We start from the raw sequence: 81123 nt of genomic DNA on the forward strand, positions 1-81123 counted from the left end.
GGTCCAGCGGGCTCGGATCCGAGGCCTGGCCCGGGTCCGGCACCTGGCTCGGAACAGGGGCAGGAGCCGGGGCTGGTTCGCGCCGCGGAGGGGCGTCCTGCGTGATGCCGGGAACGTAGGCGATCAGCGAACCGGCATCCGCCACCGGCGCTGCGGGGGAGACTGGCGCCGCGGGGCGCGCGGCCTCCGCGGGGAAGCTCGGTGAGCCCGTCGGGAAGGCGGGCGGCAGCGGGGTCTGCGACGCCCCGGCCGGCGCGGCGAACGAACCGGGAGCCGAGGATGGCGCGGGCAGGCCCGGCACCACAGGGAAGGCCGGAGCGGAGGGGAAGGCGGGCGCAGCCGGGAACGCCGGGGCGGCCTGGTTCGCCGGTGCCACCGGGAAGCCGGGCAGCACGGGCGGCGTCGGCTGCGCAGCGGGTGCCGCCGACGCGGCAGCGGGAGCGGACGCACCGGCGGCGCGAGCATCCAGCATCACCGACTTCGCGACCTTGTCGTGCCATCCCTGGAACCTGCCGGAGCCGTCGAACAGCGGCGTGAAGTACCCGACGACGAACCCGGCTGCGAGGCCGAAGACGATGTTGCGCAGGAGCGCTCGTCCGAAGCCGAGCGGTCCCCCGCTGGACTCCGACACGAGCCGGAGACCCTGCGCGCGCATGCCGATCGAGCCTCTGCCCGCCTGCATCATCGTGTAGACCACGTACCAGCCGAGCAGCAGCAGCCCCACGACGGGGCCGCCGATCGCGACGGTGGAGAGCATCGTCTGCGGATCACCGCCGGCATAGGCTGCGGCCACGAGGCCGCCGGCCAGCAGGACGGCGATCCCGTTCGCGATCAGGGCGTCGATCAGATAGGCGACCGCGCGCCGGGAGACCGGCGCGATGTGGTCGAACGCGAGCTGCGTCATGGGTTCTCGCTCTCGGGTGCAGAGGACGTCATCGTACTGTTCTCACTTCTGATCGTGCCAGGTTCACGACCCACGCGCGCCGCGGCGGCGTCCTTGAGGCTCTGCAGTCCGGCGGAGACGGCGGTGCCGCCCATCAGCGACCGCAGACTCAGCCGCGCCTTCGCGCGCTTCCAGAAGCCGGCTTCCTTGCTGAGGCCGCCGACGATGCCGTCGACCTCGGTCCAGAACGCGTCGACGTCCTCGGCGGTCGGCTCGCTCGGTCCGAACACGCCCGAGTCGGCGCGGTCGGCTAGCGCGGTGACCTGCGGGATGCTGAGCGACGTCGCGACCGTCGCGGCCTCCTCCGACCTGGTGCCTCCCGGCGCGAGTCGCGCTCCGTAGTCGACGGCGCGGTCGGTGAGCTCGTCCCATCCGCCGCTGATGCGGTCCGCGGTGCGGGCGGCGCTGCGCCGGGTGCGGCGCCTGGCCGCCTTCCACGCGCCGATCACGATGAACGGAGACGCGAGCAGAGCCAGGATGCCGAGCGAGATGCCGCCGATCGCGAGGATCGTGCCGATGATGCCGAGGATGTTGAGGTTCTCCTCCTCGCCCTTGCGGTCGTCGGGGAGGGTCGGCGGAAGGTCGACCGGCTCCTGCGGCGGGGGCGGCGGCTGCAGCACCTGCGGCTTCGGATCGACCTTGGGCTTGGTGTTCTGGTCGTTCGGGACCTTGTCCTCTGGCGGCGTCGGGTTGAACGTCAGCCAGCCGATGCCGTCGAAGTTCACCTCGACCCAGGCGTGCACGTTGTCGCCGGTCGCCGCGAACTCGGGGTCGCCGGCCTGCTCCTCGTCAGGGTAGAAGCCCATCACGACACGGGCGGGGATCCCGACCTCACGAGCGAGCAGCGCCATCGCGACGGCGTACTGCTCGTCGTCGCCGATCATCTGGTCGCCGCCGATGAGCGTCGAGATGCGCTCGGCGGTGTGACCGGCGCGGGAGAGGACCTCCCCCTCGAGCCCGTGGCTGAAGAAGCCGCCATCCGCCAGGAAGGTCTCCAGCGCCCGCACCTGCTCGATCGGCGACTCCGCACCGGCCACGGTCTCGGACGCGAGAGTGGTGAGCTCCTCCGGCACGTTGCTCTGCGTGGGCAGCGGCACCTTGCCGAACTCGACTTCGGCGAGCTGCTCGTCGTCGAGGTCTGCGGGGATCACCGTATCCACGGTGTAGGTGTCGCCGCTCTTCAGCTTCGCGGTCACGACCGCGGTGCCGGTCTCGGCGTTGTAGAAGCCCGAGCGGCGCAGCTCCTCGGCACGGTCGCCGGTGAACTCGATCGCGGAGACCGCACCGGCATCCGGGACCCACACTCCGCTGTACTCGTCGATCTCGACCTTGAGGGTGACCGGGATCCCCTCGGCATCCGGCGACATGTTCGACCGCAGCGGGCCGAACGCGCTCGACGAACCAGGCCCGCCGTCGGTGACGTTGTAGACCATGCCGTCGTATTGATCCATCACGGCCGTGCGCACGCGCGCGCCCTTGGGCAGGCCCTGCATGGTGAACAGGGTGTCGTCGGCCTCGTCGCGGACGTTCTTGCGGAACGCCTGCAGCGGGCTCGGGTAGTCGCGGACGTCGAACGGCGGGATGATGACGTCGCGGAACACATGGCGCGGCTGCAGAGGAGCCGCGATCGCGCTCGAGACGACACCGGCGCCTCCGGCGACGGCGAGCACGGCGACTCCGGCGAGCAGCCTGCGCATCCGCATGTGCGCTGCCCGCGACGGGTCGACCTCGCCCACCGAGATCGCCGCGTTCTGCGGAGCCCAGAGCTGTCGCAGCGCCAGCCAGGCGATGCTGAAGACCGCGAACGCGATGCCCTGGATGACGGGGAACGCGGGCTCGGGCGTGCCGAGAGCGATCACCAGGATGAGCATGAAACCGGCGGGCAGCAGCGCCCACGCGACGTGCGGCAGCCGCAGCCCGAATGAGGCGGTGAGCACGCTGATCACGAGCGACAGCAGGAACGGCACGATGAGGTGGCCGTCGGCCGCGGAGACCGGAGCGACGGTCGTGAGCAGCTGCTTCCAGGAGGTGACCGTGCCGAGCGCGAGACCCTGCAGGGTCTCCAACGTCGGGACGACGCCGGCGATCGTCGTGTGCGCAAGGGCGAGCGCGCCGCCGAAGACGAAGTACGCGGCGACCGTCAGGCCGGTGACGATCAGGATGCCCCAGCGGCGCCAGGCCGAGACTGCGGCGATCGCGAGGCCGATGACGAGTCCGCCGACAGCGGCGGGCAGGTATGCGGGACCGGCGAAGGTCGGCCAGAAGCCGGCGATCGCGACCAGCACGAGGGATGCCGCGATGCCGAGGTCGAGGATCCAGCGGCGCAGCGGCAAGGGCGTGCGTTCTGCGGGGAGCGAGGTCATGCGAGCACCTTCTGCAGTGCGAGGGGGATCTGCTCGAGCGCCCCGATGGTCACCACGTCGGCATCGCCGATGCGACGGAGGGCCGGCGCGGTCACGCTGCGGTCGGCGACGACGGCGAGGACGCGGGCGCCGAAGGGCAGGCGCGAGCAGGCGAGACGGAGGTCGTCGCCGCGGACCTTCGATCCGCAGACGAGGACGACGACGCTCGCGAGGGGCATCGTCCGGGAGAGGACTCCGGCGAGATGGTCGATGCCGCCGTCTCGGGGCTTCGAGTTCTCCACCGCGGCGAGCGAGTCCAGGAGCTGCTTGCCGGTGCCGGCCGCGAGCTCCCGCCCCTGCACGCGCACGTCGACCCGCTGGGAGTCGCTGATCGCGCGCAGGCCGATGGAGCCGGCGGCCGAGATCGCGAGCTCGAAGTCGTCGTCGGTGGCGTAGTCGCCGGAGGAGGTCGACAGGCCGATCACGAAGTGGGACCGGCGGGTCTCCTCGTACTGGCGGACCATCATCGTGCCGGTGCGTGCCGTCGAGCGCCAGTGCACGTGGCGGAGATCGTCGCCCGGCTGGTACTCGAGCAGCGCATGGAAGGACACGTCGTCACGCGACAGGTCGGCAGCGGGAAGGCCCTCGAGGTCGCGGAGGAAGCCGAGCGACTGCCCTTCGAACAGCACGGTGCGCGGATGCACGTACAGGTCGACCGGGTCGTCACGGCGATGCGCCCTCTCGAACAGCCCGAGCGGGTCGCCGCGGACGACGCTCACGGGACCGACCTGCACCACACCGCGCTTCTGCGTGGGGATGGCGAAGAGCTCCTCCGCCTCCTCCCCGGGAGCGAGGCGCTGGATCCCGAACTCGCCGCGACCGGAGCCGACGGGAAGCACGACGCGAGAGGGCAGGATCGCCCTGCTCCCCCTGTTCGCGAGCGTCAGGGCGCCGACGGCGCGCTCGCCCACGACGACGCGGGTGCGGGCGAGGTCGAGTGCGACGTCGTAGGCCGTGCGTCCGATCAGGAACAGCGCGCAGATCACCACGGTGAGCGCGATGACGACCGCCGCGACGGTGAACTCCGCCCATCCGGCGATCTGCCCGAGGATCCAGAAGCCGACGGCGAGCGCCATCAGCACCCACGCCAGCGGACGGATCGCCGCGGTGATCATCCGGAGGCGCGCCAGCACGCGCGCACCGATGACCGCCGCGATGTCGCGCCAGCCGGCGTCGCGATCGATCGGCGCGGTCGGCGCCTGGAGGGCCTCCGTCGTCATCAGGCCGCCGTTCGCGCCTGCGGCGCCGCCACGGCGTCGAGCACCCGGGCGATCACGGTGTCGCTCGACGTGCCGGCGAACTCCGCCTCGGCGTCCAGCAGCAGACGGTGCTGCCACACGGGACGGGCGAGCGTCTTGATGTCGTCGGGCAGCACGAAGTGCCGGCCGTGCGCCGCGGCCCAGATCTTGGCCATGCGGATCATCGCGATCGCCCCTCGGACCGAGACGCCCAGGCGGATCGCCGCGTCCTCGCGGGTCGCCTCGGCGAGCTCCGCGACGTAGCGGAGCACGGCAGACTCGACGTGCACCGACGCGCCGAGGTCGGCCATGTCGGCGACGGCGCCGGTGGTGATGACCGCGGAGAGCCCGGCGGACGGGTTGCGATCGGATGCTCCCGCGAGGATGCTCTCGGTGATGGCGAGGTCGGGGTAGCCGATCGATGTCTTGATGAGGAAGCGGTCGAGCTGCGCCTCGGGGAGCTTGTACGTTCCCGCCTGCTCGATCGGGTTCTGCGTCGCGATGACGAGGAACGGGCGGCCGGCCTCGTGCGTGACGCCGTCGACCGTGACGCGCGACTCCTCCATCACCTCGAGCAGAGCGGACTGCGTCTTCGGCGAGGCGCGGTTGATCTCGTCGGCGAGCACGATGGACGCGAAGATCGGTCCCTTGTGGAACTCGAACCGGTGCGACTGCTGGTCGTAGATCGTCACGCCGGTGACGTCGGAGGGCAGCAGGTCGGGCGTGAACTGGATGCGCGCACTGGTGCCCTGCACTGTGGCGGCGAGCGCCTTCGCGAGGCTGGTCTTGCCGGTGCCCGGCGCGTCCTCCAGCAGCACGTGTCCTTCGGCGAGCATCGCCGCCAGGACCAGGCTGACGATCTCGCGCTTGCCCTGGACGGCCTTGTCGATGTTGTCGACGAGGCGCTGGAAGGTGCCCTGGAACCAGGCGGCCTGTTCGGGGGTCATGCTCATGAGGTTGTCGCTTCCTGTTCTGTTCCGATCTGAGGAGGAGTCCGCATCACTGCCACGTCCTCCGTTCATATTCAACGCCGTTGATGACGACCGCGGCATCGTACGCCCCGCCCCAGCGATGTCCGTGATAGCAGCCGAGGCGCTGGGATGCCTTTCCGTCCCCGCCGATCGTCACCGAATACGGCCCGCCCCACACGCCACGGTCGCCCGTGGCGTTCTCGTAGTCCACGCACTGCACGGAGTAGGTCCCGGCTGGGAAGTTCTCTGCATTCAAGTAGTACCAGGAGCAGCTGCCGTCGCTGCAGTTCGGCTGACCGTTGGCATCCCCGGATGACGTCACCCACGCCTTGGGCGGCGGTCTGGGGCCGGAGTACGCCTCGACGACCGGACTCGTGATCTGCTGCCCGGCGGAATCGGTGACCCTGACCTGGATCCAGTGGCGCTCCGAGTAGGCGTTGCCCCGCGTGTAGCTTCCGCTGAGGGCCTGAGCCGTGAATCCTCCGCCGTCGATCTCGATCTCGACCCTGGTGATCGAGCGTCCGTTCGCCGAGGGAGACGCGTCCCACGACAGCGTGACGCTGGTCGGGTTCTGGGTGGCTCCCACCCGGGGCTGCCTCAGGGGTCCGTAAGGGTTCCCCGTCACGCCGCTGGAAGCGGCTCCGGGGTACTGGGTCCCGTCCACGGTCGCGAGAGCGCGCACCGTGACGGTGTAGTTCTGGCCGTTGTTCAGGCCACCGATCCTGTTGCCGGACGGCAGGTTCGCCCAGCTGCCCCCGCCGTTGAGCGAGTACTGGTAGACGGTCTCGCCTGTCGAGGCGCCGTTGCGCGAACCGGGTGTGTAGGAGACCTCGAGCGCCTGGTCGAGCTCGCGCACCGAAACGCCGGTGGGAGCGCCGGGCCGGTTCACCCCACGGCGCGGAGCCGAAGGATCGCTCCAGCCGCCCCACCCCGCTTTGTTGTGCGCCTGGATCCGGTAGGTGTACGGAGTCTCCGACGTCGGCACCGTGACGGCCTGGGAGGTGGCGGTCGCGCCGGGCGTGATGGTGCGCACGAGCTGCGAGCCGTTGTACACCTCCAGCTTGTAGCTGTCGATAGCGTCGCCGTTGTTGGCAGGCGGCTGCCAGTTCACCTGCATCTGCGCCTGCTCGCCGACGCCCTGGATCTCCTGTGTGGTCGGCGCAGCGGGCTGCACCGGCGGGCCGGCGGGGATCTCGGATGCCGACCAGTTGCTCCAGCTCGAGGCCTCCGGCGCCTGGTTGTGCGCCTGGATCTTCACCTGGTAGTTCGAGCCGTTCTCCAGCCCCTCCCAGACCATCGAGTTGCCGGTGGCGGTCTTCTGCGTGATCCCGGACGGCGGGGCCGGGGAGATCTCCAGCGTGTAGCTCTCCACGGGAGAACCGGGAGTGGTCGGCGTCTCCCACGCGATCGCGAGCGACCTGTCGCCGAACTTCAGCGTCGGCGGGTTCGGCGTGTCGGGCCTGGCATCCGGACGAGCCTCTTCGGAGACCGCGGAAGGCTCTCCCTCGCCGACCCGGTTGGTCGCCGTCACCTGGAACGTGTACTTCACGTTGTTCGTGAGACCTTCGAGGGTGCAGGTGGTCGACTCGCACTCCTTGGAGTACGCACTCCCCTGCACCGACTTCACGGTGTACTTCGTGATCTCGGCGCCGTTGTTCGACGGCGCGGAGTAGGAGAGCACCACGGTGCGGTCCTGCACACTCGTGACCGTGGGGACGCCAGGGGCGTCCGGCACGCCCTGCACGGTGACGACGATCTGGCCGTTCGCCTCACGTTCGGCATCCTTCGTGGCGTCCTGGATGCGATAGCGAACCACCAGCACGCCGACGAAGTCGGCTGCAGGGGTGACCACGACCTCGTCGCCGTCGACCGTCGCGCCTCCAGAGCCGGACTCCGTGGAGGCGGTGAGCAGCTTGAGCGGTGTCTCGGGGAACGGGTTGAAGTCGTTCGCCAGCACCGGGACCGAGATGCTCTCGCCCTGATCCGCCTGCGCGACGGTGTCGGTGTTGGCGGCGGGCAGCGATCGTGTCGACGCGCCGACCCGCACCAGGACCGTGCCACCTATCGGCTCCGTCACGCCGTCGGTGATGCGCAGCGTGAGCGAGGCGACGGTGCCCTTCTTCACGTCGGACGATGCCTCGACGCGAAGCTCGTCGCCGTCGACCTTCGCGGTGATGCCGTCGCCGTCCCCGTCGACGAGCGTGTAGTCGTGTTTGCCCTCGTCATCGGGATCCGGGTCCGTGGTGAGTGCCGCGAGGTCCAGCGTCATCGGCTTCTCGCCAGGGGCGACATCCATCTGGGCGCCGACGAACATCGGCTGCTGGTTGGCCGGCGGGAGCACTTCGATCGGGATGGTGAGTGTGGCCTTGCGCCCTTCGGGATCGTCCGGTCCGTCGCCGTCGGTGACCTCGAACGTGATCGCGTCCTGACCGAAGTACCCGGCCGCCGAGGTGTACACCAGGGTCTTCTCGTCCTTGACGAGATCAGAGCCGTCGGCATTGAGGGCGCCGACCTTCGCGTGCTCCGTGATCCGTGCCGTGCCCCCGCCCGCGACGGTGACGTACTCCGACAGCGGCAGCTCCTTCGTCTCGCCGCTGACGACTTCGACCGGCTTGGTCGAGTCGAGGGAGGGACGCAGTCCCGATTCAGCGGGGACGAAGATGAACGCCGACGCCGCGAGTCCGTCCTGATCCGTGAGGGTGTAGCGGATCAGCTGCAGCTCGTCGGTGACCGTGACGCGGACCCGGCCGTTCTCGAGCAGTGTGGCGCCGCGCCCGAGCTCCAGGTCGAGACGGTCGGTCGTTCCGTCGGGATCCTCGTCGTTCTCGAGAATCTCGATGTCGGCGCTCAGGCTGTCGTCTCCGAGGTCCTCCGGTCGCACGCGGTCGTCGCGGGCGATCGGGGCCTGCAGGGGGACCTCGTCATCGACGGTGACCTGCAGCACCGCGGAGGCCGTCGCCCCGCGGGCGTCTCTGATCGTGTACTGCAGCGACGTCTCGAGTGACTTCTCCGGCGCCTGTACCAGCACACGGTCGCCGGACACGCGCGCTTCCACGCCCTGATCGGTCGGCACTTCGAGTCCGTCCTCGACCAGCACGATCTCGTCACCCTCCGGGTCGGAGTCGTTCGCGAGGACAGGAACCGCGATCTCACGGCCCGGTCGGACGACGACGGCATCCTTCACCGCATAGGGCTTCTGGTTGATCTGCTCAGCCGGCGCGATGCCGACCCGGATGGTGGCGATGCCCTCCTTGCCGAGCCGGTCGCGCACCCGGTACTTGAAGACGTCGACGCCCGTGGACCCTTCCAGGGCCTCGTACGTGAAGTAGTTCTGCCCCGTCTCGTTGATCCGGCCCTTCGACGGGTTGGAGGCGATGTCCAGGAGCTCTACGGAATCGCCGTCTGCGTCGATGCCGTCCAGCGGCACCGCGATGCTCACCTCGGAGCCGGCGAGGGCGCGTGCCACGAGGTCCCGCGGCCGCGGCGCCGCGTTGGTCTCCTCGTCGACGGGGAGGATCTGGATCGTCACATAGTCGGCGGCCTTCTGCTGACGAGAGTCGACCGCCTCATACGTGAGGTAGACGGTCTTCGCCTCGGCACCGGCCATGAAGCGCACAGTGTCCTGAGAGACGAACGCCTCGCCGTCCTCCGGCTCGACCAGCGGCTCGATCAGCTCAGGGGAGACGTGCAGCACGTCGTCGTTCGGATGCGTGTCGTTGTCGAGCACGGGAATCGTGACGACGTCACCCGCGCGCACGGTGACCGTGTCCGGGTTGGTCAGCGGCTGCAGGAACTCCGCCGGGGCGGGGATCGGGATGACGACGACCTCGCCCTCGGCCGAGTCGGCGCCGTTCGAGATGCGGTACTTGATCCGCGCCTGGTCCTTCAGCGCGCCCTGGTCGGTGATGCGGAGGGTCTCGTGGTTGATCACCGAGACCGAGATCCCGGAGTTCTCCTCGATCGACACCGACTGCACGACGAGGATCCCGCCTGCGGGGTCCATGTCGTTGGCGAGCACGCCGATCAGCGCGTCCCCTCCGGTGGGGAGCAGCGCGACATCGCGCACGGCGATCGGCGGCAGTTCCGCCTCACTGGGCTCGAGCACGTCGATCCGGACGATGCCGTCACCGTTCTCGGGGCCGGCGGTGGCGAGATACAGCACATAGTAGGTGCCGGGCACCTGCGCCGTGAAGCTGAAGGTCTTGTTGCTGAAGTCCGGCAGCACTGTCGCTCCCAGCACCTCGTTCACGCGGCCGAGACGCAGCGGCTCGCGACCGGAGCTGGTGTCGTTCGCGAGCGGCGCGACGGTCACCTGCTCCCCGACGCGGGTGACCACATGGTCGGCGTTCGTCTTCGGCTTGGTCGAGCCCTTCGGGCGCACGTCGAGCGAGATCGTCGCGGTCGTGGTCTCGCCGAAGCCGTCGGCGACCGTGACCTGCACGTCCTTCCGGCCCTGCAGGCTCGCCGTGGCCTTGTAGGTGATCTGCCCGTCGGTGCTGAAGTCGACCTCGTCACCCGGTGCGGGGATGACGTCCTTGAGGTAGATGTCGTCGCCGTCCGGGTCGATCCAGTCCGGAAGGATGTTGTACGAGATCGTGCCGCCGGTCTCGACGGTCAGGCTCGTCTTCCGCTTCGGGGCCGGGGCGCCGTGCGTGTCCAAGTCGTGCACGGAGAGCGTGACGACCGCGGTGTCCTTGCCCTTGCGGCCGTCGTCGGCCTCATACGTGAAGGTCGTCGAGCCCGACGCCTTCTCGTCTACCGAGATCTGCAGGGCTCCGCCGTTCTGAACCGGCTGGACGTCTCCGATGTCCGGCTGCCCGTCGGCGAGGGACGCGACGAGGACGTCGCCGTCAGGGTCGTTGTCGTTGTCCAGCACCGGCAGGAGGACGGATGCTCCTGGGCGGACGCCGAACGTGTCATCCTCGGCGATCGGGACGGTGTTCTGCTCCTTGCGCTCGGGGAGCGTCGTCTCCACCGTCTCCTCTGTCGTGTCCTCCTGGTTGTCGGTCTCCCCTTCGGGCGGGGTGAGGTCGTTCCAGTTGTCGACGCGCTGCAGGCTCTCGTTGGCCATCCATGCGGCACCGCCGACGGCGTCGTTCAGGATGATCACGTCGCGGTTCACGCGGAACGTGAGGGAGGTGGAGTCCTCCGCCCCTTCGATCCGCTCGTTCAGGTCGTGAGCTTCACCGGCGCATTCGCGGATGAAGGTCGCCGAGCCGGCCCAGGCGCCGTACGTGCACCCGCGCAGCGATACGGGGGCGGCTGGGACGCCGTCGCTCCCCGCCGCCGTCTCGACGGGTTCGCCGCCATCCAGCGGCACGCTGAGCAGCGCGGTCTTCGTCGCGATCGCGACGGCGGTCGCGTCGCCGGAGGCCTGCTGCAGCACGGCATCCGCCGCACCGGCGATCTCGGTGCGGAATCCGCCTGGCGTGGTCACGACGCCCGCCGCGACATCGAGAACGATCGGAATGCGGCCCACTGCGGTGATGCGCGGGGCCGCGGAGTCATCGATGTCGCCGACGGATGCCGTGGACGGCTCGAGCGGCTCTCCCTCGTTGTCGACCGGCACCGTGACGATCTCGCCGCGTTCCGCCGACAGGCCGAAGACGGTTCCGTCGTGCGCGACGGCCACATCGGCGTTCGCGCCCAGCTCGACGGTCGGCTCGGCCGATTCGATCTCGAAGGAGGCCAGCCCGCGGACCGGCACGACCCAGAGGTCGCCTGACTTCTGGTCGAGGACCGCCGCGGTGGCGTCGCCGAGGGCGACCTTCGCTGACGCGGGGATCGTCGCGGAATCGCCGAGTGAAACTCGGGCGGGGTCGATCGCGGTGACCGTCGATCCGGTCCTGTCGACGACGACGACGTTCTTCTCGTCCTGGAGGATGTCGTAGTTCTCGCCCGTGGTGCGCAGGCCGCCGTCGAGAACCGTGGACTCGTGGTTGAAGTGCCCGACCAGGAGACTCGATGTCTTCGTGATCCAGACGCCGCCGTCGTTCAGGTCGACCTTGGTCGTCGGGAGACCCTCATATGTGAACGCCATCGTGGTCAGCGCGACGACGCCGATCGTGACACCTGCGGCCGAGGCCAGGCTCTTCGGCCGCGCGCGCATCCACGACAACGCCTTCATACCCGGTCCCCCCAGGGTTCACACTTCATGACTTTCGACCGGATCCGCCGAGGCGGTGCGGCGCACCGGACAATCCTAACCGCGGTGCCTGCGCGGCTTCGATGGGGAGGGCTCCCCATCGAAGCCGTCAGTACCAGGTCATCGGATCAGCGGCACCCCAGCCGACGATCTGCACCCAGACCTTGGTTCCCGGGTACCCGTGGTAGCAGTTGGCCCTGGCCTGCCCGTTCGCGGGAACCCAGGTCGTGCTGCCGCCACCCCAGCTGCTGTTGCTGTCGTGGCACACGAGCGAGTAGTTGCCCGCCGGGAAGTTCTCGACGCTCACCGCCATGTACGCGCACGAGGCACTGTCACAGTTGCTCCAGCTGCCGGACGCGCCCTTCACCGTCCTCGCGGTCGGTGCCGGCGGATTGTTCGTGGTGGCGGATGCCGAGGCGACCGGCGTCCAGGCGCCCGTCGAGTCCTTCGCCCGCACCTGGATGCTGTGCGTCTGGCTGTATCCGTTGCCGGGCGTCCGGGAGCCGGTCTGCGCGACGTCCTGCCAGCCGTTGCCGTTCACGTTGATCTGCGTCAGAACGATCGGGCGGCCGTTGTCCGACCCCCGCGAATCCCAGGTGAGCTCGACGCTCGTGCCGAGGTTCCGGGCGGTCGCCCTGGGCGCGAACGGCGCACCGTACGGGGTCTCGGCGACCACGTTCGATGCACCGCTCGCGTAGGTCGACCCGTCCACGGTGGCCACTGCGCGCATCTCCACCCGGTACGGCGTGCCGTTGACCAGGCCGCGCACGACCTGATCCGCCGGGAGCACCCCCCAGCCGCCGCCGTTGAGGCGGTACTGGTACGAGACCTCGCCGGCACGTGCGCCGTTTCGGTTTCCCGGCGTGTAGGCGACCGTGATCGCACGGTCGTGTGGCGTCACCGAGTTGATCGTGGGCGGCGAGGGCGCGATCACACCGCGGCGCGGGGCCGACGGGGCGCTGAGCTCTCCCCAGCCGGCCTTGTTGTGCGCCTGGATCCGGTACGTGTACGCGGCTTCCGACGTCGGCACGACGACGGTGAAGCTGGTCGCGCCGGCGCCGGGCGTGTGCGTGCCGACGAGGGCCCCGCCCTCGTACACCTCGAGCCGGTAGCTGTCGATCGCGTCGCCATTGCTGTTCGGCGGGATCCAGTTGACCCGCATCTGGGCCTGGTTCCCGACGGGAGCGAGCTCCTCCGTGGTCGGTGCGCCGGGCGTCAGCGGGGGCCCTGCCGGCACCTCGGATGTCGACCAGTTGCTCCAGCTCGACGGCTCCGGCGCCCGGTTGTGCGCCTGGATCTTGACCTGGTAGTTGCCGCCGTTCTCGAGGCCCTCCCAGACCAGCGAGTTGCCCGTGGCCGTCTTCTGGGTGATCCCGGACGGCGGGGCGGGAGAGATCTCGAGGGTGTAGCTCTCGACCGGAGAGCCCGGCGTGGTCGGGGTGACCCAGCTGACGTTCAGCGACCTGTCGCCGAAGGTCAGGGTCGGCGGGTTGGGGGTGTCGGGGCGCACGTCCGGCCGCCCGACGCCCGAGGTCCCGGAGGGCTTCGATTCGCCCACGCGGTTGGTCGCGGTCACCTGGAAGGTGTACTCGACGTTGTTCGTTAGTCCGTCGAGGGTGCAGGTCGTCGACGCGCACTCCTTGGTGTACGGCGTTCCCTGCACCGAGCGCACGGTGTACTTCGTGATCTCGGCGCCGTTGTTCGAGGGAGCGCCGTACGAGACGACGACGGTGCGATCCTGCTCGCTGGTCACTACCGGAGCGCTCGGCGCCTCCGGCACGCCCTGCACGGTGACGACGATCTGGCCGTTGGCCTCACGGTCGACGTCCTCCGTCGCATCCTGGATCCGGTAGCCGACCACCATGGTGCCGACGAACGTGTCACTCGGGGTGACGACGACCTCATCGCCGTTCATCACCGCCGTGCCGCTGCCGGTCTCCACGTTGGCTGCGACGAGTTCGAGCGGTGTCTCCGGGAACGGGTTGAAGTCGTTCGCGAGGACCGGCACGGTGATGCTCTTGCCCTGATCCGCCTCCGAGATCGTGTCGGTGTTCGCGGCGGGAAGAGCACGGTTGGAAGCCGTGACGAGCACACGCACCGTGCCCTCGATCGGCTCGGTCTCACCGTCGGTGATGCGGAGGGTCAGGGTCACGGCTGTGCCCTTCTTGGCGTTGGAGGACGCCTCGACCGACAGCCTGCTGCCGTCGACGCGCGCGGTGATGCCCTTCTCCTCGCCGCTGACGAGCGTGTACCTGTGGTCGCCCTTGTCCTCCGGGTCGGGATCGGTCGTGAGCGCCGCGAGGTCGAGCGTGGTGGCATCCTCACCCGGGGCGACGTTGACCTCGCCGCGGACGAACGTCGGCTGCTGGTTCTCGGGCGGCAGCACGCTGATCGGGATGGTCAGCGTGGCCTTCCGGCCCTCGGGGTCGTCAGGCCCCGTGCCGTCCGTGACCTCGAAGGTGATCGCGTCCTGACCGAAGTACCCCTCCGCGGAGGTGTAGACGAGGGTCTTGCCGTCCTTGACCAGATCAGCGCCGTCGGAGTGCACCGCGCTGACCTTGGCGTGCTCGGTGATCACGACGTCTCCGCCACCGGCGACCGTCACGTACTCGGAGAGGGCGAGCTCCTTGGTCTCGCCGCTGACGACCTCGACGGGCTTCGTCGAGTCCAGCGTCGGGCGCAGTCCCTCCTGTGCGGGAACGAAGATGAAGGCGGATGCCGAGAGCCCGTCCTGGTCGGTGAGGGTGTAGCGGATCAGCTGCTGCTCCTCGCCCACCGTGACCCGGACCTTGCCGTTCTCCAGCATCGTGCCGCCTTCGGCGACCTCGACGTCGAGAGCGTCGGTGGTGCCGTCCGGATCCTCGTCGTTCGTGAGGATCTCGATGTCCGCCGAGAGCGTCTCGTCCTTCAGATCGGCCGGTCGCAGGCGGTCGTCCCGCGCGACCGGAGCCTGCAGCGGGACGTCCTCGTCCACGGTGATCTGCAGCACCGCTGACGCGCTGGCGCCGCGGGCATCGCCGATCGTGTACTGCAGCGAGGTCTCGACCGCCGACTCGGGCGCCTGGACCAGCACGCGATCCCCGGAGACGCGAGCGGAGAGCCCCTCGATCTCGGGGACCTCGAGCCCCTCCTTCACCAGCGCGATCTTGTCGCCCTCGGGGTCCGAGTCGTTGGCGAGCACCGGCACCGCGATCTCGCGGCCGGGCCTCACGACCACGGCGTCCTTCACGGCATACGGCGCCTGGTTCACCTGCTCGGCGGGGGCGATGCCGACACGGATCGTCGCGATGCCCTCCTTGCCGAGCCGGTCGCGCACCCGGTACTTGAAGGTGTCCACGCCGGCAGAGCCCTCGAACGCCTCGTAGACGAAGTAGTTCTGCGCGGTCTCGTTGATCCGGCCCTTCGACGGGTTGGAGGTGATGTCCAAGAGTTCGACCGAGTCGCCGTCGGCGTCGATGCCGTCCAGCGGCACCGCGATGTTGACCTCGGTGCCGGCCAGGGTCCGCGCCACGAGGTCGCGCGGACGCGGTGCGGCGTTCCTCTCCTCGTCGACCGGGAGGATCTGGATGGTGACGTAGCCCGCGGCCTTCTGCTGACGGGAATCGACCGCGTCGTACGTGAGATAGACGGTCTTCGCCTCGGCGCCGGCCTTGAACCGCACCGTGTCCTGTGACACGAACGCCTCGCCGTCCTCCGGCTCCACGGTCTCGACGAGCTCCGGCGCGACATGGAGCGCATCGTCGTTCGGGTGGGTGTCGTTGTCGAGCACGGGGATCGTCACGACGTCACCCGCGCGCACGTACACCGTGTCGGGATTCGCGACGGGCTGGAGGATCTTCTCCGGCGGATCGATCGGGATGACGATGACCTCGCCCTCCGCAGAATCCTTCCCGTTCGAGACGCGATACGTGATCCTGACCTGCTCGTCGAGCGCGCCCTGATCCGTGATGCGCAGGGTCTCGTGATTGATCACGGACACCGAGACGCCGCTGCTCGGCTCGAGCGAGACGGACTGCACGACGAGGATCCCGCCGGCGGGGTCGGCGTCGTTCGCGAGCACTCCGACGAGGGCGTCCCCTCCAGAGGGGAGGAGCGCGACATCGCGGACCGCGACCGGAGGCATGTCCGTCTCGCTGGCCTCGAGCACGTCGATGCGGACGAGCCCCTCACCGTTCTGCGGTCCTGCGGTCGCGAGATAGAGCACGTAATAGACCCCAGGCGCCGGAGCCGAGAAGGTGAAGCTCTTGTTGGGGAAGTCCGGCAGGACCGTCGCACCGAGGACCTCGTCGACACGACCCAGTCGCAGCGGCTCGCGCCCGGAGCTGGTGTCGTTCGCGAGGGGCGACACCGAGATCTGCTCTCCCACGCGCGTGACCACGTGGTCGGCGTTCGTCTTGGGCTTCGTGGTGCCCTGCGGGCGCACGTCCAGCGAGATCGTGGCCGTCCCGACCTCGCCGAACGCGTCGGCCACGGTCACCTCCACGTCCTTGCGGCCCTGCAGGCTCGCCGTGGCCTTGTAGGTCAGCTGACCGTCGGTGCTGAAGTCGACCTCGTCGCCCGGTGCCGCCACCACGCTCTTCAGGTAGACGTCGTCGCCGTCGGGGTCGGTCCAGTCCGGGAGGATGTTGTACGAGATCGTGCCGCCGCTCTCGACGGTGAGGCTCGTCTTCCGCTTGGGCTTCGGTGCGCCGTTGACATCCCAGTCGTGAACCGAGAGCGTCACCGCCGCGGTGTCCTTGCCGCCGCGGCCGTCATCGGCCTCGTAGGTGAACGTGGTCGAGCCGGACGCCTTCTCGTCCACGGCGATCTGCAGCGAGCCGCCGTTGTAGACCTGCTGCACGATGCCGATCGACGGCTGCTGCTCGGCGAGGGTGGCGACGAGGACGTCGCCGTCCGGATCGTTGTCGTTGTCGAGCACCGGGATCAGCGTGGACGCACCGGGGCGCACGCCGAAGGTGTCGTCCTCGGCGATCGGCGGCGTGTTGACCTCGCTGCGTTCCGGAAGAGTGGTCTCGACCGTCTCCTCGGTGTTCTCCTCCGCGTCCTCCGACTCGCCCTCCGGCGGGATCAGGTCCTCCCAGTTGTCGACGCGCTGCAGGGTGTCGTCGGCCATCCAGGCGGCACCGCCGACGGCGTCGTTGAGGATGATCACGTCGCGGTTCACGCGGAAGGTGAGGCGAGTGGAGTCCTCAGCGCCCTCGATCGTCTCGTTCACGTCGTGCGCGTCGCCCGCGCACTCGCGGATGAAGGTGGCGGAACCCGCCCAGGCGCCGTAGGCGCAGCCGCGCAGCGACACCGGCGCCGCCGGCGTGCCCTCGCCGCGCGCCGCGGTCTCGGTCGGCTCCGCGCCGTCGAGCGGGACCCGCAGCAGCGCGGTCTTGGTGGCGATCGTGACGCTCTCGGAGTCGGCGGATGACTGCTGCAGCACGGCATCCGCCGCGCCGCCGATCTCGGTGCGGAACCCGCCGGGCGTCGTCACGACGCCCGCTGCCGTGTCGAGCACGACCGGAGTGCGGCCGACCACGGTGATCTGAGGGGTCTCCCCCTCGATCTCGCCGACCGATGCCGTGGACGGCTCGAGCGCCTGTCCTTCGTTGTCCACCGGAACGGTGACGACCTCGCCCCGCTCCGAGGAGACGCCGAAGACCGTGCCGTCCTGGGCGACGGCTACATCGGCGTTCGCACCGAGCTCGGCGACCGGCTCGGCGGCCTCGATCTCGAACCCGGCGATGCCCTTGACCGGGACGACCCACAGCTCTCCCGACTTCTGGTCGAGGATCGCCGCGGTCTCGTTGCCCAGCGCCACCTTCGCGGCACCAGGGATGGGCGAGGAATCGGCGAGAGCGACGCGCGCAGGGTCGACCGCGGTGATCGTGGAGCCGCTCTCGTCGACCACGACGATGTTCGACTTGTCCTGGAGGATGTCGTAGTCCTCGCTCGCCGTGCGCAGCCCGCCGTCGAGAACCGTGGACTCGTGGTTGAAGTGCCCGACGAGCAGGCTCGAGGCCTTGGTGATCCAGACGCCGCCGTCGTTCAGGTCGACCTTCGTGGTCGGGAGTCCCTCATATGTGAACGCCATCGTGGTCAGCGCGACGACGCCAACGGTGACGCTCGCAGCGGAGGCCAGAGTCTTCGGTCGCTTGCGCATCCACGACAACGCCTTCATTCCCGGTTCCCCCAAGGATCATGCACTCACTGGTTCTCAGGCGCGACGCACCTGACGGCGACACGACGCACCGGGCAATCCTAACCGGAGGTCCTGACGCCCACGATGGGGAGTACTTCCCATCCGGAGTGCGTCAGGCCCGCCAGCATCCCTCGACGTGGTCGTCGACCATGCCGGCCGACTGCATCAGCGCGTACATCGTGGTGGGGCCGACGAAGCGGAATCCGCGGCGGCGCAGCTCCTTGCTCATCGCGGTGGACTCGGGCGTGACGGCAGGCACCTCCGCCATGGATGCGGGGCGGATGCCGGAGGCTGCGGGAGCGAACGACCACATCAGCTCGTCGAGCTCGCCGTCGGCCAGGGTCCGCACGATCCGGGCGTTGCCGATCGTGGCCTCGATCTTCGCGCGATTGCGGATGATGCCGGCATCCGCCATCAGGCGCTCGATATCGGGCTCGCCGAACTCGGCGACCGTCTCGGGGTCGAACCCGGCGAACACCTCGCGGAACCGCGGCCGCTTGCGCAGGATCGTGATCCAGGAGAGGCCCGCCTGGAAGCCCTCCAGCGCCATCTTCTCGAACAGGGCGCGGTCGCCGTGCAGCGGCGTGCCCCACTCCTCGTCGTGGTAGCGGCGGTACTCGACGTCGTCGCCGACCCAGGCGCAGCGGCCGTGCGCGTCGGGCCCGACGATCAGAGAGGTCATGCGTCCGACGCTATCGTGAGGCTCCGACGTCAGGCGGCGATCGTGGAGGCGTCGATCACGAACCGGTAGCGGACGTCCGAGGCGAGCACGCGCTCGTAGGCGTCGTTGATCGCGGATGCCGGGATCACCTCGATCTCGGAGACGATGCCGTGCTCGGCGCAGAAGTCGAGCATCTCCTGCGTCTCGCGGATGCCGCCGATGTTCGAGCCGGCGAGCGTCTTGTTGCCGCCGATCAGCGACCCGATGTTCAGCGAGAGCGGCTCGCCGGGGGCGCCGACGCACACCATCGCGCCGCCCACGTCGAGAAGGCCGAGGTAGGCCCGCAGGTCGACGACGGCGCTGACGGTGTTGAGGATGACGTCGAAGGAGCCGCGCAGCTCCTTGAACGTGGCGGGGTCGCCGGTCGCACGGTAGTGGTCGGCGCCGAGGCGGAGGCCGTCGTCCTTCTTGCTGAGGGTCTGCGACAGCACGGTGACCTCCGCGCCGAGCGCGTGCGCGAACTGCACTCCCATGTGGCCGAGCCCGCCGAGGCCGACGACGGCGACGCGGGTGCCGGGGCCGACGTTCCAGCGGCGCAGCGGCGAGAACGTGGTGATGCCGGCGCAGAGCAGCGGAGCCGCGGAATCGAGCGGGATCGCATCGGGGATGCGGACCACGAAGGACTCCGTCACCACGACCTGCTGGGAGTAGCCGCCCTGCGTGACCGTGCCGTCACGGTCGGTGCTGCCGTAGGTGAACACGACGCCATCGGCGCAGAACTGCTCCTCGCCTCTGCGGCAGCTCGCGCACTCGCCGCACGAGTCCACCAGGCAGCCGACGCCGACCCGGTCGCCGACCGCGTGCCGCGTGACCTCGCCGCCGACCGCCGCGACGACGCCCGCGATCTCGTGCCCCGGGGCGAGCGGATACTGCTGCGGGCCCCAGTCGCCGCGGACGGTGTGGATGTCGGAGTGGCAGATGCCCGCGAACGCGATGTCGATGAGGATGTCGCGCGGGCCGATCTCGCGGCGCTCGATCAGCGTCTTCTCCAGCGGGGCGGCTTCACTCGGGGCGGCATAGGCGTGTACGCGGGTCATATCGCCGAGCCTACCCAGCGGCGGTGAGAGGTCAGCGCTTCTTCTTCTCCTTCACGGGCGCCTGGCCGGATGCCGCGAGGTCGGCGTAGTACGCGCGGGCCTCATTCTGGCGCTCGGCCTCGGCGCCGGAGGCGATGGGTGCGCGCACGTGCTCGGGCTCGTAGCCGAACGCGTTCACCAGCTCGAGCGCGTGCGGGCGCAGCCGTGCGCACAGGCGGTCGATGTAGCTCGAGACCGCGGCAGCGCGCTGCATGGACAGGCGGCCGTTGATCAGGTGCCAGGCGAGGTGCTTCTCGATGAGCTGCAGGCCGAAGAGGTCGCGCAGCCACGTGAGCACCTTCCTCGTCTCGGCATCCTCGATCTGGTGCACCGCGTCGGTGAACGCCTCCCACTGCAGCAGCTCGCCGTGTGCACGCGCGGCCTCGATGAGCTCGGCCTGGTTCTCGTTGAACAGGCGGGCGCCGAGCGCCTTGTCCTTTGCGCCTGGGCGCAGGCGCCCGGCGATGTCGGCGATCATCTGCTGCACCCGGTCGGAGAGCAGCTCGTGCTGCTGATCCTCGCGCAGGCCCTTCTCCACGGAACGGGCGGTGGAGCCGAGGTCGGTGACGGCCTGCCCGAACTGCCGGAGCCCTGCTCCGTGGAACACCTTGCCCGCGGTCTGCTCGACGGCGAAGCGCGCGAGCGCCGCAGCATCCTTGCCCTTGAACTGCCCGGCGTAGTCGGTCAGCAGGCGCTTGCCGACCAGCTGCAGCAGCACGTTGTTGTCGCCCTCGAAGGTGACGTAGATGTCGAGGTCCTGGCGGAGCCCGACCAGGCGGTTCTCGAACATGAACCCGGCGCCGCCGCAGGCCTCGCGGGCCTCCTGCAGCGTGTCCAGCGCGTGCCAGGTCGACAGCGGCTTGAGCGCTGCGGCGAGGGTCTCGAGGTCCTCGCGGTCCTCGGGGGTGTCGGTGCGGCCGGAGAAGACGCCGTCGAACTTCTGCAGGAACTCATCGTGCGCGAAGATCTGCGCGTACGTCGTCGCCAGGCGCGGCAGCAGGCGCCGCTGGTGCTTGCCGTAGTCGAGCAGCACGACCTCCTGCCCGTCCGCGCCGTCGAACTGACGGCGCTGGGTGGCGTAGGTGATCGCGATGTGCAGCCCCAGGGCGGATGCCCAGGACGCGGCGCCGTCGAGCGACACCCGGCCCTGCACCAGGGTGCCGAGCATCGTGAAGAAGCGGCGGCCGGGGCTGTCGATCGTGCTCGTGTATGTGCCGTCCGCGGCGACGTCGCCGTAGCGGTTGAGCAGGTTGGTGCGCGGGATGCGCACGTGGTCGAAGTGCAGACGGCCGTTGTCGATGCCGTTCAGGCCGCCCTTGAGCGTGTCGTCCTCACGGCTGATGCCGGGGAGGTCGACGCCGTCTTCGCCGCGCAGCGGCACGTAGAAGCAGTGCACCCCGTGGTTCACGCCGTTCGTGATGAGCTGGGCGAACACGGTGGCGGCGATCCCGTGCAGCGCGGCGTTGCCGAGGAACTCCTTCCACGCCGCGCGGAACGGCGTGTTGATGACGAACTCCTCGGTCTCCGGGTCGTACGTCGCGGTGGTGCCGATCGCGGCGACGTCGGATCCGTGCCCCATCTCGGTCATCGCGAACGCGCCGGGGATCGAGAGGTCCATGACTCCTGGGAGCCACTTCTCGTGGTGCTCGGCGGTGCCCAGCTGCAGGATCGCCGAACCGAACAGCCCCCACTGCACGCCCGACTTGATCTGCAGGCTGGGGTCGGCGGCGACGAGCTCCTCGAAGCCGGCGATGTTGGCGCCGTTGTTCTCCTCTCCGCCGAACTGCTTCGGGAAGGCGCGGTGCACCGTGCGGTTCTCGACCAGCAGGTGCAGCTGGCTGAGCACGCGCTCGCGGTGCTCGTCCATGCCGAGTTCGTCCTTGCGCCAGAACGCGGGGTCCTTGATCATCTCGCGCGCCTGACGGCGGGTCTCACCCCACGTGCCCATCAGGAGCTCGTTGACGCGCGCGACATCGATCTGCGGGTTCGCGTCAGTGCTGTTCGCGTCAGCGCTGTTCGCGTCAGCGCTGTTCGCGTCGGTGTGTGTCGTCGAAGGGCGGACGGCGGCGACCATGAGCATTCCTCTCGAGGAGAAGTAGGGATGCTGTCATGGTAGGTCTGCCACAAGCTTGGAGGAAACCACCTGTGCGGTTCCTCCAAGCGCCTCGGGTTTCGATCCCCACCGGGATTGTGGCGACGCCACAGCCCGGGCCACAGGTCAGGGTGCCAGCGCTCCCGCGATGATCGTCGCGTACGCCTGCTGCCCTGCCGCGTTCGGGTGGAATGCGCGGTCCATGGTCGGGGCACCCGAGACCAGTCCGCTGATCCAGCGGTCGCCGGTGTCGCACAGGCCGTGCCCCGCGAACCCCTGCGCGATGTCGACGAAGCGGACGCCGGGGTCTCCGGTCAAGCCGACGTATCCCTCGACGCCTGTGAGCACGGCCGTGTTCACGCCGGCCATTCCCGCGTTGATCATGGCCGCCTGCAGTGCGGAGAACTTCAGCGAATGTCCCACGCTGCAGCTGTCGGCGACCGCGCCGAACAGCAGCGGGTACCCCGTCACGACGATCAGCGCGTTCGGTGCGAGCGAGCGGATCGCGCCGACCGTCTGCCCGATGCTGACCGGGATGCCGGTGATGGCCCCCTGCGCCGCGGCGAGCGCGGCCGAGCACAGCGCCGGGCTGCCGCCGCTGCTGCATGCGGCGAGAGCATCCTGCCAGCCGACGTTGTTGATGCCGGCCGTGAGGGTGACGAGCGTCGTCGCCGGCCCGAGGTCTCCCAGCTGCTCCGACACGACGAGATCCGTGGTCGCGCCGGCGCAGGCGCTGGATGCGACCGGCATCCAGGACATCGCGGCGAGCAGGCTCGGGTACGCCTTCTTCGAGCGCAGGCACTCGAGATCGGCGTACGGCAGGTTGCCGGTGCCGGCGGCCTGCGAGTCGCCCAGAGCGACATACGGAGCCCCGCCCGGATCGTCGGCCGCGATCGCGGGAGCAGCGCCGCCGAGCGCAGCCGCGCCCAGAGTCAGCGCGGCAAGGACTGAGATGAGACGTCGCTTCATGATGATCCCCAGAATCTCTGTTCGGTCTCCCCCGAGGCCGACCCGCCGACGTCGTCGTCGGCGTGCTGAGGCTCACAGTAGACCTGCGGCGAGGGTCGCACCAGTGCGACCTCGGACGCCGGCGCGCGCCCGCCGGACCGCTCCCTCACGCGCGATCGCCCCGCATGCCGGAGCATGCGGGGCGATCGGACGTGCAGGCTCTCAGAGCGAGAGACCGTGCCCGAACCGGAACAGCGGGTCGGCCGTGTCGAAGGGGACGTCAGGGCGCGAGGCCTCGACCGCGGCCATCGAGCGCGGCACGTCGAACGGCAGCCTGCCCTGGGCGGGGAACGCCCCGGAGAGGACGTCCAGGAGCGCGGCCGCGCTGGAGCCCCAGTTCGCAACGACCGCGTTCGCGGAGTCGACGACGGGCGCGAGGATCGCAGGACGGTCGAGGAACACGTCGACCACGGTCGGGACGGCCGCCGACACCTCGGCGACGTGCGCGAGCACGTCGGCCGGGAAGTCCAGCGAGCCCGCGTGGAAGAAGTTCTCGAACATCGACGCGCGCTCCTCGTACGGGGCCTGCAGGCGCAGGATCGCGATGTCCGCCTCGGCGGGCGACGCCACGACGGTGCCGTAGAGGGCGGCGGTCTCGGCCGGGATTCCCTCGACGTACAGCCTCGCTCCGGCCTCGATCGGCAGGGCGCCGCCGTTCGACAGCACCGTGACGGAGGCGCGCTGCGCGGCATCCGCCGCCGAGCGGAATTCGTCCGATCCGACGATCGCGTCGGCCGCATCGGCATCCACGTACGGGTCCTCGAACAGGCCGAGTTCGAACTTCTCCCGCAGCAGCCGGCGCGCGGAGATGTCGAGCCGGCCCTCGCCCACGATGCCGTCGCGCACCAGATCGATGAGCATCTGCGGCTCCTGCTCGCCGCCGAACTGGTCGGCGCCGGCATCCAGGATCTTCGTCATCCGCTCCGCCGGCGTGAGGTGCTCGACGCCCCAGGCCCGCGCAGAGAAGTCGGTGCCCATGATCGGCTGATCCGTGACAAGGCCCCAGTCGGTGCAGACGATGCCGTCGAAGCCGAAGCGCTCGCGCAGGAGGCCCGTGAGCACGCCCTTGTTGAAGCCGAAGCCGACCTCCTCGTATTCAGTGCCGACCGGCATGCCGTAATAGGGCATGATCTGCCGGCCGCCGGCCGCGAAGATCGCCTCGAAGGGCGCGAGGTGATGCTCGAAGTTGTCGCCGGGGTAGACCTGCTCGCGCCCGTAGTCGAAGTGCGGGTCCTCGCCGTCCTTCTGCGGGCCGCCGCCGGGGAAGTGCTTGGTCATGGTCGACACGGATCCGGGGCCGAACGACTCGCCCTGGAAGCCGCGCACGTAGGCCGCTCCGAGTTCTCCCGACAGGTCGGCATCCTCCCCGAACGTCTGCAGCTGACGCGCCCACCGCGACTCGGTCGCGAGGTCGACCTGCGGATGCAGGGCGACCCGGATGCCGACGGCGGTGTACTCCTGACGCGCGATGTCGCCGAAGCGCTCGACGAGCCCGGCATCCTGGGTCGCGGCGAGGCCGAGCGGCTCGGGCCACTGCGAGAACGGACCCGACAGGATCGACGCCCCGGGGTTCTCGCTGAAAGAGTGCCGCGGGTCGGTCGAGATCGTCACCGGGATGCCGAGACGGGTGGATGCCGCCAGCTCCTGCAGCGCGTTGTACCAGCGCGCCATCTCACCGGCGGTCGGCGCCGCCCCGAGCAGATTGAAGTGCGTCATCTTCAGGTCGACGACGTGGTGCCGGTTCGACGGGATCCCGAAGGCGTCGCTCCCCTCGGAAAGCTCGCCGTTCTCCCCCATCGCGATCATGGTCTGGAAGAAGAGGCCGGCTTTCTCCTCCAGTGTCATCGCGTCGAGCAGCAGCTGCACGCGCTCGTCGACGGGGAGGCTCGCGTCGAGCCACGGACGTTCGGCGGTCGGTTCTGTCATGGTCACTTGACTCCCTTGATGCGGTAGACGAGCACGGCGCCGCCGAGCGCGACCAGTGCGCCGAACAGGTACCAGGTGGTGTAGCCGCCCAGCGGCGTGGCTGCGCCGAGGGCGATGATGCCGGGAGCGATCGCGGGGGCGATCGACTGCGGCAGCGCGTTGGCGATGTTGAGCACGCCGAGGTCCTTGGCGACGTCGTCCGGGTTCGGCAGCACCTCGGTGGCGAGCGCCAGGTCGACGGAGAAGAACGACCCGGCGCCGAGGCCGATGATCGCCTGGCCGAGGATGACGACCGGAATGCTGGGGGCGACCGCGAGGATGACGAGGCCGACGACCATGATGAGGCCGGCGATGGCGACGAACGGGCGGCGCTTGCCGAGCCGGTCGGAGAGGAAGCCGCCGAGCGGCGAGGAGATCGCCATGGCCGCCATCGAGGCGAGGTTGGCGGCGAGGATGGTGCCGACGGCGCCCTGCTCGTCGAGGCCGAACTTCGTGACCAGGTACAGCGGCAGGAAGGTCGCGATGCCGGCGTAGCCGAACATCACCATGAACTTCGTCAGCCAGGTCCAGCCGAAGTCGGGGTGCTTGCGGGGGTTGAAGACGAAGGAGCCGAAGAACGTGGCGACGGTGAAGCGATCGGCCGGCCTCTCGGTGAGCACGCGGTCCTTCAGCGTCAGGACGAAGACGACTGCCAGCAGCAGCGCGATCACGCCGGGAACGACGAAGCGCTCGAAGTCTCCGGGGAGGAAGTTGACCAGGAAGCTGCCGGCGAGGATGCCGATCGGGGTCGTGATGCCGACGAGACCGGAGACCTTGCCGCGGCTGGAGACCGGCACCTGGTCGGGGAGCGTCGCGTTCGCGGCCGCGAGCACCGCGTTCATCGCGGTCTGCACGAGGCACCAGGCGAGGAGGACGACCCACACCGAGGTCGCGGCGCCGATCAGCGCGAAGCCGCCGAGGCCGACGATCGCCCCGCCGAGGATCCACGGGCGGCGCATGCCCCAGCGCGAGGTGGTGCGGTCGGAGAGGCGCCCGACGAGCGGGTTGGCGATGAGCGCGAACGCCGCGCCGACACCCATCACGAGGCCGAGGCTGCCTTCGGTGCTGACCGGGTCGATGTGCTGGATCTTGAACGCCATCGACACCATCACGGGTGTCAGCAGGGCGAGGTAGACGCCGAAGTTCACGGCGGCGAGGCCTCCGGTGTAGCCGCGGGGCGTCTTCGCCGGGGTCGTTCCAGGAGCTTTGAAGCCGGTGGTTCCGACGGCCGCGGCGCTGGCGGCCGATGACAGCTCTGTCATGAGTGAGTCCTTTCGGGCAAGGGGTGCGCCGGTCGTCCACGACTCGACGTCGAGACGACGATACACGAATCTCGACCGTTTGGTAAGTGAATATCGACCGATTGGTAATGGGTGAGAATGGGGAGAGGAGAGGATGCTGATGACGACGAGCACCCGGCAGGACCGCAGTGCCGCGACGCGGCAGCGCATCCTCACCGCAGCCCGCGAGCTGTTCATCGGACAGGGCTACCGCGCGACGTCTCTGCGCGACATCGCGGCGGCGGCATCCGTCAGCCACCCCGGCCTCCTCGGGCACTTCGATTCGAAGGACGACCTGCTCGCCGAGGTCGTCGCCGGGTTCGAAGACGAGAACGCGGCGCTCATGAGCGAGATCACGGCCGCCGGCGAGCCCGGTTCCCTGCTCTTCTCGGAGATCGCCGCGCACAACGCCGCGACCGAGGGATACCTCGAGCTGTTCGCGGCACTGACCGGCGAAGCATCCGCACCGGGTCATCCTGCCCACGACCGGATGAAGGAGCGATACGCGCGGATGCGGGAGCTCAGCGCCGACGGCATGCAGGAGGCCGCGTTCCACGGAGTGATCTCACCAGACCGCAACGTGGACGGGGAGATCACCCGGCTCATGGCCGCGTGGGACGGCCTGCAGCTCCTCTCGCAGTACCTGCCGGATCGAGTCGACGTGGTCGGCCTGCTCGAGGAGCGCGAAGGGCTGTGGGCGACGCCGTTCGGCTGGCACGACGCCGAAGAGGCGCCCGCCCGCGTCGAGTCTGCGGGCCCGCTGCCTCCGGTCTTCGGCGAGCGCCCGGGAGAGGCGGATGCCGGGTACGCGGTCGGTCGACGTCGCCGCGCGCAGATCGTCGCCGACGCGACCCGGCTCTTCTCCCGGAGCGGCTACGGCGACACGAGCCTGCGCGAGATCGCGGAGGCGGTGGGCGTCTCGAAGTCGACGCTGCTGCACCATTACCCGTCCAAGGAGCTGCTGCTCAGCGCGGTGCTCTCCGAGCGCGACAGCTCGATCCGGGAGCGGGGCGGCGTCGCCGCCGATGGCCGCGCGGCCGATGTGCTGCGCGGCATCCCGTCGAATGCGCGCACCGACGCCGAGGAGGAGCCCGGCCTGATCGAGGTCTACGCGGTGCTCTCGTGCGAGGCGCTGCCCGCAGCGCACCCGGCGCACGAGTACTTCGCCCACCGCTTCGCCCAGGGTGTCGACTACTTCGCCGACCTGTTCCGGCTCGCGCAGGCCGACGGCGATCTGCCCGAGCATCGCGACCCTGAGCGTGAGGCGGCCTGGCTGGTCGCGCTGTGGGACGGACTGCAGTACCAGTGGCTGTACGACCGCTCAGCCGTCGACGTGGCCGAGCAGCTGCAGGCGCATCTGGACGACGTGCTGCCGCGGCGGTGAGCCCTCGCGGTCGGGGTGCCGGAGGTCTCAGGCGGCGGCGATCACCGCGAGCACGCGCTCACCGTAGGACTCGCGCTTCTTCTCGCCGATGCCGGTGATGCCCTCGAGTTCGTCCATGGATCCGGGGCGGAGCTCGGCGAGCGCACGCAGCGTGGCGTCGCCGAAGACGACGTACGCCGGCTTGCCGATCTCGCGTGCCGTCTCGGCGCGCCAGGCGCGGAGCGCCTCGAAGAGACCCCGGTCGCCGGCACCCAGAGCATCCGCCGCACTCGCCTTGCGGGCGCGGCCCGACGAGGCCGGACGCCCGATGGTGTCCTTCCGCAGCGGCACCGGCAGCTCACCGCGCAGCACCCCGGCGGCCTGCTCACCGGGCGCGAGCGTGCCGTACTCCCCCTGTGCCGCGAGGATGCCGCGGGCGAGGAGCTGCCGCACGACACTGCGCCAGTCCTGATCGGACAGATCCGAGCCGATGCCGTAGGTGGCGATCTTCTCGTGCCCCTGCTGGCGGATGCGGTCGGTGGAGGCTCCGCGGAGGATGTCGATGAGGTGCCCGGCGCCGAACGCCTGGTTGCGCTCCCGCTTGAGCCGCACGATCGTGGAGAGGAGCTTCTGCGCCGGCACGAGCCCGTCGAACGTCTCGGTGGTCTCGAGGCAGGTGTCGCAGTTGCCGCACGGCTGGGATTCCTGGCCGAAGTAGCCGAGCAGGTTCTGCCTGCGGCATTCGACGGTCTCGCACAGGGCGAGCATCGCGTCGAGGTGCTGCCCCATGCGCATCTTGAACGTGCGGTCGCCGGGACTCTGGTCGATCAGCCGGCGCTGCTGCACGACGTCGCCGAGCCCGTAGGCCATCCAGGCCACGGATGCCTCGCCGTCGCGGCCGGCGCGGCCGGTCTCCTGGTAATACCCCTCGACCGACTTCGGGAGGTCGATGTGCGCGACGAAGCGGACGTCCGGCTTGTCGATGCCCATCCCGAATGCGATGGTCGCGACCATCACGACGCCGTCCTCACGGAGGAACCGCGACTGGTTCGCCGCGCGCACCTCGGCGGGCAGGCCCGCGTGGTACGGCAGCGCGTCGAGTCCCTGCGCTGCGAGGTAGGTCGCGGTCTGCTCGACCGACTTGCGGCTGAGCGCGTAGACGATGCCGGCTGCGCCCTCCTGCTGCGAGCGGATGAAGGTCACGAGCTGCTTGCGCGGATCGACCTTCGGAACGATCCGGTACTGGATGTTCGGGCGGTCGAAGCTGGCGACGAAGTGCTTCGCGTCCGGCAGGTGCAGGCGCTCGGTGAGCTCCTTGTGCGTCTCGTGCGTGGCGGTCGCGGTGAGCGCCATCCGCGGGACGCCGGGGAACCGCTCGGCGAGATCGCCGAGCGCGAGGTAGTCGGGGCGGAAGTCGTGGCCCCACTGCGACACGCAGTGCGCCTCGTCGATCGCGATGACGCTGAGGATTCCGCGCTGCAGAAGCGCCGTGGTGGCGGGGCTCGAGAGCCGCTCGGGCGCGACGTAGATGAGGTCGAGCTCTCCGGCGACGTACGCCCGCTCGACCTCGCGGCGCTCGTCGATCGCCTGCGTCGAGTTGAGGTACGCGGCCTTCACGCCGTTGGCGCGCAGCGCGTCGACCTGGTCGTGCATGAGCGCGATGAGCGGGCTGATCACCAGCCCTGTGCCCTCGCGCACGAGCGCTGGCACCTGGTACGTGACGCTCTTGCCGCCGCCGGTCGGCATCAGCACGACGGCATCCCCGCCGCCGATCACCTGCTCGACGATCGCCGCCTGGTCGCCTCGGAACTCCTCATAGCCGAAGACCGTGTGCAGCGCCTCGCCGGCGGTCGCGTACCTGCTCGGCGTCGCCCTGCGGACGGCGGCGTCTCCGGTTCCGGTTCCCGTTCCGGTTCCGGTTCCCGTGCGAGCAGCCGAGGGACGAGACGAAGGGCCGGCCACCGCAGTCACGGGACCCTGGCCCCAGTCCAGCGGCGGCTCGAACCCGGCGCCCTGCGGCTCCCAGTCCATCGGCTCGGGCGGCTCGCTCGACTCCCACCCGCCGTCGAAGGGCTCGTCGGCGTACGGCAGGTCCGCGTACGGATCACGGGGAGTCTGCGGCATCCCTCAAGCGTAACCACCCCCGCCGACGCCGGCCGCCGTCCTCCACAGCTCCTGCCCCCGCCGAGGGATGGATTTCGCGGGTCCCTGTGTCCCGAAGCGGGCGTAGTTTGGACGCAGACGCCAGAAGGAGCATCCGATGACCGACTTCACCGTGACCCGCAACGACGACGCCGCCCGCTACGAGATCAGGTCCGGCGACACGCTCGCCGGCTTCGCCGAGTTCGATCTGCGCCCTGGCGCGATCAGGTTCATCCACACCGAGGTCGACCCCGCGTTCCAGGGCCAGGGCCTCGCCGCGATCCTCGCGAAGGGCGCGCTGACGGATGCCGTGGCCTCAGGCCTCGCGATCGTGCCGCTGTGCCCGTACATCGCGAAGTACCTGAGCACACATGAGATCCCGGGGGCGGAGATCCGCTGGCCGCAGCGCCCGGCGCCGGTGGCGGGGACCGACGGATGATCGGCCGGCACCGGCTCGTCCTCGAGCCGCGGGAGGTTCCGCTCGGCGGCGTCCGCGGCATGGATGTGCTGCGCGTGCTGCCGCATCGGAACCTGCCGACGATCGGAGCCTGGTGCTTCCTCGACAGGTTCGGCCCGGCCGAGACGAGGATGCGCGTCGAGCCGCACCCGCACATCGGCCTGCAGACGGTCACCTGGCCGCTGGTCGGCGAGATCCGCCACCGCGACTCGCTCGGCAGCGACGCCGACCTCCGCCGCGGACAGCTGAACCTGATGACCGCCGGCCACGGCATCTCGCACTCGGAGTACTCGATCGGCGAGGGCCCGATCCCGCTCGACGCGCTGCAGCTCTGGGTCGTGCTGCCCGAATCCGCGCGGCACGGCGAGGGCGGGTTCGAGCGGCACACATCGCTGCCGGCGGTGACGCTCCCGGCCGAGCAGGGGGCGGATGCCGAGGCCATCGTCGTGCTCGGCGAGTTCGCCGGCGCGACTTCTCCCGCGACCGTGCACACCCCGATCGTCGGAGCCGAGATCGTCGTGCCTGCCGGGACCACGGTGCACCTGCCGCTGCGCGCCGACTGGGAGCACGCGATCATGCTGGTCGAGGGCGACTCCGTGGTGGCCGAGCATCCGATGACCCTGAACGACGTGCTCTACCTCGGCGACTCGCGGGAGAGCGTCGAAGTGTCGAGCACCGCAGACGCACTGCTGTTCCTGCTCGGCGGCGAGCCGTTCGTCGACGAGATCGTGATGTGGTGGAACTTCGCCGGCCGCAGCCACGACGAGATCGCCGCGGCGCGCGAGGAGTGGGAGACGGAGTCAGCGGGCGGCCCGACCGGCCGGTTCGGTGTGGTCGAGGGTCACGACGTGCGCATCCCGGCGCCGCCGCTGCCCGATGTCCGGCTGATGCCGCGCGGGCGCAGGATCTGACCTCGATGACACCGTCGGACGTCTTTCCGGGCCCGCTGGCGCCGATGCCGGACTCCACGGCATTCGCCACGATCGTCTGGCCGGGTGCTGAGAAGGTCCGCCCCCCGCGGTTCGTGGAGGGGTTCGAGCCCTTCGAGGCGTTCGCGCGCGACGCCGGCGCAGACCCCGTCGTCCTCGCCGCCGACCCCGTCGCGCTGTGGGATTTCGTGGCCGCGCACCCCGAACTCCTCGCGTCTGCAGAGACCGCGGATGCGGCGACGCGGTTCCTGGGGAACGCGATCGCGGTGGCGCATCCGGCGGCGACGTGGCGGATGACGAGCGAACCCGAGGTGGGCACGTCGACGAGATCGATCACGGTCGCCGGCCTGCTGCGGACGATCGTGGAGCGCCCGGATCAGCGCGAGCCCTTCCGGGACATGCTCGCGTCATGGCCGCAGGCCGACCTCGACGATCAGGAGCTCGCGGCCCTCGCGCACGAGCAGGTCGACGTCGACCTCGTCGTCGCGCCGGTGCCCTTCGCGCGTCCGGCGATCGCGACCCCGGAGTTCCTGGACGACACCGGCCGGGTCATCGACTACGGTTCCCGCTGGGGCGACGCGTCTCCGCCGGACGAGGCCTATTCCCGGGTCTCCCATCCCGAGCGATTCGCCCCCGTGCTGTCCGTCGTCGACGCGCTGGTCGACCACCTCGAGACCTGGTACGTCGTCGACGTCGACCGGCGAGCCGGCGGACCAGGCGAGCGCGTACTGCACCTGCGGCCCGCGACGGGTGCCGCGATCACCATCACCGCGACGGTCGAATCCGTCGGCATCGAAGCCGGAGCGCTGTTCCGGGACTCGGCGCCCGGCTGCACATGCGACGCCTGCGACGAGTCCGCCGAGACCGTTGCCGCCCACCTCGAGCAGACCCTGCTCGCGATCGCAGCCGGCGGGCTGAGGGAGGTGTTCCCTGTCGGTCGGCAGCGCTGGCTGCACACGCGGATCCACACCGCCGACGGCGTCGGCGGCTCGAGCGGCGGCGAGCCCAGCGGTTCATCCCCGCCCGAGCGAGTCGACGACGCGGCGGAGCTTCTCCGGTCTCTCCCCGACGGCTGGTGGCCGGCCTGGTCGCTGCGCTCCGCCCGCCCCTGACGCCGGTCAGACGCGCTCCGGCGTGTGCACCCGTGCGAGGAAGCGCTCGGCGCGCGGCGACCGGCCCCGCGGATCGAGCAGCGACACAGCGATCGTGACGGCGGCCGCGAGCGGGATGGTCCAGGCGGCCGGCTGCGCGAGATAGGGGGCGGCGGCGCCGACTCCCCCGATCAGGGCGTTCACCAGCAGGGCGAGTCCTGCCGCGAGACCGCCCGACAGCATCCCCGCCACCGCCCCGCGGGCGGTGAGACCCCGCCACCACACCCCCAGCAGCACCACCGGCGACAGGGTCGACGCAGCCACCACGAAGACGACCCCCACGCTCGATCCGAGCCCCGCCGGGGCGGTGAGCAGCGCGACGGCGAGGGGCACCAGCGCGCACAGCACGGCCGACAGGCGGAACGAGCGCACCGAGCCGGAGAAGACGTCCTGGCTGATCACGCCCGCAAGCGAGACGACGAGTCCGGCAGAGGTCGCCAGGAACGCGGCGAACGCGCCGGCCACGATCAGCGCCGTGAGCAGCTCGCCGAATACTCCGGGGAAGACGCGGGACGGCAGCAGCAGCACGACCGTGTCGGCGATGCCGGGAACCGCGAGGTCGGGGGCGGCGATGCGCGCCAGCAGGCCCATCGTGCTCGACACGGCGTAGAACGCGCTCACCATCGCGATCACGATCACGGTGGTCCGACGGGCCGACACCCCGGTCGGGCTCGTGTAGAACCGCACCAGCACGTGCGGGAGCCCCATGGTGCCCAACAGCAGGGCGAGGAGCAGGGATGCCGTCTCATAGGCGTCGAACCCCGATGGCCCTGCCTCGGCGGGGAAGACCAGCGCCGGATCGAAGTCGTGAGGTCCGCCGCTCAGCGCGAAGGCGATGCAGACCACCGGCACGAGGAGCGCGGTGAGCTTCAGCCAGTACTGGAAGGCCTGCACGTAGGTGATGGCGCGCATGCCGCCCGCCGCCACCGCCGCGGCGACCAGCACCGCGACCGTCACCGCGCCGACCCACTCGGGCACTCCGGCGACGACCAGCAGGGTGAGCCCGGCGCCGTGCAGCTGCGGCACGATGTAGAGCCAGCCGATGATGAGCACCGCGATGCTGGTGACTCGCCGCGCGGCAACCGACTCGAGCCGCGCCTCGATGAAGTCGGGGATCGTGTACGCGCCGCTGCGACGAAGCGGTGCCGCCACGAAGGCGAGCACCAGCAGGTACCCGGCCGCGTATCCGATCGGGAACCAGAAGCCGCGGGCGCCGTCGAGCAGCACCAGCCCGGAAAGGCCCAGGAACGTGCCGGCCGAGAGGTACTCACCGCTGATCGCCGACGCGTTCCACACCGGCCGCACCGTGCGGGAGGCGACGAAGAAGTCACTGGTCGTTCGCGAGATCCTCAGCCCGTAGACGCCGATCAGGAGCGTCGCAACAACGACGAGCGCGACGCCCACCAGATCCAGGACGGCGTTCACTCGCGGTCCCGGAGCGCCGGGTAGCGCCGCTCGTTGCGGGCGGCTGTGCGCAGGTAGAGCAGCGCGAAGACGAGGATGACCGGATAGAACGCGTAGGCCTGCAGCAGCCAGGACAGCGGCAGGCCCCACACGAGGACCCTGCCGATCTCAGGGGCCAGCGCGATCGTCAGCGTCAGAGCGACCACCACGAGCACGAAGCCCGCGATCGTGCCGAGCGCCAGGCGGAGCTGGCTGCGCATGAGGGCTCGCGCGTAGACGGCATCCGCCTCGTCCACCGGCGAACCCGGCAGGGCGATGCCGCGGGTGTACGTCGATGAGAGCCGAGCGGGCAGGTCGGCCGTCACCCGCACGCGCTTTGGCGCATCGCCCGTCCGGCCCTCGTTCATCGGATGCTCTCGCCGCGCACGAGCGCCTCGCGCACCGCCGGCACCAGGCGCCGGCTGACCGGCAGCGACAGCTCGCCGATCGCGACCGACGGCTCGGCCCCGGAGAGACGCGCCTCGGTCACGGCAGCGATGCGCACCAGCGACGAGCGGTGGATGCGGAGAAAACCTGCCTGCGCCCACCGCGTCTCGAGCTCCGAGATCGGGATGCGCACGAGATGCCCCGCACCGTCGCCGGTGTGCAGCCGCGAGTAGTCCCCCTGCGCCTGCACCCAGTGCACATCGCTGCGACGGACGAACCGCACCGTCGATCCGACCGTGACCGGGAGCATCTCGTCTTCCCCGGATGCCGCGGCATCGCCGTTCTCGAGCACGCGGTCGACGGCGCTGCGCAGGCGCTCGGCCCTGACCGGCTTCAGCAGGTAGTCGGCGGCGCGCAGCTCGAATGCCTCGACGGCGCGGGCGTCGTCGGCTGTCACGAACACGACGGCCGGTGGCCGGGCGAGGGCGAGCAGGGCGCGCGCGAGCTCGGTGCCCGTGAGCCCCGGCATGTGGATGTCGAGGAAGGCGATCCGCACGGCGCGCTCGGACAGCTGGCGCAGCGCGTCGGCGCCGCTGCCCGCGGTGAGGATCTCGCCGATGCGGTCGTCGGTGCGCAGCAGGTGGACGAGCTCGTCCAGCGCCGGCTTCTCGTCGTCGGCGACCAGCACGTCGATCATCGGCGCTCCGAGTCGAGCAGCGGATCGTTCAGCGGCTGCGAGTTGGGCACGCGCATGCGCACCAGGGTACCCGCGCCCGTGTTGGTCTCCACGACCAGCCCGCCCTCGGCGCCGTAGAGCTGGCGGAGGCGCGTGTCGACGTTGCGGAGACCGACGTGCAGCCCGTCGTCGCCGGCGGTGAGGGTGGCGCGCAGCGCATCCGGGTCCATGCCGACGCCGTCGTCCTCCACGAGGATCTCGGTGTGCGTGCCGTCGCCGCGCGAGCTGATGCGGATCTCCCCTCCGCCTTCGCCCGGCTCCAGACCGTGCCGCACGGCGTTCTCGACCAGAGGCTGCACGGACAGGAACGGGATGACGGTGGCGAGGGTCTCGGGTGCGATCTGCAGGGTGACACGCAGCCGATCGCCGAAGCGGGCGCGCTCGAGCTCGAGATACGAGTGGATGCTGCCGAGCTCTTCGGCGAGCGTGGTGAACTCTCCCCGCCGGCGGAACGAGTAGCGGGTGAAGTCCGCGAACTCGAGCACGAGCTCGCGGGCCCTCGTGGGGTCGGTCAGGATGAAGGAGGCGATCGCGGTGAGCGCGTTGTAGATGAAGTGCGGTGAGATCTGCGCGCGCAGCGAGCGCAGCTCCGCCTCGGCGAGCTGGGTGCGCGAGGCGTCGAGATCGCCGAGCTCGACCTGGGCCGCGCACCAGTCCGCGACCTCCTCGGCCGCGCGCACGAGCGCCGCGCGCACGGGCGCGGCGAACGCGACGACCACCCCGACGACCCGCCCGTCGACGAGGATCGGCGCGCCGACCGCCTCGAGCTCGTCGTCTCGGCCGGGTGAGGGGAAGACCTGCCGACGGCCGGACTCCGTCACCCGTGTCGCGATCCGGAGAGCGGCCGGCTCGAGACCGTCCGGCGTGCCGTCGAAGGACACCGAGCCCTCGGCACTCACGATCGCTACCGCCGCGCTGCCGAGGAGCACGCGCAGGTGGCGTGCGGCCCTCACGACACCGGGCGTCGCGAGTCCGCCACGCAGGTGCGGGGCGGCGAGGCTCGCCTGGTGCAGGGCGCGCAGCGCGCCCTGCTCGGAGTCGCTGCCGAGGTCGGCCGCCCCGCGGCCGAGTCGGCGGGCGAGCAGCAGGAGCACCGTGAGGACGATCCCGCCGAGCACGCCGAGGGCTGCGGCGAGAACGACGTCGGTCATGCGTTCAGCATAAGGACGTCAGCAGCACCGGGCACCGGGATTGCGGTCCTGGTCGTCCATCTTCTGACGCCAGAACTGCCGCTCGGTCATCGGCTCCTCGTCGGGGTGCTCACGCTGCCGATGGGCGACATAGGTCGCGTACGCCGTGTCGCCCATCAGCGTCGTCATGTACCAGCGGATGCCGCGGCCCGCCCGCCCCGCGGCGCTGAGAAGCGCACGCAGAGAGGTGGCCGCGGCATCCGTTCGGTTCGTCATCGCGCACTCATCAGTGACGCGAGGCCCTGCGGTCGTCGGCGAGGATCGGCTCCCACTGCTTCTCGAGCTCGCGCTCGGCGGAGTTCGGCAGGAAGCCGGCCGGGGCGAAGCGCCGCGAGGCCACAGGGGCGTCTTCGGTGTCGTCGCCGCCGCCGTCGCGGATGGCCCTGACTGTCACGACGACCGCCGCGATCATGACGATGATCGCGAGGGTGACGAAGATGATCGACAGCGTGCCCTGCACTGCGGTGTTGCGGATGACCGCGTCGAGCACCTCGGGAGCGCCGAGCGTCGTGTCGCCGGAGTCGCGGGCCGCCACGTACTTGAAGTGGTTCGCCCAGTAGCCGATGCCGGGGACGGGCGAGAGGATCTTGTACAGCGACGCCGTGATCGTGATGACCGCGGTGAAGGCGAGCGGCAGCCCGATGATCCAGAGCCACTTGACGTAGCTCTTCCCGCGCTTCGCGACGATCGCCAGGACCACGGCGAGCGCGATCGCGGCGAGCAACTGGTTCGCGATGCCGAACAGCGGGAAGAAGGTGTTGATGCCGCCGAGCGGGTCGGTGACGCCGAGGATGAGGATCGCTCCCCAGCCGGCCACCATGATCGCGGTGCAGATCCAGACGCCGGGGCGCCACGAGACGTCACGGAACTTCGGGAACCAGGCGCCGATCGAGTCCTGCAGCATGAAGCGCGCGACCCGGGTGCCGGCATCCACCGCGGTGAGGATGAACAGCGCCTCGAACATGATCGCGAAGTGGTACCAGAACGCCATGAGCGCCTGGCCGCCGAGGGCCTGCTGCATGATGTGCGCGAGACCGAGCGCGAGGGTCGGCGCGCCACCCGTGCGCGAGACGATCGACTCCTCGCCGACCGCCTCGGCTGTGCCGGTGAGCATCTCGGGTGTGAGGTTCACGCCCGTCAGCCCCAGCGAGTTCACGAACGCGACGGCCCCTTCGACCGTGCCTCCGGTCGCCGCAGCCGAGGCGTTCATGGCGAAGTAGATGCCCTGGTCGATCGAGATCGCGGCGACGAGCGCCATGATCGCGACGAACGACTCCATGAGCATCCCGCCGTAGCCGATGAATCGCGACTGCCGCTCCTTCTCGATGAGCTTCGGCGTCGTGCCGGAGGCGATCAGGGCGTGGAAGCCCGACAGCGCCCCGCAGGCGATCGTCACGAACAGGAACGGGAAGAGCGGACCCGCGAACACGGGGCCCATCCCGTTCTCGCCGAACACGCTGATCGCGGGAACCGTGATCTCAGGGCGCACCAGGATGATCGCGCCGGCGAGCATCACGACGACGCCGATCTTCATGAACGTGGACAGGTAGTCGCGCGGTGCGAGCAGCAGCCAGACCGGGAGCACCGCGGCGATGAAGCCGTAGATGATGATGCCCCACGCGATGGTGGTGCGGTCGAGGTGGAAGATCGCCTGGCCCCAGTCGGTGCCGGCGACCCAGCCGCCGCCGATGATCGCGGCCATCAGCAGCACGAAGCCGATGATCGAGACCTCGGTGACCTTTCCAGGGCGCAGGAACCGCAGGTACACGCCCATGAAGATCGCGATCGGAATGGTCATCGCGACGGAGAAGACGCCCCAAGGGCTCTCGCCGAGGGCGTTGACGACGACGAGCGCGAGGATGGCGACGATGATCAGCATGATCAGCAGCGAGGCGATGATCGCGGCGGTGCCGCCGATGCGGCCGAGCTCCTGCCTGGCCATCTGGCCGATCGTGCGGCCGCCGCGTCGCATCGAGAAGAAGAGGACCGTGTAGTCCTGCACCGCGCCGGCGAGAACGACGCCGACGATGATCCAGATCGTGCCGGGGAGGTAGCCCATCTGGGCGGCGAGCACCGGACCGACGAGCGGGCCGGCGCCGGCGATCGCCGCGAAGTGGTGACCGTAGAGCACGCGGCGGTCGGTGGGGACGTAGTCCTTGCCGTCCTGCTTGACCTCGGCAGGCGTCGCGCGACGGTCGTCAGGGCGCGTGATGTACTTCTCGATCACCTTCGAGTAGAAGCGGTAGCCGATCAAGTACGTGCAGACCGCCGCGAACACGAACCAGATCGCGTTGACGGTCTCGCCGCGCACGATCGCGAGCATGGTCCAGGCCACGGCTCCGAGCAGGGCGATCGCCGACCAGATGAGGATCTTCGGCAGGGTCCAGCGGTTGGCGTTCTGATGGTGCTCGTCGCTGAGGGCGACGGGGGGAAGCTTCGGATCGGTGACGATGTCGGGTGCGGTGCTGCCCGGTGCGGTCATGGGGGTCTCCTCGGGGTACGCGACGTTGCGTTCCCCCACTTTAGGAACGGGACTCCTCTGTGGGGGGTCCCCGAGCGTCTGCTGCGACGAGCGGCGCCGATCACGCGATCAGCGGAGGCTCAACTCACCCGTTCGACGACCGGGCACAGCACAGTGTGGTGGCCGAAGACCCAGCCTCGGCGACTTTCGCCGACAGTAGGCTGGGTCACGTGCGCCCCTCCCCCGTCCTCTCGACCAGAGTGCTGCTGATCTGCGCGGCGATCGGGGTCGCGACGGGGATCCTCGGCGGGATCGCGGGACTCGCCACCCCGGTGGTGATCGCGGTGGCTCCGTGGGCGTACGGCCTGGTGCTCGGCTCGCACGTGCTGCCGGGGATCATCGCGCAGGAGGTGCTGCGCCGGCCCCTCGTCGCGCTGGTCACCCACGTGGTCGCGGCGCTGATCTCAAGCGCGTTCAACCCTGCCTGGTCGCTGCGCTTCATCGGCACGGCGCTGCTGTTCGGCGCGATCCAGGAGGGTGTCGCCGCACTCACCCGCTACCGCTCGTGGGGGGCATGGCGGTTCTTCGTGTCGGCCGCCCTGATCGGCGTGTTCGTCGCGGTCGTGGTGTTCTTCGCCGTGGACCTCGGCAAGTTCGCCCTCTGGGCGCAGATCACCTATCTCATCGTCTCGGTGCTCGGACCTGTCGCCTGGACCGCGGTCGGGCTGGCGATCGGGTCGGCACTGAGCCGGGCCGGGGTCGTGCGGCGGTAGCGCGGGCTCGATAGCTGGCCGGGCGTCCGTCGACGCCTCGCTCTGCGGATGGTGATGAGCACGGCTCGGCGTTCGCTCGCACCTCCGTGTCAGGTGAATACGACGCGGCGGGGTGGTGGTGGGTCGGTGTAGGTGCGGCCGAGGGGGCTGGTCCAGGTGATGGTGGCGTCGGGAGGAGACCGGCACGAATCGATCTGCCGCAGCGCTCCTCAGTCCGTGGTCAGCAGCACCTTCGTCGCGCGACGCTCGTCCATCGCGCGATAGCCCTCGGCCGCCTCGTCCAGCGGCAGCGTGAGGTCGAACACGGCACCCGGGTCGATCTCGCGGTCCCAGATCAGCCGGATCAGCTCGGGCAGGAAGCGCCGCACGGGAGCCGGCCCGCCGTGCAGGTGCACACTGGAGAAGAACAGCTCGAGGCCGTCGACCGCGACGTCGTGCGAGACTCCGACGAAGCCGACGTGCCCGCCCGCGCGAGTGGCCCGGATCGCCTGATCCATCGCCTCCTGCGTGCCGACCGCCTCGATGGTCGAGTGCGCGCCGAGTCCGCCGGTGAGCTCCTTGATCCGCGCCACGCCCTCATCGCCGCGCTCCTCGACGATGTCCGTCGCCCCGAACCGGCGCGCGAGCTCCTGCCGGTCGGCATGGCGCGACATCACGATGATCCGCTCCGCGCCCAGCCGCGATGCGGCGAGCGCGCCCAGCAGCCCGACGGCTCCGTCACCCACGACCGCCACCGTCCTGCCCGGCCCGGCCTCGGCGGCCACGGCGGCGAACCACCCGGTGCCGAGCACGTCGGAGGCAGCGAGCAGCGACGGCACCAGATCGGCGGGCGGCTCGCCGGGCGTCACGACGAGCGTGCCGTCGGCGAGCGGGATGCGCGCGTACTGCGCCTGCGTGCCGACCGAGCCCATCATCACCTGGTGCACGCAGCGGGACTGGTACCCGGCCTGGCAGATCTCGCAGGTGTTGTCCGAGGCGACGAAGGAGCCGACGACGTGGTCGCCCGGCTTCACCATCGTCACATCAGCGCCGACGGTCTCCACGACGCCGATGTACTCGTGCCCCATCGGCGTCGGCCCGCTCAGCGGCTCCAGGCCGCGGTACGGCCACAGATCCGACCCGCAGATGCAGGTCGCGGTGACCCGGATGATCGCATCCGTCGGCTCGATGATCGTCGGCATCGAGAGGTCCTCGGTGCGGACGTCGCCGGGGGCGTGCATGACCACTCCACGCATGGTGGTTCTCCTAGTGTGTGACGGCCGGCGCCGGGTGCGGCGCGCGGTGCGGGTGGATGAGGGTGAAGAAGCTGATCGCGGCGAGCACTGTGGCGGCGACGGTCACGATGCCGAGGGGGAGGATGCTGGTCGCACCCGCGACCCCGACGAGAGGGGCGGCGACGCCGCCGAACCCGAACCGGACCATCCCGAGCAGCGACGACGCGGTGCCGGCGATCTGCGGATACTCGGCGAGCGCGAGCGTGGTCGCCGGCGGCGAGCTGATCGCGACGCCGACGGCGAGGGCGAAGAGGGCGGCGAGCACGACCCAGACCGGCATCAGCGCACCTCCGGCGAGAGAGAGCCCGGCGAGCAGCAGGCCGAGGGCTCCGACCGCGGTCACCGCGATCCCGACGACGAGGGTGCCGCGCATCCACCGCCCCGACGTGCGGCCGGCGGCGAACCCGAACACCATGTACCCGGCCGAGTTCGCTCCGAAGGCGAGCGCGTAGCCGAGCGGGGAGAGTCCGTAGATGTCCTGAAGCACGTACGTGGCGCCGGCGAGGTACGCGAACAGCGCGGCGTACAGGAAGCCCTGATTCAGGATCGCCCCCAGGAACACCCGGTCGGCGAGCAGCGTGCGGAAGTCGTGCAGCGTGCGGGCGAATCCGCCGGTGGTGCGGTTCTCGGCCGGCAGAGTCTCGTCGTACACCCGCAGGGTGACCAGGAGGATGCCGGCGCCGATCACCGCGAGGAACACGAACAGGCCCCGCCAGTCGGTGAACGTGTTCAGCATCCCGCCGAGCAGCGGCCCGACGATCGCGGCGAACCCGCCGATCACGGTCAGATGACCGTAGAACCGGATCAGCTTCGCGCCCGAGTACACGTCGCGTCCCGCCGCCTGCGCGATCACGATCCCGACACCGCCCGTGATGCCCTGCACGAGACGCGCGAGGATCAGCAGTTCGACCGTCGGGCTGATCGCGCACAGCAGCGAGGTCGCGATGTACGCCACGATCCCGATGATCAGGATGCCGCGGCGCCCGTACCTGTCCGACAGCGGCCCCGCGGCGAGCTGCCCGGCGGCGAGCCCGATCAGGCAGGCCGTGACCGTCAGCTGCGCCACAGAGGTCGCGGCGGAGAGCTCGACGGTGAGTGCGGGCAGCGCCGGCAGATAGAGATCCATCGAGATCGGGCCGAACACGGTCAGCAGCAGCAGGAGGGCGGGGAGCATCCTGCGGACGGTCGGGGCGGGGGTGGTCATGGGATCAACCTTCCCCCTGTCTGCACGAACGCGGGAGTCCCTGCGCAAGCGTGTACCGGCAGGGCACCCCACGGCCGCGACGCCCGGTCTAACCTGCTGTTCATGGACAACCGATCCGAGGTGCGCGAATTCCTGATGAGCCGCAGGGCGCGCGTCAGCCCGGAGTCGGCCGGGCTGAGCGCCGGGTCGAACCGCCGGGTCGAGGGCCTCCGCCGCAGCGAGGTCGCGACGATCGCCGGCGTCAGCGTGGAGTACTACGCGAAGCTCGAGCGCGGCACGATCGCCGGCGCCTCGGCATCCGTCCTCGACGCGGTCTCGCGCGCCCTCCAGCTCGACGACACCGAGCGCGCACACCTGTTCGACCTGGCCAGGTCCGCAGACGGCATCCCGACCAGCGGCCGCCAGCGGCGCAAGACCGCCAGGCACGCCGCCACCCGCCCCAGCCTGCACTGGGCGATGGCCGCGATCACCGAGGCCGTCGCATTCGTCCGCGATCCGCAGCAGAACCTGCTCGCCGTGAACGAGCTCGGGCGCGCGTTCTACTCCCCCGTCATCGGCGACGGCGGGCGGATGCCGAACCTGGCGCGCTTCCAGTTCCTCGACCCGGCCGCGCGCGACTTCTACCCGGAGTGGGATCTGATGGCCCGGATGTGCGTCGGGGTGATGCGCGCGGAGGCCGGTCGCGACCCGCACAACACGGCGATGCAGGATCTGGTCGGCGAGCTGTCGACCCACAGCGAGACTTTCCGCACCCTGTGGGCGGCGCACGACGTGCGCACGCACGGTGCCGGCACCAAGCGCTTCCGGCACCCCGTCGTCGGAAACCTCGAACTCGCCTACGAGGAGCTGGCGCTCACCGCCGAGCCGGGCAATGTGCTGCTCATCTACACCGCCGAGCCCGGCTCCCCGTCTGCGGAGGGACTGCGCGTTCTCGCGTCATGGGCGGCGTCGCAGGATGCCGTGGCGGCGCAGGCCTGACCGGGCTCTCAGGACAGCGCGCACCCGCGGGCTTACCGAGCAGGTCAGGTAAGGCTAGGCTAAGTTGAATCAGCCTGACCGGCTGATCTCCTGTCCGCTGACCCGAGGCTCGCCGTGCGCTCATCCGCGCCCCTTCTCAGCGTGCGTGACCTCTCGATCACCCACGCGGATGCCGGGCACCCCTCGCCCGCCGACGTCGACTTCGACGTCCACGCCGGCGAGGTGGTGCTGCTCCTCGGGCCCTCGGGTTCTGGCAAGTCGACCCTGACACTCGCGCTGAACGGCCTCGTCCCGCACGCGGTGCCTGCGACGATGACCGGGAGAGTGGATGCCGGGGGGCTCGACACCGCGACGACGCCGACCGCGCGGCTGAGTACCCACGTCGCCATGGTGTTCCAGGATCCGGACGCGCAGATCGTCACCGGCTCGGTGTACGACGAGGTCGCGTTCGGCCCCGAGAACCTGCTGCTGCCCCTCGAGGACGTGCAGAGCCGCACCGAGGACTCGCTGCGCCGGGTCGGCCTGTGGGAGCGACGCGACGAGAACCCTGACCGGCTGTCCGGCGGCGGGCGGCAGCGCCTCGCGATCGCCTGCGCGCTCGCGATGGGGTCGCCGCTGATCGTCCTGGACGAGCCGACCGCGAACCTCGACCCGCAGGGGATCGACGACGTCTACGCGGCGCTCACCGATGTCGTGGCCGCAGGAGACCGCGCGATCGTGCTGGTCGAGCACAACCTCGATGCGGCGATGGGCTTCGCCACCCGCGCGATCGTGCTCGACGCCGCGGGGCGGGTCGCGTTCGACGGACCGGTCGCGCAGGTCCTGCGCGAGCACGTCGACGAGCTCCTGACGATGGGCGTCTGGCTGCCGGCCGCGACCCTCACTGCGCTGCGGATGCGGGATGCCGGGGTGACGCTCGACCCGCTGCCGCTGACGGTGGACGAACTCGGCGCGGCGCTCGGCTCGCCATCGGAATCCCGGCTCCCGGCCGAAGATACGGGCGTTTCGCCTCGCTTCGATCGCTCAACGACCAGGCGGGCCCTTCGCGCGACGACCGGGGGTTCCGCGCTCTCGACCGACGAAGCCGCTCCGATCATCCGGGCGCGCGGGCTCACCGTCCGCCGCGGGCGGACCGAGATCCTGCACGGGCTCGATCTCGACATCGACCCCGGCACCCTGACCGCGATCGTGGGCGCGAACGGCGCGGGCAAGACCACGCTCATCCAGGCGCTCGCCGGCGTCGTGCCGCCGCCGAGGCGCCGGGTCACCGTCGACGGGATCGACCCTGGTGCAGCCACGCCCCGCGAGCTCGCGAACCGGATCGGCTTCGTGTTCCAGAACCCCGAGCACCAGTTCATCGCGCACACCGTGTTCGACGAGCTGGCCCACGGCCTGCGCCTGCGGCACACCCCGCCGCAGGAGATCGAGACCCGCGTCGCGGAGATGCTCGAGCGCTTCGGGCTCGCGCACAAGGCGCACGTGCATCCGTTCCTGCTCTCCGGTGGCGAGAAGCGCCGGCTGTCGGTGGGGACCGCCCTCATCGCGCGCCCCCGGGTGCTCGCACTCGACGAGCCGACCTTCGGGCAGGACAGGGCCAGAGCATCCGAGCTCCTCGACATCCTGCAGGGCCTTCGCGCCGAGGGGACCACGATCGTCATCGTGACCCACGACCTCCAGCTGGTCGCGGAGCACACCACGCACACGGTGGTGCTCGCCGCCGGCCGCGTGCACGCCGCCGGGCCCACAGCCGACCTGCTCCACGATGAGCGCGTCTTCGCGTCCGCCGGTCTCCGTCTCCCGGCGCTGCACCGGATGCTGGCGGCGATCGGATGAGCATGCGGACCTTCGACCCGTACGCCGACGCCGCCCCGGCCGCGCCGCGACAGTTCCTCCACGCGCTGAACCCGCTCTCCAAGGTCGCGGGCGTCGCCCCCGCGATGCTGCTGCTCATCTTCGTCCGCGACCTCGCCACACCCGCGGCGTTCCTCGCGCTCGGCTACATCACGCTGCTGATCGGGGCGCGGCTCACGCATCGCACGGCCGCCCTGCTCTTCCTCGCGGTGCCGCTCGGCATCCTCGCGATCGCGTTCGGCTTCTCGCTCTGGGTGGATGCCGAGCTCGTCAGCGCCAGTTCCCCGATCCTGACGATCGGCGACTGGACCCTGCATCAGGGCGCCCTCCTGATCGGCTTCGCCACGGCGCTCCGCCTGGGCGCGATCCTCTCCCTCGCGCTGATCGGCGGACTCACCACCACGGGGCCGAACCTCGTCCGCTCCAGCGTGCAGCAGCTGCGGGTCCCGTACCGGATCGGATACACGGCACTCGCGGCCTTCCGCTTCGTGCCCCGGTTCGGCTACGAGCTCTCGGTGATCCGCGCCGCCCACCGCGTCCGCGGGCACCACGGCGGGCGCGGCCCGTTCGCACGGATCGCCCGCGGCTGGGGCTACATCGTGCCGCTGCTCGCCGGCGCGATCCGTCACGCCGAGCGGGTCGCCCTCGCGATGGACTCCCGCGCCTTCGGCGCCCACACGACGCGCACCGAGCGCCACCTGGTGCCGTTCCGTGCGCGCGACATCGTCTTCATCGCCGTGAGCCTCGCGGCATCCGCGGTGATCTTCCTCTCGTTCTTCCCCTGGCAGCTCCCCTGAAAGGCGTCCTGATGGCGTTCAGCAAACTGGTCAAGCCCGAGACGGCCGGCCTCATCCACCTCACCGTGCAGCGCACCGAGCGGCTCTCCGCGCACTGGATCAGAGTCACGCTCGGCGGCGGCGAGATCGAGAAGTTCCGCGCGATGGGCTACGACCAGTGGTTCCGGCTGTTCCTCCCGATCGGCGGCGACGCCGGGCTCGAGCGGGTGCCGGCCAAGGCGAACAGGATGTTCGGATACCTGAAGTTCCTGCGTATCCCCGACGGCGAGCGCCCGGTCATGCGCAACTACAGCGTCCGCGCGTACCGGCCGGCGACTGCCGATGCCGGCGCCGAGATCGACGTCGATTTCGTGCTCCACGGGTCGGCAGCCGAGGGGACCGCGGGACCGGCCTCGCGCTGGGCCGAGACTTGCGCGCCGGGAGAGCACGTCCTCGTCATCGACGAGGGGCTCACGTTCAACCCTCAGCGCGGCGTCGACCGCGTGCTCCTGATCGGCGATGAGACCGCGCTGCCTGCGATCTCGTCGATCTGCGCGTCGCTGCCGTCGTCCGCGTCCGGCGTCGCGATCATCGAGGTGCCCTCGAGCGAGGACGCCCTCGAGTTCCCGCGACCCGCGGGCGTCGACGTGATCTGGATCACCCGGCCCCACGAGTTCGACCCCGGGCTGCTCGCCCTCGCCGCGCTGCGCGACACGATGCTCCCTGACGGGCCATTCCACGCCTACGCCGCCGGCGAGCAGGCCCTCGCGTCGGGGGTCCGCAAGCACCTGGTCGGCGAGCGCGGCGTCGACAAGAACCTCGTCAGCTTCTGCGGATACTGGCGGATCGGCGCCGCATCCCCTGCCTCGAAGGCCGCCCGCGAGGCCGCAGCGGAGCGCCTCGCATGAGCGGGACGGATGCCGTCGGCTCGAGCGGCGCGACTCCGGGTGCGGGGCCAGAAACGCACCCCACCCGCGGTGCGGGGTCAGAAACGCATCCGGATCAGCCCGCGAAGATGCACGATCGACCTCGCACGGCGGATGCCGGGCGCTTCCGCTTCTCGACCCGGCTGCGCAAGGCCGGCGTCGGCGGCCGCGTCCCCGCCGCACGCACGCGGTAGGGGTCGCGGGGGCGGCTTGCACCAGGGCACGAGGAAGGGCTCCGGATGCAGCATCCGGAGCCCTCCTCGAAACGATGCGTCAGCGCTTGCCGGCGATCTGACGACCGACCAGGTCGCGCATGATCTCGTTGGTGCCGCCGTAGATGCGGTGCACGCGGGCGTCGGTGAAGGCCCGCGCGATCGGGTACTCCATGATGTAGCCGTAGCCGCCATGCAGCTGCACGCCGATGTCGAGCACCTCCCATTCGCGCTCCGTCGTCCAGAACTTGACCTTCGCCGCGTCTTCGGGGGAGAGCCTGCTGTCCTTGTACGCGAGCAGCGCGCGGTCGACGTAGGCCCACATCGCGTCGGTCGTCGCGGCCATGTCGGCGAGACGGAAGCGGGTGTTCTGGAAGTCGGCGACGCGCTCGCCGAATGCCTCGCGGTCCTTCGTGTAGGCGACGGTCCAGCCCAGAGCCGCCTGCGCGGCGGCCGCGGCGGCGACGCCGATCGACAGGCGCTCGAGAGGCAGGTTCATCATCAGCTGGATGAAGCCCTGACCCTCCTTGCCGCTGATCAGGTTCTCGTCGGGGATGAACACGTCGGTGAAGCTGAGCTCGGCCGTGTCCCAGCCGTGGAAGCCCATCTTGCTGAGCTTCTTGCCCTGGTCGAAGCCCTCCATGCCCTTCTCGACGAGCAGCAGACTGAAGGCGTCGGGGCGGTTGCCCTCTCCGGTCTTCACGAAGGTCACGACGAGGTCGGCCGTGGAGCCGGAGGAGATGAACGTCTTCGCGCCGTTGAGGATGTACCCGCCGTCGACCTTCTTCGCGTTGGTCTTGATGCCACGGAGGTCGGAGCCCGCACCGGGGTCGGTCATGGCGAGAGCGCCGAGCACCTCACCGCTGGCCATGCGGGGCAGCCACTTCTCCTTCTGCTCCTGAGTGCCCATGTGCACGAGGTAGGGGACGGCGAGGTCGTCCTGGATGCCGAAGGCGCCGGCGAGGGAACCTGCGCCTGAGGCGATGACCTCCTCCATCACGATCGTGCGGAAGCGGTAGTCCTGGAGCATTCCGGCGCCGCCGAACTCCTCGGGGACCGAGAGGCCGATCAGACCAGCCTCGCCCGCGGCGAGCATGGTCGGGCGGTCGATCTCGCCGGCGGCGTCCCACTTCTCGATGGCCTCGTTCGTGACGTGGCGCTTGACGAAGTCCTTGACGAGGTCGCGGAATGCCTCGTGGTCCTCTTCGTAGATGTCGCGTTCCATGGGGTCCTCCGGTGAGTCTCGTGCGTCGTTGCTCCGGTGATTCTATGCCGGAAACATGGGCGAAGACAGCGATTTGTGAGAATGCGTCCCACAATTCGTGAGACTGGGTACCGCGATTGTCGGATGCCGCAACAGGCAGCCGGACCGACCGGATCAGTGCGCGTAGTCGGGTGCTGCGGGGAGGCCGAAGAACTCCTCGAGCGTGTGGAACCCGCCGTCGTGATAGGCGGCGGCGAGCTCGGTGCCGATGTACCGGAGGTGCCACGGCTCCGGCTGATATCCGGTCACTCCGGTGCCCACCTGCTCATAGCGGACGATGAAGCCGTGCTCCCAGGCATGCTCGGCGACCCACGCCCCCTGAGCGGTCGCGCCGAACGCCTCTATCCCGCCGCACTGCGGGCTGCAGGCGACGAGGTCGAGGGCGAGGCCGGTCTGATGCTCGCTGTGACCGGCGCGGGCGGACGCGGCATCCGCCTGGTCCTGCCCTCGGGACTCGACGTGGGTCGCGTGCGTGCGCACCTGCAGATCGTAGGAGCGGTAGCCGTTGTTCGCGCCGATCCGGCCGACCCCGGCGGCCTCCGCCGCGTCAGCCATGACGCCGACCGCAGCGGCGACGTCGGCGCGCGCACGCCCTGAGGCCGTCGTCATCTGCAGCGGCATCTCCGCCAGGGAGGCCGGGGCGAAGTCGACGGGGTCGAGCGGACGCGACTTGTTGACGACCACCCACACGTGGGCGGGATCGTCGAGCGAGACGCAGGGTGCGTTCCCGGCGATGACGGCAGCGCGGAAGCTCTCGCCGCCGCCGAAGCCGGCGATCGTGGCCGCGTCATCCGCCGAGGCGATCGCCTCCTGCACCACGGGCTCGGAGCAGGGGTCCGCTGCGACCGTCGCGCCGACCTGCACGGCAGGAACCTCCTGCACCAGAACCGGCTCGGGTATGGCCTGAACGCGCTCGGCCGAAGTGGCCACCGGAGCAGTCGCGATCGAGAGCAGGATTCCGATGGCGGTCACCGCGAGGCCGATCGGCAGCGCGGGTCCGTGGATCGGGGAACGCGGCGCCGCGTGCTGAGGCTGCGGCGCGGGATTCATGCTTCCATTCTCCCTCATTTCCTTTCGAACAGACTTCTGACCCGATGTTGACCGATTGTCGTTTCTATGTTCGAATGAAGGTATGCGGTGGCAGGGACAGAAGCTCGGAGAGGTGGATGCCGCTGCGCTCCCCGGTCTCGAGGCGCGGACCGGAATCCTGCGTACGGTCACCACGCCCGAGTTCGCCGGCATGACCTTCCACGAGGTGCTGTCGAAGTCGGCGCTGAACAAGGTGCCAGGAGCTTCGCGGATGCCGTTCGCCTGGACGATCAATCCGTACCGTGGATGCAGTCATGCATGCGTCTACTGCTTCGCCCGCGGCACTCACGAGTATCTCGACCTCGACGGCGGCTCCGACTTCGACTCGCAGATCGTCGTGAAGGTGAACGTGGTCGACGTGCTCGAACGCGAGCTGCGGCGCGGCAGCTGGCAGCACGAGACCGTGGCGCTGGGAACCAACACCGATCCGTATCAGCGTGCCGAGGGTCGCTACAAGCTGATGCCGGGGATCATCGAGACCCTCGCGGCATCCGGCACCCCGATGTCCGTGCTGACCAAGGGCACGCTGATCCGCCGCGACATCCCGTTGCTGGTGGAAGCGGCGCGGCGAGTGCCTGTGGACATCCAGATGTCCATCGCGATGTACGACGACGAGCTGCAGAAGGCGATCGAGCCGGGCACGCCGACGACCCAGGCGCGACTCGACACCGTGCGCGCGCTGACCGATGCCGGGTTCCGGGTCACCGTGTTCCTGATGCCGATCATGCCCCACATGACCGACTCCGTCGCGGCGATCGACAGCGCGCTGACGCGGATCAAGGAGTCAGGCGCCACTCGCGTGATCTACGGCGCGCTGCACCTGCGCCCTGGGGTGAAGCCGTGGTTCATGCAGTGGCTCGGCGATTTCCGTCCCGACCTCGTCTCGTCGTACCGGGGCCTGTACCCCGGCATGTCGGCAGAGGCGCCGAAGCCGTACCGGCAGTGGCTCGCGAAGCGCGCACGACCGCTCATCCGGATGCATGGCCTCGATGGCCGGCACGAGGACGACTACCCCGTGCGAGGCATGAGGCCCTCGCCGAGCTTCGCGACGGCGAAGGGCCCGCCGGCGACATCCGCACCGCTCCAGCCGATGCTCTTCTGATCCCCGCCCGCCGAGACGCCGCCGGCAGAACCCCTGTCGGCGGCGCGAGTTCCGCGCGACAATCAGGAGTGACCACGCTGGGGGTCGGACATGGCACGGATTCTCGTGAGCGCGATGCCGTTCACCGGACACGTCACGCCGATGCGAGCCGTCGCTCATGCGCTCGTGTCCCGCGGGCACCACGTGCGCTTCTACACGGGCAGCGCGTTCCGAGACGGCGTCGAAGCGTCCGGAGCATCCCTCGTCCCATGGCGAAGAGCGCCGGATTTCGACGAGACGGATCTGCCGGCGGCCTTCCCCCGCCTCGTCGGCAAGAAGGGGCTGCAGCAGCTCCTGATCAACGTGCAGGACGTCTTCATCGAGACCGCGCCGGCGCAGGTCGCCGATCTGCGCGAGGAGTTCGATCGCGAACCCTGGGACGCGATCGTGGGCGACGAGCTGTCGCTGGGAGCGGTGCTGTTCGATGAGCTGGAGCACACGCATCTGGCCACCGTCGCGGTGCTGCCCCTGCACCTGGCGGGATCTCAGGGTCCCCCGAGCGGATTGGGCCTTCAGCCCGGCCGGAACCCGGTGACACGGGCGCGCGATGCGCTGCTGCGAGCTGTCGTTCCGCTGATCTCACGTCCGATCCTCGGTCCGCTGTCCAGAGCCCGTGCGGCCGTCGACCTGCCCGCCTCGGGGCTGGGCCTTGATCGGATGCTCTTCTCACGCGAGCTCATCATCGCGTCGGGTTCTCCGATGCTCGACTTCCGCCGTACAGACCGACCGGACGAGCTGTCTTTCGTCGGACGACTCGCCACGCCCGCCTCGCCTGCTCCGACCCCCGCCGCCGACCTCCCGCCGTGGTGGGGCGACCTCGAGGGGCGCCGCGTGGTCCACGTGACCCAGGGGACGCTGAACACCGACCCGGACGACCTCATCAGGCCCGCCCTCGAAGCGCTCGCCGATCTCGACGCGCTCGTCGTCGTCGCGACAGGTGCGCTCGGCCGGAGCGAGCTTCCCTTCGCCGTGCCGCCGAACGCCCGCGTCGCCGGGTTCCTCCCCTACGCGCAGCTGCTCCCCCGCGTCGACACGATGATCACGAACGGCGGCTGGGGCGGCACCCTCGCCGCTCTCGAGCACGGCATTCCGCTGGTCATCGCCGGCGGCGAGCTCGACAAGCCCGAGATCGCCGCCCGAGTGGCGTGGACGGGCGCCGGCGTGAACCTGCGCACCGGCACCCCGAACGCCCGCCAGGTCGAGGCCGGCTACCGGCGGATCGTCACGGATCCGTCGGTCAGACAGGCAGCAGCCGGGGTCGCCGCCGAGCTGCGGTCGTTCGGCGGGGCGATTCGCGCTGCCGAGCTGATCGAAGAGCTCACGGCCGAGCGCAGGTCACCGGGCCCCGTCGTCGACGCGTAGGCTCGGTCGTTATGGCTATCGGTTCGACGATGCACACGTTCGATGTGCAGCTTGCAGACATGGACCGTGGTGTCTACGAGGACTTCTCCCTGCGCGTCGCGCGGCATCCTTCGGAGACTGATGCGTACATGCTCACCCGCGTCCTCGCGTACGGACTCGAGTTCACCGAGGGCATCACGTTCGGCGGCGGCATCTCCCAGACCGACGAGCCCGCCGTCCTCGTGCGCGACCTCACCGGCCTGACGACAGCCTGGATCGAGGTCGGCGCCCCCGACGCCGAGCGCCTGCACTACGGCAGCCGGCTCGCCGAGCGCACCGTCGTCTACACGCACCGCGACCCGGCGAAGGTCATGGCGCCGTGGGCTGACAAGCGCATCCATCGCTCCGAGGACATCCGGGTCTTCAGCTTCGACCCGGGCTTCATCGACTCGGCAGCTCCCCTCATCGAGCGTCGCAACACCATCACTCTGACCGTGACCGAGCAGGTGCTCTACCTCGACCTGAACGGCACGACGCTGACCTCGAGCATCCACGAGCACGCGCTCGCGTGACGCTCCGCGGCAGTCGCTGCGGCCACAGCGCCGCTCAGCATCCGCCGACTGCACGGCCTGTCGACGTCGAGTACTCGTGCACTCGGCGACGTCACGCGAAGTCGACGCGCAGTTCCCCTGAGCTCGGCGAGTTCACGTGAAGTCGACGAAGGCCCCGCACCGGCGGATGCCGGGACGGGGCCTTCGGAGCACGGCTCAGGACGTGAGGTCGGCGGCAGTCGGCACGCGACCCGCGATCTCCTCGATGATGTCGTCGTCGAGGCGCGCGTTCTCGAACGGCGCATCGATCTCCGCGCGCTGCAGCAGCTCCGTCATCCGGCGCTGACGCTGACGCGTGATGAGCGTCACGACGCGACCCGAGCGACCGGCGCGGCCGGTGCGGCCGGAGCGGTGCAGGTACGTCTTGTACTCGTCCGGAGCATCCGCCTGGACCACCAGATCGATGTCGTCGACGTGGATGCCGCGGGCGGCGACGTCCGTCGCGACCAGCACGCTCACGCGACCGGAGGTGAGCCGCTCGAGGTTCCGCGTGCGCTTGGCCTGGTTGAGATCGCCGTGCAGGGAGACGGCCGGGATGCCGGCGTCGTCGAACTGCTCGGCGAGCATGTCGGCGTAGGCACGGGTGCGGGCGAAGACCAGGGTCTTGCCTGCACGGTCGACCAGTGACGTGAGGATCTCGGCCTTGTCGCGGTGCTCGATCACGAGCACGCGGTGCTCGATCGTGCTGGAGTCCTGGTCCTCGCCCGCGACCTCGTATACGGCCGGGTCGACGAGGAACTCGTCGACGAGCGCGGCGACCTCACGGTCGAGCGTTGCCGAGAAGAGGAGCTTCTGGCTTCCGTCGGCGGTGTGGCGGAGGATGCGCTGCACCGGCTCGACGAACCCGAGCTCGCACATGTGGTCTGCCTCGTCGAGCACCGCGATGCGGCAGTCGGAGAGGTCGAGCTTGCCCTGGTTGATGAGGTCCTCGATGCGTCCGGGCGTGCCGATCACGATGTCGACGCCCTTCTTCAGCGCACCCACCTGGCGGCCCTGGGGGACGCCACCGTAGATCTGCGTGGTGAACAGGCCGACGCTGCGGGCGATCGGCTGGATCGTGCGGTCGATCTGCAGCGCGAGCTCACGCGTCGGGGCGAGGATGATCGCACGCGGCGAGCGGCCGAACTCGCGGCGCTTGCCGGCCTGCGACTTCAGGACGTTCTCGACGAGCGGTGCGCCGAACGCGATGGTCTTGCCGGAGCCGGTGCGGCCGCGGGCGAGGACGTCGCGGCCCTCGAGCACGGCCGGGATGCTGGCGGCCTGGATCGGGAACGGCGTCGCCGCGCCCATGCCGACGAGGGTCTCGACGATGTTGGAGCCGAGGCCGAGATCGGCGAAGCTCACGCCATCGACCTCGACGGCCGCGACGGACTTCGCCTCGAGGCGCTCGTGCACGACGTCATCCGTCGGCTCGAACGCGGCCTTCGGGGTCTTGTTCCAGTCATCGCGGCTGGGACGGGTGTCGCGAGCGGTGCGGTCGTCACGACGGGGACGCTCGGTGCGGTACGCGCCACCGGTCGACGGGCGCGAGCGCTCGTCGCGGCCGCCCTCGATCGAACGCTGCGTGCGGTCGCGGTCGAAGGCACGGCGTGCGCGATCGGCGTCGAAGGAGCGCTCAGGGCGCTCGGCTGCTCGATCGAAGCGCTGGGCCCCTGAGCCTGTCGAAGGGCGCGGACGGTCGTCACGGTCGAAACGGGGACGCTCGGCCCCACGGTCGCTGTTGTAGCGGGGACGCTCGGCACCGCGATCGCTGTTGAAGCGCGGGCGCTCGGTGCGGTCGCCGGCACGGTTCGGTCGGTCGCCGAAGCCACGGTCGTCACGACGCGGACGGTCGTCCCGCTCGAAACGAGGGCGCTCGGCACGATCGAAACGCTGGGTCCCTGAGCCTGTCGAAGGGCGGGGACGCTCGGCGCCGCGGTCGTCGCGGTAGGAACCGGGACCGGTGGGGCGCTGGCCGGTGGGGCGCTGGCCGGTGCGCTCGAAGCGCTGGCCGCCACGGTCGCCGGCACGGTTCGGCCGGTCGCCGAAGCCACGGTCGTCACGACGCGGACGGTCGTCCCGCTCGAAACGAGGACGCTCGGCACGATCGAAACGCTGGGTCCCTGAGCCTGTCGAAGGGCGAGGACGCTCGCCACCGCGGTCGAATCGCGGACGCTCGCCGCGCTCGTCACGGTGGTGCGGAGCCTCACGGCGACCGGACTCGGCGCGGTTGCGGATGCCGCGGGCCTCGTCGCGGCCCGCGCGCTCCTGCGCGTTCCAGCGCTGCTTGGGCGCGCCGCCCTCCGCCTCGGCGGGGCGGTAGCCGCGGTGGCCGGCGCTGCGGCTGCCGGGGCCGGTCGGCGCCGTGCGCCGCTCACCGGCATCCACTCGTCCGCCGCGCGAATCGCGGGCGCCGTCGCGGGCGCCGGCGCCGGCGTGGCGGTCGTGGAACGAGGTCTTCTTCGCGCCGTAGCGGGGCTCGAAGTTGGCGGACGGGCGTCCGCCGCGGGGCTTCTTGTTCTTGGGCATCGGTTGTGTCCTTCTGAGTTCTCGCACGAGAACAGCGCCGCGCACACGCGCGAGCACCACGCCTGAGCGCGGGTCCGGACTGTCAGCGGCCGGGGCCATTCATGTGATGGTTGATTTGCGTCGATCGACGCTCACCATCGGCCCCTGGACTCACACTTCTTACACAAAAACGTCCGCGCCATGCGCGGGTGTCCGAAGCCGACCCCGGAAGTCTACCGGTCGCACCTGAGAATCCTCCCCGTACGATTGCGGGGTGAACAACGTCTCCCCCACCGGCCGCCAGGTCGAGCTCCGGCTCGGCGACGTCGACGCGCAGATCGCCCAGGTCGGCGCGTCCCTCCGCTCGCTCCGCATCGGCGGCATCGACCTCGTGCCGCCGTATCCGCTGGACGAGCCCACGCCATCATGCTCAGGGGTGGTGCTCGCGCCCTGGCCCAATCGCGTGCGCGACGGGCTGTGGGACGACGAGGGATCCAGCCGTCAGCTCGCGATCACCGAGCCGAAGTTCGGCAACGCCAGCCATGGACTGCTGCGATTCACGGCGTACGAGATCGAGCAGGCGGATGCAGGGGCCGCCACGCTGCATGCCACGATCGTTCCGCAGACGGGCTACCCGTACCTGATCGAGACGAACGTCACCTACTCGCTGCATGCCGCGGGCGTCGAGGTCACCCACGCGCTCACCAACCGGTCGGCGACCGCGGCGCCCGTCGCACTCGGCACGCACCCGTTCGTCACCATCGGCGACGTCGACCCGCACGAGCTGGTGCTGCGCATCCCCGCGGCGACCGCCTTCGACACCGACGAGCGGATGCTGCCCACCGGCACCAGCCCCGCAGAGGCCGCGCTGCGCGACGGCATCCGGCTCGGGGATGCCGACCTCGACACCGGCTTCACCGCTCTGATCCGCGACGCCGACGGACGCGTCAGGACCACGCTCACCGCCCCCGACGGCCGCCGTGTGACGCTGTGGCAGGGCGAAGGCTTCGACTACCTGCAGGTGTACACGACGCCCGGCTACCCCGGTCAGGCCCTGGCGGTCGCGATCGAGCCGATGACGGCGCCGGCCGAAGCGCTGAACAGCGGCCTCGGCATCCGTCGCCTCGCCCCGGGCGAGACCTGGACGCTCAGCTGGGGCATCGAGCTCGGCTGAGTCCGGCAGGTGCCGTGCACCGAGCGTGCCGCGCCGGGTGCGCGTTGTCGTCGTCTTTCGTCCGCGAGATGACGACGCCGCGCACCTCGACGAGGTGACTGCCACGTCGCCCGCCCGCGGGTGCGCCTTGTGGTCGCCCTTCGGGTGGAAGGCGACGACAGGGCGCAGCTCGAGAGCCGCGCGCGCTGTGGGTTCCCTCACTCGAGCGGGTGTTCGCGCAACTGCCGGCGGGTGGGCTGCGGCGCCTGCGACAGGTCGCCGACGGGGGCGGATGCCGCGGCATCCTGCTCCCCCGACGACGCGGTGCCTGTCGCGGGATCCCCGCCGACAGCATCCGCTCCGCCCTTGCGCGCCCTGCGCCGCTCCCTGGCACCCTCGACGAGGTTGTAGAGCGTCGGCAGCACGACCAGCGTGAGCACGGTCGACGAGACGAGCCCGCCGATCACGACGATCGCGAGAGGCTGCGAGATGAACCCGCCGTGACCGGTGATGCCGAGGGCCATCGGGGTCAGGGCGAAGATCGTCGCGAGGGCGGTCATCAGGATCGGGCGAAGACGCTTCTCGCCGCCGGCCATCACGGCCTCGGCCGTGGGCAGTCCCTTCTCGCGGTACTGGTTGACGAGATCGACGAGCACGATCGCATTCGTCACCACGATGCCGATCAGCATCAGCACGCCGATCAGCGAGGCGACGCCGAGCGGCACGCCGGTGACGATCTGCAGCAGGATCGCGCCGGTCGCCGCGAACGGCACCGAGACGAGCAGCAGCAGCGGCTGACGCAGCGACTTGAACGTCGCCACCATCACCACGTAGACGATCAGGATCGCGGCGAGCATCGCGAGGCCGAGCTGCGAGAACGAGTCGGCCTGCTGGGTGGCCACGCCACCCACGGCGGCAGAGGCCCCGTCCGGCAGGTCCGCCGCGGCGAGCGCCTCGTTCACCGACTGAGTGGCGACGGCGAGGTTGTCGGACGCAGGCGGCACGGTGATCGTCGCGGTGCGGCGGCCCTGCTCGGTGGTGATCGAGGTCGGGCTGTTGCGCTCCTCGACGGCGGCGATGTCCTGCAGCTGCACGATGCCGAGCGGCGTCGTGATCGCCAGCTCGCGCAGTGCCTGCGCGGTGGCCGGCGGCTCGGAGGTCGTCAGGTACACGGTGAGCGCGGTGTCGTCGATCTCGACCGAGCCGAGCTGCTGCGGGCGCATCGTGTTCGACACGATCGTGCCGACCGCGACCTCGGACAGACCGCGCTCCGCCGCCGCGTCCCTGTCGACGACGACAGCGAGGTACGGGAGAGACGCTGCGAGGTTGTCTGTCACCTGACCGATGCCGTCGCGGCCGTCGAGCTCGGCCACCACGGCCGCCGTGGCGGTCTCGAGGTCCTCCGAGTTCGATGCCGAGACGGAGATCTCGATGTCGCTGGAGCCGAGGCCGGTGGATGCCGCGACCGACACCTCGCCGACGTCGGACAGCCCGTCGATCGCGTCCTGCACGTCGGCGCGCAGCTGCTCCTGGTCGGCGTCGCCGTCGGTGAGCACCGAGTAGGTCACGCCTGCACTGCCGGAGAAGGCATCCCGCAGTGCGGAGCCGCTCGACCCGATCGACGCCTGCACATGCTCGATGCCGTCGATCTCGAGCAGCGCCTCCTCGACGGCGATCGCCGCCTCCGACTTCGTCTCGAGGCTCGCGGTGGGACCGAGGTCCTGCGTGACCCGCATCGTGTTCTGACCGGAATCGCTGAGGAAGTTGATCTTCATCAGAGGCGCGGCGGCGAGCGTGGCCCCGAGCACGACGACCGCGATGATCACAGTGATGCCGGAGTGCTTCAGGGTCCAGCCGAGGATCGGCCGGTACGCACGCTGCAGAGGTGTGGGCGGAGCATCCGGATGCTCCGGATCGATCGCGCTTCCGGTGGCATCGAGCAGCGGCTTGCCCGGGCGGAGGAACCAGTACGCGAGCACCGGCACGATCGTCAGCGACACGAGCAGCGAGGCGACCATGGCGATCGTCACCGTCATCGCGAACGGCCGGAACAGCTCGCCGACCATGTCGCCGACGAACACGATCGGCAGGAACACCGCGACCGTCGTGATGGTGGAGGCGGTGACGGCCATCGCGACCTCGCGCACCGCCAGCCGGATCGCGTCCCCCTTGTCGGCGTCGCCGACGTAGTGGCGCTTGATGTTCTCGATCACGACGATCGAGTCGTCGACCACTCGTCCGATCGCGATCGTGAGCGCACCGAGGGTGAGCACGTTCAGCGAGTACCCGAAGGCCTGCAGGCCGATGAACGTGATCAGCACGCTCGTCGGGATCGAGATCGCGGTGACGAGAGTCGAGCGCACAGACAGCAGGAAGACCAGGATGACGATGACGGCGAACACGAGACCGAGCAGACCCTCGGTCGCCAGGGTGTCGATGGACTGCACGATGAACGGCGCCTGATCGAAGATGATCGTGAACTCGGCATCCGGGAACGCCTCGCCGATCTCGTCGAGGGCCGCGATGACGCCCTTCGAGACCTCGACCGTGTTCGCGGCGGGCAGCTTCGTGATCGAGATGGAGAGCGCGTCCTCGCCGTCGACGCGCGAGATCGATGACACCGGGTCGGCCTCCTGCGCGACGGTCGCGACGTCGCCGATGGTCAGGGCGGTGCCGACCAGAGGGAGTGCGGCGATCTCGTCGACGCTCGTGATCTTCGCACCGGTCTGGACCGTGAGGGTCTGGCCGTCCTCGGTGATGTCGCCGCCGGGGAACAGCGTGCCGTTCTGCTGCAGCGCCCCGGTGATGGCCTGCGTGGTCTGCCGCTCGGCGGCGAGCTTCGCGGCATCCGGTGTGATGGTGATGCGCTGGCCGACGCCGCCGACGATCTGGGCGGCGTTCACGCCATCGACGTCCTCCAGCTCAGGGATGGCGACCGTCTCGAGCTCCGCCTGCGCGTTCTCGGCGTCGTCGAAGCCGGTGACGGCGACCTGGATCACCGGGAAGTCGTCGATCGACACCGACAGCACCTGCGGGCTCACGTCATCCGGCAGCTGCTGCGAGATCCGGTTGAGCGCCTGCTGGATCTTCTGCTCGGCGGTGGCGAGGTTCGTGCCGTAGGTGAACATCGCCTGCACGATCGAGGCGTTCGTGGTGCTGGTCGCGGTGGTCGACTCGAGACCGGCGACCCCCTGGATCGCCGACTCGATGGGGGTCGACACGTCGTTCTCGACGACCTCGGGCGAGGCGCCGGGGTAGCTCGTCATGACGACGAGGGCCGGCAGCTCCAGTGACGGGATCAGCTCCTGCTTGAGGTTCGTCAGCGCGAGCCCGCCGAACACCGCGGCGACGATCGTGATGAGCGCGATCAGCGCGCGGTTCTTCAGGCTGAGGACGGCGAGGTTCGACAAGACGGTTCTCTCTCAGTCGGTGCGGCGGGAGTGCGGTGCGGATGCTGCGGGGGCGGACTCCGGCGTGAGGATGCCGGTGAGCGCGTCGCGGATGAGGCTCTCGGCGAGCGGCTCGTCGTGAATCTGCGCGTGCCAGAGTACGCCGTCGATGAAGACGGCAGCCGCCCTGGCACGGTCGCGCCCGTGGACGGGGGCGATGAAGCCGACGACCTCGTCGGACCAGTGCCTCGCCAGTTCGCGAACACGCGGGTCGTGCACGGCCGCGGTCACCACCGCGCGATCGGCCTGGACGGCGCGGGCGTCTTCGAGGCTCCGGTGGATCAGGCTCGCGAGCCCCGCCGGCGTGACTCCGTCGGCGATCACGGCCTGGCGGGTGATCTCGATGCGCGTCTCGACCTCGTCGGCGAGCGACCGGAGCGCGGCGTCGCGGAGGTCGTCGAGCGTGGCGAAGTACTGGGTGGTCGCCCCGAGGGGGACACCGGCACGGGCCGCGACCTTGCGGTGGGTGATCGCGTCGACGCCGATCTCGACGATGAGCTCGGAGGCGGCGATCACGATCTCGCGGCGGCGCGCCTCAGGGTCGCGTCGCCTGCGCGTGCGCTCCGTCATCCCCACCCCCAGTACGTCTGTACATGTACATTTGTACAGTTTCGCGGTGGGAGGACGCTGGGAGCCGAAACGGCATCCAAGACCGTCGGGTTCTAGTTGTACCCGGCCATCAGGTTGGTAACAGGCGGCTGATCGGCGGGTGGCCTCCGAGTGCGCTGTGGCGACGTTCATTGCTGTAGTGCTCGAGCCAGGGCGCAAGGGCTGCGGTCCGTTCAGTGTTGTTAGTGAAGGTTTGGCGGTAGGCCCACTCGGTCGCCAGGGTCCGGTTCAGTCGTTCGACCTTGCCGTTCTGCCAAGGACAGTGGGGCTTGATGAAGATCTGCCGGACCCCGTGCTCGGCGCACACGGCACGTAGCGACCAGCGGTAGGCCCAGGCGTTGTCGGTCATCAACCGCTCGATCCGGGCGCGATTCAGAGCAGGGAGCCGAGCGCGAGACCGAGGCCCGCTGCGGCCAGGCTGAGAACCAGCATCCCCACCGCGTTGAAGGCGGATGCCGGCCGCTCGCCGTCGCGCCAGAGCGCGACCGTGTCGAGCATCGCCGTGCTGAACGTCGTGTAGCCGCCGAGGAGCCCGGCGCCGAGCAGCAGCGCCTGGTCGGGCAGCGCCGTGGTGACGACCCCGAGGGCGAAGGATCCCGAGAGGTTCACGAGCAGGATCCCCCACGGGAAGCGGCGGCCGGCGAGCTTCGCGATGCCGAGGTCCGCGAGGTAGCGCAGCGCGGCCCCGACGCCTCCGGCGAGCGCGGTGCCGACGAAGAGCAGCGGCGTCATGAGGCGGCTCCGGCCGGGGTGCGGGTGCCCCGCGGGCGGCCGATGCGCAACCCGACGGCAGCCGCGACGAGTCCGAGCACTAGGCTGCCCGCGGCGTAGGCGAAGGCGAGGAGCGGAGCATCCGTCCACAGCGCGATCGTTCCGGTCATGAACGCGCTGTACGTCGTGAAGCCGCCGAGCATCCCGGTGCCGAGGAACACCCTCAGCCCGGTCGTGCCGGGCAGGCGCGCGGCGAGGACGCCGATCAGCAGCGAGCCGAGCACGTTCACCAGCAGCGTGGCGATCGGGAAGCCGCCGGCATCCGGAATCCAGACCCCGATCGCGAGCCGAGCCGCCGTGCCGATCGCGCCGCCCGCGAAGACGAGCAGCAGGAGGCGGAGGGTCACGCCGCCACTCTAGCCGCGTACGCGTCGCCCGCTCCCCGCATCATGGCAGGTCGTCCCAGCCGCGCTGGGGCTCGCCGCAGTTCTCGCGGAACACGTACTGCGAGACGAGCTTGCGCTGGTGGCTCGACCAGTCGATGGCCGGCCGCCGCTGATCGGGCGGCAGGTAGCCGAGACGGTAGACGGCCATCAGTTCGAGGTCGTCTGGCACTCGCAGCAGCGCGACGATCTCCTCCCAGCGGCCGGGAACCTCCATCGGGAACGAGATGAGCTGGATGCCCATGCCGAGCTCGACGGTGGTGAGCCAGACGTTCTCCATCGCCGCGCCCATGCTGAACACCGAGTAGAACGACGAAAGCTGCCCCGGTCGGTACTCGCGGCGATCGAGCATCACGGCGAGGAGCAGCGGGGAGCCGGCGACCAGCTTGTGGTTCTCCTCGCCCAGGGTCTTCGGCACGCCGAACGTGTTCATCAGCGTCTGACCGCGCTTGGTGAACACCTGGCTCGTGAAGGGCCGCAGCGCCGCGGGGAGCCTGTCGAACAGCATCCCGCTGCGCTTCTCCTCCATCTCGGCCTGGCTGAAGCGGAAGTACGGCTTGTACCGCTCGAAGAAGGTGCCGTTCGACATCGCCTCGGTCATGCTCACGCCCGAGATGCGTGCGATCCGGTCGATCGTGTCGCGGCTCTCGATGACGACGAACCGCCACGGCTGGCTGTTCAGCTGCGAGGGAGCGCGCCCCGCGGCCTCGAGCAGGATCCGCTGATGCTCCTCCGACACCGGATCGGGCAGGAACGGCCCGTTCGTGGTCTTGCGGCGGCGGATGGCGTCGAGCAGCTCCATGCAGTCACTTCCGGTCGGTGGCCAGATATGCGCAGACGAGGCCCGCGACGATGAACGGGGCCGCGGCGAGCGCGATGAGCGGATGCCGCCGGCCACGGGTGCCCACGTACGGAATGGCGGCGATCGGCGCGGCAGCCGGTGCGATGGCGAGAGCCGCACGGCGGCTCTCGCGCCTCGGTCGCCCCCACAGGAACGAGGAGAACGCGGCGGTGCGTCGGCTGCGGCGTAGGGCCATGCGATGACCCTACGCCGTGCCCCTACAGGTTCGCTTCCGCGTACACGCGGAGCGCGTCGCGGACGAACTCCGCGCCCTGGGTGCCACCCGCCGAGGTGGCGTAGTTCGCGCCGAAGCGCGGGTCGGCGACGTACATCTCGCCGAGTCCGAGCACGTACGCCTTGACGTCTCCGCCCGGCACCGCGGCCGGGGTGCCCGGAATGCCCGTGAGCCACTCCACGTGGCGCCGCGCGACGTCCTGAGCATCGGCGGATGCCGGGTCGATGCCGCTCTCCGCGGCGGCGATCCAGTCGCGCCCGAGGTCGGACACGCGCTGCTGCCACTCGGAGCGCTCGGCATCCGTCATCCCCCGCCACCAGCGGTCGCTGTCGGCGTAGGCCTTCTTGCCCCAGCGCTCCTCGACCTCCTCCCGGTACCGGGTGTGGTCGAAGCCGTCGAACATGTTCTCTGCCATGAGTTCTTCACCTCCTCTCAATGCGTTGATGGTGGATTCGACCGACGCGATCTGCCGCGCCAGCCTGGCCTGCTCCTCGCGCAGCAGCGCGAGGTGGGTCTCGAGAGCCGATCCCGTATCCTGCTGGGCCCCTGAGCCTGTCGAAGGGTCGAGCACCTCGCCGATCTGCGGAAGTCCGAGACCGAGTTCGCGCAGCAGCAGGATCCGCTGCAGCCGCACGAGCGCGTGCTCGTCGTAGTGCCGGTAGCCGTTGTGCGCGATGCGCGTCGGCGGCAGCAGTCCGATGTCGTCGTAGTGACGCAGCGTTCTGCTTGTGGTGCCGGCAAGCCGGGCGATCTCCTGGATCGACCAGTCACGACGGTCCATGACGCCTCCTTCCGTTCTCGGTTGCTTCCACCGTAGAAGTTGACGTTGCGTCAATGTCAAGCGGAGGCCGCCCGGAGTTCGCCGCGGGACCTGCGAGCAACCTCGCGGCAACATCTGCGCTATCCATCCGAAACCCGGAGTCGCTACGGTCGAAGCGTGACCGCCACGCATCCCCTCGCCCTCGCCCCCGTGACCGCTCCGCCGCGCACCGCCGACGCGTTCGCCGCGCAGTTCCTGCACAACCTCAACTTCGACAGGGGCGTCGCCCTGTCGGCATCCAGTGCGAACGATCGCTACCTGGCGCTCGCGCACACCGTACGCGACCACCTGATGGCGCAATGGCTGGAGGACCTGAGGCACCAGAAGCAGACGCAGGCGAAGTCCGTCTGCTACCTCTCCGCCGAGTACCTGCTCGGCAGGCAGCTCGATAACAACCTCCTCGCCGGCGGTCTCGCAGAAGTCGCCGCGGAGGCCCTCTCCGCGTGCGGGGTCGACCTCGACGAGCTGCGAGCGCATGAGGTCGAGCCCGGTCTCGGCAACGGCGGGCTCGGCCGCCTCGCGGCCTGCTTCATCGACTCGCTCGCGACCCTCGGCGCGCCCAGCATCGGTTACGGCATCCGCTACGAGTACGGGATCTTCCGGCAGACGTTCGTCGACGGCCAGCAGGTGGAGCAGCCGGATGCCTGGCTGTCGCTCGGCTCGCCGTGGGAGGTCGCGCGCCCCGAGGAGGCGCAGACCATCGCGTTCGGCGGTCACACCGAGACCTTCGACGAGCAGGGGGTCTCACGCACCCGGTGGATCCCCGCCTGGACGGTGCAGGCGGTGCCGTACAACCTCATGGTCCCGGGATTCCAGAACGGCCGCGTGAACACCCTGCGCCTGTGGAGCGCGAAGGCCACGAACGCCTTCGACCTCCGGATCTTCAACTCCGGCGACTACGAGGAGGCCGTGCGCGCGCAGACCTTCGCCGAGAACATCTCGAAGGTGCTGTACCCCGAGGACTCCACCCCGCAGGGCAAGGAGCTGCGCCTCCAGCAGCAGTACTTCTTCGTCGCGGCATCCATCCACGACTTCCTCGGCACCATGCTCTCCGAGGACTACGACCTGTCGAACCTGCCCGCGCGCGTGATCTTCCAGCTGAACGACACGCACCCGGTGATCGCGGTGCCCGAGCTCATGCGCGTGCTCGTCGACGAGAAGGGGATGCCGTGGGATGCCGCGTGGGCGATCACGCGGCAGTGCTTCGCGTACACGTGTCACACGCTGCTCCCCGAGGCTCTCGAGGTCTGGCCGGTCGAGCTGCTCGGCCGGCTCCTGCCCCGCCATCTGGAGATCATCTACCGGATCAACGAGGAGTTCCTCGCCGAGGTGCGCGAGCGCTACGGCGACGACGAGATGCGCATCCGCAACATGTCGATCATCGTCGAGCATCCGGTCCGCTCCGTGCGGATGGCGTACCTCGCGACGGTCGCCGGCGCCAAGGTGAACGGCGTGGCCGAGCTGCACTCCCAGCTGCTGCGCGACAAGGTGCTGACGGACTTCGACGACTTCTACCCGGAGAAGTTCACCAACGTCACCAACGGCGTCACCCCCCGGCGCTTCCTGCGTCTCGCCAACCCCGAGCTCTCCGATCTCATCACCGAGGCGATCGGAGACGGCTGGGTCACGGATCTCGCGCGCCTGCGGGAGCTCGAGCCGCTCGCGGAGGACGCGGGTTTCCGCGCCGCATTCGGCGAGGTGAAGGCGGCGAACAAGCGTCGCCTGAACGACGTGCTGCGTGAGCGCGACGGCCTCGAAGTCGGTGACGGGCACATGCTCGACGTGATGGTGAAGCGCCTGCACGAGTACAAGCGCCAGATGCTCAAGGTGCTGCACATCGTGTCGACCTACGAGGGCGTGGTCTCGGGGCGGATCGCGGCATCCGACGTCCAGCCCCGCACCGCGATCTTCGGCGCCAAGGCCGCGCCTGGCTACGCGATGGCGAAGCGCATCATCCACCTGATCAACGCCGTCGGCTCGGTCGTCAACGCGGATCCCCGGCTCGAAGGGCGCCTGAAAGTCGTCTTCCCGCCGAACTACAACGTGACGCTCGCCGAGCGGGTGATCCCCGCCGCCGACCTGTCGGAGCAGATCTCGCTCGCCGGCAAGGAGGCGTCCGGCACCGGCAACATGAAGTTCGCGCTGAACGGGGCGCTCACGATCGGCACGGACGACGGCGCGAACGTCGAGATCCGCGAGCTCGTCGGCGACGAGAACTTCTTCCTGTTCGGGATGAGCGAGCCCGAGGCCGAGGCGCTCACAGTGAGCGGCTACCGGCCGAGCGAGTACTACCAGGCGGACGCAGGGCTGCGCGCCGCCGTCGACCTGATCGCGTCCGGCGCGTTCTCCGGCGGCGACCGCTCGGTGTTCGAGCCGGTGGTGTCGAACCTGCTCTACGAGGACAGGTTCATGGTGCTCGCCGACTACGCCCCGTACATCGCCGCACAGGAGCGGGTGGATGCCGTATACGCCGATCACGACGCCTGGACGCGATCCGCGATCCTCAACGTCGCCCGCACCGGGTTCTTCTCGTCGGACCGCTCGATCCGCGACTACATCGACCGGATCTGGCACACGCCGCCGCTGGACTGACCTGGCAGGTTGCCGAGAGCCGGTCCCAGAGGTTGACAAAGTCGAGATATATCGTGTTACAGTGCTCAAACACGATATATCGTGATCCCTCAACCCAGGAGAAGCAGACATGACCGAGAAGTGGCTCATCGCCCCCGGCGAGGAACGCGTGATCGACATCGAGAACGTCAGCAGGCTGAAGATCGGCCTCGTCGGCGGACAGGTCGACGTGATCGCGCACGACGAGCCGGGCATCCGCATCGAGGTGCACGGCGTCACCATCAAGGACCTCCGCGTCGAATCGAACGACGGCGAGGTCGAGATCGACCACCCGCAGCTCGGCTGGGACAACTTCCTCGAGGTGTTCCGCAACTTCGGCTCGGGCGGCCCCAAGGCCGAGGTGAGCGTGGCAGTCCCCCGCTCGATCGCCCTGAACCTCGGCGTGGTGAGCGCAGGGGCGCTGGTCTCCGGCATCCGCAACGACGCCCGGCTGAACACGGTCTCCGGCGACATCATCGTCGACACCCTGATCGGCGATCTGACGGTCAACACGGTGTCGGGCGACGTGCAGGTGCGCGGGCTCACCGGATCGATCAACGCGAACAGCGTCTCCGGCGACATCGCCGTGACCGGCACCGTGCGCAAGGCCACGGTCGACATCGTCTCCGGCGCGACGCTGGTGGATGCCGCGGGCGACGTGAACACGATCACCGTGAACTCCGTGTCGGGCGGCACCACGGTGCGCCTGGATGAGTCGCTCGCCGCGAACTACGTGGTGCGCTCGCTGAGCGGGCGGCTGCTGATCGACGGCGTCGAGCGCAGCTCGTCGGGCCCGAGCAACTACTCGGGTTCGTCCGGTGAGCTCGCCGGCCGCTTCGTCGACCTTCGGGCCAACTCCGTCTCCGGCGGGGTCACCGTGCTCCGCCGCGCGCCGCAGACCATCACGAACGATGCGGAGTGGGAAGCATGAGCCCCGCCGTCTTCTCCCACGGCGACCTGCGGCTGTACCTGCTGTCGCTGCTCGCCGAGGCGCCGCAGCACGGCTACGGCATCATCCAGGCGCTCACCGACCGCACCGGCGGCACCTACACCCCGAGCGCCGGCACGATCTACCCGCGCCTCGCGAAGCTCGAGGAGGAGGGGATGGTGACCAAGACCGTCGACGGCCGCACCACGATCTACGCGATCACGGATGCCGGACGCGCCGAGCTCGCGTCGCGCGAGGGCGACCTGGCCGGGATCGAGGCCGGGCTCACCGATTCGGTCCGGCTGATCGCGAACGAGGTGCGGCAGAGCGTGAAGGAGGCGATGAAGAGCCTTCGGGCCGACCTCGCCAGCGCCGAGAAGGACGAGCGCCAGGCGTCGAAGAGCCGCCCGCGCACGCCCGTCGACGACGAGCGCATCATCAGCCGCGAGGAGATGCACCGAGCGGATGCCGCGATCAACGCGTTCCGCGCACGCGTGCGCACAGACCTGCGCACGCACGTCGCCAGAGGCGGGCTGCTTCCGGCATCCGTCGTCAACGACCTCGACGACGCACTGGATGCCGCGGCCCGCGGGGTCACCGCGGCGCTCGCCTCGCTCAACGGGCGCTGAGCCCTCGGCATCCGCTCTGTCCCCCGCTCACGAGGGTGGCGGAGCGGATGCCGGCGGCCCGACTACTCCGTCCAGATCTCCTTCTGGTCGTCCGGGACGGGCTCGCCGAGCGGCACGACGAGGATGGAGCGGTGCTGGCGGTGCGCGAGGCGGGCGGCGACCGAACCGGTGAAGAACTCCCGGATCGACTCGCCGATGCCGCGCTTGCGCGTGCCGACGACGATCAGCTGGGCATCGAGCTTGTTCGCGAGCTGCTTGATCGCGAGGGCAGGGTCGCCGACGAGCTGCCGGGCGGTCCAGGTGAGTCCCGTTCCGTCGAGCGCGGCCGCGGCGGCGGCCTGCACCGCCTCGAACTCGGCGGCGCCGGCCTCGAAGTTGATGTCGATCGGCGCGGAGTGCACGTAGCCGTCCGGATCCTCGTAGGTGACGAAGCGGGTGACGTCGACGTGCGCGACGACGAGCGGGACTCCGAGCAGCCGCGCATAGCGCATGGCCTCGTCCAGCACGTGCGGCGCCTGGTCGGGCTGCATCCCGACGATGACCGCCTTCTGCAGGGCCGCGTTCTGGGCGGACTCCTCGGACGGAGTGGAGGTGCTGTCGGTCATGAGATCGCTCCAATCGCCAGCCTGGCATCAGCCAGAGGGTCTTTCCCGCATGCTATTCTGAATGCTACTCTTACCGGCCGCGAGCCGGTGTCGTGAATGCATCGGGCCCTTGGTTGCCCGCAGCTTAACTCGTGAGGGGGTCTCGCGCATGGGCCGTGGCCGTCAAAAGGCGAAACACACCAAAATCGCCCGCGAACTCAAGTCGTTCAGTCCGTCTGTGAACTATTCGGCTCTGGAACGCGAGCTCGGGCATCCGAGCGACTCGGAACCCGAGTACGTCGACAAGTGGGCGGATGAATACGCCGACGAAGACGAGGACGAATTGGAAAAGGCTTAGCCGCTTTCCGCTCGTCGTCACCCCCGTGCGTCGCACGGGGGTTTCGTCGTGCCGATGCCGCTCTCTCCCGGGCTGATGTGGCGGGACCGGCGTGCCATCGACGAGGTTCCGCGACGAGCCACACCAGGAAGGCGGCCGGCGACCCGCAGGCGCCGATCTGAGCAGGCCGCGTCTCACCAGCGCCCGTGCCGGCGCTCCCACTCCTCTTCGACCGTGCTGCGGCGGCCGGCGATGTACCCCGCGGGGATCGATGCCACCAGCACGGCGGCGAGGACCAGCAGCGGGACCTGCCATGCTCCGGTCACGTCGTGCAGGAATCCGATCAGCAGCGGGAACACCGCGGCGAGCGCGTAGCCGAAGCTCTGCACGAAGCCGCTCAGCGCGACGGCGCTCTCGGGGGTGCGCGCGCGGATGCTCAGCAGCACGAGACTCAGCGGGAACAGCAGCGCGCACAGCCCGAAGACGCCCACCCACAGCGGAAGTGCCGCGGTCGGGGCGATCAGGAGGCCGGTGAGGCCGGCGAGACCGCAGGCGACCCCGACGAAGTACAGCGGCCTGGTCGCCTGGAAGCGCACGACGAGCACCGGCACGACGAGAGATGCGGGCAGCCCCACCAGCGCGAACAGCGACAGCAGCAGACCGGCGCCGGCAGGGGTGACCCCGCCGATGTCGACGAGCATGGTCGGCATCCAGGCGAAGGAGACGTAGGCCATCGTGGACGAGGTGCCGAACACCGCGGCGATCGCCCATGCGAGCGGTATGCGCCGGAGCCTGCCGAAGATCCTCGGATTCGCGGGCGACGTCGTGATCGGCCCCGTCGCGATCGAGGCCGCGTCCTGGCGCCCGTCGTCTTCAGGCGCAGGCTCCCGCAGGACGGGCGGCGTCTCGGGTACGGAGGCGCTCCGGCCGGTGACGATGAGGGTGATCCACGGCACGAGAGCGATCGCGGCGAACACCCCCCAGAGACCGAGCGACACCCGCCAGCCGAGCGAGTCGGCGACCGGGACGGCGACCATCGGCGGCAGGAAGGTCGACACCGCCATCGTCGTCGAGTAGACCGTCATCATCAGGCCGAGCCGGTCGGGGAAGTACTTCTTGACCAGCGGCGGCAGCAGCACGTTGCCCGAGCCGACCCCCGCGAAGACCACCACGGTGGCCGCGAACAGCGTCGACGAGTCGACGGCGAAGCCGCGCAGCAGGAGCCCGGCCGTCATCAGCGAGATCGCGATGACGGCGACGCGCTCGAGCCCGTACCGTCGCTCCACGAGCGGCGTGAGCAGGCCGAACAACGCGAAGCACACCGGCGGGGCTGCGCCGATGAGTCCGACCACGGCGGGCGAGACGGGGAAGTCGACCGCGACGTGGTCGATCACCGGGGACAGCGACGCGACCGCCGAGCGCAGCGAGAAGGCGACCAGCACGATGCCGAGCAGGGCGAGCGCCCGCCCCTGCCAGAGCGGCCGGCCCTTGGTCACGAGGTCTGCGACCCCTCCACCCATGCCAGGTACTCGTCGGTCACGGTGCCGGTGACGTAGCGGCCGTCGAAGCAGCTCATGTCGAGCTCGGTGAGCGCGGACCCCTCGGTGATCGCGGCCTTGAGGTCTTCGACCTCCTGGTAGACGAGGTGGTCGCAGCCGAGCTCCTCGGCGATCTCCGGGATCGTCCTGTCGTGCGCGATCAGCTCGTGACGCGACGGCATGTTGATGCCGTAGACGTGCGGATGCCGTACGGGCGGCGCCGCCGAGGCGAAGGTCACCGACTTCGCGCCGGCATCCCTCGCCATCTGGATGATCTGCTTCGAGGTCGTGCCGCGCACGATCGAGTCGTCGATGAGCAGCACGTTCTTGCCGCGGAACTCGGCGGACATCGCGTTCAGCTTCTGTCGCACGCTCTTCTTGCGGACCGCCTGCCCGGGCATGATGAAGGTGCGGCCGACGTAGCGGTTCTTGTAGAAGCCCTCGCGGTACTCGATGCCGAGCTTGCGGGCGACCTCCATCGCGGCGGGCCGTGAGGAGTCGGGGATCGGCATGACCACGTCGATCTCGTCCATGGGCACGTGCTTCGCGATCGTGTCGGCGAGACGGTCGCCCATGCGCAGGCGCGACTCGTAGACCGAGATGCCGTTCATGATCGAGTCGGGACGGGCGAGGTAGACGTACTCGAACGCGCACGGTGCGAGCGTCGGGTTCGCGGCGCACTGCCGGCTGTGCAGCTCGCCGTCGCTCGTGATGAAGACGGCTTCGCCCGGCTCGACCTCGCGGATCACCTCGTAGTCGGCGTTCTCCAGCACGAGAGACTCGCTCGCGACGACCCACTCGTCGCGGCCCTCGGCTCCTGGGACGGTCGAGGAGCGGCGGCCGAGGATGAGGGGGCGGATGCCGAACGGGTCGCGGAACGCCAGCAGGCCGTAGCCGGCGATCACGGCGATCACGGCGTACGCGCCCTCGATGCGCTCGTGCGTGCGGGCGACGGCCTCGAACACGCGCTCGGGATCGAGGTCGACCGCGGAGGTCGTGGTCTGCAGCTCGCCGGCGAGGACGTTCAGCAGCAGCTCGGTGTCGCTGGACGAGTTCAGGTGGCGGCGGTCGCGCTTGGCCATCTCGGCGGTCAGCTCACGCGTGTTGGTGAGGTTGCCGTTGTGGATGAGGATGATGCCGTACGGCGCGTTCACGTAGAACGGCTGCATCTCCTCCTCACTGGAGGCGGTGCCCTTGGTGGCGTAGCGGACGTGACCGAGGCCCACGTTGCCGAGCAGCGAGCGCATGTCGCGGGTGCGGAACGCCTCGCGCACCATCCCCTGCGCCTTCGCGTTGTGCATGACGCCGTTCGTCTCCGCCGTCGCGATGCCCGTGGCGTCCTGGCCGCGGTGCTGCAGCAGAAGGAGAGCGTCGTAGATGTCCTGGTTGACCGGGGCCGTTCCGACCATTCCGACGATGCCGCACATGGGTTGTCTGTGTATCCGTTTCTTCAGTGAGACGAGTAGGCGCCCACGAGGCGCACCGCTCCGCCGTCGACGCCCTTGGCGCCCTGTTCGAACTCTCCGGCCGGACGTGCGCCGAAGCCCACCGTCCCGACCTGCCATGCAGGCATGCCCTCCGCCTCGAGGGCGGCGATCGCGGCGTCCTTCTTGTCTGCGGCGATCACCGCGAGGAAGCCGATGCCGAGGTTCCAGGTGCCCTCCGCGGACTCCAGCGTGGAGCCGGCGATGTCGCTGAGCACGCGGAAGACGGGGCTCGGCGACCAGGAGCTGCGGTCGACCTCCGCCCAGCTGCCCTGCGGGAGCACACGCGCGAGGTTCGCCGCGATGCCGCCGCCGGTGACGTGGCTGAGCGAGTGGACGCCGCCGCGGAGGGTGTCGATCAGGCGCAGCAGCGGGAGCGTGTAGAGGCGGGTCGGCTCGAGCAGCGCCTCGCCCCACGTGGTGCCGAAGTCGGCGGCGTTGTCGCCGTAGCCGATGCCGGCGTTGGTGACGATGTGCCGGACGAGCGAGTAGCCGTTGGAGTGCAGGCCGCTGGAGGCGATGGCGAGCACGACGTCGCCGTCCTGCACGCGCTCGGCGCCGAGGATCGCGTCGGCCTCGACCACGCCGGTCGCAGCCCCCGCGACGTCGTAGTCGCGCGCGCCGAGGAGCCCGGGGTGCTCGGCCGTCTCGCCGCCGACGAGGGCGGTGCCGGTGGCGGAGCACGCCTCGGCGATGCCGCGCACGATGTCGGCGATGCGCTGCGGGAACACCTTGCCGCACGCGATGTAGTCGGTCATGAAGAGCGGCTTCGCGCCCACGACGACGATGTCATCGACGACCATGCCGACCAGGTCCTGGCCGATCGTGTCGTGCTTGTCGATCGCCTGCGCGATGGCGACCTTCGTGCCGACGCCGTCGGTGCTGCTGGCGAGCAGCGGTCGACGGTAGCCGAGCAGCGCGCTGGCGTCGAACAGGCCGGCGAATCCGCCGACACCGCCCAGCACTTCAGGGCCGTGCGTCGCGCGCACGGAAGACTTCATCAGCTCGACGGCGAGATCACCTGCAGCGGTGTCGACGCCGGCTTCGGAATAGGGATTGGTGGGGGAGGCAGCCACATCTCGATCCTACCGTCCGGGCGACCCGGGTTTCCCCGCGCGGCTTCGCCCCTCCCGACCCGGTCGGCGCGCGCCGGTGAATCGGCGAGCACCCCCTCGGGCCGCCGATCTCATACGATGGGGCCATGTCCGACAAGCCGCAGTGGCTGATCCGAGAAGACGCGAGCGTGCCGGTGCTCCTCGCGCTCGCTCTGCGGCAGTCGCTCGGCATCCGCGTGCCGGAGGACCTGCCGAGCCTGCGGGACCTGCCGGTGCGGGCGCCGGATGCGGCGGAGGCGTCGCAGGCCCTCGAATCCCAGTGGCTGGACTACTGGGACATGACCGTCGAGCCGCGCGCGCACCCGTCCGAGGTCCCGCTCGAGCTCGTCGACGGCTTCGACACCCTCGTCGCGCTGCCGTCGAAGGGCGCGGAGGAGCTGGCGAGCGCGATCGTCCCGCACGCGGCATCCGGTCTTCGCTATGCGCATGCCGCCCACGACCGCTACGTCTCCTCCATGAAGAGCCACACCGGCGGCGATGCCTACCGTGCGTACGCGAGTGCGATCGCCGAGTTCGAGCGCGAGATCGGGCGCCGGGCGCACTCGTTCGAACTGAACGTGCAGGTGCTGCCGTTCACGCAGCGGGGGGTGTGGTGGATCGGTGCGCTCACGGTCGCCGTGACCGACGGGCTGCGGCGGGACATCGTGGCGTTCGACGCCGCGATCCGGCCGATCATCGCCGAACTGGCGTGATCAGTCGCCCTCGACGACGGTCTCGCGATCCACACGCACGACGCGGTCGTGCCTACGCGCGGCGCGCTCCATGATCAGGCCTGCGACGCCGCCGAGGGCGAGGCCGATCGGCACCGTCCACAGCAGCAGGAACCCGAAGACCTGCTCGGGCGGGTAGACCACGTCGAGGGTCTGGGACTCCTCGTAGCTGCCGACCATCGTGAGGATGCCGGCCGCGATGATGCCGAGCACGACTCCGACACCCATGAGCACGCCGTAGCGCGGCACGCGGCGAACGGTCGCCTCGACCGTCTGGTGGGAATCGGTGTGAGCCATGAATCCATTGTCCCACCGTTGCTCGCCGGCGGCATCCGTATTCAGGGCCGCAGCGGCAGGACGTCGGCCAGGTCGGCGCGGATGCCGGAGGCGAGCACGCGACCGGATGCCGCGGCATCCGCCCAGGCCTCACCACCCGTGGCGACGGCGATCCAGGTCGCCGGGTCCATCTCGACCACGTTCGGCGGGGTGCCGCGGGTGTGCCGCGGGCCCTGGATCACCTGCACCGCGCCGAACGGCGGCACCCTGACCTCGACACTGTTCCCCGGCGCCTTCTCGTCGAGCAGCTGGAGCAGGTAGCGCACCGCGGTGGCGAGGTCGATGCGCATGGGCTTGGAGCCTGCGGCATCCGCTGCGCGCACCGACTCGAGTGCCGCACGTCCGTCGGCGATGTCGATCTTCCTCGGAGCCATGCATTCAGGGTAGGCGCCCCTCGCCCCGGGCGCGCCTGGCGGGCATAGGCTCGGGCTGATGACTTCGAACGCCGAGACGCTGCAGGGGGCGCGAGCCGAGCTGCTCGCCGCAGCGCCGGCGAGCGCGGAGTGGCCGAAGCGCTTCGTGCCGCTCGTCGGCCGTGCGCATCCCGCGGCGGTGCTCGTGCTGTTCGGGCGGCTCGACACCATCCCGGCCCGCGCGGACGACTCGACCGTCGCCGCCGATCTCGACGTGCTGCTCCAGCGCCGCGCGGCGACGCTCTCGTCGCACCCCGGGCAGGTGTCGTTCCCGGGCGGACGCCGGGAGGACGACGACGCCGATGCGGCCGCGACCGCGCTCCGTGAGGCGGAGGAGGAGACCGGACTCGATCCGGACGGGGTCGAGGTGCTGGCGACGCTGTCGGAGCTGCCGGTCGCCCCGAGCAACTATCTGGTGACCCCGGTGCTCGGCTGGTGGCACTCCCCGTCGCGCGTCGTCGCGATCGACCATGCCGAGACCGTCGACGTGTTCCGGGTGCCGGTCGCCCAGCTGCTCGATCCGGACATCCGCTTCACGTCCACGATCTCCCGGATGGGCCGCACCTGGCGCGGTCCCGCCTTCGACGTCGACGGCACGATCGTGTGGGGCTTCACCGCCATGGTGCTCGACGCCCTGTTCGACGCGACCGGATGGACGATCCCGTGGGATCCGTCGGTCGAGCGGCCGATCGAGCTCTGACCGGCCCCGTCCTGACCGGCTCCGTCCTGACCGGCTCCGTCCCGACCTCTCCGTCATAACTCCGGAGATCCGGGCCGGTTCGCGCTGTGAACGGCCTGAACCGGCTCGTTCGCGGTCGGTTTTCCGGAGTTATGGCCCCGCGGCCTCGCGCATCCTCATCCACAACTCCTCAGGATCGCCGGATTCTGCCCCGAACACCCCGGTTTCGGCCAGCACGCACCGGATCCTGAGGAGTTATGAACCGAAACGCGGCGCACGAGCGTCGGTAGTCTGGAGGGGTGAAGATTCTCGTCCTCGGTTCCGGTGCCCGTGAGCACGCGATCATCCTCGCCCTGCGGGCCGAGCAGACGGAGCACGAGATCTTCGTCGCCCCCGGCAACGCGGGCATCGCGCAGGATGCCGCACCGGTCGCGGTCGATCCTCTCGACGGCGCCGCGGTCACCGCGTTCGCGAACGAGCACGCGATCGACCTCGTGGTGATCGGCCCCGAGGCGCCGCTCGTCGCCGGCGTCGCCGATGTGCTGCGCTCGCACGGGATCCCCGTGTTCGGGCCAGGTAAGGCCGCAGCGCAGCTCGAGGGATCGAAGTCGTTCGCGAAGCGGATCATGGACGCAGCGGGAGTTCCCACCGGTCGCGCGGTCCGTGCGGCGACGGTCGCCGAGGTCGAGGCCGCGTTCGACGAGCTGGGCGCTCCGCACGTCGTGAAGGCCGACGGCCTCGCCGCGGGCAAGGGCGTCATCGTCACCTCCGACCGCGCCGAGGCGCTCGCGCACGCCGAGCACTACCTGCCGCAGGGGCCGATCCTGGTCGAGGAGTTCCTCTCCGGCCCCGAGGTCTCGCTGTTCTTCCTCAGCGACGGCGACAGCGTGCGTGCGCTCAGCCCCGCGCAGGACTTCAAACGCGCGCTCGACGGCGACGAGGGCCCCAACACGGGCGGCATGGGCGCCTACTCGCCGCTGCCGTGGCTCGCCGAGCAGTTCGGCAGCGAGCAGGCGTTCGTCGAGGAGGTCACCCGCGACGTCGCGCTTCCCGTGATCCGCCAGCTCGACTCCGAGGGCACGCCGTTCATCGGACTCCTGTACGCGGGACTCATCCTGACCCCGGCCGGCGTCCGCGTGATCGAGTTCAACGCCCGCTTCGGCGACCCCGAGACGCAGATCGTGCTGCCGCGCCTGGTCACCCCGCTGTCGCAGCTGCTGTTCGCCGCGGCATCCGGCACTCTGGAGGACCAGCCGGTTCCTGTGTTCAGCGACGACGTCGCCATCACGGTCGTGCTCGCCAGCGAGGGGTATCCGGATGCTCCGCAGACGGGCCGTCCGATCGAGGGGCTCGAAGAGGCCGCAGCCGTCGAGGGCGTGCGCCTCGTGCACGCCGCGACCGCGTCGCCGGATGCCCCCGGCGGCTCGCCGATCGCGACCGGTGGTCGCGTGCTCAACGTCGTCGCCGTGGCATCCGACTTCCGCACCGCCCGCGACCGCGCCTACGAGGCGATCGGCCGCATCCGCCTGGACGGCTCGCACTACCGCACCGACATCGCCGCCCGCGTCGCGGAGTAGGCGGCCGCACGATCAGGGCTCGGCCCCATCCGGCCGTGCACAACGGCGGATGCCGGGTTCGACTCGCCGGCATCGACTCTCGATCCGTCGGCGCGTCGCTCACGATCTCTGAAGCTGTGCACCGGCGACGGGTCGTCGCACCCGGCCGGACGAGACGCGGCCCGGCCGGGTCCGGCTGGACCGTCGGAACGGCCCCCTCTACAGCGCGACCCAGTACCGGCGCAGCAGCGCGTGCCCGCGTTCCGTCTGGTCGCTGATGTCCTGAAGCACGCCGCCGGCGCCCTCGATCGTGCGCGCCGAGCCGATGTTGTCGTCGTCGCACGTGATCAGCACGCGGTCGAGGCCGATCTCGCGGGCGCGGTCGAGAGCCAGGGCCAGCGCAGCCGACGCGCAGCCCTGCCGCCGCCGGGAGGCGCGGACCGCGTAGCCGATGTGTCCGCCGGCCTCGCGCAGCCATTCGTTCAGGTCGTGCCGGAAGGACAGGAAGCCGACCACCTCGCCGTCATCGACGATCCAGTAGAGGTCGTTGTGCACCGACCCCTCGGGAAGCTTCGCCGTCGTGTCGGAGAGCAGGTCCGACTTCTCGATGAGCGCGTCGAGCGTCGCACGATCAGGGGTCACCGGAGCGTTCAGACCCGAACCGTCGATGTGGTCGTCGCCGAATTCGGCGGCGGCCTCCGCCCAGCTTTCGAAGAGGTCGGTGGTGGGCCGGATGAGCTCGATCGTCATCGGTCGAGCACATCACACGGACGCCACGGCGACCAAACTCTCACCCGGCGACGGGTGCTTCACTCCGGGCGCGACGCGGCCGGGGTCGCAGCATCCGCCTTCTCGTACCGGCCGAGGAAGAGCGCCGCGACGAGCGCGACGGCCATGACGCAGGCGGGCAGCAGCATCGCCTGCGCCATGCCCGCCGAGAAGCCCTCGGCCACCTGCGGCGGAAGCGAGCCGCCGCCGATTCCGGCGGGAGCGTCTGCGAGACCCGGCAGGTTCGCCTCGAGTCGCGCCTGCATGAACGCGGCGATGGATGCCGAGCCGATGACGGATCCGATGGTCCGCGTCGTGTTGTAGATGCCGGCGCCCGCCCCTGCCTGACGCGGAGTGAGCCTGCGCGTGGCGGTCGTCGCGAGCGGCCCCCACATCCCGGCGTTGCCGATGCCCATGAGCGCGGACGGCAGCAGGAACATCCAGATCTCGGTGTCCATGTCGAGCATCGTCGCGTACCAGAGCAGCGAGCCCACGACGCAGAGCAGGCCCGGGATCAGGATGATCCGCGGATCGAGCCGGTCGAGCAGCTTCCCCGCGGGCGGGGCGAGCACGCCCGACAGCACTGCCATGGGGATCAGCAGCAGCGCGGCCTGCGTCGGCGTGAGCTCGCGGGCGATCTGCAGGAAGAACATCAGCGGGAGCGACATGCTGGTGACCGCGAAGCCGACGGCGGCGATCGCGACGTTGGCGCCCGAGAAGTTGCGGTCGCGGAACAGGTCGAGCGGCACGAGCGGCTCGCTGCGCGTCCGCGCCTGCTGCACGATGAACGCGGCGAGCACGATGATCCCGGCGATGATGAGACCCCACACGGAGATCGGCCCCCAGATCACGCCCCAGTCGAACTTCTCCCCCTCCTGCAGACCGAAGACGATGAGGAACAGCGCGACTGCGCTCAGCACGACGCCGAACACGTCGAAGCGGTGCGGATGCGTCTCGAGTCTGGGCACCAGCATCCACGCCAGCACGAATCCGATGACGCCCACGGGGAGGTTCACGAAGAAGATCCACTCCCAGCCGAGAGCGTCGACCAGGAGGCCGCCGACCAGCGGGCCGACGAGCGTCGCCATGCCGGCGGTCGCGCCCCACAGCCCCATCGCGGCTCCGCGCCGCTCTGGCGGGAACGTGCGGGTGATGACCGCCATGGTCTGCGGCGTCATGCAGGCGGCGCCGAGGCCCTGCACTGCGCGTGCGACGATCAGCCCCTCGAGGGTGGTCGAGAGTCCGCACCAGAGGGACGCGAGGGTGAAGATCGCGAGTCCGACGAGATAGATGTTCTTCGGCCCGAAGCGGTCACCGAGCCGGCCGGTGATCAGCAGCGGCACGGCGTAGGCGAGCAGGTAGGCGCTCGTCACCCACACGACGTTGTCGAGGTTGTTCGTCTCGGGGTCGAGCGCCGCCTTGATCGCCGGGTTCGCCACCGACACGATCGTGGTGTCGACCAGGATCATGAAGAATCCGATGACGAGCGCCCAGAGCGCGGGCCACGGGCTGGTCGGCCGGAGGAACGAGCCTGTGTTGCTGCTGACCGGGTCTCCGCTGGTGGGGATGCTGCTGCCGGGGGAAGTCACGGCGCAACGCTACACCGGGCCCGCGACACCAGGACGCGGATGCCGTTCACGCGAGTGCCGCCGCCAGCTGAGCGCCCGTGAGCGGGCGGTCGGCGTACACCAGGCGCGTCACGGACGGGTCCGGGTTTCCGGCATCCGGGGCCCTGTGCACGAGCTCGAACCCCAGCTTCTCCGCGACGTGCGCGGATGCGCGGTTGTGCTCGACGAGGAACGCGATCACGGGTCGCCCCGGGTCGATGCGTCTGGCCTCGGCGACCGCGGCCGTCGCGAGCTCCGTCGCGTAGCCGTTGCCGTGACGGTCGGCGGCGATGCGGTAGCCGACGTTCCACACCTCGCCTCGGAGCAGCGTGCATCCGCCGTTGCCGATCAGCTCGCCGGTGTCGCGCAGGCGCGCGGCCCAGGACCCGAGACCCGCGTCGGTCCAGCTGCGCTCCCACCGCTGCATCATCGCGATCGTGGTCTCGATCTCGGTGTGCCGCAGGCTCGGGAAGTGCCGCCAGACTCGGGGATCGTTCTGGATCGCGAAGACCTCGTCGAGATCGGCTGGCACCGGTCGGGACAGCCTCAGGCGCGTGGTGAGGAGGTCGGCGGTCATGCCTCCAGGCTATGCGCGGCGGCGGACACGGCGGGGCGGCCGTCCACAGGCTGCCGCGCCTTCGCCCGCCGGGATAGGGTCGGTGGCACGGTTCAGACGCGGGGGGCGGATGTTGCGACGGGATGCGGTCGGAGGCAGCGGGATGCGCGCTGTGCGTGCCCTCTCGGCGACCCTCGCCGTCGCCGTCATCTTCGCACTCACCGGGTGCGGCCCCGTCAATGCGGGCTCTGCGGCTGCGGATGCCTTCGAACAGGAGTACGCCGGCATGGACGGCGTCGCGTCGGTCGTGGCAGGCGGCTCTAACGACCTCCCCTTCACGGGCAGCGTCGACGCCACCGTGACCACTGATCCCGGACTATCCGACGCGCGGGTCGACGAGATCGCCTCCGATCTGTCGGAGTACATCGCTTCGCACTCCGGAATCGGCTGGGCCGTCGAGCTCACTGCAGATCGTGTGACCGCAGGCATCTCGCCCGACGACTCCTCGACTGCCGGGATGCTCTCGGCCGCGCGCGAGCTCGCAGCCCTGCCGCACGTGGAGTCGGCACGGGTCGGGGTGACGTACGACGAGCAGGCGGTTCTGGTCGAAGTCGACGCTCCTGAGGTGCTGGCCGAGGGTTACGCAGCCGCCGACGCGGTCGCCGAGCGATTGGGATTCGTCGAAGGCAGAACCAATTCGCGGGCTGTCCATGGGCCTGATGAGGCCTTCGTGGTCGACGACGAGTCGTGGGACGGCGAGACCACCGAGATCACGCTGCCGCTTCGCATCTACGAGGCCGCGCTCACCCGATTCGCACTCATCTCGGCGCGGATCACCCCCGATTCGATCATTCTGCGCGCCGCGCACGAAGAGGACGTCGCGCCGCTCGAGTCCTTCGTCGCCGCGATTCCGGCCGCGGGTCTCGAGATCGAGATCCAGGGCGGCAAGACGACGAGAGAAGCGGATGCGACGCCCGAAGCGGATGCCGTGGCATCCGCTCTTCGCGAGCATCCCGAGGTGAGCACGATCCATGCCTCGGGCGGACACGTGAGCGTGGTCCTTTCGTCGCACGCCGCCGCGGAGGAGGTCCTCGCCGCGGCGGAGGCCACGCCCGGCTTCCTGGCGCTCGACGGGTTCGGTCTGCGGGAGGGGACGCGGTTCCGTGCCGTCGACAGACCGGCCGACTTCGCAGCGACGCTCGAGATCGCACAGGCCGCGGCCGCTCTGACTGCAGTGACGGACGTCGACGCATCGCGCCTTGCCGACAAGGCCTCCCCTGAACTGCAGCTCCGGTTCGACAGCGCCGACGAGAGCGTGATCTCCGATCTCGCGGCGTCGTTGAAGCCGCACCTCGTGACCGGCGGCTGGCACGTGTGGTTCAACGCGGACGGGTTCGTCGAATCGTTCCACGCCGAGGACCGGATCGTCCTCGAACCGCAGGTGACGGGCGATCGCGACAAGGTCGAACAGGACTTCGCCGACATGCTGGTCCGAGTGTGGAACCAGGCCGCGGGATAATGGACGGGTGAGTGAACCACTGAGCATCCCCGGCTGGCGGCACGTGTACTCCGGCAAGGTCCGCGACCTCTACGCGTCCGAGGACGCGGAGGACACCCGCATCCTGGTGGTGGCATCCGATCGGGTGAGCGCTTTCGACTTCGTGCTCTCCCCCGGCATCCCCGAGAAGGGCTCCCTGCTCACCAGGCTCAGCCGCTGGTGGTTCGCTGAGCTTTCGGACGTGCCCAACCACCTTGCCGAGGGCGAGATCCCAGCGTCCGTCGCGGACCGTGCCATGCTCGCGCAGTCGCTCGAGATGCTGCCGATCGAGTGCGTCGTGCGCGGCTACATCACGGGCTCCGGGTGGGCCGAGTATCAGGAGAGCGGCACGGTGTGCGGCATCTCGCTGCCGGCCGGTCTGCAGAACGGCGATCGTCTTCCGGAGCCGCTGTTCACCCCGGCGTACAAAGCGCCGATGGGCGAGCACGACGAGAACATCACCTTCGAGCGGACGGTCGAGCTGGTCGGCGCCGAGCGCGCGGCCGAGCTGCGCGACGCGTCCCTGGCGCTGTACTCGCGTGCGGCCGGGATCGCCGAGGAGAAGGGCCTGATCCTCGCCGACACGAAGTTCGAGTTCGGGACGGATGCCGACGGCACCCTGCGCCTGGCCGACGAGGTGCTCACGAGCGACTCGTCGCGATACTGGGATGCCGAAGCCTGGAACACCGGTACGACGCCGAGCGAGCGGATGGCGAGCTTCGACAAGCAGATCGTCCGCGACTGGCTGGCGGCGAACTGGGACAAGCAGGGCGAGCCGCCCGCGCTTCCGGATGACATCGTCGAGCGCACTGCCGCACGATACCGCGAGCTGATCGAGCGCCTCGGGGCCTGAGCCCTTCCGGCCGACTCTGACCCGCGTGAGCGGGACGACCCGAGGCGCCCGAGGTGCGCGAGATCGTCGCTTTCTCTCCGGCGAGGCGGCAGGACCACGCACCCGAAATCTCCACGCGGGCGATGCCGGAACGAGGTGCGCACGACCGTCCCGTTCACACGTCAAGGCAGGACTCGACCCCGGCGGCGATTGCTGACAGCATGACCGCTCGACGTCGGCGGATGTCTTGGGCGGCGCGTTTCGTCTCGCTTCACGCACTCCGCACAGTTCCCTCAGCGGCGACCGGGCGGGCCGGTGGAGGCGAGGGCTTCGCCGAGTGTTGATCTGGGTGTGCGCCATTTCCGGTCGCGGTCCCACCAGGCAGGGCCCCGGATCTGCGGGATGCCGTCTGCCATGCGGATATCCCAT

The 81123-nt window shown here is 70.0% G+C and carries 62 protein-coding genes and 1 pseudogene; 22 read left to right on the plus strand and 41 right to left on the minus strand.

Features of this window, described 5'->3' with window-relative positions; genetic code table 11:
• The 12 genes from IPV10_RS10030 to IPV10_RS10085 form a co-directional block, all read right to left on the minus strand.
• Positions 1-904, minus strand: a 904-nt coding sequence (locus IPV10_RS10030; protein WP_207483342.1) for an RDD family protein, incomplete at its 3' end; no start/stop codon positions are given.
• Positions 901-3306, minus strand: a complete 2406-nt coding sequence (locus IPV10_RS10035) for a transglutaminase domain-containing protein (protein WP_207483344.1) — start codon at positions 3304-3306, stop codon at positions 901-903. The genes IPV10_RS10035 and IPV10_RS10030, both read right to left, overlap by 4 nt.
• Positions 3303-4565: a DUF58 domain-containing protein gene (locus tag IPV10_RS10040; protein WP_207483346.1), complete on the minus strand. Its 1263-nt coding sequence runs from the start codon at positions 4563-4565 to the stop codon at positions 3303-3305. The genes IPV10_RS10035 and IPV10_RS10040 overlap by 4 nt, the downstream gene beginning before the upstream one ends.
• Entirely contained in the window at positions 4565-5536 is a 972-nt protein-coding gene (locus IPV10_RS10045; RefSeq protein WP_207483348.1) for a MoxR family ATPase, read from the minus strand. Before IPV10_RS10045 ends, IPV10_RS10040 begins: the two co-directional genes overlap by 1 nt.
• Positions 5537-5582: 46 nt before the next feature.
• A complete protein-coding gene (locus IPV10_RS10050) occupies positions 5583-11681 on the minus strand; it encodes an Ig-like domain-containing protein (RefSeq protein WP_242684844.1) in 6099 nt (2032 codons plus the stop codon).
• A 127-nt stretch (positions 11682-11808) separates the two neighbouring features.
• The gene (locus tag IPV10_RS10055; protein ID WP_242684845.1) at positions 11809-17847 is read right to left on the minus strand and encodes an Ig-like domain-containing protein; all 6039 of its coding nucleotides are present in this window, start codon (positions 17845-17847) and stop codon (positions 11809-11811) included.
• A 151-nt stretch (positions 17848-17998) separates the two neighbouring features.
• Positions 17999-18568 carry a DNA-3-methyladenine glycosylase I gene (locus tag IPV10_RS10060; RefSeq protein ID WP_207483351.1) on the minus strand — a complete coding sequence of 190 codons (570 nt, stop codon included), beginning with the start codon at positions 18566-18568 and terminating at the stop codon, positions 17999-18001.
• 29 nt (positions 18569-18597) lie between these two features.
• Entirely contained in the window at positions 18598-19644 is a 1047-nt protein-coding gene (locus IPV10_RS10065) for an NAD(P)-dependent alcohol dehydrogenase (RefSeq protein ID WP_207483353.1), read from the minus strand.
• 31 nt (positions 19645-19675) lie between these two features.
• Positions 19676-21757 carry an acyl-CoA dehydrogenase gene (locus IPV10_RS10070; RefSeq protein ID WP_374192231.1) on the minus strand — a complete coding sequence of 694 codons (2082 nt, stop codon included), beginning with the start codon at positions 21755-21757 and terminating at the stop codon, positions 19676-19678.
• A 144-nt stretch (positions 21758-21901) separates the two neighbouring features.
• Positions 21902-22744 (minus strand): SGNH/GDSL hydrolase family protein, encoded by an 843-nt coding sequence (locus tag IPV10_RS10075; RefSeq protein ID WP_207483357.1) that lies wholly within the window; start codon positions 22742-22744, stop codon positions 21902-21904.
• Between the two features lie 201 nt (positions 22745-22945).
• Entirely contained in the window at positions 22946-24709 is a 1764-nt protein-coding gene (locus tag IPV10_RS10080) for a glycoside hydrolase family 3 protein (protein WP_207483359.1), read from the minus strand.
• Between the two features lie 2 nt (positions 24710-24711).
• Positions 24712-26010 (minus strand): MFS transporter, encoded by a 1299-nt coding sequence (locus tag IPV10_RS10085; RefSeq protein WP_207483361.1) that lies wholly within the window; start codon positions 26008-26010, stop codon positions 24712-24714.
• A 139-nt stretch (positions 26011-26149) separates the two neighbouring features.
• Here IPV10_RS10085 and IPV10_RS10090 point away from each other — a divergent pair, with 139 nt between their 5' ends.
• Positions 26150-27412, plus strand: a complete 1263-nt coding sequence (locus IPV10_RS10090) for a TetR/AcrR family transcriptional regulator (protein WP_242684846.1) — start codon at positions 26150-26152, stop codon at positions 27410-27412.
• A 27-nt stretch (positions 27413-27439) separates the two neighbouring features.
• On the opposite strand, the gene recQ is transcribed toward IPV10_RS10090, so the two are convergent.
• Entirely contained in the window at positions 27440-29515 is a 2076-nt protein-coding gene (gene recQ, locus IPV10_RS10095; RefSeq protein ID WP_207483365.1) for a DNA helicase RecQ, read from the minus strand.
• Between the two features lie 136 nt (positions 29516-29651).
• Between recQ and IPV10_RS10100 the strand changes: the two genes are divergently transcribed.
• The 3 genes from IPV10_RS10100 to IPV10_RS10110 are packed head-to-tail and all read left to right on the plus strand — an operon-like array spanning position 29652 to position 32031.
• Positions 29652-29972: a GNAT family N-acetyltransferase gene (locus IPV10_RS10100; protein WP_207483367.1), complete on the plus strand. Its 321-nt coding sequence runs from the start codon at positions 29652-29654 to the stop codon at positions 29970-29972.
• The gene (locus IPV10_RS10105; RefSeq protein WP_207483369.1) at positions 29969-30901 is read left to right on the plus strand and encodes a pirin family protein; all 933 of its coding nucleotides are present in this window, start codon (positions 29969-29971) and stop codon (positions 30899-30901) included. The genes IPV10_RS10100 and IPV10_RS10105 overlap by 4 nt, the downstream gene beginning before the upstream one ends.
• A 5-nt stretch (positions 30902-30906) precedes the next feature.
• Entirely contained in the window at positions 30907-32031 is a 1125-nt protein-coding gene (locus IPV10_RS10110; protein ID WP_207483371.1) for a DUF6226 family protein, read from the plus strand.
• 6 nt (positions 32032-32037) lie between these two features.
• Here the strand turns inward: IPV10_RS10110 and IPV10_RS10115 are convergent, their stop codons facing one another.
• The 6 genes from IPV10_RS10115 to IPV10_RS10140 are packed head-to-tail and all read right to left on the minus strand — an operon-like array spanning position 32038 to position 38308.
• A complete protein-coding gene (locus IPV10_RS10115; RefSeq protein WP_207483373.1) occupies positions 32038-33495 on the minus strand; it encodes a cation acetate symporter in 1458 nt (485 codons plus the stop codon).
• A complete protein-coding gene (locus IPV10_RS10120) occupies positions 33492-33839 on the minus strand; it encodes a heavy metal transporter (protein WP_307861099.1) in 348 nt (115 codons plus the stop codon). Before IPV10_RS10120 ends, IPV10_RS10115 begins: the two co-directional genes overlap by 4 nt.
• Before the next feature lie 38 nt (positions 33840-33877).
• Positions 33878-34597, minus strand: a complete 720-nt coding sequence (locus IPV10_RS10125; protein ID WP_207483376.1) for a LytTR family DNA-binding domain-containing protein — start codon at positions 34595-34597, stop codon at positions 33878-33880.
• On the minus strand, positions 34594-35787 hold the full coding sequence (locus tag IPV10_RS10130; RefSeq protein WP_207483378.1) for a sensor histidine kinase: 1194 nt from the start codon (positions 35785-35787) through the stop codon (positions 34594-34596). Before IPV10_RS10130 ends, IPV10_RS10125 begins: the two co-directional genes overlap by 4 nt.
• An 18-nt stretch (positions 35788-35805) precedes the next feature.
• On the minus strand, positions 35806-36042 hold the full coding sequence (locus IPV10_RS10135; protein WP_207483380.1) for a YbdD/YjiX family protein: 237 nt from the start codon (positions 36040-36042) through the stop codon (positions 35806-35808).
• 10 nt (positions 36043-36052) lie between these two features.
• Positions 36053-38308, minus strand: a complete 2256-nt coding sequence (locus IPV10_RS10140; protein ID WP_207483382.1) for a carbon starvation CstA family protein — start codon at positions 38306-38308, stop codon at positions 36053-36055.
• 209 nt (positions 38309-38517) lie between these two features.
• Between IPV10_RS10140 and IPV10_RS10145 the strand changes: the two genes are divergently transcribed.
• Positions 38518-39060 carry an ECF transporter S component gene (locus tag IPV10_RS10145; RefSeq protein ID WP_207483385.1) on the plus strand — a complete coding sequence of 181 codons (543 nt, stop codon included), beginning with the start codon at positions 38518-38520 and terminating at the stop codon, positions 39058-39060.
• 209 nt (positions 39061-39269) lie between these two features.
• Here IPV10_RS10145 and IPV10_RS10150 read toward each other — a convergent pair whose 3' ends face one another.
• Both IPV10_RS10150 and IPV10_RS10155 read right to left on the minus strand, forming a co-directional pair.
• Positions 39270-40295: a zinc-dependent alcohol dehydrogenase family protein gene (locus tag IPV10_RS10150; protein WP_207483387.1), complete on the minus strand. Its 1026-nt coding sequence runs from the start codon at positions 40293-40295 to the stop codon at positions 39270-39272.
• Positions 40296-40305: 10 nt separating this feature from the next.
• The gene (locus IPV10_RS10155; RefSeq protein WP_207483389.1) at positions 40306-41538 is read right to left on the minus strand and encodes a multidrug effflux MFS transporter; all 1233 of its coding nucleotides are present in this window, start codon (positions 41536-41538) and stop codon (positions 40306-40308) included.
• Between the two features lie 102 nt (positions 41539-41640).
• Here IPV10_RS10155 and IPV10_RS10160 point away from each other — a divergent pair, with 102 nt between their 5' ends.
• From IPV10_RS10160 to IPV10_RS10175, 4 genes are all read left to right on the plus strand, one after another.
• Positions 41641-42516 (plus strand): helix-turn-helix transcriptional regulator, encoded by an 876-nt coding sequence (locus IPV10_RS10160; RefSeq protein WP_207483391.1) that lies wholly within the window; start codon positions 41641-41643, stop codon positions 42514-42516.
• A 114-nt stretch (positions 42517-42630) separates the two neighbouring features.
• Complete coding sequence (locus IPV10_RS10165; RefSeq protein ID WP_207483393.1) at positions 42631-44349, plus strand: ABC transporter ATP-binding protein; 1719 nt, start codon at positions 42631-42633, stop codon at positions 44347-44349.
• Entirely contained in the window at positions 44346-45164 is an 819-nt protein-coding gene (locus IPV10_RS10170; RefSeq protein WP_207483395.1) for an energy-coupling factor transporter transmembrane component T, read from the plus strand. The genes IPV10_RS10165 and IPV10_RS10170 overlap by 4 nt, the downstream gene beginning before the upstream one ends.
• 11 nt (positions 45165-45175) lie before the next feature.
• Positions 45176-46051, plus strand: a complete 876-nt coding sequence (locus tag IPV10_RS10175) for a siderophore-interacting protein (protein WP_207483397.1) — start codon at positions 45176-45178, stop codon at positions 46049-46051.
• Between the two features lie 291 nt (positions 46052-46342).
• On the opposite strand, the gene IPV10_RS10180 is transcribed toward IPV10_RS10175, so the two are convergent.
• Positions 46343-47506, minus strand: a complete 1164-nt coding sequence (locus IPV10_RS10180; protein ID WP_207483399.1) for an acyl-CoA dehydrogenase family protein — start codon at positions 47504-47506, stop codon at positions 46343-46345.
• Positions 47507-47659: 153 nt separating this feature from the next.
• The gene (locus tag IPV10_RS10185; RefSeq protein ID WP_207483401.1) at positions 47660-48595 is read right to left on the minus strand and encodes a D-alanyl-D-alanine carboxypeptidase family protein; all 936 of its coding nucleotides are present in this window, start codon (positions 48593-48595) and stop codon (positions 47660-47662) included.
• Positions 48596-48677: 82 nt separating this feature from the next.
• On the opposite strand from IPV10_RS10185, the gene IPV10_RS10190 reads away from it, so the two are divergent.
• From IPV10_RS10190 to IPV10_RS10200, 3 genes are all read left to right on the plus strand, one after another.
• On the plus strand, positions 48678-49736 hold the full coding sequence (locus tag IPV10_RS10190) for an Rv2578c family radical SAM protein (RefSeq protein ID WP_242684847.1): 1059 nt from the start codon (positions 48678-48680) through the stop codon (positions 49734-49736).
• A gap of 90 nt (positions 49737-49826) precedes the next feature.
• Entirely contained in the window at positions 49827-51137 is a 1311-nt protein-coding gene (locus IPV10_RS10195) for a glycosyltransferase (protein WP_207483403.1), read from the plus strand.
• Between the two features lie 11 nt (positions 51138-51148).
• Positions 51149-51688 carry a YaeQ family protein gene (locus IPV10_RS10200; RefSeq protein ID WP_207483405.1) on the plus strand — a complete coding sequence of 180 codons (540 nt, stop codon included), beginning with the start codon at positions 51149-51151 and terminating at the stop codon, positions 51686-51688.
• A gap of 195 nt (positions 51689-51883) precedes the next feature.
• Here IPV10_RS10200 and IPV10_RS10205 read toward each other — a convergent pair whose 3' ends face one another.
• Positions 51884-54235 (minus strand): DEAD/DEAH box helicase, encoded by a 2352-nt coding sequence (locus IPV10_RS10205; protein WP_207483407.1) that lies wholly within the window; start codon positions 54233-54235, stop codon positions 51884-51886.
• Positions 54236-54488: 253 nt separating this feature from the next.
• Between IPV10_RS10205 and IPV10_RS10210 the strand changes: the two genes are divergently transcribed.
• Complete coding sequence (locus IPV10_RS10210; protein WP_207483409.1) at positions 54489-55388, plus strand: aldose 1-epimerase family protein; 900 nt, start codon at positions 54489-54491, stop codon at positions 55386-55388.
• A gap of 197 nt (positions 55389-55585) precedes the next feature.
• Here the strand turns inward: IPV10_RS10210 and IPV10_RS10215 are convergent, their stop codons facing one another.
• The 8 genes and pseudogenes from IPV10_RS10215 to IPV10_RS10250 all read right to left on the minus strand — a co-directional run bounded on the left by IPV10_RS10215 (position 55586) and on the right by IPV10_RS10250 (position 62436).
• Complete coding sequence (locus tag IPV10_RS10215) at positions 55586-58777, minus strand: efflux RND transporter permease subunit (protein ID WP_207483411.1); 3192 nt, start codon at positions 58775-58777, stop codon at positions 55586-55588.
• A 12-nt stretch (positions 58778-58789) separates the two neighbouring features.
• The gene (locus IPV10_RS10220; protein WP_207483414.1) at positions 58790-59386 is read right to left on the minus strand and encodes a TetR/AcrR family transcriptional regulator; all 597 of its coding nucleotides are present in this window, start codon (positions 59384-59386) and stop codon (positions 58790-58792) included.
• Between the two features lie 109 nt (positions 59387-59495).
• Positions 59496-59792 (minus strand): annotated as a pseudogene (locus IPV10_RS10225) (integrase core domain-containing protein); the annotation flags it as partial.
• 5 nt (positions 59793-59797) lie between these two features.
• Entirely contained in the window at positions 59798-60157 is a 360-nt protein-coding gene (locus IPV10_RS10230) for a CrcB family protein (protein ID WP_207483416.1), read from the minus strand.
• Positions 60154-60543 carry a CrcB family protein gene (locus tag IPV10_RS10235; protein WP_207483418.1) on the minus strand — a complete coding sequence of 130 codons (390 nt, stop codon included), beginning with the start codon at positions 60541-60543 and terminating at the stop codon, positions 60154-60156. The genes IPV10_RS10230 and IPV10_RS10235 overlap by 4 nt, the downstream gene beginning before the upstream one ends.
• 40 nt (positions 60544-60583) lie before the next feature.
• Positions 60584-61381 carry a nitroreductase family protein gene (locus tag IPV10_RS10240; RefSeq protein WP_207483420.1) on the minus strand — a complete coding sequence of 266 codons (798 nt, stop codon included), beginning with the start codon at positions 61379-61381 and terminating at the stop codon, positions 60584-60586.
• Positions 61382-61385: 4 nt separating this feature from the next.
• Entirely contained in the window at positions 61386-61616 is a 231-nt protein-coding gene (locus IPV10_RS10245; protein WP_207483463.1) for a hypothetical protein, read from the minus strand.
• 22 nt (positions 61617-61638) lie between these two features.
• Positions 61639-62436, minus strand: a complete 798-nt coding sequence (locus tag IPV10_RS10250) for a MerR family transcriptional regulator (RefSeq protein ID WP_207483422.1) — start codon at positions 62434-62436, stop codon at positions 61639-61641.
• Positions 62437-62592: 156 nt separating this feature from the next.
• Between IPV10_RS10250 and IPV10_RS10255 the strand changes: the two genes are divergently transcribed.
• The 3 genes from IPV10_RS10255 to IPV10_RS10265 all read left to right on the plus strand — a co-directional run bounded on the left by IPV10_RS10255 (position 62593) and on the right by IPV10_RS10265 (position 66642).
• Positions 62593-65067 carry a glycogen/starch/alpha-glucan phosphorylase gene (locus IPV10_RS10255; protein WP_207483424.1) on the plus strand — a complete coding sequence of 825 codons (2475 nt, stop codon included), beginning with the start codon at positions 62593-62595 and terminating at the stop codon, positions 65065-65067.
• A gap of 109 nt (positions 65068-65176) precedes the next feature.
• Positions 65177-66016: a DUF4097 family beta strand repeat-containing protein gene (locus IPV10_RS10260; RefSeq protein ID WP_207483426.1), complete on the plus strand. Its 840-nt coding sequence runs from the start codon at positions 65177-65179 to the stop codon at positions 66014-66016.
• Entirely contained in the window at positions 66013-66642 is a 630-nt protein-coding gene (locus IPV10_RS10265; protein WP_207483428.1) for a PadR family transcriptional regulator, read from the plus strand. Before IPV10_RS10260 ends, IPV10_RS10265 begins: the two co-directional genes overlap by 4 nt.
• A gap of 62 nt (positions 66643-66704) precedes the next feature.
• Here the strand turns inward: IPV10_RS10265 and IPV10_RS10270 are convergent, their stop codons facing one another.
• Positions 66705-67247, minus strand: a complete 543-nt coding sequence (locus tag IPV10_RS10270) for a universal stress protein (protein WP_207483430.1) — start codon at positions 67245-67247, stop codon at positions 66705-66707.
• Positions 67248-67395: 148 nt separating this feature from the next.
• Here IPV10_RS10270 and IPV10_RS10275 point away from each other — a divergent pair, with 148 nt between their 5' ends.
• Positions 67396-67584 carry a DUF3073 domain-containing protein gene (locus IPV10_RS10275; RefSeq protein WP_207483459.1) on the plus strand — a complete coding sequence of 63 codons (189 nt, stop codon included), beginning with the start codon at positions 67396-67398 and terminating at the stop codon, positions 67582-67584.
• Positions 67585-67757: 173 nt separating this feature from the next.
• Here IPV10_RS10275 and IPV10_RS10280 read toward each other — a convergent pair whose 3' ends face one another.
• The 3 genes from IPV10_RS10280 to purM are packed head-to-tail and all read right to left on the minus strand — an operon-like array spanning position 67758 to position 71661.
• Complete coding sequence (locus tag IPV10_RS10280; protein ID WP_207483432.1) at positions 67758-69083, minus strand: CynX/NimT family MFS transporter; 1326 nt, start codon at positions 69081-69083, stop codon at positions 67758-67760.
• The gene (gene purF, locus IPV10_RS10285; RefSeq protein WP_207483434.1) at positions 69056-70528 is read right to left on the minus strand and encodes an amidophosphoribosyltransferase; all 1473 of its coding nucleotides are present in this window, start codon (positions 70526-70528) and stop codon (positions 69056-69058) included. Before purF ends, IPV10_RS10280 begins: the two co-directional genes overlap by 28 nt.
• A gap of 23 nt (positions 70529-70551) precedes the next feature.
• On the minus strand, positions 70552-71661 hold the full coding sequence (gene purM / locus IPV10_RS10290; protein ID WP_207483436.1) for a phosphoribosylformylglycinamidine cyclo-ligase: 1110 nt from the start codon (positions 71659-71661) through the stop codon (positions 70552-70554).
• 125 nt (positions 71662-71786) lie between these two features.
• Here purM and IPV10_RS10295 point away from each other — a divergent pair, with 125 nt between their 5' ends.
• Positions 71787-72392, plus strand: a complete 606-nt coding sequence (locus IPV10_RS10295) for a zinc-binding alcohol dehydrogenase (protein ID WP_207483438.1) — start codon at positions 71787-71789, stop codon at positions 72390-72392.
• Here the strand turns inward: IPV10_RS10295 and IPV10_RS10300 are convergent, their stop codons facing one another.
• Positions 72393-72707, minus strand: a complete 315-nt coding sequence (locus IPV10_RS10300) for a potassium transporter Trk (RefSeq protein ID WP_207483440.1) — start codon at positions 72705-72707, stop codon at positions 72393-72395. It abuts the gene before it with no gap.
• A 41-nt stretch (positions 72708-72748) separates the two neighbouring features.
• Positions 72749-73120, minus strand: coding sequence for a sterol carrier family protein (locus tag IPV10_RS10305; protein WP_207483442.1), 372 nt, complete (start codon positions 73118-73120; stop codon positions 72749-72751).
• Between the two features lie 58 nt (positions 73121-73178).
• On the opposite strand from IPV10_RS10305, the gene IPV10_RS10310 reads away from it, so the two are divergent.
• Both IPV10_RS10310 and purD read left to right on the plus strand, forming a co-directional pair.
• Positions 73179-73859, plus strand: a complete 681-nt coding sequence (locus tag IPV10_RS10310; RefSeq protein WP_207483444.1) for a CoA pyrophosphatase — start codon at positions 73179-73181, stop codon at positions 73857-73859.
• A gap of 278 nt (positions 73860-74137) precedes the next feature.
• Positions 74138-75415 (plus strand): phosphoribosylamine--glycine ligase, encoded by a 1278-nt coding sequence (purD, locus tag IPV10_RS10315; protein ID WP_207483446.1) that lies wholly within the window; start codon positions 74138-74140, stop codon positions 75413-75415.
• 198 nt (positions 75416-75613) lie between these two features.
• Here purD and IPV10_RS10320 read toward each other — a convergent pair whose 3' ends face one another.
• The 3 genes from IPV10_RS10320 to IPV10_RS10330 all read right to left on the minus strand — a co-directional run bounded on the left by IPV10_RS10320 (position 75614) and on the right by IPV10_RS10330 (position 78346).
• Positions 75614-76144 carry a GNAT family N-acetyltransferase gene (locus IPV10_RS10320; protein WP_207483448.1) on the minus strand — a complete coding sequence of 177 codons (531 nt, stop codon included), beginning with the start codon at positions 76142-76144 and terminating at the stop codon, positions 75614-75616.
• Positions 76145-76203: 59 nt separating this feature from the next.
• Positions 76204-77730 (minus strand): MFS transporter, encoded by a 1527-nt coding sequence (locus tag IPV10_RS10325; RefSeq protein ID WP_307861101.1) that lies wholly within the window; start codon positions 77728-77730, stop codon positions 76204-76206.
• Between the two features lie 67 nt (positions 77731-77797).
• Positions 77798-78346 (minus strand): GNAT family N-acetyltransferase, encoded by a 549-nt coding sequence (locus IPV10_RS10330; protein WP_207483450.1) that lies wholly within the window; start codon positions 78344-78346, stop codon positions 77798-77800.
• A 142-nt stretch (positions 78347-78488) separates the two neighbouring features.
• Between IPV10_RS10330 and IPV10_RS10335 the strand changes: the two genes are divergently transcribed.
• Together IPV10_RS10335 and IPV10_RS10340 are read left to right on the plus strand one after the other, a co-directional pair.
• Entirely contained in the window at positions 78489-79844 is a 1356-nt protein-coding gene (locus IPV10_RS10335) for a hypothetical protein (RefSeq protein ID WP_207483453.1), read from the plus strand.
• Between the two features lie 7 nt (positions 79845-79851).
• Positions 79852-80715 (plus strand): phosphoribosylaminoimidazolesuccinocarboxamide synthase, encoded by an 864-nt coding sequence (locus tag IPV10_RS10340; RefSeq protein WP_207483455.1) that lies wholly within the window; start codon positions 79852-79854, stop codon positions 80713-80715.
• The last annotated feature ends 408 nt before the right edge of the window (positions 80716-81123 follow it).

The sequence above is a fragment of the Microbacterium sp. SD291 genome (assembly GCF_017355365.1).
Classification (GTDB): domain Bacteria; phylum Actinomycetota; class Actinomycetes; order Actinomycetales; family Microbacteriaceae; genus Microbacterium.

Coding starts and splice junctions, on each gene's coding strand:
- IPV10_RS10110 (WP_207483371.1), top strand. CDS start 30,907: ATGACACCGTCGGACGTCTTTCCGGGCCCGCTGGCGCCGATGCCGGAC.
- IPV10_RS10050 (WP_242684844.1), bottom strand. CDS start 11,681: ATGAAGGCGTTGTCGTGGATGCGCGCGCGGCCGAAGAGCCTGGCCTCG.
- IPV10_RS10295 (WP_207483438.1), top strand. CDS start 71,787: ATGTCCGACAAGCCGCAGTGGCTGATCCGAGAAGACGCGAGCGTGCCG.
- IPV10_RS10100 (WP_207483367.1), top strand. CDS start 29,652: ATGACCGACTTCACCGTGACCCGCAACGACGACGCCGCCCGCTACGAG.
- recQ (WP_207483365.1), bottom strand. CDS start 29,515: ATGCCGCAGACTCCCCGTGATCCGTACGCGGACCTGCCGTACGCCGAC.
- IPV10_RS10125 (WP_207483376.1), bottom strand. CDS start 34,597: ATGATCGACGTGCTGGTCGCCGACGACGAGAAGCCGGCGCTGGACGAG.
- IPV10_RS10180 (WP_207483399.1), bottom strand. CDS start 47,506: ATGGAACGCGACATCTACGAAGAGGACCACGAGGCATTCCGCGACCTC.
- IPV10_RS10045 (WP_207483348.1), bottom strand. CDS start 5,536: ATGAGCATGACCCCCGAACAGGCCGCCTGGTTCCAGGGCACCTTCCAG.
- purF (WP_207483434.1), bottom strand. CDS start 70,528: ATGTGCGGCATCGTCGGAATGGTCGGAACGGCCCCGGTCAACCAGGAC.
- IPV10_RS10070 (WP_374192231.1), bottom strand. CDS start 21,757: ATGGTCGCCGCCGTCCGCCCTTCGACGACACACACCGACGCGAACAGC.
- IPV10_RS10230 (WP_207483416.1), bottom strand. CDS start 60,157: ATGACGCCGCTGCTCTTCGTCGGCACCGCGCTCGCCGGAGGCGTCGGG.
- IPV10_RS10160 (WP_207483391.1), top strand. CDS start 41,641: ATGGACAACCGATCCGAGGTGCGCGAATTCCTGATGAGCCGCAGGGCG.
- IPV10_RS10040 (WP_207483346.1), bottom strand. CDS start 4,565: ATGACGACGGAGGCCCTCCAGGCGCCGACCGCGCCGATCGATCGCGAC.
- IPV10_RS10195 (WP_207483403.1), top strand. CDS start 49,827: ATGGCACGGATTCTCGTGAGCGCGATGCCGTTCACCGGACACGTCACG.
- IPV10_RS10280 (WP_207483432.1), bottom strand. CDS start 69,083: ATGGGTGGAGGGGTCGCAGACCTCGTGACCAAGGGCCGGCCGCTCTGG.
- IPV10_RS10175 (WP_207483397.1), top strand. CDS start 45,176: ATGGCGTTCAGCAAACTGGTCAAGCCCGAGACGGCCGGCCTCATCCAC.
- IPV10_RS10300 (WP_207483440.1), bottom strand. CDS start 72,707: ATGGCTCACACCGATTCCCACCAGACGGTCGAGGCGACCGTTCGCCGC.
- IPV10_RS10265 (WP_207483428.1), top strand. CDS start 66,013: ATGAGCCCCGCCGTCTTCTCCCACGGCGACCTGCGGCTGTACCTGCTG.
- IPV10_RS10220 (WP_207483414.1), bottom strand. CDS start 59,386: ATGACGGAGCGCACGCGCAGGCGACGCGACCCTGAGGCGCGCCGCCGC.
- IPV10_RS10205 (WP_207483407.1), bottom strand. CDS start 54,235: ATGCCCAAGAACAAGAAGCCCCGCGGCGGACGCCCGTCCGCCAACTTC.
- IPV10_RS10200 (WP_207483405.1), top strand. CDS start 51,149: ATGGCTATCGGTTCGACGATGCACACGTTCGATGTGCAGCTTGCAGAC.
- IPV10_RS10260 (WP_207483426.1), top strand. CDS start 65,177: ATGACCGAGAAGTGGCTCATCGCCCCCGGCGAGGAACGCGTGATCGAC.
- IPV10_RS10085 (WP_207483361.1), bottom strand. CDS start 26,010: ATGACAGAGCTGTCATCGGCCGCCAGCGCCGCGGCCGTCGGAACCACC.
- IPV10_RS10305 (WP_207483442.1), bottom strand. CDS start 73,120: ATGGCTCCGAGGAAGATCGACATCGCCGACGGACGTGCGGCACTCGAG.
- IPV10_RS10250 (WP_207483422.1), bottom strand. CDS start 62,436: ATGGACCGTCGTGACTGGTCGATCCAGGAGATCGCCCGGCTTGCCGGC.
- IPV10_RS10155 (WP_207483389.1), bottom strand. CDS start 41,538: ATGACCACCCCCGCCCCGACCGTCCGCAGGATGCTCCCCGCCCTCCTG.
- IPV10_RS10140 (WP_207483382.1), bottom strand. CDS start 38,308: ATGACCGCACCGGGCAGCACCGCACCCGACATCGTCACCGATCCGAAG.
- IPV10_RS10320 (WP_207483448.1), bottom strand. CDS start 76,144: ATGACGATCGAGCTCATCCGGCCCACCACCGACCTCTTCGAAAGCTGG.
- IPV10_RS10330 (WP_207483450.1), bottom strand. CDS start 78,346: ATGACCGCCGACCTCCTCACCACGCGCCTGAGGCTGTCCCGACCGGTG.
- IPV10_RS10130 (WP_207483378.1), bottom strand. CDS start 35,787: ATGACCGACGTCGTTCTCGCCGCAGCCCTCGGCGTGCTCGGCGGGATC.
- IPV10_RS10170 (WP_207483395.1), top strand. CDS start 44,346: ATGAGCATGCGGACCTTCGACCCGTACGCCGACGCCGCCCCGGCCGCG.
- IPV10_RS10065 (WP_207483353.1), bottom strand. CDS start 19,644: ATGACCCGCGTACACGCCTATGCCGCCCCGAGTGAAGCCGCCCCGCTG.
- IPV10_RS10135 (WP_207483380.1), bottom strand. CDS start 36,042: ATGACGAACCGAACGGATGCCGCGGCCACCTCTCTGCGTGCGCTTCTC.
- IPV10_RS10335 (WP_207483453.1), top strand. CDS start 78,489: ATGCGCGCTGTGCGTGCCCTCTCGGCGACCCTCGCCGTCGCCGTCATC.
- IPV10_RS10185 (WP_207483401.1), bottom strand. CDS start 48,595: ATGAATCCCGCGCCGCAGCCTCAGCACGCGGCGCCGCGTTCCCCGATC.
- IPV10_RS10270 (WP_207483430.1), bottom strand. CDS start 67,247: ATGACCGACAGCACCTCCACTCCGTCCGAGGAGTCCGCCCAGAACGCG.
- IPV10_RS10240 (WP_207483420.1), bottom strand. CDS start 61,381: ATGGAGCTGCTCGACGCCATCCGCCGCCGCAAGACCACGAACGGGCCG.
- IPV10_RS10275 (WP_207483459.1), top strand. CDS start 67,396: ATGGGCCGTGGCCGTCAAAAGGCGAAACACACCAAAATCGCCCGCGAA.
- IPV10_RS10310 (WP_207483444.1), top strand. CDS start 73,179: ATGACTTCGAACGCCGAGACGCTGCAGGGGGCGCGAGCCGAGCTGCTC.
- IPV10_RS10190 (WP_242684847.1), top strand. CDS start 48,678: ATGCGGTGGCAGGGACAGAAGCTCGGAGAGGTGGATGCCGCTGCGCTC.
- IPV10_RS10075 (WP_207483357.1), bottom strand. CDS start 22,744: ATGAAGCGACGTCTCATCTCAGTCCTTGCCGCGCTGACTCTGGGCGCG.
- IPV10_RS10055 (WP_242684845.1), bottom strand. CDS start 17,847: ATGCGCAAGCGACCGAAGACTCTGGCCTCCGCTGCGAGCGTCACCGTT.
- IPV10_RS10245 (WP_207483463.1), bottom strand. CDS start 61,616: ATGGCCCTACGCCGCAGCCGACGCACCGCCGCGTTCTCCTCGTTCCTG.
- IPV10_RS10035 (WP_207483344.1), bottom strand. CDS start 3,306: ATGACCTCGCTCCCCGCAGAACGCACGCCCTTGCCGCTGCGCCGCTGG.
- IPV10_RS10150 (WP_207483387.1), bottom strand. CDS start 40,295: ATGCGTGGAGTGGTCATGCACGCCCCCGGCGACGTCCGCACCGAGGAC.
- IPV10_RS10080 (WP_207483359.1), bottom strand. CDS start 24,709: ATGACAGAACCGACCGCCGAACGTCCGTGGCTCGACGCGAGCCTCCCC.
- IPV10_RS10105 (WP_207483369.1), top strand. CDS start 29,969: ATGATCGGCCGGCACCGGCTCGTCCTCGAGCCGCGGGAGGTTCCGCTC.
- IPV10_RS10060 (WP_207483351.1), bottom strand. CDS start 18,568: ATGACCTCTCTGATCGTCGGGCCCGACGCGCACGGCCGCTGCGCCTGG.
- IPV10_RS10090 (WP_242684846.1), top strand. CDS start 26,150: ATGACGACGAGCACCCGGCAGGACCGCAGTGCCGCGACGCGGCAGCGC.